The sequence below is a fragment of the Prosthecobacter fluviatilis genome, assembly GCF_042655725.1.
Lineage (GTDB): Bacteria > Verrucomicrobiota > Verrucomicrobiia > Verrucomicrobiales > Verrucomicrobiaceae > Prosthecobacter > Prosthecobacter fluviatilis.
The window spans coordinates 1-115343 of sequence record NZ_JBHSMQ010000010.1; the positions used below are offsets into that span (position 1 = coordinate 1).

The window sequence follows — 115343 nt, forward strand, 5'->3', positions numbered from 1 at the left end:
CAAACCTGCGAAGGTCGCCATCACAGCTCTCATGCGCAAAATCCTCTGCGTGCTCAACAAACTCCTCACCCAACCCAACTTCACACTTGCGTCGTAACACAGTTGCTGCCCGTCGATCAGCGCTCCCTCAAACACCCCCCAGCCTCAGAGATTCATCACCGCATCGCATGTGCGTAGCGTCAAAGCTCCGCTGCGCGCAGCCGCTGCCAGTACGCTCATTCCTCAGTCGCTGTCATCTCTCGCCGTTCGATGGATAAAAGTGTCCGTCACACTTCGGTTTACTCCCGCACAAAGAAATTCGCGAAGGTCACGGCGCTACCAAAATCCGCCACTCCCACCGGCCCTTTCGCAGCGCCTTCCAGCGTGCCTTCCACCACCTGTGGATTGGCATCCTGAGGTTCGGTCAGTGTGGCGCTGGCCTTGTTGCCGCTGAGCGTCAGTCGCACGCGGTACCATTTGCCTGGCTTCACTTTGTCTGCGCCGAAGACGATGGGGGCTGTGCCGCTGCCGATGAGCACAGCGGGCGCTGCCTGACCACGCACGCAGAAACCGGTGCAGGCACGTGAGAGATCGGCGTCTTTTGGGAGCTGGAAGTCGGCGATGTATTCGCCGTCGGTGATCTGGCTTTCGCTCCAGAGCGTAGAGGCTGTCTGCCCGTTTGCGGCGCTGAGCTTGAGATTCCAGTTTGCTGCCTTCCAGCGTGCCTCAGCACCGGCTGGCACTTTCCAGCCACGCAGGTCCAGGCCGTTGTAGAGATGCTTCCATCCCTGGTCCATTGGCGCGGAGTCTGCGGCGGTGGCTCCAGTGCTGGGCAGCTCCTTGATGCGCACATTGCGAAATTCCACCGGCGCGCCTTCAGATTCCAGAGCCAGGTAGCCTTTGCGCCAGAAGCACTTGTCACCGCCGCTCACCACCTTGCCGTTCACGGCGAGGGTGAGGGTGCCGTTGTTGCCGGTGATGCGGTAGTGGTTCCATTCGGGCGAGGGCTTGCTGCGCTCCTCGCTGGGAAAGCTGCGCTGCCCGCTGTGGTCGCCATGCGGCTCCATGGTGGCTCCATGGATGGGGAAGACATCGCCATGCGTGGTGAACCAGCGCGGTTTCTTTGGGTCCGCATGCTTCATGTAGCCGTGGTCCAGCACCTGCACCTCGATGCCACGCAGGAAGGGCACGCCCGGCGCGGAGATGGGGCTGCCCCAGATGAAGACCCCGGAGTTTCCTCCGCTGCTGAGGTGCCGCCACTCGCATTCCAGAATGAAATTCTCATACTGCTTCTCCGTGCGCATGGCCCCGGTAGGTGTGCCAGTGCAGCTCACCACACCGTCCTTGATGCTCCACGTCTCAGGGGCGCAGTTGGCATTGACCCAGCCGCTGAGGTCTTTGCCATTGAACATGGGGACAAAGCCGTCCTCCTCGGCGAGAGCGCTGCTGAGTACGAGGAGGCAGAGAAACAGTGTGGATTTCATGTGCGAAGAGTACGCACAGTTTGGCCAAGTCTTTTATCTCTGCCTGTCGAAGGCAATGTCTTCTGGCAATCCTCAGCCAAACAGCGCCGCCACTGGCTTCCCGCCATCTGTGATCGGCACAGGGCGCGTGCCGTCCATCAGTTCCTTGCTGGGATCGATGCCCATCGCGGCATGGATGGTGGCGTGGAAATCGACGAGCGGCACGGGGTTCTCGACGGGCTTCTTGGAGAGCTCGTCGGTCACGCCATAAGCTCCGCAATGGTTCAGGCCGCCACCGGCCAGCACCATGGAGAAAGTGGTGCCCTGATGGCCGCGTCCGCCGCGTCCGTCAAACTCAGGCGGGCGGCCAAATTCCGTGCCGACGACGATGAGCGTCTTGTCGAGCAGCTTGTGGTTCTTCAGGTCGCGGATGAGCGCGGCGAGGGCGGTGTCCAGCTCCTGGATGAGGAGATGCTGGTTTTTGTAGCCCTCGTTGTGAATGTCCCAGCCGGTGCCGTTCATGAAGTTGAGATTGTGGGACACCTCGATGAAACGCACGCCCGCCTGCACCAGGCGGCGGGAGAGCAGGCAGCGCTGGCCGAACTCGCCGCCATATTCATTTCGCAGGGAGGCGGGCTCCTCCTTGAGATTGAAGTGGCGCATGAACTTCGGGCCGGAAAGGCCGAGCGCCTGCTCCTGCGCGGCCTTGTAGTCGGAGATGCTCGACTCTTTGGGCGCGCGTGACATCAGCGGGGCCAGGAGTTGCTCACGGGTGAGAGCACGCTTTTCATCGACAAAGTCCGGGCGCGTGAAGCCTGCGGGGCCGGTGTTGGTGTCAGTCAGATAAACGTAGCCTGCCTTGGCGCCGAGGAAGCCGGGGCCACGGCTCACATTCGGGTAGCCGATCAGGATGTAGGGCGGCATGCCCTCACCAGCGGCGCCACGCTCATGCGCGATGATGGAGCCCACGCTGGGATAGACCACATTGCCGGAGATCATGCGCCCGGTGTGGACGATGTTGGTGGCAAAGGCGTGCTCGTCGATCACGTGGTGGTTCACCGTGCGCATCACCGTCACGTGCTCCATGACCTTGGCGGTCTTGCTCAGATGCTCCGTGAGCTGCACCCCGGGGACGGAGGTGTCGATGGCCTTGTAGAGAGAGCCTGCGATCTTGGTCTTGTCCGTGTTGTTGCCGAGCTTCTTGGGGTCAAACGTATCGATCTGCGCCATGCCGCCGCCCAGCCAGATGAAGATGCAGTGCTCCGCCTTGCCCTTGGGTGTGTGCACCGGGGTGTTGTTGGCAAACAACGGGGCTGCGCCCATGGCAGCGGCGGAGGTGAGGAAGGAGCGGCGTTTCATGATCTTGAGCTATAAACGTTGAACGGAGGTTGTTTTCACTTTTAGCAGCACCTCACTTTCGTGGGGTGCTTGGCGTGAGCAGTCTTGGTGATGATGCTCAAGGGCTAAACTCCCACTCGGGCGCGTTCAGCAGGGCCCACAGCACGTCTTCCATGCGGCCGCGCCATTCGGCGTTCAGCTTGTTGGTGGGAGGATCTCCGGCGCGGGCGGCGGCTTCCTGGGCCATGCGGACGGTGGTGGCTTCGCCGTCGAGGTGGTTGGACCAGCTCACGTATTTTTCGCGGGTGCGGTTGGAGGCGGGAGCCTTGCTGGCAGTGGCTGGATTTTGAATGCGTGACTCGTAGCCTGCGGAGAGGTGCTTGGTGTAGAGCTCACGTTCTTCGGCGGTGGGGTGGCGGGTGAGCAGCCTGAGGAAGAGCTGGTCGATGAACTGGTCGAGCGGCTGCTGCTGCAGGGCCAGGGCGGTGATGCCGTGGTCATCGCTCAGCCGGGTGAGCCACACGCCCACGGTGCCGTTGCTGAGGATGGCGGGCTGCAGCACGTTGGGGTCGGCATCGCGCTTGCTCACAGGGTCCTGGCGGGAGCCACGCCAGCCGAAGGCGCTGAGCACATCCGTCACCGCCTGGATGCGGGGCAGGGCGAGACTTGGGCGATCGCGCTCGTTGCTGGTGCTGGTGAGCATCCAGCTATGGTGCGGCTTGCCCATGTGGATGGCGTTCTTGAGATCGCGGGTGTTGTCGATGTCGAGGCAGACTTCCTCGGTGTGGAAGGGCTTGCCGGTGGCGGCAAAGAGGGAGTCCACGATCTGCTCTGCCTGCAGCCTGCGCGGTGCTGGGCTGGTGAAGAGCGGGCTGGTCTGCTTGAGCGTGGGATCGGTGGCGCGTTGGTAGGCCTCGCTGTTGAGGATGAGGCGGGCGAGGTGCTTCACGTCATAGCCACCGCTGACAAGCTGGCGGCCCAGCCACTTCAGCAGCTCAGGATGCGAGGGCTTGCCCTTCTCCCAGTCTTCGATGGGCTCCACGATGCCACGGCCCATGAAGCGGGCCCACACGCGGTTGGCGATGACCTGCGCAAAGCGTTCGTTCTGCGGCGCGGTGATCATGGCGGCGAGCACATCGCGGCTGTCCTTGGGATCTTCCGCGAGCTTGGCCGCAGCCTCGTCGCAGAACTCGGCAAAAGGCCACTTAGGTTGCACTTTGGTGCCGGGCACCAACGTCACTTGGATGAGCGGCTTGCGGCCGCCGGCGTGGATCTTGTCCATCGGCACGCTGCTGGTCTTGGGTACTTCGATTTCCTTCGTCCCCAGCATCGCTGCGAGTTCAAAGAGATCCTGCTGCAAGGATTTGCCGGTGGGCGAGTCGTGGCAGCGTGCGCACTTCATCTCCACGCCGAGGAAGGCGGTGCTGACGATGGTGCCCTTCGCCGCCATGGGCACGTCATTCTGCGAGGCGGTGCCAAATCCGGCGGGGCCACCAAGGCGCTCGCTGCCGCGCATGCGCAGCAGCTCGGTGACGAAGAAGTCCATGGGCTTGTTGTCCTGAAGGGACTCATAGAGCCACCAGCGGAAGGGGCCGGTGTTGTTCAGCGTGGGGTTGAGGATGTTCGGATTTTCCGCCAGCACATCCTGCCAGTAGCCCATCCAGTTATCCGCCCAGCGCGGGTCTTTCAGCAGCTGGTCGATCAAGGCCTTGCGGTCCGGGTTCTTCTGGAAAGCAGCGATTTCCTGCAGCGAAGGAGGCACGCCGATGGTGTCGATGTACACGCGGCGCAGGAAGCTGAGATCGTCTGTGAGCGGCGTGAGCGTGAGGTGGTCGGCACGGATCTCCGGCCAGTGCGCGCCTTCCTTGATCCAGGTGGTGAGCAGGGCGATCTCGTCCTTGGTCAAAGGCTTGCCCTTGGGCGGCATGATCTCGTCTTCATCCGTGGAGGTGATGCGGGCGATGATGGAGCTGTGGTCGGGCTTGCCGGGATCGACAGCCGCGCCGTCGGATTTGCCGCCTTTGATGGCGTCTGCCAGCGAGTCAAGATGCAGGCCGCCTTTGGCCTTGGCGCCGCGATGGCACTCGGTGCACTTGGCTTCGAGGATGGGCTGGATGTCCTTGAAGTAGTCGATGCTGCCTTTGTGGGAGTCCTGGGACTTCACGGTGGCGATCTTGGCGGCAATGAATTCATCGATGCTGCCTTTGCCCACCGGGTTTTTCGCCAGCCATTCTTCTGCGGCCTTGCGGCGTGTGGCCCAGTAGGGGGCGGAGAGCGCACGCAGCTCGGCGCGCTTCTTGGCATTCACCTCGGCGTAGTGCGCGTTGCGCTCCTGCTCGTAGGCAGTCCAGCCGGCATCGGTGTAGGGCACAGTGCGCTTGCCGGGCGTGACGAGCTTCCAGCTCTGGCTTCCCTGCGGGCTCCAGGCCACCACAGTTTCGCCCAGCTCCGGGCGGCGGATGCTTTTGCCCACGTAGCTGCCCACCAGCGTCTCCAGCACGATGAACTGGGGCTTGCCGGTACCTTCAAATTCGCACCACGATTCGCGGTTGCCGGGAGGCGCAAAGCGGAAGTCGGGGCCGAGGTCGAGATATTCCTGCTGGTCGGCTACCAGATGATGGCCGTCGCTGTCATTTGGCGGGAAGGGGGTGTTCAGGACGATCTTGTTATCGACATAGAGGTTCGTGGCGCCACGGGCGCGCAGCAGCAGGCGGTGCTTGCCTTTGGGAAAGGTGATGCTGGCAGCGGCGCGCAGCAAAAAGGGCACGTGGCGCTCTCCGCGCACACCCGTGTCCACGTACTTCTGCGGTACATCGAGGAAGCCAAACACATCCTCCGTGTAGGTTTCTCCCACCTTGGGAGCCTCGGCGGGCCAGGCATTGGCATCGGGCATGCCTTCTTCTGCCAGTTGCACCAGCACACGGCCTGCCGGCACTTCCTTTTTTGCCACGGGTGGTGGCGGCGGCACAAACTGATACTTCGCCTTCAGCGCGGTGACATCGATGGGCCCGCGATAGATGGCCACGTCATCGAGCCAGCCATTGAGCGTGTGCGAGGACGCGAGTGTCGAGCCGCTGCCGATCACGAGGGCATCGCCATCGGTCACCGGGGCGCGGTCCGTGGCACCACCCATGTCCCAGACCCCGTCGGTCTCGCGGCCGTCGATGTAGCCTTTGATGCTCTTGGGCTTGCCGTAGGTGTAGGTGACGGCGATGTGGTGCCAGCCGGAGGAGGGCAGGGTGTCCTTGGACCACCAGCGGTGCCAGTCGCCTTTTTTGTCGGGCACATTGGCGCTGCGGAAGAGGAAGCCGATCTGCGCGCCGCCCTTGGTGTTCTGCAGGCGCAGGGCGTAGTTTTGATTCTCGCTGCCAAACTCCTTGGTGCCGAGGCGGCCTTTGCCGATGATGTATGGCGTGCCGTTCTGTCCGGCGGACTTGACCCAGGCTTCGAGGGTGATCGTTTCATTGAGGCCAAAGCGCAGGGCCTCGGTATCCTTGATCGTGATGGCGGTTTTCTTGCCGTCGCCATCAAAACGCTGGGCGGTATTGTCCTTGGAAAAGCCGGGGTAGCTCGGGGAGCGCGGGCCGGGCTCCTTGGAGTTGTCAAAACGCCACTGCATGACGGGCGTGGCGAGCGGTTTGTCCGTAGTGTCGTTGCCGCCGCTGTCATTCTGGGCGGAGGCGGCGAGGGCGGAGAGCAGGAATAGGGCAGGAACGTAGCGCGTCATGGCTCTACCAACGCCGGATCACCGCTGCTTTCAGCATTTCGGGCACCCCACTTTCGTGAGGGTGGGGGCGGCGAGGCGGGCCTTGGGGGAGTTCACACCCGCACCAGCCCGCGCCGGATCGCCTCCGCTGTGGCCTGCGCGCGGTCGTTCACCTTCAGCTTCATCAAGATGCGGCTGACGTGCTGCTTCACCGTGTCTTCGCCGATGCCGAGGATGGCGGCGATTTCCTTGTTCGCGCGGCCCTGGGTGACGAGGGCGAGGATCTCGCGCTCGCGGGGGGTGATCTCGGGTTCGGCGAGGCGGTCTTTGAGACGCTGGGCGATGTCCGGCGGCAGGCTGCGCTCTCCTCTGGCCACGGTGCGGATGGCGGAGAGCAGGGCCTCGCGGGAGGAGGATTTTTGCAGGTAGCCCAGCGCGCCGGCCTTCAGAGCAGCCTGGATTTCATCGTCGCGGGCAAAGGTGGAAAAGACCAGGACGCGCGCGTGGGCGTGGTCCCGCAGCAGCGCGGCTGTGGCCTCGATGCCGCCGATGCCGGGGAGCTGCAAATCCATGAGCACGACGTCCGGCCGCTTCTTGGCAAAGAGCGCGGAGGCCTCCTCGCCACGGTCTGTCTCTCCCACCACTTTGAGATCGTCCTCAAGCTCCAGCGAGGCCACGAGGCCGCTGCGGACAACGAAGTGGTCGTCGATGAGGAGGAGGGAGATCATGGGGGGAGCGGGCAGATGACGAATTCAGAATGACGAATGAAGCAGCGGAAGGGACACCGTGACCACCGTTCCTTTTCCTTCTTCGCTTTTCCAGGCCACTTCGGCACCGATTTTTCGCGCACGCTCGCGGATGCCCATGCAGCCAAAGTGGCCGGGCTGGCCGGTCGTGGCGGTGTCTGAGGCGAGGCCGCGGCCGTTGTCGGAGATTCGGAGCGTGAGCAGATCGGCGGAAGCCGAGAGGTGCAGCGTGATCTCGGTGGCCTGCGCGTGCTTGAGCACATTGGTGATGGCCTCCTGCGCCATCATGCGCAGGTGGTGGGAGACAGCGCCCGGGATGGCGGGAAGGGGATGGAGATCGAGCCGCAATGCGGGAGCATTCGGCGGCATGCGGCTCTGGATTTCGCGCAGCGCAGCGGGTAGGTCGTGCAGCTGCTCGGTATCGCGCAGATCAGCAACGAGATTGCGCGCTTCGCTTTGAATTCGGGAGACGAGGCTCCGGCTGGTCTCGATGAGGGTTCGCGCCTTGTCCTCCAGCGGGCGCGTGGTTGCGGCGTCCAGCCGCAGGGACAGGCCCGCGAGCTCCTGCTCCAGGGTGTCGTGGAATTCACGCGCGATGCGCTGGCGCTCATCCTGCGTGGCCTGCTGCACGATGCGGCTGCTCAGTGCGCTGATCTGACGGCGCAGGGCCGCGATCCAGACGATGGCCAGGAGGACGACACCAGCGAGAATGCTGATGGCGATGACGAGACGGCCGGTGGTCCAGAAGGGAGCGGTGCTGATGATAGCGATGTCTTCCGCCGAGCGCAGCAGCAGCGAGGCACGCTCGGCCTGCGAGCGAAAGCCCCGATCTTTGGACGACTCTACCAGGCAGACGCCCGTGAGCCCCACCACAGTGTCGATCTCCAGCTCCGGCGCCGCGGACTGCAGCAGAAAGGCGCGCAGCGGCGTGCCGCCGGAGGTGAGGCGCAGTTCGTAGCCATCTACCGTGCGGAAGAAGTCATTGAGCACGGCAGGCGCAGTGAGGCGAATGAGGTCGGCATCGTGGCTGCCATCCAGAAACTCTTTCAGAGAAACGGCCGCTGCAGCCGCGGGCAGGTCGCTCGTTTCACCGCTGCTGATCACCTGCGCATCTGCCAGGGAGGCGCTGAATCCGGCCATGATGGGGAAGCCGATAATCTCGGCTTTTTGCCCTACGCTGAGACTGGCTGGCGTGGTGAGGCGGATGGCGATGGAGGGAGACTGCTGCGGCAGAGGAGCTGCGTCCTTGGGCTGCTCGCGGGGCGGTGGCGGCGGCGTGGCATCGCGCAAAAAGACGCGGCCATCGGGGAAGGCGGCCAGCACGGTGCCGAGCACACGCGCGCGGTGGTGGGGCTCGTCCGCAGCACCAAACTGCAGCAGGGTGACGACTGAGGTGACAGGCAGCTCCGCGAGCGGCGGCGCGGGCTGGGTGATCGCCACATCATTCCAGTCGGTGACACGGATGTAGGGAAACACAAGCTGGCGGCGGTCATTGATGCCGCCTGCGGCCAGGGCGGTGATGCGCAGGCGCGCGTCGATGAGAGCTGGCGCGGTCTCCAGCGGCGCATCGATGCGCACCTCCAGCACACGGCTGCCGATGGCCAGGCGTAGCAGGGAACGGTTTTCATCCAGCGGAGTCAGGGTGCGGCCCAGGCCCTCCACGATCACTCGCTGGTAGTGGTAGCGGCCGGTGGCCAGGTCGTCGTAGCTGGCGGGGGCGGCGGCAGGCGGAGCCCCATGTCCCAGGATTTCCAGGCTCGTCACATCCACGCCGGGAAAGTACAGCCCGGCAGTGGTGAGGCCTCGGATGCGCACGCGATCACCCACCTTCAGGTCATTGCGCGCGGGCTTGAAGTGCAGGTGCGTACCTGCGGTGTCGTCCTGCACAAAGGCGGTGCCGCCGCTTTCCACAAAGCCGATCGTGGCGGTGAGATCGACGGGCAGCTTTTCCAGGCTGCGCTCGTAGGGCAGCGTGCGGATGTCGATGGCGCGGGTCAGTGCGCCTGCGGCGAATGACGACTGAAGAAATCCGAATGACGAAAGAATGACAAAGATCGAATGCAGAATGCTGCCCCTCATGCGGCATGCAGTGCCGCGAGGTTTGGCATTCGGGCTATGGGCTTCATTCGTCATTCGGATTTACTCATTCGTCATTTCTGCCTCATGCCCCACCGCTTTGTTATCAGTCATTCGTTGGGTCCACGCCACGCTGGAGCTTGCGCACCAGGTCCTTCACCTCGTGGGCGCGGCGCAGGTCCTTGAACTGCACTTCGATGCCTGCATTCGCGGCCGTGGAAAAGTCGATCGTGCCGAGTCCCAGGAGGCCCTTCACACCAGATTCATAGACGTCGATGCTGCGGATGTCGCAGATGCGTGCCTCTTTGGAACTGCGCCCGATGATCCCCCAGATGAGTTCCACCCGTTCCCGGGTGACGATGTAGTCATGCGAATAACGTGCGATCCCGACGGCGATGAGTGTGGATGATGCACACAGCAGGGCGACGACAGCATATTCAGCCTGGATCACAAACAGCAGGCATGCGGCGATCACCAGCAGCAGGCAGAGGATCAACGCCTTGGTGTAGCCCAGCCATGAGGGGTGCGCATGGTGCAGGATGGCTTCGCCACTGGTAGAGTAGTCAAATTGATCATCCATGGCCTCCTCTGACGCTGCTGTTTCCAGCGTCTCCTCCCCCTCCTCCTCATCTTCTTCAGGCTCAGGCTCAGGCTCAGGCTCTTCAGGCAGTTCCGTGTCCGGGCCGATCTCACGATACATCGGGCGCGCGATCCGGGCCTGACCACGGCTGGCAGTGGGGGGGCGCATGCCGCTTACCAGCTCACCCACGGTGTGCATCTGGCCGGTGTCCTCATCGAGGCACATCTCTCCACGGGCCAGCGAGCCACGGGCCACGAGTGTGTACAGGTCCTCCTTGGACAGCGGTGCGCTGAAAGCCGGATGCTGCTGGAGTGTATAGCGGGCGGACATTGGGTGGGCTTCTTGCAGGCCACCAAAGCACAGGCGGGCAGCCCGTGTCACGTCCAATCAGCTGGCGTCAGGCACCGGCGGGAGCAAATCTTCACGTTTCATCAGATCTGCCACCTTCAGCAGCAGCAGTTCTCCCTTGGGGGTATGAATGATCTCTCCGAGAAACGGAGTGAGGCGGTCCATCTCTGCCACGGCTGAATGCACCAGGCTGGCAATGATGCGCGCATCGTGACGGTTCGGCGGAAAGACATTGGTGGTTCGAAACATCACCTGGCCGCTCTCCCACTCGAGTTCGAAATTGCCGAGATTCAGATCCTTGTTCGTACGCATCAGCAGCTCGCACACAGGCAGGCGGTGGGAAGCCGGCACCTGCAGCGTGGCGCTGGAAACCACGGAGATGATATGCGTGTCGCCGAAGACCTGCACATGCAGCGGGATTTTGGCGTGGTGAGCTTCAAAATCGGCCTCGATGACAGAATGCTCGGGTATTTCGCGGTAGAGCCACCCCATTTCCTTGAAAGTATTCAGGGTGGTGGCGTAGAGGGCGGACATGCTGCGGAGTGGAAATCTGAGATTTGAAATTTCAGATGGTCGGGGCGGCGAGATTCGAACTCACGACTTCTTGCTCCCAAAGCAAGCGCTCTACCAGGCTGAGCTACGCCCCGAAGGTTGTTTCCCTGATTCGAAATCGAACGAGGGGTCGCGATAGTGCCGCAGTCTGGAGCAGACGCAAGAAGAATGTAGAATCATGCGCACAGAATGCCGGGGGGCAGGGACCTGAAGCCATGCCGAGGAGCATTTTCCTGTTCTCTGAACCTGCTTGGGCTGGCTCTAAATGGATTTTCACCGCTCCCTTGCCTTCAAGGACATCGTGCCGCTGAAGCTGCCCACCTGCTCGCGCTCCCACCAGTCGCCGGAGGCTCTGCGCACCTCGGGCTGGGTGAAGTGGTAGCGGTACAGCCGGGCGCGGATGTGGGTGATCTTTTCCACCGGGAAGGGGGGCGGCTCCAGCAGATCCCACACGGGCTGCTTGTGCTGGAGCAGCGCGGTGCAGAACTGGCCAAACCAGTGCATGGGGGAGCCGGGACTTGCATCGCGCTGCGGATCGTAGCCCGGATACAGGGCGGCAAACCACATCTGCCAGTCCAGCCGCGGCTGGTGCGGGGCGATGAAGGGCGGGCGGTGTGCGGGATCGCCGGGTTTGTATTTAAACTCCAGCGGCAGAAACAGGGCGCCGTCATCGCTCACTTCTAAAATAATCTCCGGGCGCTCCTCGGTCATGTCTTGGAAAAGACCGTAGGCATTGAAGGAGCGCGTGCGTGCGGCGGGAGCATCGAGCTTTTCGTGCAGCATGGCGGGCAGCAGGGGCTTGTAGTCGCGGATGCGGCCTGCCATGAACGAATCCGCCGCCAGCAGCGTGACCAGCACCACGGGCAGCACAGCAGCGAGCGCTGGCCACTGGTTCCTGTGCTTGAAGGCTGGACGCTGGGCTTCGGCATTGATCCGCAGCCAGGCACGCATGCGCTTCGGCCACCAGCGGTCATCCAGCAGTGTCAGCGCCAGTGCTGCGGTGAGCAGGTTGAAGAAATTGTAGTTCCCCGTGGCAAAGATCACCACCATGAGGCCGGTGAAGCCCAGCGCCGCCACCAGACGGCCCCAGCGGCCAAGGAAAATGGCGAAGGGCAGGCCGAGCTCGATGCCATACATGATCCAGCAGCCCGCCACGTGAAACCAGCGCGGAGCATGATGAATGAACCACGAGAGGCCGTTCGGCAGCGGCTGCGTCTCGTAGTGGTAGAGCATTGCGGTCATGTCCCGCCACGGCAGGTCACCGCCGCCGATCTTGACGAGACCCGAGAGAAACATGAGGCGGAAGAGCAGCCAGTGCAGCAGGAAGACGGAACCCCGGGGAGGCTCCGCCGTGCTGCGCCACACCCACAATCGCCACGGCGCGAGAAACAGCGCAAGAAATCCGGCCTCCAGCAGCAAAGAGTCCCACTGATAGCCCATGAAGATGTCTCCCGTGGTGGCAAAGGACAGGTAGCCAAACCACAGCAGCGCCAGCAGCGGCCCCTGCGCCACGCCCGCCATCACCAGCACGCACAAGACGCAGCAGCTGGTCAGAATGCCGTGCGCGAAGGCATCGTTGTAATGCCAGTGAAACACCGAGGGCATCTGCCAGAACAGCGTCTGATGCTCACGCGCCTCATACGCATGCACGTTTTCCATCAGCCTCTTCGCCGGCAGGATGCCGCTCTCTCCGACGAGCCCGTCATACTGCACGCCCCAGGAGATGAAGGCGATGAGGTAGATGGCGGCAAGCAGGCGCGGAAAAAACCAGCGGACGACGGTGTAGCGTCCGCGCTGGGATTCTAGCCGGAGGAAGAGATTCATGTCATTCGAAGGGCATGTTCTCCTCACATGTGTCACCAAACAGGCATCCGTATCAACCTTGATTTCTTTGCCTGCGATAGTAGGCAAGTTCGTCGGGAGTCATAAGCTTGTCGAGAATGGGATGTTTTAATTCCCAGTATTTGAAGCATTGGATCGGCCCCATGGAAGCATACCCCGTTTCATAGCGAATTCGTGCGGCAAGCCCCTTTGATGAATGAAATGTGGCGATCAAACTATGAATGGGTCCCGTGGTGACATTTATCAGCTCTGACGGTCCCTTAGGCATTCCGAACTCTGCGCTGACAATCGATTCACAGTCGGCTTCATAGTGCTGTTGATCACAAACCGACAAAAGTCTTCGCGTCGTCCATGCATACCAGTCACCTCCCGGAAAAGATGCGCTCACCAGCGGGAGCTCGTCTTTATCGAGTTTCAGCGGAACGGCTGGATGAGGAGGCAGGGAACCGATCGTGGTGGCACGCCAAAGGTCACGCTCCATCGATGACTGGCAGATGAGATGAGTGGCAATTGAGGCGATTTTTTGATCACGGGTCATTGCTTTTATGAGCTGAGATGAAACATCAGTCGCTTGTCTCAGATTCGCGTCAATCGCACATGCTGTGACATGATTCCTCATACTGCAGGTTGAGGACGAAGAAAACGCAGCACCCCGCGAAAGCTGTGTCGGCGATGCAGGCTTGCACCGTGCATCTCTGCCACCGCAGTCCAAGACGCGGGCGCGTGGCTTGAGAGGAGGCTAGGCGCGAATCGCCTTCCTCGGATTCACATCCAGCACACGCGTCAGATCACGCTCGGTCATGCCGAGCTGTTCATACGCATTCGCTTTGATGCGCGGCACTGTGACCGTGCTGCCCACAAAGTGGGTGCCGTCGGGGGAGCGGGCCACAAGGTCTTCGCCGATGAGGATGTCCCATCCGGCGAGGGTGTAGCGGCCGGGGCCGAGCCGGGCTGCGGAGATGGCGTCGGTGACAAAGATGGTGCGCTCCAGACCGGCGCAGGCCAGCCAGTTCTTCAGCACAAAGAAGGGGATGTGCACACCGTCCGGGATGAAGCAAAGCCACAGGCGCTCGTGCAGGCTCAGAGCACGCTGGATGATGTTGTCGTGCCGGTGCATCTGGATGGGGCAGCCATTCCCCACATGGGTAAACATGCTCAGCCCGGCATCGCAGGCGGCATTGAGCTGATCCAGCGAGGGATCGCAGTGCCCGGCGGAGACGGTGACGCCATGGGAGGCCAGGAAGGCGGTCGTTTTGCTGCCCTCGTCGTGCTCTGGGGCCAGGGTCACCAGCCGGGCCAGGCCACCGCAGGCGTCCATCAGGCGCTTGGCATCATCCACATTGGCTGGCTTCACAGCGGCGGGCGGGTGGGCGCCCACGTAGCCTTTGATGGGGTTGATAAACGGCCCCTCGACATGGATGCCGGAGATCATGCGGCGGGCCAGTTCGTCCTTTTCCCGCAGCGCCACCAGGGCGCTGATGCGGCGCTCCAGGGTGGGGATGTGGTCGGTGATAAAGGTGGCCAGGATGGAGTCGCAGCCGTCCTCCTCCAGCGCTGCGCAGGCGTGGTGGAGGGATTCGGCGGTGAGATTGTCGCCGTTGAAGTCGGTGCCGGCGTAGCCATTGACCTGGAGATCGAAAGGTTTCATGCCGCCATTGGAGCGGGGCCGGGCGGTGGAATCAAGGCTGGGAGGTGATGGGAAGTGGTATGAATGTTACACCATGCAGGGGATGGGGCAGGGGGCTAAACCGGGCGGCTAAAATGCTGCCCTCGCCCCTCCCTAGGCATTTCTTCTCTTCTCCCCACTTGACCGGCCTTTCTTCATCCCGTTTATTTCCAATGTTTACAAGACATCAGTCTCGGCATAAAACATGCTCTGTACTACACGTTCTCTCCCGAACTGGCGTGCAGCGCCAGCTTGACACTTTACTCTCTGATTCCCGGCTCATGATAGATCTTATCTCCAAAGGCGGACCGCTCGTATGGCTCCTCATCGGGTGCCTGTGCTTCGCCGGAGCTATTTTTATCGAGCGTCTGGCCTATTTTCACCGGGCGAGCATGAATGTCGGCGAATTCCTGGCTGGACTGGCCAGTCTCATCCGCCGCAAAAATTACGCCGAAGCCCTTCAGGAATGTGTCGCCACACGCGTCCCCGCCGGGAGGGTCATCCACGCCGCCCTGCTCCGCCACCACGCTCCGCGCGAGCAGCTCAAAGAAATCGTGCAGGAGGCAGGGCAGCTCGAGGTGCCGAGACTGGAGCGTTTCCTGGGCATTCTCAATGCCATCGCTCATGCAGCTCCCCTGATCGGCCTGCTCGGCACTGTGATCGGCCTGCTGGACAGCTTTACCAATCTCTCTTCGGCCAATGGCATAGCGACTCATGCAGATGTGGCCCGTGGGGTGTATCAGAGCCTCATCACCTCGGCTCTCGGTCTCGTGGTGGCCATCCCCGCCTACCTCTCCTTCGCCTTTCTCAGTGCCCGGGCCCGTTCCCTCATGCATGATCTTGAGCGTGCGGGGATCGAAATCGTCAATCTCATCGAAGACGCCAACAGCACGGACAACATCGTGGAATTCCGTCCGGCGGAGTCTTCCCCTCAGGTGGCAAAGTCGCGCGGGCGCGGCATGAAAGGATAAGCGCCCTCAGCGCATTTTCGGCTGGCCCAACCATTCCTTGCCTCCGATACTGCGCCCATCGCCGTATCAACCATGAAGCTCGAGAGTCATCTGCCCAAGCAAAGCCCCTGGCTGTACACGGTGCCGCTGCTGAATACGATTTTGCTTCTGCTGGTGTATTTCCTCCTCACCAGCAACTTTGTGGTGCAGTCCGGCATCCAGGTCGAGCCTCCGCAGTCAAACTCGCGGCTCACGGGCTTTGACCGCGCGCACATCATCACGGTGCCTGCCGGGTTGGAGAACGCGCTCTATTTTGACGGGGTCCGCATCTCCACGGAGGACCTGCGCGAAAAGCTCAGGGCGCACCGCGAGGGAGAGCGCCGGGCCATCATCCATGCTGCCAGGCAGGCGCAGCATGGCCGGGTGATCGAGATCGGGAACATCGCCCTCGAGCTCGGCTACGAGGTCGCCTATTCTACCGTGCCGCCCAAAGCGTAAATCACTCCGGAAGACGATGTCCACCAAACCGCCTCCACCCGCGTCTGGGCTCATCTTCGCCTGGGGCGTGCGTGACTATTCCATGTGGCGTCTGGTGGGCGCTTTGGTGCTGCTGATGGCGGCCATGGCAGGTTTCTTTTTCATCTTTCGCATCGTCCATCCGGTGGCACATCGGCTGCCGGTCACGCCCCAGCATGTCATCTCTCTTGATCCCAACAACCCGGCCGAGCTCGCCCTCATCCACCGGGCGCAGGACCGCAGCTTTGCACTTTTGAGCGATGCCGAACCCGTGGTGCCAGTTCTGGCAAATCCGCAGATGGCCTTTCATCCTTCTTTTGCCGGGCATCAGATCAGGCTGCGTGAGCTGGACCCTCCCTCTCCCGCCATCAGGCAGCCGCGTCTCTTCACGGCGTCTGCCGATGTGCTGCCACCGGTGCCGCATCGTGCCGTGGATTCCGTGGCCGCACCACCTGAAGCCAGGCTGCATGCCATCATGAGTCCTGCGCTGGCAAAGCGCGGCCCGGCCAGTGTGGTGCTCAGCCCTATCAAGCTCACCCAGCCCACCCGCGTCCAGTTTCGGGTCGCCATCGGGGCTGCCGGCCAGATTGTCACCGCGCTGCCCCTCAGCAGAGTCGATGATGCCGAAGTCATGCAGCAGTTGCACGACGCGGTGCGTGCGCTGCGCTTTGCCCCCTCCGAGGTGAAGCGTGTCGAGTGGGGGGAGATTTCGTTTCGCTGGGAGGTGGCCGCCACGCCATGATTCCCATTCCGCTTGGTGGTTTGATCATTCTCTTTATGGCGGTGGGGGTCACCACGGTCTGTGTGCTGTGGTTTCACAGTTTCTGGCGGGACCGCAAGCGCGAGGTCTACCGGCGGCGCATTGCCATCCAGTGCCGCATCTGCGGCACTGCCTATGCCTGCGAGGCAAAACGCAAAATCGACGTCACCATCTGCCCTGTCTGCCGTACGCCCAATGAGCGTAACAAGCTGCAGCAGATCTAGGCCTCATTTTGTTGCCTCTGGCGAATGCAGGCTTGCTTTCTTGCAGGCAGATCGGCGACATTTGCAGACATAATTCCTCCACTCGTGTCCTCACGCTCATCCCAGCTCTCCACAGACGCCATGCTGCCTGCCTCCACCGCACTGCAAGCGTCCCAGCAAATCGAATCCATCATCGCGAGCGTGTCTCAGATCATTCTTGGCAAAGAGAATGTCGTACGCCTCGCGGTGACTTGCCTGCTGGCACGCGGGCACCTGCTGTTTGAAGACCAGCCAGGCGTCGGCAAGACCATGCTGTCCCAGGCGCTCGCCCAGGCTCTGGGGCTGGGCTTCCGCCGCGTTCAGTTCACCAGCGATCTCCTGCCTGCCGACATTCTTGGCGCTTCAGTGTATGACCGCGATACGGCGGCGTTTCATTTTCATCGCGGCCCGGTCTTCACGCAGGTGCTCCTGGCAGACGAGATCAACCGCGCCACTCCCAAGACCCAGTCCGCACTCCTGGAGGCCATGGAGGAGGGAAAGGTCACCGCCGATGGTGCCACCCATCCTCTCCCGGAGCCTTTCTTTGTCATCGCCACTCAGAACCCCTCGTCTCAGATCGGCACCTTCATGCTGCCGGAGTCTCAGATGGACCGCTTTTTGATGCGGCTCGCCCTCGGGGTTCCTGATCGCGTGGCGGAGCGTGCTCTGCTGGAGGGGCAGGAGCGCCGCGAGATGCTCCGGTCCATGCAGCCGGCCATGTCTTTCCTTGAGCTTCAGCAGCTGCAGAGCTGGACGCGTGCCGTGCATGCGTCACCTGCGTTGCTTGACTACCTGCAGGATCTCCTGGCCGCCAGCCGGGTGCAGGGGCACGGGCTCTCTCCACGCGCCGGGCTTTCTTTGCTTTCTGCCGCCCGCGCATGGGCCTTGCTCAACGGGCGTGCCATGGTGCTGCCGGAGGACATTCAAGCCGTCGCGGTCGTCATCATGGGGCACCGTCTCGAACATGCCGCAGATGGCATGACGGGGGTGGAGCTGGCGAGGCAGCTGATAGCCGAAACCCCGGTGCCCTGATGCCATGAAAGTGCGCGTGCGCTGGAACCGACACACACTGGCGCTGCTGGCCATCGTCGCAGGCATGTGGTACGCGGCCGAGGCGCAGTCCAATGGCGCGGCGCATCTGATCGCATTGCTCACAGCCACCATGGGGCTGCTGTCCTGGCTGCATGCACGCGCCAATCTGCGGGGGCTGAAAATCCGGCTGGTGGGGGCACGCCCGGCGTCTCAGGAGGCTGAAAAATCCATACCGGTAGAGCTCCGTGCCACGGGGGCCATTTCTCCCTGTGGGCTTGAAGTTTACGTCATCGGCGCTGCCGCTCCCATTTTTGTTGAGCGTGTCCCGGCGGGCGGGGCTGTCGTCGTCGATCTGCCTCCTCCTCTCACTCATTCCAGCGGCACACTGCAGCTCGTCGTGCGCAGTGTTTATCCTCTGGGCCTGTTCTCGGCGGAGTGCGTGAGCGAGACCTCATGGGTTCGGCGTGTCCATCCCCAGCCTGCGGGAGATCTCCCGCTTCCGCCTGCTGAATCTTCCCGCCAAGGAGATGCCATCGCTGTTTCCACCTCCCGTGCACAGACCGGAGGTGGCGATGACTTTGCCGGCCTTCGAGAGTGGCGCGCCGGAGATTCACCCCGGCACATCGACTGGCGCTCGGTGGCCCGTGGTGGCCCGCTGATGGTCAAAGCATGGAGCAGCGGCGCTCAGGGCGTTGTGGTCATGGACTGGAATGCGCTCAGCCTCGATGAGCACGCTCGCGCGTCGCAGATCGCCCGCTGGATGGAGGTCTGTGAAGACGAGGGCAGGCCCTATGAGCTCCGCATGCCCGGCCGCACCATTGGCGCGGGGCATGGGCCCGCCCATTTGCGGCGCTGCCTTGATGCCCTTTCCATGCAGTCAGGTACGGAGGCCGGAGCCTCCCGCTCGGAAGAATTGAAGGCCGCGAGGGCGGCAACCGTGCTGAGTCTGGAGCAGTCCACCTTTCTGCCGAAACGCCCGCTGTTCTTCCTGAGCCTCGCCCTGCTGCTCGCCATCCTGCCGCTGCGTGGCTACGTCTCCACCGCTGGCTTGGTGGTGTGTGCTTTGTGTCTGCTCTGGCGTGGGGTCTTGCGCATGCCTGTGCCTCATGTGCTGGTGCGCCTGGGCGTCATCATCTCGGGCGCTGCGGCTGTGTATTTCAATTATGGGGAGCTGGCAGGCATGGAGCCGGGCATCGCACTGTTGCTGGTGCTCGCCGGGGCCAAGATGCTGGAAAGCCGCACTCCGCGCGAGTTTCAGGTGCTGGCTCTCATCGGCTGGTTTCTGGCCTTCTGCTCGGTTCTCCTGGAAAACCATCTCTCCCGCTCCGTGTGGACTGTGGTGGTGGTTCTTTTCATCACGGCCTGCATGGTGCGCTTCCGGCGCAGCCTGCCCGGTGCGCGTGAGCCTCTCCGCATCACTGGCACGCTCTTTGCCCAGGCTTTGCCTTTGACGGTGCTGCTCTTCTTTGTTTTCCCGCGCGGACTTCTGGACCTGGGCTCCGCTCTTGGTCGCAGCCGATTTGGCGAAACGGGCATCGACAACGTTCTCGATCCTGGCCACATCACCCAGGTGGCCCGGAGTTCGGATGTGGCCTTCCGTGTCCGCTTCCCTGACGGCGCTCTGCCTTCGAACGAAGTTCGCTACTGGCGCTGCCTCACGCTTTGGAATTGTGAAGGCATGCGGTGGACGCGCGGCGAACGTCTGAGTTTTGAGCCACAGCTTCCGCGCCCGAAAAGTGGCATGCGCTTCAGGCAGGTCATCGACCTTGAGGCTCACGGCAAACGCTGGCTCCCCGCTCTGGACCATCCGCTCAAGGCGCGGCTCCGCGGCGAGGATCTGTATCCAGAGTTCGATCAGTCGCTCGTTTCCCCCATGAGCGTGCAGAATTCCGAGCGCTTTGAGACCCTGTCCTATTGCGAACAGCCCACAGGGCAGGAGCCGGTGCGTGAACTGTCCGAAAGCCACCGGGAGGCTGCGCTCCAGCTGCCGGCAGTCATCTCGCCCAAGCTCAGAAAGCTCACAGACTACTGGGAGTCCGTCACTCAAAATGACGAGCAGCTCGTGCAGATCGCACTCTCCTACGTCAAAACACAGGGCTTCAGCTACACCCTGGAGCCCGGGGAGTACAAGGGGCCTCAGGCCCTGGAGGATTTCTTTTTGCGCCGTCGCGTCGGCTTCTGTGAGCACTTCGCCGCCAGCTTTGCCACGCTCATGCGCATGGCGGATGTGCCTTCGCGCATCGTGGTGGGCTATCTCGGCGGCGAGTATTCCGACCGCAATGGCGGCTATCTCATCGTCAAGCAAAGCGATGTCCACGCCTGGGTGGAGGTGTGGCTGGAAAGATTTGGCTGGCTTCGTATCGACCCCACAGCGGCTCTCGCCCCTGACCGCGTCAATATTGATCTGGGCGCTTTTCTTGCCGGCGGTGCGGAGGAGGCGGAGCGTCAGCGCCGCACCTTGTGGGGTCGCACCATGCAGCATCTGCGGCTGTGGTGGGACAGCGTCAACTACGACTGGCAAAACCAGGTCATCGACTACAATCAGGAATCACAGCGCGGTCTGCTTGAAAGCGTGGGGTTGCGCCACAGCAAACTGGTGTTGCTCATCCCCAGCGGGGCTTTTGTGCTCGTGGGCGCCTTGCTGGTCACTCTGTGGCTGCGGCGTCCGGCCCGTCATTCCGACCCGTGGGTGCGTCTTTGGCAGCGGGCCTGCAAACGCGCCGGCAGGGCAGGTGTGCAGAGCTGGATGCCCCATGAAGGGCCCCTGACCTTTGCTAGGCGTGTCGCCCTTGCTCGCCCAGATCTCTCCGCGCAGTTTGACTCCCTTGCCGCCATGTACGTCTCCGGCCGCTACGGTTCCTCGCATGAGGTGCTGGACCAGTTCAAAGCCGCCGTGCTCCGGTTCAAGCCCGCGCGGCTGAATCGCAAACCGCAGTGAGCTCCGGTATCAGCTTTCTCGTTCTCACTGCAAAGCCTGCCACCTTCTCCGCCGCAGGCCAAGGGCCAGCAGGCCGCTGAGCAGCAGCAGAGCACGGCTGGGTTCGGGTACAATGGCGATCACTCCAGTGCTGCCAAACAGACTCATATCCCAAAACCAGCTGCTGTTGTAAACAGTCAGATCTGGAAGGTCGAGCGCAAAGCCCGCGTTGTCGGCGCTGCCTCCCACGCGCATGCCGCTGCCCGAGTCATAATAAGACAGGGCGATGTTTGAGCCGGTCCAGTCCACCAGGTCAAACACGGCCTGGTAGGTGGGCACAAATCCTGCGCCCAGAGTCACGCTGAGGGTGGAGGCTCCATCGAGCGATAGCGTGCCATTCACGATGATTCGGTCGTTGCCGCCATCCGTCGCGGTGCCGCTCACGCTGGTCAGGCGGTTGGTGATGGCATCAAAGGTCGCGTTGAGGCCGGAGTCGCTGTTCTTCAGTTGCAGAGCCAGCGTGGCAGAGGCGCCGACGGTGAGATTCCCGCCGATCAAAACGGTGCCGATCTCCGTGCTCAGCCCAGCGGTGCCTGCGGCGACGGTGGCGGCATTGCCCCCCGGTGCCAGAGTTGCGTTTGCAGCGAGATTGACGGAACCGGCGATTCTTCCTGTGCCCCCGAGAGTCGCGTTTGCATTCACCTGCACCGTGTTGGTGCCTGTGGCGGAATCCGTACCGGCATACGCATTGTTCACCAGCAGGCTGCCCGCACTGACTGTGGTCTGTCCGGTGTAGGTGCTGGCACCTTTTAGCACGGTGGTGCCTGTTCCCGTCTGATTCACCACACCCGAGCCGCTCACATTGTTGGTTACTGTCAGCAGATCACTGCGGTTGAAGGCCAGGGTGGCGTTGTTGACCACATTCCCGGAGCCGAGCGTGCCTGAGGTGCCGCCATTGCCCGCCTGCAAGGTGCCTGCGCTGATCGTGGTGGCTCCGGTGTAAGTGTTGGTGCCGAGGAGCGTGAGCGTGCCCGTGGTGCTCTTGGTCACGGCGCCACCGCCGTTGATTTCCTGCACGTCTTTGAGCGTGCCGGAGGCGAGTGTGAGCGTGTCGATGACGTTGACGGCATCGCCAATGCTGTGACCGGTCATGTCCAGCGTGCCGCCGTTGAGGGTGATGGTGCTGCTAGTGTTGCTGGTGGTGGAGCCTGCACTGCCGCCTTCGGTGATGTTGACGTTGGAAATGAGAGTGCCGCCGGTGATGTTGAGAATGCCCGTGGCTTTGCCGAAGGTGTTGGTGTTGGCGTAGGTGGCGAGGACGAAGCTGCCGCCTGCATTGACGGTGAAGGTGCCGCCGCCAATGTTGAGTGTGCCTTTGGCCTCGGGGGCATTGACGACGGTGCCGCCATTTCCACCCATGCTTCCGAGTTCGACGCTGTTGGCGGTGAAGGTTCCGGTGTCGAATGAAACTGTGCCGAGGGCGCCGCCTGCTCCTGGACTGCTGCGCTTGCCAATGACAAGCGAGCCTGCCGCGACGGTGGCGGTGTGGCCGCGAAGATCAAGCGTGCCGGTGGGGAAAGCCCCGGTGTTCGTGGACAAAGAACTGCCGACGACGATGTTGGTGGTGGCGCCAGTCTTTCCGCCAATGACGACGGTGCCTGCACTGCCAGGGGCTGTGGATGCGAACTGGACGAATCCAACGCCCTTGGAGACGCCGATATTGAGCGTGTTGGTGGAGATGACGTTGGTGCCTGCACCGAGCTGCAGCGTGCCCTGGCCGGCATTGAAGTCCGCGCTGTTGGAGATCTGCACGGAGTTTGCGGTGATGCTGTTGCTGGTGTCTGAGAGCTTGAGCGTGCTGATGTTGTTGATACCCTGGGCCACGCGGAATTCGTTCACATTGGCGGTGAAGGAGCCGAGGCCGGTGAAATCGGTGGTCGTGTTGTTGGCATTGGCTGCCATGTCAAACTGCGGGCCTGTGGCATTGGGCAGAAGATTGGCGGCAGTCTGCGAGGTGACTGTCTGAAGGCCCGCCTCGAAGTTGGCGCTGGCATTGTTCACCACCAAGGCGCCTGGGCCAGTGACGGCGGCAAAGGTGTTGACTTTGACATTGCCAGCAACGCCGACGTAGAAGCTGCCATTGACCGTGAGTGTCTGCCCAGCTCCGATGATGACGGTGCTGTAGGCGCTGGCACTATTGGATGCGATCTGCAGGCTGGCGACGCTCTGACTGGCGGTGCTGAGATCCAGAGTGGCGGTGAAGGATCCTGAGCCAACGGTAACAGCGGTGTTCGTGGGCAGGGTGTTATTGGCACCGATTTTCAGCGTGCCTGATGTGACAAGGGTGCTGCCCAAGTAGGTGTTGGTACCGGAGGCTGCGGTGAATATCAGTGTGCCGTCTCCGGTTTTGTTGATGCCACCAGTGCCCGTGACAGGGGCTGCTACCGTGGCAGTCGCGCCAGTATCCACGCGCACCTCCGTAGCCGCATTGGAGATTTGAATCTGCCCACCCGAGCTGGCCAGCGTGTAGCTCCGGGCAAACTGCAGCCCGTTCACCACCACGGCATCCTGCACTTGTACGGTGCCGCCTGTGGCCCCCGCAAACACGGCGATCTTTTCCGCCGAGGCCGACCAGTTGGTGTTGTTGCTGCCGTCTGCCAGCGTCCAGTTGGTGCCGGCATTGGTCCAGACGCCGTCTCCGCCGTCCACGAGGCTGTCTGCCACGGTGTCCGTGCCGTCCCAATACTGCGCGCTGATGGCGGTGGCCACGAGGTTGACGGCTTTGTTCACGGTATCGACGACGATGCTCGTGTTGTATCCGGCGAGCATCTGGGCCACGAGCCCGTTGTCGGTCAGGGTGCCGGTGTAGCCGATGAGCTTGTAGGTGCCTGCGGTGAAACCAGCGCCGGTCGTGACGCGCACAACGCCATCGAGAGTGATGAGGGTTCCATTGGCCTGGATGAGATCACTGCTGGTGCCCAGATCAAAGAGGAGGAGCGTGCTGTCATTGAGCACCAGATTCCCTCCAACGGTCAGCGTGCCCGTGCTGCCAGCTGTCAATGCATCGCCAACGATGATCGTGGTGTTGTTCGCGGCGGTGAGGCTGCCGCCAAGCGCACCTGCATACGCGAAAGCTGCGCCACTGGCCACAGTCACCGCTGTATTGCCAAGCGTTCCCTTCACATTCAGCGTGCCCGCATTCACCGCTGTGGCGCCGGTGTAGCTGTTGGTTCCGCTCAGCGTCCAGATCCCGGTGCCGTTCTTGGTCAGGCTGGCGACGCTGGTATCTATGGCTGCGGCCAGGCTGCCACTGCCCGCGCCCGTGAGGGTCAGGCTGCGGGTGCCGCCGACGATGGCGGTGGTGCTGGTAAGGGCGAGGCTGCCGCTGTCTGAGGAGATGGCGACATTCGCAGTGCCAAAGGTCAGTGCGCCGCCGTAGCTGTTGGTGCCGCTGACGTTGACAAGCGCGCCATTCTGCCCGGTGGCACCCGTGCCACTGAGCGTGAGAGCCTCGGCACCCACGCTGATGTTGTTCTGCAGCTGAAGGGTGGCGCCACTGGCGACGACGGTGCCCGCGTTGGCGGCCGAGGGGACGGTTTCACTGGTCAGCACCGCACCGAGGGCGCTGCTGTTGCGGATGTTCAAAATGCCCGCGCTGATCGTGGTCTGCAGCGTGTAGGTATTGGCACCGGAGAGCGTCCAGGTGCCGGTGCCGGTTTTGATGACCTGCATGTTCACTACGGTGGCGGCGTTGCTGGTGGTGCCACCGATCTGCCCCTGGATCTCCCCGTTGCCACTGCCGGTCAGAGTGAGGTCGGAATAGTTGGCGTTGGAACTGACGGTGTTGCCGTTGGCCAAACGGACGCCGTTGGTGAAGGTGATCGTCTGACCGGCTGTCATGGCATTGATGACGCCGCGTCCGGTGTTGCCCGTGGCGGCGTTGTTCATCACAATGAGGCGGTCTGTGGAGGTGGTGTTTCCTGCGTATTCAAAGGTGCCGATGGTGGCGCTCGCCTGGCCGAGAGAAATAGTGCTGCCCTTCCCGGCAGAAGAATTGACGCCGGTGTTGAAGATCGTCAGCACCTGAAATGCACCGTCGGAGATGGAGATGTTGCCGCTGAAGGAGTTGTTGTTGTTGTTGAGAAACACCCTGCCGGAATCCGTGCGTGAGAGCCCGGAGGCTCCGGAGACCAGGCCGTTGACGATGAAGTTCTGCGATCCGCGAAACGTCAGCCCGGCCGCCAGGGTGCCATTCAGGGTCAGCGCGCCCGTGCCGTTGTTGTAAAAGGAGCCGCTGCCGGTGATGGCGCGGTCGGTGGAGGCCGCGCCGCCCACGTATTTCACATGCGTGTTGCTGCCCAGATTCAGGATGCTGCCCGCGCCGATGGCGCTGTTCACCCCGGCATTCGCGATGCTGGTGAAGATAAGGGTTCCGTTGTTCACGGTCGTGCTGCCGGTGTAGCTGTTGTTATTGTTGTTGAAGCGCCACACGCCCAGCTGGCCGCCGCTGCCGGTGACATTCACGCTGACGCCGCCGGATGCCCCGTCTGAGATGAGGCCGTTCATGATGTTGGCGGAGGCGTCGTTGCTGCGGTTGCCTGTGGTGGCGGCGAAATTCAGCGTGATGGTGCCCGTGGTCGCTCCTCCGCTGATGCTGCCATTGATGGTCATCGGGTAGGGGTTCGCGTCCGTGGTGGGCGTGGAGGTGGAGTTGTTGGCAAAGGTGTAGGAGCCATTGCCAGCGTTGCTGACCGGCTCGATCACCATCGGCGCATTCAGCGTGACGGTGGAGGTGTTGCCAGAGTTCATCGTCACAGAGCCACCGCTGCTCAGCAGCAGGGCTTCTCCCGCATTGGCCCCGGCGCTGCCGATCGTAAAAGAGCCGCCTGCTGTGTTGGTAAACAGCAGATTGCGCAGATTGCGTCCGGTGTCGATGGTGATGGTCGTCGCACCCGCCGCCGTGTTAAAAGTCGCGGTGTCCGCATTCGTGGTGCCTGTGGTGTCGCCCGGTGCAGAAGAGGTGCTCCAGTTCGTTCCGGTGGACCAAAGCAGTGTGCCTGTGCCGCCAGTCCAGTTTGCATCTGCGGCAAAGCCGGGAGCGTGCTGCATTAGCAGGGCGGACAGCAACAAGGCATGAAGAATGAGACAAAAGGTACAGCGACGAAGCTGCCTTTTGAGTAGCGGAGCACTCATGGTTTTTTTGGGGGGCGCTCTTCTTGGTTGGAAAAGCAAAAGGGGGCGTTCTGTTATCCCAGAATCCCACAAGTTCAAAAGCAGACTGCCCTGAGGTCGATAAGTGGCGCAAAGCGCCACAAGATCATGAACATCTTTTGAATTCAGATCATGGTTTCAGGACGGATCGCAAGAAGGGGAATGAATGTATGCTTCGAAGCAGCAATGAATGGCATCTTACTCTTCGGACACTTTCAGGGTAGGGGATCTGGAGGTGCAAAATAAGAAGATCGCCTTCAAATGGAGGCGGGTGGCACGATGCGGCGCTGGCTGTCCACCCAAACATGAAGTCACAAGCCCGCAGACACCTCGCTCCAGATGTCATGCTTCACGTGGTTGGTGCCCAAGCTTTTCCGGGCATCATTTCGCTGGTTCACACACGAAAAAGCTGCCAAGCATGCCACGCATGAGCGAAATCCGAACCTACGATGGCTATTTCACATTCAAGATCCTCTCCCGCGAAAAGGCAGACCAGTTGGACGACTTGTTTGCTGAAAACGACATCGAGGTAGATCTGGCTCTGCAGTCCCTGGAGTTCTCCTGGATGGGCCGTGAGCGTGATCACGTGATCCTGAAGCTTTTTAAAGAAGTCGCAAAAACCCTTGGTGAAGCCGAGGGCGAGCTGCGTTGCGAAATCGATGACGACGCCGTCGATCCCCATTTCGAATTCTTCACCATCAAGCAGGGGCAGCTCTTTCTGCAGCGTGGGAAACTGGTGCGCGAGGGTGAACTCATCCCGCAAGTTTGAAGAGCGTCAGCATAATGAGCTTCTCCGGCTTATTTGAACCTGCTTCGTGTGAACAGGTCACGGCTGATCAAAGCCTGACAACAAATGGTGCGCGATGCAGGGTTCGAACCTGCGACCCTTGCCGTGTGAAGGCAATGCTCTACCACTGAGCTAATCGCGCGAAAATCGTGGGGCGGAGTCTGTAACAGGGCTTCGGCCTCGGAGCAAATGGAAATTGCAGCTCTTCTGCTTTGAAATGTTGCCCGTCTAGACCCGCCTGAGCCGGAATTGCTGCAGGTATTTGAGCGGTGTCATGCCCATGTGCCGGTGAAAGTGGTGTGTCAGGGCGCTCTGATCACAGAAACCCAGATCTCGGGCCACGTCCGAGATATTGGCTCCTTCTCTCTGCAGGGACTCACAGGCAGCCTGGATGCGCAGCTTCATGATGAAGGCCTGCGGGCTCGCGCCAAAAGTCTCGACAAATTTGCGGTGCAGTTGCCGTGGCGAAAGGTGCACAATCTGCGCGAGTTCGGTGATGGAAACCCCGGTCCGGAAATGCTCGCGGATGTAGGCCAGCGCGCGGTCGATTTGGAGGTAGGGCTGCAGCAGCTGCTTCTTGCCCTCAAAACTCTGCACCGTGCCCATGATGCCGATGACTCGGCCCTTGGCGTCGGTCAGCGGCAGTTTGTTGGTCACAAACCAGTCCGGCAGGCCCTGGTCGGTGAAGAACAGCTCCACGATGTTGAGCTGCGCCTTGCCGGTGCGCATCACTTCCTCGTCATCGCGCCGGAAGTTTTCCGCGAGGCGGGCAGGGAAGAGGTCGAAGTCGTTTTTGCCCACGATGCCGGCCTCTTCCGTGATGCCAAAGCGGTCCATGAACCGGCGGCTCGCGCACATGAACCGGAAGTCGCTGTCCTTGGCAAAGAAGGCCAGGTCCGGCAGGTGGTCGAACAGCCGGTAAAAGGGGCTGTCCGCACTGACACGACGGATGAAACGTTCGCGCAGTGCGGCAGGGGATTCGGGGCGTGGCGGAGGGCTGCTCACGCCCCATTGTTAGCCATGCAGATCAAAAGCGCAAACGCAGCCCGGCATAGGCTCCGGTGCTCATGACGGGGTATCCTGGGATCTCGGCGTACTTTTCCCCGAGCAGGTTTTCCACCCGCGCAAAGAGATCCAGGTGCTCGCTTACACGCCAGTTCGCGGATAGCCGCACGTTGAGATAATCCTCCAGGTCTCGCTGCGCGAAGGTGACGGGGTCATAGTCCTCGCGGTCGATCACATAGATGGCGCTGAGATTGAACGTCACATCCTTCACCGGCTGAAAGCGGATCCCGCCGGAGATGGAGTGGCGCGGACGCCGCACCAGGCGGGCCATGTTGGTATTGTCATACGCGTCCAGGTAGGTGTAGCTGAGGTTCAGGCCAAACATGGCGCAGGGGTTCCAGTCGAGACCGCTTTCGAGGCCCTGAGTGGTGGCGGAACCGACGGCCACGGGGATGAAAAACGGTGGCAGGTACTGGTAGGTGTTGCGCAGGTCATTGCGGAAGAAAGTGGCGCGCAATGTGAGCTTGTTTTCAAACAGCGGCTGGGAGATGCCCGCCTCGTAGCCGCGGCTGCGCTCGGGGGTGATGAGGGCAGGATTGCCGCCGAAGACGGGCGTCAGATCCTGCGGCGTGGGCGGGGTGTAGGCGGTGCCGTAGTTCGCATGCAGCACGGTGTTGATCTTCGGCACCATGTAGCTGATGCCGCTGCGCCAGGTGAAGGCATTGCTGAAGTCCGAATACTTGTCATAGCGGACGCCGTTGATGAGATTGAAGCCCTTGAAGAGCTCCGCCTGCGATTGCACGAACAATGCATAGTTCGTCTGCGCCTGGGAGATGTCCAGCATCCCGGCGGTGTCATTGACTCGGCTGATCTTCTGATCCTGAAACCACGCTCCGGCGGTGAGCGTCCACTTGTCCGTCACCTTCACGATGCTTTTGTATTCCAAAAAATCCGTGCGTGAGCTGGTGCGGTTGTCCGGATTGAAAAACGGCGGGTCGTTGTACCCGGTGGAGACCTGCCGGAACTGGCTGTGCGAAAACGTGAGCGACTGCGTCCAGCGGTCATTGGTGTCCCACACCAGCCGTGGCGAGATGCTCCAAAACTCCGTCAGCACACGGTTGTCCGGATCATTCGCATTCGTGCCGACGTTCGCACGGGGATCGCCCACCTCCGCGGTGTAGTGCCGCATGTCGAGGTCAAAGCGCAGGCTGTCCGCAAACTGGTAGCCGACCTTGCCGGCCAGGTTCGTTTGTTTGAACTGGCTGTTCTCGCGCTGCCCCTGCATGTCTGTGCGGCTCGCTTCAATGCCCCAGTCCAGCTTGCCGATGGCCCCGATGGAGCTCAAACCTTCGCGGAAAGTGCCGTAGCTGCCGGTTTCAAAGAAGGCCGTGCTCTTTGGCTTCTCCAGGCCCTTGCCGCTGCGGGTGATGATGTTGATCACGCCGCCCATGGTGCGCCCGCCATACAGGCTGGCGGCGGGGCCGCGCAGCACTTCGATGCGCTCCACATTGTCCAGCGCCATGGTCTCCAGGTTGAAGGAACCTGCCAGGTTGGCAGGCAGGGGCCTGCCGTCGATCATCAGCGCGGTATCCTTGGTGGTGGTGCCGCGTGTCATCACCGTGGCCACATTGCCGGGAATGCCGGGCGTGGCGATGGTCACGCCGGGGACGTTACGCAGGGCGTCGACCGCAAAGCGGTACTGCTGCTCCTCGATCTTCTTGCGGTCGATGACCGTGACGCTGCTGGCGGTGCGCCAGGACTCCGTCTCGGACATCGTCGCCGTGATGACGACTTCGGGGATGTCTTGCGTCTTCTTTGGCTTCTTAGCGGGTGTCTGGGCCGCACTGATCTGGATGACGGCTAAAAGTGCCGCGGTGATCGCTGCGCAGGGGCGGCGACCAGAGTGTTTCTGGAGGTACATGTCGTTGGGGTGTTCATTGGTTCGATGAAATCATCCGCTCACCGCCACATGGCGGGTCGGATGATGTATTTGCAGCGAGATGTTCGGACTCCGGGTTTCTGCGGTGGAATGATCCACCGCGCCTCGCCTCCGCCTTCACCAAGGATTGCTCCCGATTGGCTTTGCTCCATGTCCGAAGACATGGATGGAGGGTTGTTACCCGATACCGCAGCGCCACTGTGGCCGGTTCTCACGGCCTTCCCTGCATCTGCAAACGGCTGCACGGCGCTTGCGCGCCCTGCAGATAAAGAAAACGGGGGACATCACGAGGAGGTCCGCCGCCATTCCGGTTCCATAGGCTTCTCGTTCATCTCAGGCAACTGGAAACTCGGCTTGCACTCCTCCGCATCCCCGCTCATGCAGGACTCACCCATGAAAAGCATTCAAGAAGCACGGCTCTACGGCATCGTTGACCTCGGTTATGTCACGGCGGAAAACGTCGCGACCATGACCGATCAGCTCTGCCTCGGCGGCGTTGATGTCCTGCAGCTGCGTGCCAAGAAGCAGACGGCGCAGGAGATCGAGCGCCTCGCCCGCGTCATGCTTCCAATCACCCGTTCCCATGGCGTTCCGCTCGTGATCAACGACCATCTTCAGGTGGCCGCAGCCGTGGGCAGCGAGGGCGTGCACGTCGGGCAGGATGACGACGCCGTGGCCAGGGCGCGCGCGGTGGTGGGGCCGGAGTGCTTTGTGGGCAAATCCACCCACAGCCTCGCCCAGGCCGTCGCCGCGCAGGAGGAAGGCGCGGACTACATTGGCTTTGGCCCGCTGTATGCCACCGGCACCAAGCCCGACTACGTACCCATCGGATTAAATGACATCACCGAAGTCCATCGCCGTGTCACCCTCCCGATCTTCTGCATCGGCGGGGTGAATGCAGGACGGCTGGACGAGGTCATCGCCGCCGGGGCGCGTCGCGTGGTCGTCGTGTCCGCGTTTCTGCAGGCGGCGGATGTCAGCTGCGAGGTGCGGGCGCTGAAGCAGCGGCTGGTGGTGGCGTGAGCGGGGATCATCCGGCCCTCACATCCATCCTCGCCATGTGCAGGTGCCCCAGGCCTGTAGGGGACTTCAACAAATTCAACGGAGGGGTTTATGCATGCAGCAGCGCGTGTGGGGCGGCTGATCTCCCAGCCGCCGCCGCCCGCGCTGACGTGTGCGTGTATCCTCTCCCGCAGAAACGGGGGAAGTCTAGCCGGGCGGGCTGCTGCTTTGAGTTTACACCCGGTGTCCGGAGACCCTGGCGCCTTGGGGTTACTTCTTCTCGATCGGAATGATGTCCGCACTCACCGCGCGCTTGGCTCCGAGGTATTCTTTGGCCAGGGCTTCGATCTCCTCTTTCTTGATGCCGGAAAAGTCGGTGATGAAGCTGCGGGCCCAGTCGAGGCGCTCAGGGTGCTCCTGGGCGCAGCGCAGCACGTTCATGGACCAGTAGCGGTTGTCGCGGCGCATCTGCTCCAGTTGGGCCACCATGGGCTTCATGGCGCGGTCAAACTCGTCGTCGCTTACAGGGCCTGCCGCCAGCTTGTCGCCGATCTCGATGACGAGCTTGGTCAGGGAGTCGGCCAGCTCGGGCTTGCACTCGATCATCGTCGTCATGTAGCCGTAGCCGGTGAAGGTGTCGTTGGCCACGTGGTAGCACGCGGGGCTGTAGGTGTCTCCCAGCTCTTCGCGCACCTTGATGCGCAGGCGGTCGTCCAGGATGGCACCGAGGAGGGTCAGGCGGCGTGCACGCTTGATGTTGGTCATGTCCGTGGTGGGCCAGTACACGGTGGCGATGGCCTTGGGGATTTCGGTGTCAAAGGGGAAGGTCTTGCTGGCCTCAGGCTTGGGGAAGGCCACGGCGCGCTCCTTGGCATAGTCGGGCTTCTTTTCAGCACGCTTGGGCAGGGCTCCCAGGGTCTTGGCCACGGCCTTGATCGCAGCATCTTCGTCCACGTCTCCGAGCACGGTCACTTCCAGGTAGTCCTGGGTCAGGGCAGGGGTGAGCCAGGCCTTGAGCTCGGCGAGGGTGCGCTGGCGCAGCACTTCGATCTTCGGGAAGCCCCAGCGTGCGTCGCCGGAGTGGATGAAGGAGACGACCTCGCCATTCATCACGCCTTCGGCGGTGTGCTGCAGCTGGGTGTACATGGGCTCGAGATTTTTTTCAAACTGGCGCGCTGCCTCCTCGCGGTAGCCGGGGGCCACGAGGTAGGCGGTGAGCAGCTGCATCTGCGCCTCCAGGTCTGCCGGAGTGGTGCGGCCGCTGAGCACAAAGGCCTCGTCGCCGATGGAGAAATCGCTGCCTACCGTGCGGCTGGCAAAGATGCGGCGGATGTCGTCCACGCCGTGCTTTTCCAGGCCGCCGAGCTGGAAGGTGCTCTGCGCAAAGGGGATGATGCCCGGCTTGTCTGCTGGAGTGCTGAGCTTGCCACCGCCAAAGTTGATCAGCACGCGGATGGTGCCTTTTTCGAATTCAGTGTGCTTGAAGTTGAAGCGCACGTTGTTTTCAAACACGGCCTGGATGATCTCCAGATCCTTGGCCTCGGAGCGGCTGGCCACCTTGCCGGCAGGGCCAAACTCGGTGTAGGCAAAGGCGGCGGTTTCTTCCTTGGCAGGAGCGGCCACGGGCTTGGCACGGCTGGCCTTGAAGGTGTCGATGATCTGCTTGTTCGCATCGCCTTCCAGCTTCAGATTGCCACCGAGGAAGAGCTGCACGTCATCGCCTTTCCAGTCTTCCACGAGCGCGGCGTGGCTGTCTTCCTTCTTCAGGCTGGCCAGCACGGTGGACACACGGGCGAGGTCATCCGCAGGATGGGTGAAGACCTTCTTGCCAGCGATGATGCTGACGATGCCGCTGGCCAGATCGCGGGACTTGCGGCTTTCAGCCTGGTCGGCGCGGAGTTTCGCACCTTTGAGCACGGTGGCCTTGGCTTCTTCAAATTCGGCATCGGTAAAGCCGTGCTCGATGGCGCGGCGCAGCTCTGTTTCCAGCAGGGTCAGCGTGGCCTTCCAGTTCTTGGGGTCGCACTGGGCCTGGATGCCGTTCACGCTCACAAACTCGAGATACTCGTAGCTGTAGCTCTCTGCGCCCATGAAGGGGGCGCCTTCGGCCTTGGCCAGCTTGGAGAGGCGCTGGTTGATCATCATGTCCGCCAGATCGCGGATGGTTTTCTCGCGGCGGGTGGCGGCGCTGTCGGGCTTGTTCTTGGCAGGGCGGGGGATCTCCACGGAGATGGTCAGGGCCTCGGCTTGCATCTCGGTGTGCAGCTTGGCGATGGTGCCGTAGCCGGAGGTCACCTTGCCGAGATTGGGGTCTTCGGCGTCGCCGTGCTTCGGCTTGGCATCGGCAAACTGCTTCTCGATCTCCGCCTTCACAGCGGCGGTGTCTTTGAAATCGCCCACGGCCACGATGACGGCGCGCTTGGGGGTGTAGTACTTCTCGTAGAAGTCCACAAAGCGTTGACGCTTCATGGTCTTGATCATTTCCTCCGTGCCGATGGGCATGCGGTCCGGCAGGATGGACTCGGGCATGGCAAACTTGTAGCCTGCCATCATGGTGCGGTACTCGATGGAGTCGCGGCTGAGCTTCTCACTGAGGATGATGCCGCGCTCCTTGTCGATCTCGGCCTCGTTGAGCAGCATGCCGTCGAGGTCATCACGGAAGAGCTGCAGGCCTTCGGCGATGTATTTGGGTTCCACCTTGGGCAGTTCCAGCATGTACACGGTTTCCTTGAAGGAGGTGTGCGCGTTCGTGTCAGCCCCGAAGCCCATCCCCAGACGCTGGAAGTACTCCACCATCTCACCGCCTTTGAAGTGGCGGGAGCCATTGAAGGCCATGTGCTCCAGATAGTGCGCCATGCCCTGCTGGTCGTCCTGCTCCATCAGGGAGCCCACATCCATGTAGAGTCGGATGCTGGCGCGGCCGGGGGGCTCATCGTGCGGCAGGATGACGTAGCGCAGGCCGTTTTCCAGCTGGCCAAACTGCGCCTTGGGGTCGGCCTTGAGATCGCTGGTGTCCTGAGGCCAGGTGGCGGCATGCGCGGTGGAGGCGACGACGGCTGCGAGGAAGAGGGAGCGTAGCATGGTTTGCGGCTGGCTGTGGGTTGAGAAAGAGAGTGCGAACGAGCGTGGAAATTCAGTGCGGCGGATGAATACGCGTAGAACCGCATGACGAAACGGCGGCAAAGCTGAAATTCGTCATTTGGGTTTCGGAATTCGTCATTCCCGCCTCAGGCGGTCTATTCCACCTTGCCCAGTCCCGCTTCGGGGTCGGGTTCGAGGAAGCCGAGCTCGACGAAGAGCTCGTCCATCGCCATCAGCGTGGCCTCGTACATCTCAAAGGAGAGGTTGAAATTGAAAAAGCCATGGCCCTGTCCTTCAAATTCAATCAGGCGGCAGAGGTTCTTCTTCTTGCTCGACTTGCGGGCAAACTGATAGGAGCCGTCAAAGGGCACCACGCGGTCTCCGGTGCCGTGCATGATGAGCATCGGCGGCAGGCCTGGGCGGATGGCGCGGATGAGGTCGGCAGCCTTGCAGGTCGCCTGGTCTGGCCAGCGGTCACGCCCAAAGGCATACTTGGAATAGGTGTCCATCACCGGATTGAACAGCACGATGGCGTTAGGCGCCGGGCTGCAGTCCAACGCATCGGACGGGTCATCAAATCCGCTCAGAATGGCCGAAGAGGCGATGGCATGCCCGCCTCCGGAACCGCCCACACCCACGATCTTGCCAGGATTGATGCCGAGCTCGACCGCGTTCATGCGGATCCAGCGAATGGCAGAGCGCGCATCGGCCATGGCTTCCACAGGTCCGGTGCCGTGGCGGGTGGCGACGCGGTAGTCAAAGCAGATCGTCGTCATGCCACGTGAGGCGAAATACACGCAATGCGGGGCAAACTGCGCCACCTGGCCATTGTCCCAGCCGCTGCTGAAAAAGAATGCCGCCACAGACTTGGGGTATGATGGGGCCTTGTCCACTTCAGGTTCCCAAATGTAAGCCGAGAGGTTAACGCCACCTACGGTCTTGTAGATTTCTTCTCGGGCGGTCTTCAGCAGCTCCCGATTGCGATCAATCGGGGGCGTGCGGGGGTGACCTTCGCTGTGGGACTCCATGTTTGAGGGGTAAAGACGTTGACGTTTACCAGAATCACCAAATCGGCAAATGGTTTTACTCTGGATTAAAACTATCACAGCAAATTTCCCGGGATGCTAATTATAAAAGGTGATGAGCGGTTGTTTTTGTATGAAACATGCCCTTGTTCCCAGCCTCCACCGCACCCGCCATGCGCCAGTACCTCTCCCTAATCCTTGGATTAAGCCTGTTTCAACTCTCGACGCCTTTGGCGCGCACCCAGGAGACTGCGGCCGGATTGCAGGCGGTGCTGGAAAAGGCCTATTATAAATGGCGTGATGCCATGCAGCGCAAAGATGCCCCCGCCTGGGCGGCCAGCATCACCCGCTACCGTCAGACGGTCATCCGCAACATGGTGGTCAGCGAGCGCCAGACTTTTCCAGACGCCGTGTTCGCCTCAGAAGTGCAGCCTCCCGACCTGGCCGGTTTGCGCCTTTTGGAGGCCCAGGCCGTGGGAGACACCGCCCACCTCGTTTATTTTGGCCGGATCGACATGGGCCAGGACAAGGAGCTCATCCGGGAAAATCTCCTCAAGCTCAAATTCGGCCGTGAGAATGGCGTGTGGAAGTATGACAGCAATCGCATCTCCCGGCTCGACGGCGCTCCGGATATGGTCAAGGAGCTGCAGGCAGGCAAGCGCCCCGACTTTCTCGACACCCCCGAGTACACGCCCCCTGGCAGCATGCCGCCTGTGCCTCCTCTGTGCCGTGTCCCGGACTACAAGGCGGGCAGCAAGCTGCAGAGCTTCGGTTATGAGACGGTCATGAGCATGAACGGCACCGACTATGAGCCCGTGCGGGATGGGCTTGACCAGCAGATCCTCATAGGTGGCCTCGTCAAAGGGCACAACGAAATCACCTTGCGCATCAAACCCGTGCCCCGGCCGGAAGGTGAAAAGCCGGTGCTGCAGATCCGTGTTTACCTGCTGTCCAAAGATCCTGGCAAGCCCGGCACCGAAGTGCTGCGCTGGCAGGCGCCTGAAAGCGGCGCTCCTGCCCAGGTGACCCTCCCCATTGAGGTCAAGTCCTAGTCTCTTTGGGCCGCCACTGCTTTCCTTATGCCAACGAACGAGCACGAAAACGCGCTGCGCACGGCTGGGTATCGCATCGTCGCAGGCATTGATGAGGCAGGTCGTGGCCCCCTCGCCGGCCCCGTCTGCGTGGCGGCGGTGGTGCTGCCAGATGATTTTACGCACGCCGTCCTCAACGACTCCAAGCAGCTCAGCGAAGCCAGGCGTGAGCGCTTGTACGAGGAGATCACCGCAGATGCACGCATTCGCTGGCACTGTGTCAGCATTCAGCCCGAAGAAATTGACCGCATCAATATCCTCCAGGCCACATGGGAGGGCATGCGGCGTGCCGCACTGGGCTTGCAGCCGCAGCCGGACGCGGCGCTCATTGACGGCAAGCCGGTGAAGCATTTTCCCATGCATCAGGTCGCTTTGGTCAAAGGGGACAGCCTCAGCTATTCCATCGCCGCGGCCAGCATCATCGCCAAGGTCACCAGGGATCGTTTGATGGTCAGTCTGGCGGCGCAGCACCCCGAGTACGGTTTTGAAATCCACAAGGGCTATCCCACTCCCGCGCATCTGGCGGCTTTGAAAAAGCATGGCCCCTCTCCGCACCACCGGCGCAGCTTCCGGCCCGTCGCCCAGCTCGAACTCGACCTCGCATGAAAAGCGGTGCCTTCCGTTGCCGAGGTCTGTGGCGCTTGCTGCGGCGGCGGCTTACGGGGGCTCCCAGGCTGCGCACAGCCGCCCTCTGGCTGCGCGCCCGCCCGCTGACCCGGTTTCAGCGCCAGCTCGCGGGGCGGAGGATGGACAGCCGTGAAGTGGGAGCCATGGGCGAGCTCATCGCCGCACGCTGGCTCGCCACCCATGGCCGCAAGGTGCTCTATCGCAACTACCGCGGGGGCAGCCGTGGAGAGGTGGACATCGTCGCCCGGCATCGGGACGTCCTCACTTTCATCGAGGTCAAATCCCGCACCGGCACCGCCTTTGGGCGCCCAGCCGACGCCGTCGGGCCTGACAAGCAGCGGCTCATCCGGCGCGGTGCCTGCGAGTGGCTGCGCCTCCTGGGAAATCCGCGCATCAAATTCCGCTTCGACATCGCCGAAGTCATCCTCATCGAGGGCGAGCTGCCCCGCGTCCACATCATCGAAAACGCTTTCCAGATGCCTGACCCTTCGATGGCTGGCCGGTGAATCGTGCTTTGACAGCCCCGGCCCACGCCGTAACACTGGCGGCTCTTTTTCCAACCCAGACGATCCCCCCATGAGCCAAGCCAATCCTGCCAAAAAGATCATCAACAACCCGCTGAAGTGCGCCGACGAACTCTTTGAAGGCCTCGTGCTCGCTTACGACGGCAAGGCACGCCGCGTCGGCACGCGCTCCATTGTCATGAATGATCTCCGTCCGGACGCCCCCGCCTTGCTCGTCGGCGGCGGTGCCGGGCACGAGCCCATCTATCATGGCCTCGTTGGCAAAGGCATGGCAGACGGCGCTGCCGTAGGCGAAATCTTCGCCGCCCCTCCGCCTGACATCGTGCTCGAGGCCGCCCAGGCTGTGAACCGTGGCAAAGGCGTCCTCTTTCTCTACGGCAACTACGCTGGCGACGTGATGAATTTCGACATTGGCGCGGAACTCGCTGCTGACGAAGGCATCACTGTGAAAACCGTCATCATCGCCGACGACGTCTGCTCCGCCCCGCCTGCGGAAAAGCACAAGCGTCGTGGTGTGGCCGGTCTCGTCCCCATCACCAAGCTCGCCGGTGCCGCCGCGCAGACCGTTGACTCCCTCGACGAGCTTGCCCGCATCGCCCAGAAGGCCTGCGACAACACCCGCACCGTCGGCGTCTCCACCAAGCCCGGCAGCATTCCCGCCACCGGCAAGCCCACCTTCGAGCTGGCAGACGATGTGATCGGCCTCGGCATGGGCATCCATGGCGAAAAAGGCGTGGGTCTCATCCCCATGTGCACCGCCGATGAGCTCGCCGCCAAGATGCTCGACCTCCTCTTCGCCGATGATCTGGCCCTGGGCGCCGGAGATGAAATCGTCTTCTTCGTCAACAGCCTCGGCTCCACCCATATGATGGAGCTCCTCATCCTCCTGCGCGGCGCCAAGCCCATCCTCGACGCGCGCGGCATCAAGATTCACCAGACCATCGTCGACAACATCGTCACCTGCCAGGAGATGGCCGGTGTCAGCTTCAGCATCACCAAGCTGGATGCGGAGCTGAAAAAACTCTGGGATCTGCCCTGCGAAAGCGTGGGCTACACCAAACTGTAAACCTGCCATGCCATGAAACTCCCCGAAATCTTCGCCAGCCCCGCCAATGTGAGGTCCGTTCTCCAGGGAACCGCCATCTTCAATGCCGGCGACGAATCTGGGGAGATGTATGTGGTGCAGAGCGGGGAGGTGGACATCATCATCAACGGTGTCACCGTGGAAACCGTGGGGCCCGAAGGGTTCTTCGGCGAGATATCCCTCATCGAAGATTCTGTCCGTGCGGCTGACGCCATCGCCCGCACGGACTGCAGGCTCCTTCCCGTGAACCGCCATCACTTCCTGTTCATGGTCGATGAGATGCCCCAGTTTGCTCTCCACGTCATGAAAGGCATGGCCGACCGCCTGCGCAAGGCGGACAAACGCGCGGCGGTTTAAGACGTCTCCCGGACCTCTTTTCTCCCTGGTTGCCGGTTGCCGCACCTAAGCACGGCAACCGGCAACCATGTTTCCTTCCCCCCCTTGAAAGCTGGGCAACGGATGGCAATTCGCGGCAATCTGTGGTGGGGAATGGTATGCAATGGCATATGATTGCAGGCATCCCGTGAAAACGACGGCAACCACGAGGGGGTGTCTGGTTGCCCTGTGGAAACCGGCCTTGTGGGGGCGGCAAAACCTGCGGATTCGTGCCAGTAAACGGCGCTCGGTTAAGGGGGAAGGGGCATTCTTGCCGCGCGAGGGGAAGGCTGGTGGCAGACCTTCAACGAATATTATTATGATGATGATACATCCTTCCATGGCTTCATTCATCCCGCCCCCCGGTGCGCCAAGGGAACCGCTGTCTGGCATGCGCGGCGCCTTCCTCCCCAGTGAGCCCCCATGTGCAGCCACAAGGCCTTTCCTCCTCCTCGGGCCCCGGCTGGTTGCCGGTTGCCGTGCTTAGGTGTGGCAACCGGCAACCACGCAGTTCACATGGCTTCCAAAGACGGTGAAACCAGAGGCAGCCCAGAGCATGCGGCTGCGCTGCGTGGCATGGCTGTGCAAATCAAGGAAGCTGCTCGGGCTGATAAACGCCAAAAAAGCGGCAACTTGAAGGGGGGCTTGAGTTGCCATGGGATTGCAAGTGCTGAAGAGCGGGGTAGGAGTTGAAATGGGCGGAATGAGGCATACTTTCTCTCCCATGAACTCAGTGACCACCACGGAAGCCGGTATTTTAAGCCGTCTCATTCAGCCGGGATCTGGCGGATGGGACAAGGCGGCAGCCACTGCCATTCTGAGTTTTTCATTCTCTGCGGATGATCGGGAACGCATGCTGGTGCTCTTGGAAAAGGCCAAGGTCGCAGAATTGGATGAAACGGAGCAAAACGAGCTCACAAGCTTCCAAAAAGCCGGACGCACTTTGGAGCTGATGAAGGCCCGGGCGCGCATCTCTCTGCAACAGACTGCTGCCTGAGTTATGCCGAGACCGTCCCGTAAGCTGGAGCGGCAGGTGATCGAGCAGGCTGCGGGGCGCTGTGAGTACTGTCGGCTGCCTGAGCATGTCTCTGATCTGCCTTTTCACACAGATCACATCATCGCGGAGAAGCATCGTGGTCCCACTGTTCTGGAGAATCTGGCTTGGGCGTGTTTTTCCTGCAACATGCACAAAGGAGCCAATGTGGCTGGAATTGATCCGGTGACAGGGGGAGTGGTAAGGCTGTTTCGACCACGTCAGGATGTATGGGAGGATCATTTCAAATGGCAGGGAGCGTGGCTGCACGGGCAGACGCCTATCGGGCGCACGACGGTGATGGTTCTGGAAATGAATGATCCGGACTCAGTCCTCCTGCGTGAATTGCTGCTGCTGGAGGGCACTTTTTAGCGGGCTGCCGTCCTTCTCCGGGGGCAGGCGCTCGCAGGCTTCGCATTTGACTTCCCCGCCAGCGCGCCAACAATCGCGGTTCCATGCCCAAAGCCAACCTTTCCAAAGACGAAGTCAAAGCCATGCTCCTGCTCGCCTGCGAGCGCATCATCGCGGCCGAGCCGATGCTGTCCCAGGCCGACCGTGATCTCGGAGACGGGGACCACGGCATGGGCATGGAGCGCGGCATGCGCGCAGCCATGGAAAAGCTCAATGCAGCCGAGCCCGAGAGCATTGAAAAAGCCTTCTCCACCGTCGGCATGGCCATGATGAGCAGCATGGGCGGCGCCAGCGGTGCCATCTTCGGCACCTTCTTCCGCAATGGCGGCAAAGCCCTCAACGGCAAAGAAGCCTTCGACGCAGCCGGACTCGCAGCTTTCCTCCAGGCCGGAGTGGATGGCGTCAAGCAGCGCGGTGGTGCCGCCGTCGGCGACAAGACCTGCGTGGACGCCATGGAACCCGCAGCCGTCAAAGCCGCCGAAGTCTCCGCTCAATCCCTGCCAGAGGCCATCACCGCTGTAGCCGCCGCCGCCGAAGCCGGCAAGGACGCCAGCAAAGCCATGGTCGCCAAGTTTGGCCGTGCCAAGACCCTCGGCGAGGCCTGCATCGGCTTCCCCGACGCCGGTGCCTGCTCCGTGGTCGTCATCATCACCGCCTTCCGCGACTTCATCGTCGCTTGATCATCGTACGTTGGGTGTTTTTGGCGTCGGGTGCTTGTCGTGCTCCGCAGCGCGCTCCGCCAGACCACCAGGACGTTCGCACGCCATGGTGCCTGCCGTACGCTCATGGACAGGCGGGCTGTCGCCACAGCAGGCTCACCGCGGCCTGATCACCGGCCGCTGCCAGTCCTTCCAGAACGCCTCCGTTTGCAGCGGCTCGGGCCGGATTTCGATCACCATCGGCACGGGCAGCAGGTCTTCGAGATCGTTCGCATCATTCGTCTGGAGGTATTCCAGCCCCCACATCTGCGCCCACGGTTCGAAGCCCAGCGCGTGACGGTTTTCGATCACGCTGCGCGCTGCATCGGGCAGGGCGCGCATGCTGGCCACCCGGGAGAAAATTTTGCCGCCGCCGTTGTTGATCACCACGATGCGCAGCCTCGGATGATCCATCTGCGAGATTGCCCACGGCGCTGCGAGATCATACAGCGCGCTCAGATCTCCCAGCAGCAGCCAGCATTCGCCCTCGTGAATCGCGCTGGCTCCGAGAAAGGTCGAAACCAGGCCGTCGATGCCATTCGCACCGCGGTTCGCAAAAAACTCCACACCCGGCCTGGCAGTCTGAATGGCCAGGTTCAGTTCACGGATGGGCAGGCTGTTCCCGATGAATACTCGTGAACCCGCCGGTATCGCATTCGCGATTTTGCTGATCCAGGCGGGTTCGGACTCGGGAAACTTCCCGTACTCGGGTTCAAAGCGCAGAATGCCACAGGGCGGATCGACACGGGAAAACTCCGCGCTGCGTATGCTCTCCCAGCCCAGCGTTTCCACATTCTCCGTCCGCGCGAGCCCGCTGAAGCCGGTTCGGGTGATGTTGGTGACCTTGACCTTCGGATGGCTCTCCAGATCCCGCCACCAGCGCCAGGAAGGAACGGCGCCGATGCGCAGCACGTGTGCCGGGCGTGAGGATTGCAGCGCCCTTTCGCCACCGGGTATCAGCAGGGGCTTCAGCTCCGTGAAAGCATGCAGGTTCGAGGTGGCTTCGGCCACGATGGGTGCCCCCAGCCGGGCCAGCAGCGCGGCGGCCTCCGCAGCATCCTTGGGGTGCATGCCCGCCGCCAGCACGAGGTCGCACCTCAGCGGGCTGGGTGGCCCCTCCTCAGACGCTGGCAGCGACTGGGCGGCGGAAAAATCAACACCGGCCACGTTCGTCTCCAGCGGTTCATCCAGGCACACATTGAGGTGCATCGGCCCGTCCGAGCAGTGGCCCTCATGGGACTCATCCGTCACATCCCAGTCGCCCACGATGGTCGCATAAACCCCAAACAGCGCGGCCTGCTCAATGGCCTGCGGTGCTCCGCTGCCACGGTATCTCTTGGGCCGGTCGGCCGTCACCAGCACCAGCGGCAGGTTTTGATAATGCGCTTCGATCGTGGCTGCCAGGAGTTCCGCCGCCGCCGTGCCTGACGTCGTCACCACAGCCACCGGCTTGCGGTCGGCCATGATCCGGCCCAGGGCAAAGAAGGCTGCGCTGCGCTCTTCGAAAAAATTCCAGATCTTCACGCCGCTGCAGGCGAGCAGGGCGGAAACCAGCGGCGCATTGCGCGCTCCCGCCGCCACACACACCTCGCGCACTCCCAGGTAGGCCAGCGTGTGCAGGGTTTGATGGATGAGCTCAGTCTGAGTCATGATTGAAGAGACAGCAGGCGCAGCACCGCCTCGCGTTTCAGCCGCAGTTCCCGCCATTCATGATCAAAGGCGCTCCCTCCCACGATGCCGCAGCCTGAGGGCAGGCTGATCTGATTCCCCTCCCAGCAGATCCCGCGGATCGCCACGACGATGTGCGTCGTGCCATCGGCTTCGGCAAAGCCAAACGGCGCGCCAAAGAAGCCCGGCACCTTCAGTTGCTGGCGGTATTCCCGCAGTTTCTCCATCGCCTCGTCATCTCGGGGCAGGCAGCCGACTGCGGGCGTGGGGTGCAGCAAGGGCACCAGCTGCGCAGGGTCGGCTTTCGCCTCCAGCTGCACACTGAGTTTGGACTGAAAATGCACCAGCCCCGAGGTCTGGCACAAGGTGCGAGGCTCCCGGGCCATGGCCCCAAGCGCCTGCAGCCGCTGCGTGAGGTAGCGCACCACGATCTCGTGCTCTTCGATCTCCTTCACGTCCGTCAGGAAGCCCTCCTGATTCCCCGGCTTGGCCGTGCCGGCCAGGGCCATCGTTTCGAGTTGCCTCTCCTGCAGCTTGAACAGCATTTCAGGCGTCGAACCCAGAAAACCACCGTCCTCTTTCACATGCGCATAGCTCCACATGTTCCCAGGCGCCTGCATGATCGCCTCAAGCAGCCGCCGTGGATTGCCTGCGGTCAAAGTCCCCGACTCGGTGAGCACGGGCACCATCTTTTCCAGACGCTTGGCCTGCACCTCACGGCGGATGCGTCGGAAGGCCATCTTAAACCACTCGGTGGCGGGCTTGGCCCATTGAATCTGAGGCTTTTGTGAGCCGTTGAGGTGGGTCTTTTCGGCAAGGTCTCCGGCAGTGACCTCATGCAGACGCGCAGGCACTTTCCAGGGCTTGGGGTCATGCAGGTCAAAGTCATTGATATAGAAGGCCCCACCCGCCGCCGGCACGGTGGCCAGCGCGGTGAATGGGCCTTCTCCCAGCCATGCCCGCCCGTCGGGCAGCCTGAACAATGCGAATTCCATCATGCGATATTGCATGCATAGTGAAACGCACCGCGCTGCGTGCAAGATGGGAAACAGTCACATGTGAACATCCTTCACGCCTCGCCAGTCGAATCCTTGTTGCATGAATGCCGCCGACGAATTCCTCAAAGTGGCCACCGACTACCAGCTCGGCGCCCTGGACACGGAATCGCAGCACCCTTTCACCACTTCCTTGTCCCAGATGGCCCGCTCGGACGTGGGGGAGGCGGTCAGGCTCATGCATCAGGTCGATGTCCTCGCGCTGCGTCAGTTTGCCGCGAAATCCGCCCCTCTGGCCGACCTCGCACGCGCCATCGCCGCGACCCTGGGCGCTGGGCACCGCGTGTTCCTCTGCGGCTGCGGCGCCACCGGGCGGCTGTCTCTCAGCATCGAGGTGTTCTGCCGCATGGGCGTTCTGCCCGTCAAAGACCCGGAGCGCATCGTCGCCTTCATGGCCGGCGGAGACCTCGCCCTGATCAAGGCCATCGAAACCTTCGAGGACCATCCCGAATACGGCGCACGGCAGCTCGAAGAGCTCGGTTTCACCCATGGCGATCTCCTCATCGCCTCCACCGAAGGCGGAGAGACCCCCTTTGTCATCGGCGCTGCAGAGCGTGCCGCAGAGCTCTCCGCCAATCCCCCCTGGTTCCTCTACTGCAATCCGGACGAGCAGCTCGTCAAAGCCGCCGCGCGTTCCAGGCGCGTGATCGAAAATCCGGCCATCCATAAGCTCAATCTCTCCGTGGGTGCCATGGCCGTCTCCGGCAGCACCCGCCTGCAGGCCAGCACCGTGCTCATGGCCGCCATCGGCTTTGCGTTCATTCACCAGCAGGACCCTGAGCACGCACCGGCGGAGGTGCTGCAGCTTCTCCGCCACGTCGCACATTGCGACGGTCAGTTCCTCGTGCCCTTCATCGAGCACGAGGCGGCGGTGTATGCGCGGGGGGACTATGTGTTTTACAGCAGCGCACGCTTTGGCATCACCGTCGTCACAGACACCACCGAGCGCGCCCCCACCTTCAGCCTCGTGCCTTTTGAAAAGCAGGACGATCCCGCCGCCCCAGCCTCATGGTCTCATTTCCTCATGCCGGAGCAGCCCGGCGCTCATGCCGCCTGGCATGCCCTGCTGCACCGCGAGCCCCGCACCCTGGAGTGGCCGGACGTGCGCCACGTCGCCGGTGCCGAGGTGCTGGCCTCCTATGACTTCTCCGCACAGCTCGCGGCCCGGCGCCGCATCCGCACGCATGATGCCGAGCATCTGCTCTTTCACATCGAGGGCGGGGCAGGGGAGATGGTCTGGGAGTTCGACGGCCTCAGGCATCAGATTGACCTCACCGGCATCCACGAATTCCACGCGCACCTCCTTCTCAAGCTCCTCATCAACATCCACTCCACCCTCGTCATGGGCCGTCTCGGTCGTTACCTCGACAACCTCATGACCTACGTGAAGCCCAGCAACAACAAGCTCATCGACCGCGCCGTCCGCTACGTCCGCCTCCTCGCCCAGCGCCGCACCGGCAAGCTCCCCGGTTATGAAAAAGTCACACGCCTCCTGTTTGAAGAACGTGAAAAACTCCAGCCCGGCGAGCCCATCGTGCTGAAGACATTGGCGGCCTTGGGGGTGAAGGTGTGACCAGCGTGATCCTTTTCACCCGTTTTTGCGAGGCTTGATCGGTAGTCTGCTCCGTCTGGGTTTGGGATCATTCAGCCAGTTCAGGATTTTGGCGAGCAACTCTGACGCACAATCATTGGTTAAGTCTGAACGCCGGACATATTCCGGCAAGGACAAGCCCCAATGGCTGCCGTAGAAGTCAGAGCATACGATGGTCAGATACTCGTCAGGAAAGAGCTTTCCCGAATTCATGGCAGCCGTCAGGATTTCGTCAGCCAAGGAAAAGCATTTCTTTATTTCTACCACGTTTTCCTCGTGGTTCATGTATGCGCCACCCAACGAAAGGCCCAAAAACAAACGTAACGGGCCGAAGACCAGATAGTACGCTAGGAAGTAGGAGTTGAATCCATATCCGACATGGGCCAGCACGGCGTAGGGTGGTGGTGAATGATAACTCTCATCCACATACTTTTCGATGTTGTATGGCGACATCTTTACCTCACGCGTGGAAAAGAGCCATCGGCCCTGTTCCTCCAGTTTGCAGGCAAGCTCTTCGGGAATCTGCGGAAACGCCAGATCTGCATTCAGGAGAGTGGAACGTGCTTTTTCCAGGCCGGTCATGGGTGCGCCATTTGTCAGGCTTGTCGGCTCGTCTCGGGTTTGAGGGCCCGACGATTTAAACGCTTCAGAAGAAGCAGCCGACTCATGCATGGAAATATTGTGGATGGAAAAAGGGGGGCGACAAGCGATTCGTGGAGAAATCCGATTGGGGTTGCCGGCTGACGGCTTCCCGGGCCGCTTGTTGAAACATCAGTGCTGCCGCCTTCGTAAGCTCGCCTGATGATTTCCCCTCACGACAGCCAGCTCCGCGACCAGACCCGCCGCCACTTCTTCAGCCAGTGCGGCATGGGCATCGGCTCCGTGGCCTTGGCCTCCCTGATGGCGGAGCGCGGCCTGCATGCCGCCAGCGCCGCCGCGGCCCCCGGCCCGGGCGTCATGAAAAAAGGAGACGTCATCCCCCGCGCCAAGAACGTCATCTATCTCTTCATGGCCGGCGGTCCTTCGCAGCTGGAGCTCTTCGACTACAAGCCCAGGCTCGTCGAACTCAACGGCCAGCCCATCCCGCAGAGCTACATCGAGGGCAAGCGCTTTGCCTTCATGGGCACCAGCAACGGCTTCAAGCTCCTCGGCACCCGCCGCAGCTTTCAGCAGCATGGCCAGAGCGGCGCCTGGGTCAGCGACATGCTGCCCTACATGCAGGGCGTTGTGGATGACATCAGCATCGTCACCACCTGCAAAACCGAGCTCTTCAATCACGCCCCGGCCAAGCTTTTCATGAACACCGGCAGCGGCCAGTTCGGGCGCCCCTCCATGGGCTCCTGGGTCACCTACGGCATCGGCAGCGAATCCAGCGATCTCCCCGGCTTTGTCGTTCTCCAAAGCGGCCCCCGCGGTCCCCGTGGCGGCTCCGTGCTCTGGGGCAGCGGTTTCCTCCCCACCACCTACCAGGGTGTGCCACTTCGTGGTACCGGCGAGCCCATCCTGAACCTCTCCACGCCCGCCGCCTACAGCCCCGCCAGCCAGCGCCGTGTCATCGACACCGCACGCGAGCTGAACCTCTCCCGCCTCGTCGAAACCGGCGACGACGAAATCCAGACCCGCATCAACGCCTACGAGATGGCCTGGCGCATGCAGAGCAGCGCCCCGGAGCTGATCGACCTCAAGGGCGAATCCAAGGCCACCCTCGATCTCTACGGCGTCGATCCCACCCAGCCCTCCTTCGCGCGCAACTGCCTCCTCGCCCGCCGCCTCGTCGAGCGCGGCACCCGCTTCGTGCAGCTCTACCACACCAGCTGGGACAACCACGGCGGCAAAGGCGAGACGCTGGAAGACGATTTCCCCAAGGTCGTCAAAGACGTCGATCAGGCCTGCGCAGCCCTCATCCGCGATCTCAAATCACGCGGCCTGCTCGAAGAGACCCTCGTCATCTGGGGCGGCGAATTTGGCCGCACCCCCATGGGCGAAAACCGCGACAAGACCGGCCGCAACCACCACATCGACGCCTTCACCATGTGGTTCGCCGGCGGCGGCGTAAAAGCCGGCCAGACCCTCGGCAAGACCGACGAGCTCGGCTTCGGCGTCGCTGAAGATCCCGCCCATGTGCACGATCTGCACGCCACCATCCTGCATCTCCTCGGCCTCGAGCACGAAAAGCTCACCTTCAAATTCCAAGGCCGCGACTTCCGCCTCACCGACGTCCACGGCAAAGTCCTGCACAAGCTGCTGGCATAAAATGGCGGGCACAAAGCCCTCTAAAAACAGCCTTCCTTCAAATCCCGCAGCGCACCCCCCAGATGCGCCGTGACATCGCTCGCACCCACCGACTCCATGGCCGCGAGCTCCTGGCTCACAAACCTCTCCGCAGCCCGACCGCACAGCCATGCTCCCAGCCCCGCCGCCAGGTGCAGACTCAAACGCTGTGCGGCAAAAGCGGCGCACACACCCGTCAAAACATCCCCCATGCCACCGCTCGCCATCCCAGGATGCCCAGTGGTGTTAAACATCGTCGCCTGCCCCTGCGTGGCGATCACCGTCCTCGTCCCCTTGAGCAGCAGCGTACGCCCCGGCGCTGATTCTGTGAGCGATTCCACGAGCCTGCGCCGGCTCATGCCATGCCAACCGGGGAAATTCCGCAGCAGCCGGTCCATTTCGCCCGGGTGCGGAGTCATCAGCCGCGGCAGCTTGCCCGTGGCATCCATCACCTCCGGGTGCTGTGCCAGCATCGTCAGCGCATCCGCATCCACGACGGTGGGCGCCTTCGCTTTCTTCAGCACCTCGACGATTTCCTTCTCATGCTCAAAGCCCAGCCCGGGACCAATGGCCAGCGCATCAAAGCGCATGTCCAGGACATCCCGATAGTCGTCGATCATTTTCACCATCACCTCCGCCGGCATGCGCGGCGCGAGCAGCGGATACACCTTCTCAGGCACCAGCAGCGTGACCAGCCCCGCCCCTGCGCGGATGGCGCCACGGCACGCCAGCTCTGCCGCTCCTAAAAATCCAGGAGATCCCGCCAGGATGCCAATGCGTCCCGCATCCCCCTTGTGCATGTCATTGGCACGTCGCGGCAGCCGGGAGCGCAGCAGTTGCGGCGTCAGCACTTCGGCCTGCGCATCGCCATCCGTCTGTGCCAGATCAGGCAGCGGCACCAGCGCGATGCGTCCCACGTAATGATCAGCGCCATCCTCCACCAGGCCCGCTTTCATTTGCGCCACCACGGCGGTCACATCCGCCTCCACCGCATCCTCGCAGGCATCGCCATGGTCGCCATCGAGCCCCGAGGGAATGTCCATCGCAATCGTCACCGCATGCCGCTGCGTCCGCAGCAGGTTCATCTCGCGTGCCAGCACCTGCAGCTCCGGCTTCATCGGCCCCTGGGCACCGATGCCGAGCAGCCCATCCAGGCTCACGATGGGCCCCGCTGGGAAGTCATGCGCGCAGGCATCCTTCAAAAGGTGTACGAGACTGCCCAGCGTCGCCAGGTGCTGGCGCGGCAGGGCCTTCATTGCGGCGGGTTCACCGCTCAGCCTTGCATACAGCCGCCACCCATCAGCCACCAGTTCACGCGCAGCGACCAGCGCATCCCCTGCATTGTTGCCTTTGCCTAGAAACAGCACCAGCGATCCCGCACGCGGCGCAAACTGGCGCACCACCTTCGCGATGCCGCGCCCGGCCTCCTCCATCAGTGCCGCCGCACTCACGCCGCGTGCAAACGCGGCCTCCTCGCATTGCTGCATCTGGCGGCAGGTCACGGTCATGGGATTTCCGCCGCGTCCAGCAGCATGAGTTTGAGTTGATGGGCAGACTGCACGGTGTCCTGGGGCGTTTTCGTCGCAGGCAGAGACAGCACACGCGTGCCTTTCGCCGTCGTGTCCAGGGCTTTGGAGACGGCCTCGATGCCCGCGACTTCGGGCCCCCCGAGCACCATCAGGTGCATCAGGCGTTCGCCGTCTTTCTGCAGCACTTCCCTCAGTTCCTTCAGCGCCGCCGGAGTGTCTGGAATGAAGGCAAAGCGCAGGGTGCGCACCACCTTTTCTCCGGTGATTTCATGCGCCACTGACAAGGCCTCGGCGATGGCCTGCGTGGTGCTTTCCATCTGGGCCGGCTGGCCGCCGTACAGCGTCAGCACCATCACCACTTCCAGCGGGCGCTTGGTGCCCGTCAGTTCCGCGTCGACGATCGACTGCTCGTTGCCAAACCTTTTGCGTCGCACCGAGTAGCCCATGTTCTCAGCTCCCATGGTGGATTCAAGATACCCGGGAATGCTCAGGTCACGGTCTGTCTTGGCCAGAGCCGTGCGCACGATGTCCGCATGCCGCTCGATCCCCTCCGGGCTGATCTGCCGCCGCAGCGCCAGCGCATACTTGAAGGAGCGGTCCGCCGCCTGGTCCTTCTTCCACTGCCAGATGCCAAAGGAGGCGATCCCCAGCAGAATCGTGCCGACGGGCAGCATCACGAGCGCGAAACGAATCCAGCGTCCAGAATCAGCGGGTGTGGGTTGGGCTTCAGTCATGGTCCGTCATTCCATAGCAAGATTCCGCTTCATGCCACGCAGAATCCGCGAAGTGATGCAGGCACTCCTGCCTGCAATTCTGGCCTCCTGCGTCTCCGCATGGGGGCAGGCGCCCCGCCTCACTCCAAATTTGCCAGCAGTTCGGCCACCGTCACCTTTTGCCCCGGCAGCACCAGCTCAGGCCGGATGTCCGCCAGCGGCTCCAGCACAAAGCGCCGCAGGTGCATGCGCGGGTGCGGCAGCGTCAGCACCGGGTCATCGCTCACCACATCATCCGCATACAGCAGATCCAGATCCAGCGTGCGCGGCGAGTTCCGCTCCCGCTGCTCCGGCCTTCCCAGCGCCTGCTCGATGGCCTTGAGGTGCTCATGCAGTTCCTCCGGCGTGCATTCCGCCGCCACTTCAATGACGGTATTCAAAAACGCCTGCGTCCCCGGCGCACAATCCACCGGCTCCGTTTCATACACCCGCGCACTCGCATTGAGTCTGATGCCCGGCACACGTGCCATCAGCAGCTCAACACCACGCTGCATGTTCTCAGCGCGATCACCCAGATTGGAGCCAAGAGCGATGCCGAATTTCATTGGAAAATGTATTTTGGGGTGGTTGTCAGCCGCACAGGATCTGTTCGGAACCGCTTGATCATAGTGAAAAGGGAAAAGGTCGCAGGAGCATTATTCGACAGAGCGTGGCGAAGTGGATACGGTGCGCACGGCGATGACAGTGTGACCGGAGGCAAGGGTGTCGGCGATGAACTTTAAAAAGCCGCCGGCGGGCCGACAGGGTATGACATCGAAGGGGATGAGATTGTTTTCGAAACGGACGAGGTTCTTTGCGTGCGCATCGAAGACACCGAGGTTGTCTTCTGCTCGGTAATAGCCGCAGGCGGTGACTTTTTCAAAACCCTGCGCTGTGAACCAGTCATCGATCTCCGCGAGGGTGACGGGCACGATGTCGAACCGCGGCTGGGAGGTGACGATGGCGAGGTCGTCCCCCTGATCGAGAACCCCCTCCAGGCGGTTGAGCCCTGCGACGAGTTCGTTTTGCAAATGCAGCCGCTCCAGATACTCGACAGGCGAGGCTTCCCAGAGATGAAATCGTCGCGCCTCCATGTCGGAGGAGACCAATGCGAGGTCGATGCCCGGGGACAAACCGAAGATGCCGTCACGGGTGACTTTGAAATAACGATCCGTGTCGAAGTCGTGATAAAGGTCGTGCTCCATGCCGCCGCGCACGACTTGCGCAGGCAGGTCACTGGAACTCAGCAGCAGACCCAGACTTCCCGCCCATTCACGAAGGTCTTCCTTCTGCCGGGCGAGCGAGGGCGGCCCATGTGAGCCTCCATCTGCCGATAGGCTTCCTCGGAGGTGAGTGAGCGCCGCGACGATAAGATCCTCGCCATCTGCTCTTGAGTGAGCAGCGGCTTCACAGGCGGCTGGCTGGCTTGAATCTGGGACATCGTCAGGCATGCGGAAAGTAAGCGAAGACGTCACCGGGCGAAAGGGAAGAGTTGAGGGGCGTTTGCAGCGACCGCCTACCACCGCAAACTCTTACTTCAGTCCCAGCACATCCTGCATGTCATACAGCCCCGCAGGTTTCCCCGCCAGCCATTGGGCGGCACGGACAGAGCCCGTGGCAAAGGTGTCACGGCTGCTGGCTTTGTGAGTGAGTTCCACGCGCTCGCCCACATTGGCAAAGATTACCGTGTGATCGCCCACGACATCGCCGCCGCGGATCGCATGCACACCGATCTCCTTCGGCGTGCGCGCTCCCACATCGCCAAAGCGGCCATGCTTGCAGTCCTTGTCATACTCCAGGCCACGCACATCCGCCAGGATCTCCACCAGCGTGCGTGCCGTGCCGCTCGGGGAATCCTTCTTCATGCGGTGATGCATCTCCACGACTTCGAGATCGAAGTCCGGGCCGAGCAGTTCCGTGGCTTTGCGCGTCAGCCAGAACAGGGTGTTCACGCCGACGCTGTAATTCGAGGCGAACACGATCGGCAGGGCCTTGGACGCTTCGCGAATGTGGGCCAGTTCCTCGTTGGTGTGTCCGGTGGTGCCGATCACGAGGCTCTTCCCCTGCTTGAGGCATTCGCCCAGCAGTTCATCGCAGAAAGTGTGGGAAGAAAAATCGATCACGATGTCCGCTTTCGCGAGCGCCGGGGACAAGGCGTCGCCCACGTCAACGGTGGATGCGACAGTGACGTTTTGAGCCTCGGCGGCACGGATGATGGCCTGGCCCATGCGGCCTTTGCTGCCGGTGATGAGGAGTTTGATGTCAGACATGATGAGCCGGGTTGATAAACGGGGCACCGTCATTTTGCAAGAGGCGGCTGAACGCTGTGCAGCGGGTCGTTCAGCAGGATTTCGTCAAAGCTGGCGTTGGGAGAGCGGTCTGCTGGCGGCCAGAACTGGCCGCTGCGGATGCGCCGCACCGCCTCGGCGGCACACTGATTCGCAGCCTCGATCATTTCTGCGTCAAACCCCTCCCACGGCAGAATGGCCGTGTCCTGAATGCTCTTGGGCAGGGCAAAGTAGGCCACGCTGCTGATGGGCTGTCCTCGCTGCTGCATCGCGGCCGCGTACAGCGGCAGTTGCAGATCCAGCCACATCCCACGTCTCCCCTCAGGCAGGTCAAAGCACTTCCACTCCTCCGCCTCGGTCAGCTTCGTGCGGGCCGTGATCACCTTGACATGTGCCTCCTGCGGCGTGCGCGGTTTGTCGGAGCTTTTGAAATCGACAATGCGCAGCCTGCCGTCCACATGGCGCTCGATCCGGTCAATCCGGCCCCTCAGGCGGGCCTCCGCAATCACAAAGGGAGATTCCTCCGCCTCGTCTCCGATCTGCAGCTCCGCCTCCACGCACTGCCAGCCTTCCTGCCGGTTCCTGGCCTCGATCTCCGCCGCCTTCTTCAGGCGTTGCAAAATGCTTTCCATCTGCAGGGTGATCAGCGGTGCAGGCCTTTGTCCGTAAATCTTCCGCACCTCGTCGCGCGCGGCTGTTTCCAGGCAGTCGGCTATTTGCGCGGGATGGGTGCAGTCACGCATCCCTGCTTCCGTGCTGAGGCGGTGAAACGCGTGATGAATCAGGTTGCCAAACTCGGCGGCATCCAGCTCCCGTTTGTTGGTCTCAACCGCTCTCATGCCTTTCGTGCAGCTCAGGTAGTAGCGGAACGGACAGCTCAGGTACTCGCGCAGGCGGGAGGGGGAGATGGTCTCCAGCGGCTTCGCGCTCCAGTCCGGCTGCAGCTTCCAGGCCAGCGTGCGTGGTGGCTCGGCTGCGGCCTCCTGATCTTCATCCTTGGGGAAGAGATGGGCCACACGCTCCGGCAGCGCCCGGTCTTCGCACAGAAACAGCAGCCGCGACGGGCGCAGGGCGTCGCCGTTTTCGCTCCACTGGCCGCAGAGCAGCTGCAGGCACCCTCGGTTGCCCCGGCGCTGTTGCACCAGCGCAGTCAGGATGAACGCATCACGCGCAAAGCGGGTTTCCTGACAAGGGAGCCCAAGCATCCTGCGCAGGCTGTCCGGCAGGAACGGATGACTGATGAAGATGCCCGGCACATGTTCTTCATTCAGACCGGTCACGATCAGGTTCGGCGCTCTCTCCCAGAGCAGCTCCAGCCAGCCCTGCAGCACCAGGTCAATGTCTCCGCGGGGCTCGGACAGGCGGCTTTGGGCCAGGCATTCCAGCGAAAGCCCAAACATGTCCTCAGCCTCCGGCTTCAGGCCAAATCGCCGCGCCTCTTGTTCGAGTTCTTCCGTGATGCGCAGCCACTCCGTGGCCAGCTCCGTCCGTTCTCGGTCACCTGGCGCTTCGGGATTGAATGGGAGATCTCCCAGCAGTTTTAAGATCAGGCCTCGTGCCGCCTTGGCCGGGGACACACCTCGCAGGGAATCAAGCAGTGCCAGCGTGTTTTGGATGGCTGGCTTCAGGGCGGGCCGGTTTTCGAGCGGCAGTTCCATCGCATGCGCCAGAGTCACGGGCAGGTGCTCGCTGGCAAAGTCATCAGCCTCTCGCAGCAGCTGGTTCGTGTTCGCGTTGTCGGGGATCACCGCCTTGCGAAATTCTTCAACGCGCAGCAGTGAGGCAAAGGCTCGCCACGCACCCGTGCCCAGCAGCACGCGGAAGCAGTCAAGCACGTGCCACATGCCCTCTCGCTGCACCGGAATGCCGCCGGGCTCAAAGCTGCGCGCACCTTCCAGCGTGAGTTTTTCCAGCAGCAGGCTGCCCACTTCCGCATCGCAGACCCCCAGCGCGGTCCGGCCCGTGGGCACCAGCTCGCGCATGAGGTTCAGCGTCTGCGCCGCCTGCACGGCCGGATCTCGCGCCACATGGATCTGGTTGTCAATCACGGGCAGAATGCAGCCGGCCTCTTCACCCCAATGCTCCGGCAGCGGCCGCCCGCAGGCATCAAAACTGTGCGCCATCGCCTCCGGCGCCTGAATGGCGATGATGGCCTGAACGCCCCGCTTGGCGCAGCCGGCGATCCACGCATCCAGCAATGGCGGCAGGTCCGGCGAGGCCAGCACAACAACACGCCTCACCCCCTCCGGCACTACGGGGTCATGGGCATGGCGGCGCTTGAGCATCTGCGCATCCGCCACCCCCGCCTGCGCCAGCTCTTCAAAGTACACCTGCTCGATCTTTGCCAGATCCTGCCAGCGCGCGGCGTCTCTCTGCGCCGCAGGATGCTCAGCCGTGGCGGCAAAGGTCAGGCCCCCCGTGCCCAGCAGCATTTTGAGCTCTGCCATCATGCGTGCAGTCTCCGCCTGCCAGCCCCATCCTGAAGACGTCGGTGCCTTGGGAAAAAGTGCCGTGAGTGAATCAGCCGGGACTCGCTCAAGCGCGCGCTGCCACGCCATCTGCGACTGCACCGCTGTCGCTGCTTCAAATCGGCGCGTTTGTGGCAGCAGCGCCTGCTCCGGCAGCCACAGATGCGGCACCACGGCCGCTGTCCCTGCCTGGTTCGCTGCTTGTGCCAGCGCCTCCCGCAGCCGGCGTCCGGCTTCACCGTTCGGCACCAGCAGCAGCGTGCTGCTGAGATCCAGCGCACGCGCCTTGTCCCAGTCGCGGCACAGCAGTGCCACGGCCTGATCCAGCACCGGGGCCTCCCAGCCCCAGAACAGCCGCCGGACCTCCGCACTCATGAGTGTTCCAGCTTCTTGAGGATTTCGTTCACAATCTCCTCGGGCGTCTGATCGATCGAAACACGGATGATGTCAGGCGTCGGGTCCAGCGTGGCCAGCTGGCTGTCCAGCAGCGTGGGCGGCATGAAATGCCCTTTGCGACCCGCCAGCCGGGTGGCGATCAGTTCCTTCGTGCCGTCCAGCAGCACAAAGCGCAGCGTCTCCGGGTGGTCATGCGCGCGCAGCTTGTCTCGATACACAGGCTTCAGCGCCGAGCAGGCCTGCACGTAAACCGGCGTCAGGTGGCGCATGTCCTCGATGCGTTGCCTCAGCGTCGCATACCAGGGCCAGCGGTCCTCGTCATTGAGCGGCGTGCCCGCAGACATCTTCGCCTTGTTGGCGGCCGGGTGAAAGTCGTCGCCATCCTCAAAGACGCCTTCGAGCCTGGCTGCCAGCAGGCTGCCGACGACGGACTTGCCGCTGCCGGAGACGCCCATGATGATGATGGTTTTTAGATCGGGGGGAAGCATGATGGAAGGTGTTTTTTGTGACGCTTGACCGTGGCGCATGCCACGCTGAGGGTGCGGGCCGAACCCATGAAATATCTGACCCTGACTGCTCTTCTGGTGCTCGGCACCGCATTTGCCTCCGCTGAGGACAAGCCTGCCGCACCGAAGCCGCAGGCTGCCAAAGAGTTCGTTCTCTTCAACGGCAAATCCCTCGACGACTGGGAAGCAGTCGACGTCGGTGGCAGCGGTGAGGTGGAACTGGAGGGCGGCCTCATGATTATCAATCAGGGGGAAAACGTGAGCGGTGCCATTTACAAGAAAGCCGCGGCTCTGCCAACGACCAACTACGAGATCACACTCGAGGCCAAGCGCATGCAGGGCGTCGATTTTTTCGTCGGTCTCACTTTCCCCGTCGGGGATCTCAAGCACTGCGCCACCCTCATCTGCGGCGGCTGGGGCGGCAGTGTCACCGGCATCTCCTGTATCGACGGCATGGACGCCTCCGACAACAACACCTCCACCTACCAGCGCTACAAGGATGACGAGTGGTATGCCATCAAGCTGCGCGTCACCCCGAAAAACCTCAGCGTCTGGCTCGGCGACAAGCAGATCATCGACGAAGACATCGAAGGCAAAAAAATCAGCATTCGTCCCGGCCCCATCGAAAGCTACCTCCCGCTCTCGCTGACGACCTTCAACACCATGGCCGCAATCCGCAACGTCAGGCTCACACCCATCGCTGAGAAAAAGTGATGGCGTCCGGCAGTGTTCTCCGCTCTCTCGCGCTCGCCACCTGCGGCTTGCTGGCTTCCTGCCACTCGCAGCTCCGTGTGGAAACGCCGCGCACGGAAACCGCCCTGTCCGCGCGTGAAAAACGCCGCCTGGCCTCATCGCTGGATCGTTTGGTCGCCGGCTGGGATGGCATGCATCACGGGTCTTCCTCCAAGCGCCGCCAGGCACAGGACCAGTATGATCAGGCCCTCGCCAGTTTTTTGCGTGAGTGGGACGGTCATCAGAGCCCGCGCTACTGGCAGAGCGGCACCGTTTTCACCTCCGCAGCCCAGTCCTTCCAGGTCGACTTTGACCCCAGGGCCAATGCTCGCCGCGAAGTCCCGCCCGCGCACATGGATCAGATCATCCTTGCTTCACGGAAGAAAACCCATGCTGACGACACCCTCGCCGAGCGCGCTGGCGTAGGGGTGCCGGTTGTCGGCCACGTGCTCCGCACCCTCGATGCCCGCAAGGAGCATCCCTTCATGCCGCCAAACGGCGGGAACCTCACCCTCACCGCCGTCATGGAGGTGGAGGATGACGATGCCGACCCCGTCACTCCTCGCCGCTGCCGGCTGCATTTGCACAATGCCCTCAATGTCGAGACCGTGAAAATCCGCCAGGATGAGCGCCTGCTGGCTGCAAACTTCACCGCCGCCAAAGACCGTGCGCTCTCCAAGAAAACCATGCGCCTGTTTTCATGGCTCGGCCTGCTCTATCCCGAGCGCACCCTCGGGGACTGCCAGCTTTACCGCATGGACTCGTATGATCCGCAGCGCATCCCTGTGGTCTTCGTGCATGGCCTCATGTCAGACCCCCACATCTGGCTGAACACCGTCAACGCCATCAGTTCAGATCCCGAGCTGCGGAAGAAATATCAGCCCTGGTACTTCCTCTACCCCACCGGCATGAGCGTGCCGCAGACCTCCGAGCGCCTCCGCGCCTCACTGCGGCAGGCCTGCGAATACTACGACCCAGATCACAATGATCCGGGCATGAACCGCATGATCCTCGTCGGCCACAGCATGGGCGGGCTCCTCAGCCGCATGCAGGCCATCGATCCCAAGGACAGGCTCTGGAACTCCATCTTCACCAAGCCCCCGGAAAAGCTCAATGTCTCCGCCTCGGACCGCGAGCGCCTCGTCAGCAATCTCAAGTTCAAGCCTCAGCCGGAGGTGAAGCGCCTGGTGTTTATCACCACGCCGCAGCGCGGCAGCAACATCGCTGGCATGGGCATCGTGCGCCGCCTCGCCTCGTTCATCCGCCTCCCCGTGGACACCCTGCTTTTGTCCCAGCAATTGATGAACGGCAACACGGACGCTCTCTCGCCTCAGATTCGTGACTGGGGCTTCTTTGCCTTTCTCAGCATCGGCACGCTCTACAATGAGCACCCTTTCTATGACGGGCTCAATTCCGTGCCCATTCCGGTGCCTTATCATTCCATCATAGGACGCATCGGGCACAAACCTCTGGCCGAAAGCACCGATGGCGCGGTCCCTTACTGGAGTTCTCACCTCGAAGGCGCAAAGTCGGAAAAAATCGTCCCCTGCTGGCATGGCTGCGTGGAGCGCCCTGAGGTCGTGAAGGAAGTCACCCGAATTTTGCACGAGCATCTGCAAGAAAGCGGGCTCAGCAGGCCCTGAGGCCCCGGCCGCCAGCGGGATGGGCCTCGCACATTTTTTGGGCCGGTCATCACATTCCAGTCGGCATGCCCGCATGGAACCACCTCCGAATCACGTTCATGTCATTCCAACCCATGAAATTTTTGCTCCTTTCCGGCCTTCTGGCCGCTGCCACTCTGGCCCATGCCAATGAGCTGCCGTTCACCCAGGTTCCCTCTGAGTTCTCAGGCCGCCTCCATCCGGGAAAATCCCCCCTCGTTTTCAAAGATGGCAGCCAGGTAAAACAGGCGGCAGACTGGCCCCGGCGGCGTGCCGAGATCCTCGCAGACTGGCATGCCATCATGGGCGCATGGCCTGCAGTCATCGAGCATCCAAAGATCGAAGTCCTCGAGACCGCCCAGAGGGAAGGGGGCGTCACCCAGAGAAAAGTGCGCGTCGAAATCGCGCCCGGCCAGACCGGCGATGGCTACCTGCTGCTCCCCGCCAGGGCAGGAAAGCAGCCGGCCGTCTTCGTGCCCTACTACGATCCCGAAACCAGCGCCGGCCTCAGCACCAAGCCGCTCCGCGACTTCGCCTGGCAGCTGGCACGCCGTGGCTTCGTCACCCTCTCGATCGGCTCCCCCGGCGGCGACGCACGCAAGCCCGTGCTCAGTGAGGCTGCCAAGTGCCAGCCGCTTTCCTACCTCGGTTACATCAGCGCCAACATGTATCAGGCACTCGCCTCACTGCCGGAGGTCGATGCCGCCCGCATCGGCATCGTCGGCCACTCCTACGGCGGCAAGTGGTCCCTTTTCGGCTCCTGCCTCTGGGAAAAATATGCCTGCGCCGTCTGGAGCGACCCCGGCATCGTCTTCGATGAAACACGCCAGAGCATCAATTATCAGGAGCCCTGGTACCTCGGCCTGGACCCCGCCGTCACCCGCAAGCCCGGTCTGGTCAGCGCCGAAAGCCCCCGCACCGGCGCCTACAAAACCCTCATCGAGAAAGGGCACGACCTCCAGGAGCTGCATGCCTTGATGGCTCCGCGTCCCTTCCTTGTCTCCGGGGGGGCTGAAGACCCGCCCAAGCGCTGGCTCGCGCTCAATCACGCCATTGCGGTCAATCAGCTCCTCGGCGCCACCAGCCGTGTGGCCATGACCAACCGTGAAAAGCACGACCCCAATGAGGAGTCCAACGAGCAAATCTACCGCTTTTTCGAATACTGGCTCAAACCCTGAGCCATCATGTCCCAGGCTGATCCCCAGAGTTTTGTGATTTGGGGCAAACGCGGCACTTGACGGGGGGGCGCTGTGTCCACGAAGGTACACACTCTCCACCTGGACCATTTTTGTCGCGATCATGCCCGAAAACTCTTTTTCAGCTGCCACTGCCGATTCTGTCATCCAAGCCGCTTACGAGGCGGTGGAGGTTCAGCGTGAAGCAGTGAAAGAATTCCCCGGCAAGGCCCCCGGCCTGGTCCGTGCACTCCAGGCCTTGGGAGATGCCCAGCGCGACGCCGGGGACAACGCCGCCGCAGAGTCCTCCTACCGTGAGGCCCTGGAGGCCGGGAAAGATCTGGAACTGCCCGCAGATGTGATGGCCAATGTGCGCACCAGCCTCGCCACACTCCTCGATTTCACCGGCCGCGAGGCCGAATCCCTCTCCTACTATGAAGAGGCCATCAGCAATCACGAAGCCCTCGGCGGGGACAACCTCGAAGTCGCGGCCCAGCTTCGCAACAATCTGGCCATGACCTACAAGTGCATGGACAAATTTGCCCTCGCAGAGCAGCACTACCTCCGGGCGCTGGAGACTTTGGAAAACAAGCGCGGCCGCTCCTCGGAGTCCGTGGCCTGTGTGTTCAACAACCTGGGCAGCCTCTACTATGCCGCCGGCTTTCCAGACCAGGCAAAGGAAATGTTCGAGGACGGGCTTCAGATCCGCATCGAGGTCCTCGGGGAAAACCACCGGGACGTGGCCCAGTCTCTCTGCAATCTCGCCACCGCCTGCCATGAACTGAGGGACAATTCAGCCGCTCAGCAGCATTTTGAAAAAAGCCTGGGCATTTTGGAGCAGCAGCTGCCTTACGAGGCACGCAGCTACGAGACGATCGGCACTGACTACATCGCCATGCTAGAGATCATAGGCGAAGATGCCAAGGCAGATGCCTTGAAGCGGCGCATGGAAAAGCTCCTGTCCGCAGTTTGATGCACCGTGGCGTTTGCCAAACGCATAGTCCGCATGAAAGATGGGGCTAGAAATGATTTCGCCCGCACCTCTGCAAGAAAAGACCTGGACCGGCACCGCTGTGTCCGATGGGGTGGCTCATGCAGTGGTCCATGTGCTTAAGGATCACTTCGATGAGCCGGACGAAGACAGCATCGAGCCCGGCACCGAGGCCCAGCAAATGGAGCGCCTCCACGCCGCCCTCGCCGTCACTTCCAAGGAGATCGAGGAACTCCAGCGCGTCATGGCCGGAGAGCACGGCAGCGCCGAGAGCGAAATCTTCGAGACCCATCTGCTCATCCTCCAGGATTCCACGATTCTAAAGCAGACCGAAAAAATCGTGCGCGAGCAGCAGGTCTGCGTGGACTGGGCCTACTACAAGCTCATGTGCAAGCACATGGACGCCCTCCGCGGGCTTTCAGACACCTACCTCCGGGAGCGCTTTCTCGACGTGAAAGACGTCACTCAGCGTGTCATGCGCCACCTCCGCGGAGAGCTGCTTGACCACCCCATGTTTGACGAGCCCGTGATCGTCGTCGCGCATGACCTCACCCCCTCGGACACCGTCCAGCTGGACCGCAGCAAAGTGCTCGGCTTCGCCTTGGAGACCGGCAGCGCCGTCTCCCACGCCGCCATCATCGCCCGCTCGCTGGCGCTGCCGGCGGTGGTGCGGCTCCATGGCATCTGCGACGATCTTCACAGCGGCGACACCGTCCTGCTCGATGGTGAAGGCGGCTTGCTCATTCAAAACCCGAACGCTGAAACCCTCGCCCGCTATCGCCTGCGGGAGGAGCAGGCTGAACGGCGGGAGGATGTCTTCCAAGTCGAGCGCCACAAGCCGTCCCTCACACGCTGCGGCACCGCCATCTGCGTCGGCGCCAATGCCGAGTTCATTGAGGAAATGAAGATCGTGGAGGACAGCGGGGCCGAGGAGGTCGGGCTTTTCCGCACGGAATTCCTCCACCTGGAAAATCCAGACGCCACTGAAGACCAGCTCGCCGCCGCTTACAGCAAGGTGGTGAAGTCCCAGGCTCCCAAGCGTGTGGTCTTCCGCACCTTGGATCTCGGCGGGGACAAGGTCGATGAGCGTCTTGCGGTCGAGCCCGAGCCCAACCCCTTTCTGGGCTGGCGCGGCATCCGCCTTTCACTCGGCAGGCAGGATCTCTTCAAACGTCAGTTGCGCGCCCTCCTGCGTGCGGCCGTGCATGGCCGCGTCGGCATCATGTTCCCCATGGTCTCCGGAGTTCAGGAAGTCCTGGAGGCCAAGGCCGTGCTCAACGACTGCGCCGATGAACTCACCGCTGAAGGCGTGGACGTGCCGGATGAGATCGAGATCGGCGCCATGATCGAGATTCCCAGCGCCGCCCTCTCCGCCGACTTGATCGCCGCAGAAGTGGACTTCCTCAGCCTGGGCACCAATGACCTCATTCAGTACACCATTGCCGTGGACCGGCTCAATGACCGTGTCGCCAAGCTCTACCAGCCCACCCATCCGGCTGTGCTGCGGCTCATTGCCATGTCGGTCAAGGCGGCCCGCACCGCGGGGATCCGTGTTGGCATGTGCGGTGAAATGGCGTCCGATTTGACCCTCACTCCCTTGATGATCGGTCTCGGGCTCAATGAGCTCAGCGTGGCCACCACTCAGATCGCGCGCCTGAAACACGCCGTCCGTCGTCTCAACGTGCAGGAATGCGAAGCCCTGGCTAACGCTGTCCTCACATGCACCAGCCCGGCCGAGATACGATCTCTCAGCCGGGCTGTCGCGGATCGGAACTACCCCGAGTTGTTCGAGTAGCCCTTGGTTCGGTAAGGGAGGTTCAGGCTGCCATCTTGGCCTTGCCCTTGCGCACCGGCTTGGCCGTTTTCGGGGCCATCGTCGGGCGGAAAGCGTCTCCAAAGAGGTACTGGCGCGCACTGTCCACCTGGCCCACGACCCGGCGGTGCCATTTGGTGTATTCCTTGCCCAGGCGTTCCTCGGCATCTTCCAGCTGAAGCGCGCTGTCCAGGCTCAGGTGCTCGTTGCTCAGTTCTGCCTGGAAGGTGATTTCCGGAATGTGCAGTTCCACGGCTTCAAACATGTCCATCACCCGCGCTGCATAGCTCGTGTCCCAGACCTTGTCGTCCTCGTCATAGCAGCTCGTCACCAGGTGGGCTATCAGGTATTCCGCATTGTCAGAGAAGACCTCGGCCGCATCAATGACCGAGTCAAAGCTCTCGCGGTCCACCGTCACTGGCAGCACCACAGACAGGGCCACACCCGCGGCCTGGAGGATCTGATCCATTTCGCAGCCTTGATAAAATTTGTTGAAGAACTCACCCAGGCCGGTACTCACATCCAGAATCGTCAGCGGCGAGGCATCCACATGCGCCAGGAACGACCGTGGCGTCAGTGAGCTGGCATCGAGTGCCGTCACATCTGCCGCACACACCGCTTCATCTTCGGTCAGAGTGAGCAGCTGATGAGACACTCCATACTGCTGAAGGTAGCGGTGAAAGCAGAGCGCCAAAGTGCTCTTACCAGTGCCAGGATAGTCGTTTTGGATGAGGATGAGCTTCTTCATAATGGTTTGTTAAATTACATGATAATTATGCAATTTATAAAATATATTGCAAGGATAAATATTTCATATGGCCATAATTTTAATAAAATAGGGCTATCATTAGATCTTGGAATTGAGCCCCACAAGGAGGCGGAAAGGCTTTGCCGCACGTTTGAAACCCGCCTCTCTGACCCAGCCTTTTTCCTGCGGCATGCCCCATCAGGCCGGTTTTTGCAGGCGCGGTCACCGCTTCGCCTCGGTGCGATTGGGCAAAAGGGATGAAAACCGGTCCAATTCAGCTCCAAGCCGCCCTTGCGTAGCGGAAAGGAGGCTCTAATATCATCGCCGCAACACCTCCTACCCCGTGGTGTAATGGTAACACAGGAGATTTTGATTCTCTCGTTCAAGGTTCGAGTCCTTGCGGGGTAACCACTTTGGGCGGCACAGCCCCAAACCGCATCAGTGCTCTACGCCTTCGGCGTCATCCACACGGTTCACCGGCGTCCCCGCGCGCTGTATGGCATTTCACCTGGCAGCGGTCTTGGCTGCGCCGTTGGCAAAGGTCTCATCCGTCAGCGTTTTGAGAAATGCCACCAGGTCGGCCTTCTCCTGCGTCGTCAGCTGGAGGCCGTTCTCCGGGTGTTTCGCGAGGTTCGGGTCCAGCGTTGCGGTGAGCTTCACACCGCTGCTGTAGTGTTCCACCACCTCCTCCAGCGTGGCAAACCGGCCGTCATGCATGTACGGCGCTGTGCGGGCCACATTGCGCAGGCTGGGTGTTTTGAATTTGCCCCGGTCGGCGGCCTGCTTCGTCACACCCATCCGGCCGTGGTCATCCTCCGCCAGTTCCAGGCCGTTGTTGGCAAACGGCTGGCTGGCAAACAGCGTCCCCCCATGACAGTGAAAACAGTCGGCCCCGCGTAGCCCGCGGCTAGGATCAAACTCCGTCACAAAGAGCCTCAGCCCCCGCTTCTCGCTCTCCGTCAGTTCCGCCACCTTGCGCACCGCACGGTCAAAGCGCGACTCCTGCGAGACCAGCGTCAGTAGAAACTGCTCCAGCGCTTTCGCCAGGCGCTCGCTCGTGATGTCCGCGCTGCCAAACGCTCCGGCAAAGGCCTGCCTGTACCCGGCGTCCGCCTGCAGCTTGCCGATCACGCTTGGCAGCGTCTCGTTCATTTCATGCGCATCCTGGATCGGCATCAGCACCTGTTCTCGCAGGGTGGCGGCGCGGCCGTCCCAGAAAAAAGCCGGCTGCCAGGCCAGGTTAAACAGCGGCATCGCATTGCGCGTGCCTTGCTGCTGCTGCGCCCCGGGGCTGAAGCGTCGTGCATCCGCAAACGCATGCCCCTGCTCATGGCATGACGCGCACGATTGGGTGCCGTTGACCGACAGCCTCGTTTCATGAAACAGCCGCCGGCCCAGTGCCACGCCTTCCTCCGTCAGCGGGTTGTCTGCAGGCAGCTGTACCTGGGGAAAGCGCTGCGTCATCGCCGGTGTCAGGGCGTGCGTGCCAGAGGGCAGGGGGGCGGGCTGCGTCGCAAATGCCGGGGTCTGGTAAACGTCATAGTCCAGGCTCCGCACTCGGAATGCCTGCTCGACGTTGGCTTTCAGCTTCATCGCCAGCGCATCGCCCGGGCGTGAGTGGGTCGACGAGCCGTCTTTGGCAAAATCGACGCCCGCCAGCATCTTTGCCGCATCGAGCTCCAGCTTCAGGGTCAGCGGACGCCCGCCGTGAAACACCACCGGCAGTTCCACCTTCATCAGCTGCGGGGCATTGGCGAGGTGATATGAAAAACCGCTCTCCTTGCCCTCCTTCAAAAAACGCCCTTCGAGAGCCATGAAAATGTAGCCTCCTTGCCAGCCCCAGTGCAGCCCGTTGACCTGGGGATTCAGCGCATGATCCGCCGCATATCGATTCGGATCAGACTGGTTGGTCGCCTCATCCAGCCCGATGCGGAAGCTTATCGCCTTGTACTCCCCCGCCGGCAGACCCTTGATCTTCGCCTTGAGTCGCCCACCGGCCACACTGAGGTAGGAAAACCAGTCCTTGGACTCCAGCCAGGTGCCGTCCTTTTTTTGCAGAGCCACCCCTGAGAGCAGGCAGTCCAGTCTCGTGATCCGGGCCGCATCCATCTCTCTCAGGGGTTCATCCAGCCGCAGCGCCCGACTTTGGGCCACAGGCTCAATCTCTAGCTGCAGGTCCTGCCCTGAGGCCGGTGGCAGGCCCGTCCAGGCAAGCAAACACACCGCCAGCCATGCCCAAGACCCTCGCGGCTTTTCCATAGCCTGGACGCTTGATGAAATGCGGCACATAAATGACAAACCTTGGGTCCCTCTGGGTACAGATCCCGCGCTGGCACTGGATTCACAAGTCAGGTGTTTGTAAATGGGCGCGCACCATGGAGGCATGGCTGAGCCTCGCACGACAAGCCGGCCTGTGTGTGTCTTGAGGCCGGCGACATTCCGTCTCCTTCAGCCCAGAGGCGCCACCAGTTCTCCCAGGCCTCAGGCAGGCATGGAGCAGGACCTCAATACACCACCCTTAGCCGATCCGGCGCCTGCGCAGCGTCCACGCGATGCCGCAGCTCGCGATCAGCAAGGCTCCGCCAGGTTCGGGAACAGGTGTGAAACCACCGATCACAAGTCCGTCCTGCCAGTTGTTCACATCGGCTTCAGGATAGAGGGTGTTGACCGTAAAATAGTAGTGCTGTGCGGTATAGGTGTCGAAGAAACCCAGCGAATCTTTGGAGGACACGTCACTCAGAATGCTTTGGAAAATGGACGAGCGTGCGTCCCCCACTGGAGTGCCCAGGCCGGCGTAGTAATCCAGGTAATCTGCCATGCTCGTGAAGTCGTACTTTGTCGGCTTGCCTTCGGTCTGGCCCAGGAAATCCAGCACGGCATACATCGCGTTGTAAAAGGTGTCGTTGTTGCCGAAATTGTTGTAGTCACCGCTTTGCTCAAGGAAGCGTCCCGAGGCACCGGCAAGCGTGTTCCACGGCAGGAAGGTGTCGAGCACATACTCCATCACCGCGACCTGCTTCGTCACGATGGGGGCATAGAAAAACGGGTCGGACTGGTAGATGCTGTTCCGCTCGGTGTTTTGCACCGTCCAGCCATCATGCAGCGAGTAAGTCTCCGCCGTGATCGTCTGGTTGCTCAGGGCAGGGGTGCCGGGCTCAATGCACAACCACCAGTAGAGCTGGCCACCGATGTCATATTGGCCAATCGAGTCGCCGTTGTTGTTCAGTCCGGTCACGCTGATAGTGGCAGCCCCGGCAGTGACGGTGCAGGCCGCAAAGATCAGTGTTACAAAGATCAGTGTTACTAGGCGTCGAAACATCATGGCTGTCTAAAATTTATAACAATGCCCCGGTAAATCTAGGTTTAATTTGTGAATTTTATAAAATACAAAAACTTCTGATGCTGTCAATCAGGCGCACACCATCGTCTTGCCATCAATCCGGACTGTTCTAGCCTCTGAATGATCATGTCAGGTTCACATCCGGGCTTTCCTTGGAGGCTGGTCGTCGCGCTTCTCTCAGCCTGTGGCCTTCTGCTTCTGCTCCCCATGCCTGAGCAGGGTGGGGGAGTGGCTGCTGAAGTGCTGGGCCAGTCGATCACGCGCCATGAACTGGAGGAGGCGCTGCGCGAACATCTGTGGAGACACAACGCAGTCTGGAGCTCGCTCAGTGCCGAGGAGCGGCACCAGACTCGCAGGCGGGTGTTGGAGAATTTGATCGACTCCCGCATCGTCGGTGCCTCTCGCGGCAGCAGCGGCGGGACTGTGGCTGTGGGCGCAGCGTCGAAGCTTGAGTCGGAAAGACTCCGGCGTCAGTTCGCTGATCCGGCAGAATTTCCAGCGCGCCTGGCTGCGCAACACCTCACACCCAAGGCCATGGACGCGCAGATTTTCGTTGCGCACTTGGATGAGGCGTGGATAGCCGGGCAAAGTCAGCGCTACATCAAACCGGTCACTTCGGAGGAGGTGCGTGCCTGGTATGATGAGTTCAGCCACACCCTGCTCATTCCGCAGGCCTGCCACGCCGCGCACATTTTCCTCAGCCGGCATGAAAAGACGAAGCCGGATCGTGGCGCAGAAATGCAGGACATTCGGCGCCAGCTCCTGGCAAAAAAGAAGACCTTCGCTCAGCTTGCCCGGGAATATTCGGAGGACGAGCGCAGCAAGCTCCTGGGTGGGGATCTCGGCTGGTTCACTCAGGAGCGCATGCCGGCGGACTTCATGGCCGCGTTGCAAAAGCTGCCTCTGGGCCAGGTCAGCGAGCCGGTGCAGACGAAGCTGGGCTGGCATCTCATCATCCTGATGGACCGCCACCCTCCTCGCCTGCCAGCCTTGGCCGAAGTGCAGGGGGAAATCGCCGCCTTCCTCACCAGCAGACGCCGTGCAGAGGCGGTTAATCGTCTCATTGCCGAACTGCGGCGCCACCTGCCACAGCCCGTGTCTTATCACGCCGAAGTCATTGATCGTGCTGAACCGGCGCCTTGAATGCGGCGGCGCACCAGCCATTTCCTGATTTCTTCGATCCACAGCACACTGCTGCCGATGACGCCCAGGATGGCCACATCCGCCAGCGGGATCGGCACCGTGTGGAAAATCCGGTTCATCGGGGCGGTGTAGATGACCAGCAGATGCAGCGCATTGCCAAGGATCAGACCTCCCGCGAGCCATCGGTTCCGCAGCACATCTAGGCTCAGGGCGGATTGTGTCGCACTTCGGCAGTTCAAAACATTGAACCACTGGGTCACGGCGATCAGGGTGAACGTCTCTGTCTGCACCAGCGCAAACGGAGCACCGCTGGCCTGCCGCCACAGGAAGAAACCGAAGACTGCCGCCACCGAGGTGCTCACCATGAGCAGCAGCCTCTCCAGCATGGGCCGGGTGAAGAGCGGCTCGTTCACCGGCGTGGGGCGCCGGCGCATTTCATCCCCCTCCAGCCCTTCTAGGATCAGGTTCACCGTCACCATCCCTTCGGTCACGATGTTGATCCAAAGGATCTGCACGGCCGCCAGAGGCAGCGGGTAGCCGCACAGCAGCGCCAGCAGCAGCACGCTCACTTCGTCGATGGAGGTCGCAAACAGGAACAGCACCACCTTCTTGAGGTTCTGATACACCAGCCTTCCCTCCTCGATCGCCTTCACGATCGTGGCGAAGTTGTCATCCGTGATCACGATCTTGGCGGCCCCTTTGGCCACTTCCGTGCCGGTGATGCCCATCGCCACTCCGACGTCGGCGGCGGCCAGTGCCGGTGCATCATTGACTCCATCTCCCGTCATGGCGACGACCTGGCCCTTTGCCTGGAAGGCTTTGACGATCCGCAGTTTCTGCTCCGGCTGCACCCTCGCAAACACAGAGATGCGCTCCAGGCTCGCGCTCAGCTCCTCTTCGGGCATCGCCTTGAGTTCCGCGCTGTCCACCGCGATGTCGCCCGGCTTGGCGATGCCCAGTTCGGTCGCAATCGCGAGCCCCGTGGCCTTGTGATCACCGGTCACCATCACCGGCCGGATGCCCGCCGCCACGCACTCCGCCACGGCCGTCTTGACCTCCTCGCGCGGTGGATCCATCTGTCCCAGCAGTCCTAGAAAGCGCAGCCTGCCGCGCCACGGCTCAAAACCTGCCTCCTCATCCAGCGGCGCGTCATTCACTTCGGCCACGGCCAGCACACGCAGAGCCCGTGCTGCCAGCTTTTCAGACGTCTCATGCACCCCGGCAGCATCCAGCGTCGCACCATCGCATAGGGCGAGCAGCTTCTCGGGAGCCCCCTTGAACAGCACGCGGCACTTCCCTCCATGGCCATGCTGGGTGGCCATCATCTTCAGGCTGGAGTCGAAAGGGATCTCCGCCCGGCGCGGCCACTCGCGGCGCAGTGTCTCAGGCTCCACGCAGCCTTTCAGCGCCACCGTGAGCAGTGCCGCCTCGGTGGGGTCTCCCAGCGGGCGCCAGTGGGCCTCTTCGGCCTCCGGCGGCACGAGATTCGCGTCGTTGCAAAGCACGATGGCCTCCAGCAATGCCCTCAGCGAGGCATCATCCTGGGCGGTGAGCTCCCGCCCCTCGGCCAGCAGTTTGCCCTCGGGGGAGTAGCCCGCGCCTGTGACCTCCACCTGCAGCCCGCTGGGCAGCAGCAGCCTTGTCACAGTCATTTCATTCTTGGTGAGCGTGCCCGTCTTGTCGCTGCAGATGATGCTGGTGGCCCCAAGCGTCTCCACCGCGGCAAGACGCCGCACGATGGCTCCCCGCCTCGCCATCCGCTGCATGCCCACCGCGAGCGCGATGGTCATCGCCACCGGCAGCCCCTCCGGCACCACTGAAACCATCTGGCTGATGGCCACCATGAAAATGCTCACAAAGGGAATCTCACGCAGCAGTCCAAATCCGATGATCAGCACAAAAAGCGCCATCGAAGCTCCCACCAGCCAGTTCCCAAAGTGTCTCAGCCTTGTCTCCAGCGGTGTCTTGGGCTCCTCCGCCGTTGCCGTCAGGCTCGCTATTTTGCCCACCTCGGTCTGCAGTCCGGTCGCCACCACCACCGCCCGCCCGCGGCCTGCGGTGAGGTGCGTGCCTGAGTAGATCATGTTTCTTCGGTCGCCCAGCCCCGCCTCCGCATCCACCGCTTCGATGTTCTTCAGCACCGGCAGCGACTCCCCCGTGAGCGCAGCCTCGGTGGCCTCCAGGGCCGCGGCTTCCAGCAGCCTCGCATCCGCCCCCACCTGGTCTCCTGCGCTGAGCAGCAGGATGTCTCCCGCCACCAGTTCGCGCGCTTCGATGATCGCCTCCCTGCCATCCCTGACGACGCGTACCTTCACCGCCGAAAGCCTGCGCAGCGCCGTCATCGAGTGTTCCGCACGGCCTTCCTGCACTGCGCCGATGAGCGCATTGATCAGCACCACCACCAGGATCACCGCCGCGTCGCTGGCATGCCCCATCGCCAGCGAGATCATCGCCGCCACAAACAGCAGGTAGATCAGCGGGCTCGCGAACTGTGCGGCAAACACCCGCCACAGCGCCTTCGGCTTTTCTTCAGGAAGTTCATTCGGGCCGCTCTGCCTCAGGCGCTCGGCCGCCGCCTCGCTGCTCAGTCCGGCCACGGCGTCGCTCTTCAGCTCCGCCAGAATCATTCCTGGTTCTGTCGCGTGCCAGACGGGCGATGGAAATGCCTGCATGCCTCACCATAATTCAGGATCACCTCCGCTGCCATGTGCAATGCTCCCCCCTTGTTGCCATGGCCTGCGGCAGACCTCGGCGTTGCACGCCTTCAAATGCACGCTAAGGGCGTGGCATGAAACCCAACGTTGGCATTCTCGGTCTCGGCATCATCGGCAGTCGTGTGGCGGAAAACCTCCGCAAAGCCGGGCACGAGGTCTTTGTCTGGAGCCGCAGCGCCCGTCCCGTGCCCAACTTCCTCGCATCCCCTCGCGAAGTCGCCGGTGCCGCCTCCATCATCCAGATCTTCGTTCGGGACAGCGCCGCCCTGCTCGACGCCCTTGAAGACATGAAGCCCGCCCTCAAGGCCGGCCACCTTGTCATGAATCACGCCACCGTCAGCAAAAAGGCCACGCTCCAGGCTGCGCAGATCGTCGAAGACACCGGCGCTGCCTTTCTGGATGCTCCCTTCACAGGCAGCAAAATGGCGGCTCAGAACGGCAAGCTTTGCTACTACATCGGCGGCAGCGATCTTCTGCTTGAGCGTGCCCGCCCTGTGCTTGAGGCCAGCGCCGCCAAAATCCTGCCCCTCGGCGGCGTCGGTGAGGCCATGGTGCTCAAAATCGTGACCAATCTTGTCTCCGCAGTCATCGTCGAGGCCGTGGCCGAGGCGGCGGACATCACCAAGGCCAATGGCATCCCCCTCGAGCGCCTGCACCAGGCCCTGGAGTCAAACGCCAACTATTCCACGCTCATCGGCATGAAGCTGCCCGCCATCATCAAAGGCGACTTCGAGCCTCACTTCGCACTTCGCAACATGCTCAAGGACGCCGACTTCGCCCGCGAGCTCGCCGCTCAGGCCGGACTCACGACCCCCGCGCTCGAATGCACCGCTGCGGCGATGCGCGCCGGCGTGGATGCCGGAAAGGGAGATCTCGACTTCAGCGTCATCGGGCAGCGCTGAGATTGTCCATTCCAAAATCATGCGGCGATCGCACTTGCCGTCGCACACGTCTTTGACGAGGAGTGAGCCACTGTCCCCCGTCTCATATGACTGAATCCGTATGCTATCTCATCGCAGGTGTCGTGCTCGCATGGTTTGGAGGTGAGCTCTTTGTCAGAGGCGGGGTCGGGCTGGCTGCCTGGGCTCGCTGGCCTGCTGCTGTCATAGGCGTCACGGTGGCGGCCTTTGGCACATCCTCGCCGGAGCTGATGGTGGCGGTTCACTCCGCTATGGATGGCGTGCCGCAGATCTCCCTGGGAGATGTGCTTGGCAGCAATGTGGTCAATGTCTCCCTCGTGCTCGCCCTAGTGCTGGCATTCTCCGGCATGAAGGCGGAGGACGGCGGCGTCTGGCGGGACTGGTTCGTCGCATTGCTGGCCCCCGGCCTGGTCTATGCACTGCTCATGGATGGCTGGTTCTCGAGGCAGGATGCCGTCATCATGATGGCCTGCTTCTTCACCTGGCTGTTCGTGGTCATCCGTCATGCCCGTGCTCATGCGGCCGCCAGCGCGGCGCCGGTGGAAAAAGTCTCGGTTTCAAAGATGCTCGGCTTCAGCCTGGTTGGGCTGCTCGTGCTCATTGGGGCGGCGCAGTTTGTGGTTCATGGGGGCAAAGGCGTGGCCGCCGCCCTCGGCTGGAGCCCCTTCGTCGTTGGTGCCGTCGTTGTGGCCGTGGCCACCAGCACGCCAGAGCTCGCCACCACACTCATTGCGCGCATGCGCGGCCATCATGACGTCGGTCTCGGGAACATCCTCGGCAGCAACATCTTCAATGTCCTCTTCATCGCCTCTGTCGCGGCATTGATCCATCCTTACGCAGTCAGGCTGCCCGAGATCATGCCCTGCCTGCTCTTTGGCGCTGTGACCACGCTCCTCATCATCCCCGGCCTTGATGGCAGCATCCCCCGCTGGCGCGGTATCGTCCTCCTCGCTCTTTATGCCGCCTACATGGTGCTCACCCTGAATCAGGGCGCCGCTCACTGAGCCAAAAAAACGCGCGTGCCGCCTCACACGGCCCCTCTTGCCGCACCGCATCGTAATGGATTCCATTAGCAGCGGCTTCGGGAGACTCCGCATAGACGCCCGTCTCTCTTGCGTCCTTGGTGCTGTTTCACAGCTCCGGCCATGAACAAGCACGCCACCAACTTGGAATGCTCACTCGAGTGCCCCTGGAGAGATGGCTGCAGGTGCCTGCGGTTGATGGTCAAGCAGAGCGTGGTGCTGGGTGGCCACCTGGGTGCGGCTCAGATGTCAGGAGTCCGCGCCATCTACTATCCTCAGGAGCCGCCTCCCTGTGTCCATCTGGATGGCAGTCTGCACTGGGACACTCTGGCAGACGATCCCGAGCCTCTGCTGCTCTGGGGAGATGATGGCCCGGTGCTCTGAAAAAAGAGAACCTCAAAAGCCTCAGCGCTTCCTGGCAGTCTCCTTGTCACAGCATATTTCAAAGGCCTTGAGCACACCCAGCCCGAGCAGCACCGGCGGCAGCAGGCGCGTCACGAGGTTGCCGGCCACGCTCGCCAGCAGGCGCGGCGGCAGCAGGTTGAGCACCAGCCCCGTGCCCAGCGCAGCGGCGGCTGCTTTCGTGGGCTCACGTCTCACATACTCCTCCACCCGCCTCAGCGTTTGATGAAGCGAAAGCTCGGCTGCGTGCGGTGTCGTCTCTGAGTTCATGGCTTTTCAGATGTTAATCCATCTCATGGCATCAGCTTCACGCATCTTGCGCGATGCTGGGCACAGGATACGCTTTCACCATCGCGCCCGCCATCTTATTTTGACAGCCGCTCCAGCACATTCTGCGTGATGCGCGTCACCGCCGCATCTCCGCCTTGCAGCCCATGGGCCCAGTCGGTCGTCGCAGCGGTAAAGACCGTGCCGCCACGTGTGTACACACCCAGGCAGGCCGCCCCCGTGCGCCCTTTTTCCCACTGCTCATACCACTCCGCGTCATCCGGGTGCCAGCGCACCGGGCACGTCGCCAGGACTTCAAAAGTCTTCGGCGTGCCATCCTTGCACGTCGGGAAGGGGAGGCCGTCCTTCCAGTTCAGCTCGCAGCCATCGCACTCATACCCCACGATGGTGTCCTTGCCGCCAAACTTGTCTCCCTTCTTCAGGCCCGTGCCTGCCAGCGCCCAGTGCTCCGGCCTGTGCACCTCATACTCTGCTGGCTCGGTCATGAACTGCCCATGGCTCTTCCGATACCCGCCCCACAGAAAACCCACCCCCGTCAGCTCATTCTCCGGCCGCTTCAGCAGGTGGTGGCTCCATGCCGTGCTCAGCGTTTTAAAGTCACGCGTCGCAAAGACAGGGTCCAGGTGGTAGTTCTGCTTGCAGCAGGTAAAGGCGCGCCCTTCGTCCTCGGCGCGGATCTGCCAGCAGCACGTGTTCCCGCTGAAAAAGGCCACATTCCCTCCTTTGCCGATCCACGCCTCCAGATGGTCACGCATCGGCGTGCTCCAGTACTCGTCATGCCCCACGCTCAGCACCAGCTTGTAGCTTGCCAGCATCTCCGGGCGAAACTCCAGGTCGTCATTCGCCGCAAACTCCAGCTCATGGCCGTTCTTCTCCGCCCACTGCACAAAGGGCAGCTCCCACCGGCTGAACTGCGAAGGGCCGGGCCGCTCAAAGCTCACCCGGTGTCCCTGGTTGTTCGAGAGGCTGCTGTACGCATACACCGAAAAGCCGCCCCAGTTGTTGTACGCGTTGTACGTGTTCGTGCAGAGCTGCATCAGGATTTTCGAGGTCGCCCCCGGCTTCGCCTGCCGCACGATGAACCACGCGCTGCTCTCCGCCGTGCGCTTCCCCCGCTGCGTCCATTTCCCTCCCGCATCCACGGCACGGAATACCACCTCATAATAGCCGCTCTTCCACGCCCCCGTGCTCGGCACGCGCACACTCTCCGGCCAGCGGCAGCCGTTCGCGGAGGCATCTTCCGGCACCGGATACGCCGCTCCCGGCACATCCGACTTCTTCCACACCACCTCCCGCTTGGCCCCCAGTCGCGCCACCTCGATCTCATACTTCGCCGCCGTCGTGCTCACATGGATGCCGATCTCCTCGCCCTGCGCGATGCTGCGCGCTCCCGCGTAGCCTTCAATGTACAGTGAGACCGGCTCAGCGGCTTGCAGGGACGTGACAGCTAGAAATAGGGCGATGATGCGGCGCATGAGACCGCTACGGCAGCCACCCCCGCAGGCTTTCAGACGCTCACTCCTCCGCCTCAGCCAGCTTCGCCGCCTCACGCTTCAAAATGCGTCCCACGCGATGCTTCGCCAGGTACACCTGCGCCGCGTTCACTCCCAGCTCCTTCTTCACACGCTCAGGGCTCCAGCCCTTCAGCACGTAACACGAAAAAATCTGGAACTGACGCGGAGACACCAGCGCACGCACCCGGCGCAGCGCGATGTCCATCACCTTGTCCTGCCATTCCTTCTCCCACAGTTTTTCCAGCGCCACCCCGTTCGGGTCCGCACAGCGGTCGATCGGTGCCGTGCGCCGCTCGTCCGTTTCATCCGCGTACAGGTTCGCCTCGCGGCTCTGCTGCTTCTTCCGGCGGCGGAACTGGTCCAGAATGCGCCACCGTGCCTGGTTGAGCAGGAAAGATTTGAAGGAGCCCAGGCTCGTGTCGAATTTCTTCTTCTGCAGGTTCTTCGCCACGCCGATGAAAGTCTCCTGCACCACATCACTCGCCTCGTCATCACTCAGGCCGGTTTTGCGGGCCACGTGAAAGACAAAACCCGAATAGGTCCGGTAAAATTCGTCCCAGCTCGCCCAGTCATCCCAGTTGTCCAGTTTCTCAATCAGCGTCTTCCGCGTCGGGGGAGAGCCAGACGTCTCCTTGAGGAGTTCTTCAGTTTCAGCGACTTTCGGGAGGTCGGACATGCGGGTGTCCACAGTAACGGTGCCTTGGGTGGTGGCAACGACGTTTTGTCATCCCGGCGATAGATCGACCTTTAGAGGCCCGTATTGATGTCCCCCCCAACCACCCTCCCCGGCCCAACCACCCCATAGCCGGACAGATTTCCTATGCCTAAATACCATTCTTCCCAGCCTGCCGTCGCGTTCCTCACGCTTGTGGCGCTGGGTTTGAGTGCCTGCAGCACGGGGTTTTACAAGAAGTGGGCGGACAAGGAAACGTACGCCATCCTGCGCAAAAAAGCCAGCAAGGTGCCCAACTCGGGACAGGCCTTCTTGAATATCACCCCGCCTCCGCCGGTGAAGATGGAGGAACTCCGCAAAAACATGAAAAAGGAGGAGTTCCTGGGGGACAGGGCCTACCTGGAGGAGAATGCACGCGTGGTCAGCCTCGCTGAAGCCCTGGACTTCGCCGTCCATCGCAACCGCGCTTACCTCGTTCAGAAGGAAACCGTCTATCTCGCCGCACTGAATCTCACCTTGGTCCGGCAGCAGTATGGCCCCATCATGTCCGGCGGAGGCTCCACCGCTCAGGCCAGCACGGATGCGGTCACCGGCATCAACAATCTCGTCCGCACCTCCACCCTCACCACCACCGGCAATCTCGGCTTCTCCGCCCTCACCCGCACAGGAGCGCTGCTGGCCACCAATCTCACCACCAATTTCGTCCGCTTCTTCACCGGCGGCAAGGACAGCGGCATCTCCCAGCTCGGCTTCTCCCTCACCCAGCCGCTGCTCAGCGGGGCCGGCTATCTCTCCGCCTCCGAAGTCCTCACTCAGAGTGAGCGCAGCGTGCTCTACGCCATCCGCACTTTCGCCCAGTATCGCAAATCCTTTGCTGTGGACATCGCCACCCAGTACTTCGGCGTCATCCAGTCCCGTGAAACTGCACGCAACGCCTACCTCGCCTTCAAGGCCTTTGACTTCGTGGTCGCTCGTGAAACGGCCATGCAGAAGGAAAATGCCGCCAACAGCACCAAATCCTCCGTTTACCGTCTCGTGCAGTCCCGCATCGTCTTCGAGCGTTCCTGGATCAGCGCCATCCGCGACTATGAGCAGGCCTTGGATGATCTGAAGGTCAATCTCGGACTGCCCGTCACTGAGCGCCTCGTCCTCGACTACAAGGACAAGGACAGTTTGAAGATCATCGATTCCCCCGGAACCCTCGAAGAAGCCATCACCATCGCGATGAACAACCGCCTCGATCTCTGGAATTTGCGAGATCAGGTCGAGGACACAAGCCGGAAAGTGCTCATCGCCAAACAGCAGGTCCTGCCCTCCGTCAATGCCTTGGTCAACTACAACATGCTCGACAATCCTGACCACAACGATTTCAGGCTCGTCCCTCGCAACCGCAGCTATGGCATGGGCGTCAATGCAGACCTCAACCTCAATCAGAAGCCTGAACGAAACCTGCTCCGCTCCTCCATCGTGGCAGAGCAGCAGGCCAGACGTGCCCTCGACCTCGCCGAGGAAAACATCCGCAGCGACGTCCGCACCGGCTGGCGCGATCTCCAGCTTGCGCGCAAGCAGTACGAACTCGCCAAGATCGGTATGGAAATCAGCACCTCCCGTCTCGAAGTGGAGGAGGCCTTCAACGCCGAAGGCATGGGCACCGCCATCAACCTCGTCGACGCCCAGCGCGACATGAACACCACCCGAAACCTCATGGTTTCCACCTCCATCAACCACACTCTCGTGCGCCTCAGGCTCTGGCGGGACATGGGAGTTCTCTTCATTGAGAAAGACGGCGGGTGGGTGGACGTATTGAACAAGGAGAAGCCAAAAGGAGAATGAAGAAGGGAAAATCCAACAAAGGAATCATCATCGCAGGCCTCGGCCTTCTGGCTGTTGTCGGCTGGTGGAGTCTGGCTGGAGGTGGTGCTGCGGCTGAAAAAGTCCCTACCCGCATCGTCCAGCGTGGGCCTCTGGAGATCAGCGTCCTTCAGGGCGGGGAGATCCGCGCTCTGCACAACAATGAGGTGAAGAGCGAAATCGAAATCCCCACCAAAATCCTCAGCCTCATCCCCGAGGGCTACCTCATCACGGAAGAGGACGTCAAAGACGGCAAGGTCCTCATCGAGCTCGACAGCACCGACCTCAAGACCAAGATCGAGACCCACGAAATCGACTTCCAGACCACGGTTTCGAACTACATCGATGCCGACGAAAACCGCGAAATCCAGAGAAGCGAAAACCAGACCCTGGTGCGCGACACCAAGCAGGTCGCCATTTTTGCCCTCATGGACTTTGAAAAATACCTGGGCCGCGAGGTCACCGGTGCCATCCTCACCGCCGCCAAACTGCCCCCCGATGTGGAGGCCTTTGAAAAATACGCCGACGTCCTTGAGACCCAGGCCAACACCACCGTCAACACGGAGGCCGCCATCGCCAAGCGCAACTCATCTGCCAAGGACGGCACCCCAAAAAAGGCCGCTCTTCCCGCCCCGGTGAGCGAAATGATCGACTTCTCCCCCTTCCTGGAGCAAAAGGCCCAGAGCGATGGTGAGGCTCAGCAGAAGCTCCGTCAGCTGGAGGACGACCTCCTCCTCCACCGCTCAGAGCTCGCGCTCGCCAAGCAGAAGGTGGAATCCTCTAAGCGTCTCGCGGAAAAAAAATTCGTCACCGCCGCCCAGATGGAAAACGACCTCGTCAGCTATGACAAGGTGCAGCTCTCCGTCAAGACCTCCGAAACCGCCCTCGCCCTCTTCAAAAAATACGAGTTCAGCAAGCAGTGCGCCACCCTTCTCGCCGCCTATCGCGAAGCCTTGAACAAGCTTCAGCGCACCATCCGCGCCAATCGCTCCCGCATGGCCCAGGCCGAGACCCGCTTCAGCACCGCCAAACGCCGCTACGAAATGGAGCTCGCCCAGCGTGAAAACCTCGAGCTTCAGCTCAAGGCCTGCGTCATCAAGGCCCCTCAGGCAGGCCTCGTCGCCTACGGCGACCTCAACGCCAGCTCATCCTACAACTACAACAACAGCATCGAGGAAGGCGCCACCGTGCGCCTGCGCCAGACCTTGCTCACCATCCCCGACATGAGCCAGATGGGCGTTCGTGTGAATGTGCATGAATCCCAGATCAAAAAGGTTCGCATCGGCCAGCCCGTCAAAGTCCGGGTCGATGCCGAGCCGGGCAAGGAGCTTGACGGACGCGTCGCAGAGCTCGCCGTCCTCCCGGACTCCAGCAGCAGCCGCTACACGCCCAACCTCAAGGTCTATCCCTGCACCATCCACATCAACGGTTACCACCCCTGGATGAAGCCCGGCATGAACGCCAAGGTTGAGATCATCGTCGACCAGCTCGCAGACGTTCTCTACGTCCCCGTCCAGTCCATCGAGGTCGAGCAGGATCACCACTTCTGCTACGTCAGCAACAACGGTTCCCTTGAACGCCGGGAGATCAGCACCGGGCTCTTCAATGACGAGTTCATCGAAGTGCGTGATGGGCTCAAGGGCGGCGAAGCCGTCGCCCTCGCCCTGCCGAAAAAAGCCGAGGCCGACATGGGCACCACTGGCAAGCCCGAGTCCGAGACCGGCGCCCCCCAAAAATCCCAACCCTCCAAGCCCAAGGAAAAAGCCGTGGCGCTGGCCAAACCGTGATGCCCGCGACTGAGCCCATCATCAAGCTGGTGGACATCTGCAAGAGCTACCAGATGGGGGACACTCTCCAGCATGTGCTGCAGGGCGTCTCGCTCTCCATCTATCCCGGTGAGTACGTCTGCATCATGGGCCCCTCCGGCTGCGGCAAGTCCACCCTCCTCAATGTCCTCGGCTGCCTCGACCAGCCCACCACGGGGGACTATTACCTCGGTGGCCTCAACGTGGCTCACCTTGAGGACGATGACCTCTCCGCCGCACGGAACAAAAATCTCGGTTTCATCTTCCAAAGCTACAACCTCATTCAGCAGCTCAGCGTCATCGAAAACATCGCCGTGCCCATGTACTACGGCGGCGCGAAGGAGTCTGAAATGCTCGAAACCGGCACACGTCTCGCCACCCAGGTCGGTCTGGAGCATCGCCTCCATCACAAGCCCACCGAGCTCTCCGGCGGTCAGCAGCAGCGTGTCGCCATCGCCCGTGCCCTGTCAAACAGCCCCCTCGTCATCCTTGCAGACGAAGCCACCGGGAATCTTGACTCCAAGTCCGGCAAGGAAATCCTCGATCTCTTCGACGACCTCAATCAGCAGGGCAAGACCCTCGTCTTCGTCACCCATGACGAGCGCATGGTCCAGCGCTGCACCCGCATCATCCGCCTCAAAGACGGCGTCATCGAGCACGACCAGGCCGGCGCCAAAGCCGACCGCCTCCGCGGCAAGGTCATCGGCCAGCACTACGGGCTGGCTGCCTGAAAATGACAGTCAGGCGCACACCTCCACCATGGGGGCCGTTCCATCGCCGCCCAAGTAGCACGGGCAATCCTGCCCGTTTCTCCCAGCGCCTGCTCTGCACCCAGCACCACCGCATGTCGCAGACCTGCTAAAGCCCCGCTGCGTCGGGACCGAAGCTTCGGGTCTGCCGCGTCGCAGGCGCTGAAAAAGGTGCGCCGTCCTTGGAACGTCGAAAAGAGGGTGGCTGCCCTCGGTGGATTTCAGGCGTATGACACCACAGCGCACCCTGAGTCCTAGGCTTCTCTTCAGCTTTAATCCGATGCCTCCGCCAGCAGCCTTGACTCTTTCACCACCGGCATGGCATGACTGGCTTTTGAGGACCACCATAAAATATCAAGATCTCCTGATTTTTTAAACATCAGTGGTTTTTTTTGCAAACGGGCTCATCATTCCGTGCATATGGCCCAATACACCGTTCAGCCAGGGGATAATCCCACCAAGATTGCCACCTCTTTTGGCATGTCGCTGGATCAGTTCCAGCAGCTCAATCCAAGTCTGGTTCAATGGGGCAGCTGGAAGGTTCTTTTTCCCGGCCAGATCGTCAATGTCAGCGGCCAGGGCTCTTTCGCTCCTGACAGTTCATCGGCACCCGCCACAGCCCCCACCAGCTTTGCCGCACCTCCGCCATGGATGCAGATCGCCATCATGGAAGTCGGCGTGCGCGAGTGGGCGGGCGCGGCGGACAATCCCCGCATTCTTGAATACCTTCAGAGCTGCGGCATCAGCGGCAGTCTCCTCCATGATGAAACCGCTTGGTGTGCCGCCTTTGTAAACTGGTGTGTGTGGCAGTCCGGTTATCAGCCACGGGGCAGCGCCAAGGTCTCGGACTGGTGGTCCTGGGGGCGTCCCGTCGTCCCCACCTACGGCGCCATCTGCATCCTCCAGCCCCTCACGGTGGATCAGGCCAGCAGCGGCCACATTGGCTTCCTCCATGCCCAGGACGCCACCAACGTCTGGCTCCTCAGCGGCAACTCCCAGAACCAGGTGCGCATCTCCGCCTATCCAAAGTCCAAGCTCATCCCCAACGCCCCCTTCCGCTGGGCGTTTTGAGGCAGGCTCAAGGCTTCATGTTTTTGACATGCATCCGACCATCAATCCAGAAAGCTTTCTTGCCTGAATCATTGAGTCCGGGCGTGATCTGCATCTGGATGCAAAAGATCTCTGGGCCGGTTTCAGTCATGGTCACCAGTCCTTGTTTGAAGGTTATTTTCTGATGGATGATTCGATTGATGATGGTGCCATCAGCCATCCAGTTCGTCGGCATTGATGCGTCCCGATTGGGACGGAAGCGGATGGTCAGGTGTGAATCAAAATCACTGTCACTGGCATTGAAGTCATAGGTTCCGCTCCAATCCATGGGGGTCGGCTTCGAGTCCGCCTCGACCTGGCGTGAAGTAAAGCTGCTGCATTGAGAAAGCTCAAAACAGAGGGCGGTCGATAGCAGAAATCTGGTCAGCAGTCTCATTGGAACGGCAGGATGACTGGTGGGCTTTGGAGATTGGTTATGCAAGACCACGCGACAGCGTTTTGGAACCGGAGCGAAGCGGGTCGAAGACCGCCGAAGGCAAATAGACAGCCGTAGGCTGCCCGAAGGGTGCGCCGAGCGAATCAACGTGGTCGCGCAGATGCAAGGCGCAAGCATGCATCGTAGCCACCGCTTTCGCGGGGTATGGAGCAGTTCTCGAAAGGAGGGTCATATTGAATCGGCGAGCGCAGCGGCCTCAATGGCAAGGCGGGAGCGCTGCCTGCTATTTGAAGATAACAGGCAAGCGGCTAACGCAGCCAATGGAGCCGCTTCGCCGTCCGGGCAATGGGACAAGACTTTTGAGAGTTGGTCTGGAATGCGCTTCCTACTGAAACTGCCCTCCAGCCCGCGTAAACCTAGTCACGACCACTCTCCCAGATGCTGTCGCGTTGACGCAGGCATAACGACGGGTGTCAGCCCCAGGAAAAACGACATCCCGCCTTAACCGAGCCTCATTCCTGCCTGTCATCCGCCTTCACACAAATGCAGGCGCATCTACCGCTCCGTGGGCTCCCTCATGAGATTCAGCAGGCGTGTGCGGTCCACCGCTGGTGCTGGCGCCGCTTTGGCCGGTGCAGCCGGGCTCGGCTTCGGCTTGGATGAGGCGGCGACCTTGGCCTTGGCCTTCGGCTTGGATGCAGCAGAAACCTTCTTCTCGGCGGTGGATGCAATCTTGGGCTTGGCCGGTGCCTCGCTGGCCATTTCAGTCTTGGCTTTGGCTTCCGCCTTGGCCTTCTCCGCTTTGGCGTAAGCCGCAGCTTTCATGTCGGCGTCCGCCTGGGCTTTGGCGTTCTCCGCAGCAGCCTGTGCCGCAGCTTCTTCCCGGGCCTTCGCCTTGTCGGCCAGAGCTTTGGCCGCAGCAGCCTCTCTGGCCTCTGCCTTGGCCATGGCTTCGGCTTTTTCCTTCGCTCTGGCCTCAGCTCTGGCTGCCGCCTTGGCCTCAGCTTCGGCCTCCTTCTTGGCTTTGGCTTCGGCATCTGCCAGGGCTTTCTCTGCTTTGGCTTTCGCCTTGGCTTCTGCCTTCACTTTCGCGTCCTCTTCTTCCTTGGCCTTGGCTTCAGCATCCGCCACAGCCTTGGCCTCTGCATCGGCTTTAGCCCTGGCTGCGGCTTCGTCAGCCTCCTTTTTAGCTTGGACCTCGGCTAGGGCCTTGGCTTCTTCCTTGGCCCTGGCTTTGGCTTCCGCCCTGGCCTTGGCTTCTGCGGCGGCGGCACCATCCGCAATTTTACTGACCGTCACAGCGCCTTCAGGAACGATGGCGCCGCCGTCGATGCGGATCTTCGCGGAGTCGTTCTGTCCAATGTAGAGACGGTCGTTCTTCTTGACCGTCGCTTTGCCGAGAGCCTCGGAGAACTCTGGAGTGATTGAAATGCCGGGAGCCAGCGCCCAGATGGGGGACGAGGTGTCCTTGACCATCACGGCACCACCGCTGGCCACATGGGTTTCACGGCCCCAGGCGTCCTTGGTGGTGTCAATCTTCTGCGCATAGAGCCGCACAGCGCCAGTTTTGCGCATGGCGGGATACTTGCTGCCAAGGGCCTCGGCCGAAAGTTTGAACTCAGGAGGCTCAGGCGCGGTGGAATTGCAACTGCTGAGACTGATGGCGGCGGCAAGGAGACCAAGGCGGAAAAATGTCATGATGCTATGAAAGGGGGCTAGGGGGCGGGCTGGCATTCGGAGAATACGACAGCATCGGGAGCTTCGATGTTCGTCGATTATTTCCCGGTACGCAAATACGCGACGATGTCCGCCACATCCTGGGCGTTCAGCCCCAGCTGTGTGGCGTTGAGCATCATGCTCTGGTCCAGTTTGCGGCGGCGCTTGATCCGTGACTTCGCCACATATTGATTCTGCCCGCCCATGCTGCGGATGATCATGATGTCACCTTCAGTGAGGATCATGCCATGAATGGTCACGTCATCCTTGGTGACAATCTCCTGGCCGTCGTAGCCATGGGCGATGTCCTTGCTCGGCTCAATCAGCGCCTGGGCAATGATCTCGCTCGGCTGGCTCCGGCCCCAGCCTTCCAGATTGGGGCCAAACTCCACCCCCTGGCCCTTGATCTGATGGCACATCACACAGCGCGTGACGAGCTGCGCTCCGTTTTTGGCATTGCCATTCAGCTTGAGAACATCTTCAAGCTTTACCGTGCAGGGGATCGCGGGAGGAGTCGCAATGGTCACCAGCTTCGCATTCTCAGGATCAAAGACCCCCTCCTTTTTCAAGGCTTCCGCGACACCAAAGGCGGACCATTCGTCCGTGCTCCGCTTGATCAGCCACCACATGGCATCCGCATGAAGAGGGGACTCCTTGTCCTTGGCCAGTTCCAGCACCGCCTTGGCCGCGCTCGCCTCCGGGATGAACGCCAGGGTGTCGAGGGCAAGCTTGCGTTGCTCGGCTGAAAGCTTGCCATCAGCGGCTCTTTTTGCCAAATCCGACACAGCCTTCGCCGGATGTATCCGCCAGGTGATGTGCGCAAAAGCATCGTCCCAGGAGCCTTCAGGCTTCAGGGCTGACCACACAGCCTCCTCTTTGCCCGTGCAGCCAATGCCCCAGGCTTCGAGCAGGGAGCGGTCGCTCCCGTCTATGTGGTGCGAAAGCTTGCTCAGCAGCGCCACACTTTGCGCAGCCGGCACATCCCGCAGCGCCACAGCAACCTCGCTGCGCACCATCGGCGAAAGATCAGTCGTCAGGTTGCTGAGAATCTCAATGCAGTCATTCGTCGCAGCCCGGATCGCACGCAACGCCACAAGACGCTTTGTCGCATCCTCAGATTCCAGCCACACCCTCGCACTGATCAGCCCCGGCTCTCCGAGCTGCGCGAGCAGCCACTCTGCGCGCGCGGCGATGTAAGGGTTGGCATGTTCGCGCAGCTTTTGGACGGCGGGCATGTTGATGTCTCCGGCTGCTTTCAGACGTGCAAAGGCCACATGGCGTACGTTCGTGGCGGGCGATTGCAGAGCGGCGATCTGCCCTTTGACGGTGCTCAGATCCAGGGCCGGAACCTTGGGCTTGAAGCCTTTGGGGGCGATGCGGTAGATCGTGCCGCTACAGGTCTCATCTGTGTCCTGGTGGCCGCCGGTGCGTTTGTCAAACCAGTCGCTGATGTAGATTGCTCCATCCGCTCCCACGCAGACGTCCGAAGGGCGGAAGAGCGTGTGGCGTTCATCCGAGAGGTTTTTGGCACCGCCTACAAAGTCGCTGCCCTTGAACACCCCGGTGGTATTGGTGGTGCAGAAGTCGAAGCGCTCCAGCTTGAAACCTGCCCCATCCGGTTTTGGCAGGTAGCCAAAGACCACGTTGCGTCCAGTTTCACAGCTTAGCAGCAGGCCGCTCCATTTTTCACCGAGCGCACCGTTCTCATAGAAGCACATGCCGGTGGGGGCGCCGCCGCCATACACGTCACCGGCAGGGATGCTGCCTGGATCTTCCTGCCGCCATTCGGCGGTGGGGATGCTCTGCCCCGGGCGTTTGTCTGCGCGCCACTGGCGCTTGCCGTCCCGGGAGAAAAAACCGAAGCTGCCGCCTTCGATGAGATGGCTCACACGGCAGGCGGGCGGGTCATCATTGTCGTTGAGAAACATGTCGCCGAAGGAGGTGCGAACGCCTTCAAAGCTGTTGCGGTAGTTGTAACCGAGGATGCGTGCGTCATGCCCGTTTTCGTCAACGCTGGCGGTGAAGCCGCCGACATAGACGTGGCCGTCGTCGCTTTTGGCGCCGGCATAGGGATTGTTAAGGTAGGCGCCGCCGATGCGGAAGGTGCGGCCGCTTTTGTCACTGAACTCCGCGCCGCAGTTTCCGTTGCTGAAGTACAAACGGCCGTCAGGGCCGGCATAGACACTGTGCAGGCTGTGGTCGTGCTGGGGTTGCTCAAAGCCGCTGAGGAAGATCTCGCGCTTGTCCACGGCAGGGTCGAACTTCAAGTCGCGGTTAACATCCGTGTACTTGATGATGTTTGGTGCGTTGGAGACGAAGATGACGTTGTCAAAAACAGCGACACCGAGCGGGCATTCGAGTTCCTTTTCGCGCACAAAGACGTGGCTGCTGTCACATTTGCCGTCGCCGTCGGTGTCTTGCAGCACACGCACGCAGTCGCCCTCCCGACTGCGGCCGGAGTGGCGGCGGTAGTTCACGCCTTCCGTGACCCAGATGCGGCCTGCATGATCCACGTCCATGTTTGCCGGATTGAACAGCTGAGGGGAGGTGGCCCACACGGTGATTTCGAAGCCTTCGGGCACCTTGAACGCGCCGGGTTCAAGATGATCCGGCTTTACCGACGAGGCCTCGAAGGCAGGGATTTCCGGGTCGGGGGTGAATGCGGGTTTTCCGGCGACGAAGGGGGCTTTTTCTTTTTTGGCCTTGGCGGGTTTGTCCGGGTTTGCAGACATGAGAGCAAACGGCGCGACCAAGGCGAGGGCGACGAGAAGGTTTTGACGATTGGGCATGATTGGGGGGGCTGAGGGAACGAGCGCAAAACGTCGATCTTGCGACGAGTCCCAACAGCTGATTTTACCAGCCCATGCCGGCTCCCATGCGAGGTTTAGCCCTGGGTGTAAATGACCACCACATTCGAGGCCGGACCGCTGGGGGAGAAGTCGTTTCCAAAACCCACGGTTTGTATGCTTGCAGCCTCGAGGCCGAGTTCGATCAAACGCTGCCGCACAGCAAGGGCCCGGCGTTCAGAGAGGGAGCGGGCATGGTCAGGCGGCAGATTCGGCGGTGTGTACCCCGCAACCAGCAGGCGGGCTTTTTTGTTCTTTGCCATTTCCTGCGCCAGGCGGCTCAGGGCCTGCTGATGCGCAGAAGTGAGCTGAAAGTCAGGATGCTCAAAAACCAGGGCGGGGCAGGCGGGCTTCAGGCTGTCACTCAACGGGGAGGTGTAGCCATCCCTGGGCCCCAGGGCATAGACGACGGCTTCGGACGAGGGGTCGTGCAAAAACGACGGCATCGGGATGCTGCTGCAAGAGGCCAGCAGGAGGCAGAGTGCCAGGGGGCTCAAAAAATTGGCGGCTAGGCGGGGCATCGTTGGCGGTGCGGCATTCATCGTCATGGCTCAGCGCATCCAGCGCGGTTCGGTAATGCGGCCGTAACCGCGCAGAATGGAACGACGGTTGCCGCTGCGGAGATCATGGACAAAGAGCTCGCCATGCTGAACGTAGGTGATGAAATGTCCGTTGGGGCTCCATGAGGGGTGCTCTGCGCCACCTGCCTGCACGACATGGACCCGGCCATTTGGGTAGGGTTTGACGGCCACGGCCCATTCACCGCTGGTGCGTGTCGTGAAGGCGATGTGACGGCCGTCGGGCGACCATTCGGGATCTGTGCAGAAGTGGTAGCCGGTGCGCCAGCGGAACAGACGCGAAGAAGCGCCTTCTTTCTGCGGCACTTCGACAATGTACAGCTTTGGGCCGTCGCCGTCGTCGCTGGAAAAGACCAGCTCCCGACCATCTGGATGCCAGGAGGGGCTGGAGGGGGCGCCGACGGAATCACTCACACAGGCAGCGGTGTTCGTGTTGAGGTCGCTGACGAAAATTTCGGGATTGCCGATGAAGCTCATCACTGCGGCAAGGTGGGTGCCATCAGGGGAAAAGGCCGAGCCAAAGCTGCTGCCGGGGGTGTCTGTCACGCCGCGTTCCCAGCCCACATTCACATCCAGCAGACGGATGATGGGAAATCCACTGCGATAGCTGGTGAAGGCGATCATCGAGGAATCGGGCGAAAGGGAGGGGGATACCGCCGCATGTTTGTCATGTGTGACCTGGTGCACTTCGCCGCCTTCGGCGTCGCAAATGTAGATCTGGCGCTTGCCGCTCACATCGCTCACAAAGACGATGCGGCTGGTGGCCAGTCCAGGGCGGCCGGTGATGGTGTAGATGATGTCGTCGGTGAGGGCCTTGAGATTTTCGTCCAGTCCTGGTGCTGCGTAGCTGCGCTGAAAAAGATCTTTGCCTTTGGCATCACGCAGCTTGCCAGTGACGCGTCCGCCGACGGAAGTGCCTTCGACGGTAAAATCGGCCTTTTCGTCATCGCCTGCGACAAAAAACTCACGTGAGTCGAGCAACTCCTTATGCAGAGTCTGCCGGGCGCTGGAGCCGGTGCCGCCGGAAAATGAGCCGACACGGATGCGAGGCATGACTTTCCTGGCCTCTTCGGTTTTGCCCTTGCCTGAGCCCAGGCCGAGGAGGCCGCGAAGCTTGTCCATGACGCCTGCGTCCGCCCGCGTGCCGTGGCATACGACGAGGGTGAGTGTGAGGAGCAGCGCGCGGGCGTTCATGCGGGGGTCAGGGCAGCAGAAGAAAATTCAGTTCCAGATCGTAGCTGTCTTTGGAGTAATTAGAAGGCAGGGTTGTGGAAATTTTTTTCACTTTTGCGGCTGCCTCGAGGATGGACTGGTCCAGCACGTGAGAGCCTGAAAACTTGCTCATCTGCGCTTTCAGGACGGTGCCGTCTTTTCCGATGGAGATGTTCAGGCGCCCTTCACGCTGGCCCTCAGGCACGTTTTCGATGGGGGGGGCGGTCCAGCTGGAGAGGAAGGCGGCATTGACCGCTTCATCGATGACGTCGAGGTCCGGCTCCACCGTGGCTGACGGCTGGGTGTTGGGCGCGGGCAGCGCCGAGGGACGCAGGGCATTGAGCCGGGCGATGTCCATCAGCGTGGGACTGGTCATTGGTGGAACAGGTGCACCGAACATGGTGGGGGTGGCGCGCTTTTCCTGGGCCCTGCGCAGCGTGATGCTGCGGTTGGCAGAGGGCTTGTTTGCGGGGGCGGCTCCGCCGGCAAACAGGGGGGCGCTGGCGGGGTTGGGCACCGGCTCCATCTGGTGCTGCTGAGGTGGGGCGGCGATGAGAGTGGCTTTTTGCACCGGAGCCTCCGTGGCTGGCTTGGGAGGTGTGGCCGGGGGCTCCTGGCTTGCTTTGGGTGGAGCTGCGGCTGCTGATTTGGGCTGGGGCTTTGAGGAAGGGGGCGGCACCTGCGACTTAAAATCTGCGGGGTGCATCCATGCAAGCTGCGGGGCTTTGGCATCCCGCTGGAGGCTGCCGACATTCTGCCACCACCACCAGATGCCAAACACTGCCCCCAGATGCAGCGAAACGATGACAAACACCGCTGCTGAGATCGGCTCCAGCGTCGTGGGACGTTTACGGTTCATCTTCTGTCAGGGGGCGTCAGCATGGGTCGTGACGGCAGTTTTTTGAATGCCCGCAGCCTCGAGCAGCTGCATCGTTTCCACCAGCTGCTGGACTGGGAGGTCGCGGTGCATGCGCACTTCAATGCCGATGCCGGGTTTGCTCTGGGCGAGCTGTTTGAGGGAAACGGGCAGGTCTGCGCGAGCCAGCATCGCGCCGTTGAGTGTGACGGACTGATCGCTGTTCACCAGCAGGGTCATCATCTCGCCAGGGGGCGGGGTGCCGGCTGGTGCGGGTGGAGGAGGCGCTACGGCGTCGAGCATGGCCTTGTCAGCCTTGAGCAAGGGGGCTGCCAGCAGAAACACAAACAGCAGCACCAGCACCAGATCCATCAAAGGGGTGATGCTGATCTCGGTGATGAGGCGGAGCTGATGCCTGTTGGAGTGGCGGTTCATGCGCGGGCGTGGACGGCGTGCTTTGGCGAGGGCAGGGGAGAGGAGCTGGTGCCTGCAAAGGCGGGCATGGAAGGGCTGCCGAGTGCGCTCATGCTGGGGAGGGCTTCGTTGCTGAAGCGATGATCGACAAAGGTGCGGTCAAAGCCGGCGTTGAGCTCACTGGCGAAGTTGTCGAGCCGCACCACCATGCCGCGGATGCGGTTTACCAGGGCATTGTAGCAGACCATGCTGGGGATGGCGACGAGGAGGCCCAGCACGGTGGTGACGAGCGCCGTGGTGATGCCGGGCGCCAGGGTGGCGAGAGTGGCCGTGCTGCCTGCGGATGTCAGGGTGCTGAAGGTGTCGAGGATGCCCCAGACGGTGCCCAGGAGGCCGAGAAAGGGGGCACTGCTCAGGGTGGTGGCCACCCAGCCCATGCGGGCTTCGAGCCGCAGAGCCGCCTCCGCCACGCTGCGCTCCATCGCCACCTGCACGGCGCTCATCTGGGAGGGGGTGATGCGGCCTGCGCCTTGCAGCCGGGCGGCGAACGTCGTGCCGGGTTCATCCTCGCCCAGCAGGTACCATGACATCTCACGGCATGCCGCATGGTAGATGTGATAAAAGGAGGAGAACTCATGGGGCTCGCGCTGCTGGTAGAGCTCCAAGGCGTGGTTGCTCTCACGATATTCGCGCAGAAAGGACAGGTTTGCCTTGTGCACCCGGGAGAGCAGGAAGTGCTTGCTCAAGATCACCGCCCAGCTGGTGACTGAGAAAAGCGCGAGGATGCCGCAGATGATCCAGCAGGTCAGGGTGCTGTGTTCGAGGCCATACTGCAGGCCGGGAGAAATGAAGGATTCCATGGGCGGCATTGCGAGGGAAAAGAATGCTGCTAGTTAAAAGACCTTAATAGTCTGGCGTCAACAGACGAGTGCGGGCAGAATGATGCGGTGCGGAGCCAGCGCCTGCGGTTTGGGGTGTCATGGAGACACTCGGCGAATCTCAGCCTCAAGGGGCCATAGGTGCAATGAGAGGTTTGTTCATGCCTGCTGAATACGAAGCGCTTCTTGCACCCGGCCCGTTTCTTGCTTCCCTCGGGGACTCAACACCCAAACACACCCCCTAAGATGCCCGTAGCCACACCCGCCCAGTACCGTGCCATGATTGATGCCGCCCAGAAGGGTGGATATGCCTATCCCGCCATCAACGTCACCTCCCTGCCCACGATCAACGGCGCGCTGAAGGCTTTTGCGGAGTCCAAGTCTGACGGCATTATCCAGGTCTCCACGGGGGGCGGCGAGTTCGCCTCTGGCACTTCCGTGAAGGACATGGCCCTCGGTGCCATCGTTCTGGCCGAGGCTGTGCACATCCTGGCCGCCCGCTATGACATCCTGGTGGCCCTGCACACGGACCACTGCCATCCGAAGAATGTGGAGAAGTTCCTGAAGCCTCTCCTGGCCGCCACCAAGGCACGCCGCGAGGCTGGCAAGGGCAACCTCTTCAACTCCCACATGTTTGACGGCTCCGAGCTGCCGCTGGAAGAAAACATGCGTGTGTCCAAGGAACTGCTGCAGCAGTGTGCCGAGCTGGACATCATCCTCGAAATCGAAGCCGGCGTGGTCGGCGGCGAGGAAGACGGCCATGACACCTCCGGTGTGGCCAATGACAAGCTGTACACCACCCCTGAAGACATGCTGACGGTGTATGAGACGCTCAACGGCATCGGCCGCTTCATGTTTGCCGCGACCTTTGGCAACGTGCACGGCGCCTACAAGCCCGGCGCGGTGAAGCTGAAGCCCACCATCCTGCGCGACGGCCAGGCCGCAGTGACCGCCAAGTACGGCGCGGCAGCCGAGATGGACCTGGTCTTCCACGGCGGCTCCGGTACTCCGCTGGAAGAAATCCGCGAGACGCTGGGCTACGGCGTCATCAAGATGAACATCGACACCGACACCCAGTATGCCTTCACGCGCCCGATCGTGGGCCACATGATGAAGAACTACGACGGCGTGCTCAAGATCGACGGCGAAGTGGGCGACAAGAAAGCCTATGACCCCCGCAGCTACCTCAAGAAGGGCGAGCAGGGCCTCTGCGACCGCATGAAGGAAGCCTGTGACGACCTGCTGAGCACGGGCAAGACGATCTTTGGCACGGTCTAAGCCTCAGCGTCTTCATCAACTCCATCGGAAGGCAGCGTGAAGGCGCTGCCTTCTGTCTTTTCACTCCACTCACTTTATTCCAGCCGTGAAATCTCATCTCCCCGGTCATCCCATGCAGATCTACCTCATCCGCCACGGAGAGGTGGAGGAGAAGTACCACAAGGTGTTTGGTGGATCGCGAATCGACATGGCGCTGTCTCCGCGCGGCCTGAAGATGGGGGAGGCGGCGGCGGAGTGGCTGAAGGACACGAAGCTGGACGCGCTGTATGCCAGCCCGATGCTGCGCGTGCAGCAGACGCTGGCGCCGCTGGCCGCACAGCGCGGGCTGGAGCCGCAGATCCTGACTGGGCTGCGAGAGATGGACTTTGGCGACTGGACGGGAAACCGCTGGGACGAGGTGCAGACGAAGTTTGGGATGAGCGCCTTTGACTGGCTGGAGATCATCGAGAGCAACGGCCTGCCGAATGGCGAGAACATCGAAAGCCTGAAGGCGCGCGTGCGCGAGAGCATGCTGCAGATCATTCATGCGCATCCGCACGGGAAGGTGGCGGTGTACTGCCACGGCGGGATCATCCGCGTGATCCTGGCGCTGCTGCTGGAGGTGCCGCTGGCGCACCTGGCGCACTTTAACATCGAGTACGGCAGCATCAGCCTGGTGGAGCTGCTGCCGGACAGGAAGCATGCGGTGGAGATCGAGCTGCTGAACTTTCAGCCGCCGATCATGCAGGCCAGTTGAGCTGCTACTGGAGTGTCTTCAGACCAGTTGCGGCGCAACTGGGCAACTTTAGTAGTTCAGCGGCTTGAGCTCAGGCACGACGAATTTGCCGTCCTTGCGGATGAGCTTGCCGTCGAAGCGGATTTCGCCGCCACCGTATTCGGGGCGCTGGATGTTGACGAGATCCCAGTGCACCTGGCTGCGGTTGCCGTTGTCGGCGACGCCTTCGTAGGCCTGGCCGGGGGTGAAGTGGAAGCTGCCGGCGATCTTTTCGTCGAAGAGGATGTCGCGCATGGGCTCTTTGATCTCACGATTGAAGCCGATGGCGAATTCGCCGATGTAGCGGGCGCCTTCGTCGCTGTCGAGGATCTTGTTGATGGCGGCGGTGTTGTTGGCGGTGGCGTTGACGATTTTGCCTTTGCTGAACTCGAGCTTCACGCTGTCAAAGGCGATGCCCTGGTAGATGGTGGGAGCATTGTAGCTGATGACGCCTTCGACGCTGTCTTTCACCGGGGCGGAGAAGACTTCGCCGTCGGGGATGTTGTGGCCGCCGCCGCAGACGATGCCTTTGAGACCCTTGAGGCTGAAGCGGAGGTCGGTGCCCGGGCCGGTGATGTGGACGTCCCTGGCCTTGTCCATGAGCTTTTTCAAAGCGTTCATGGCAGGGATCAGGGCGGCGTAGTCGAGCAGGCAGACGCGGAAGAAGAAGTCTTCAAAGGCCTGGGTGCTCATGCCAGCCTGCTGGGCCATGGAGGCGGTGGGCCAGCGGAGGACGACCCAGCGGCTGTTGTTCACACGCTCGTTCTGCACGGGGCGGAGCTTGGCCATGACCATCTTCATCTGCTCGGCAGGGACGTCTGCGGCCTCGGTGATGTTGTGGCTGCCGCGCACGGCGATGTAGCAGTCCGTCTGCTTCATCAGCGCGAGGTTGTTTTCGGCGATGATGTCGTACTGCTTTGCGCTGGCGTGGATCATCTGCTCGCGGGTGATGACGGCGTCATTGATACGGACCATGGGCATGCCGCCTGCGGCGACGACTTCGCGGATGAGGCTCTGGCCCACGGTGTTGGGCACGTCGAAGAGGTCGATCCAGACGAGGTCGCCTTTTTTGACCTTGGTGGAGTAGCGGACGAGCTGGCGGGAGAGGGCGTCAATACGGGGATCGTGCATATGAGGGGGACTGTGGCGGAAAAGACACAGGCTGGCAAAAGGGAAAATCGGGGGAATAATGGGGGCATGCGCCACCTGATGCTCTTTCTTTTCGGTGTATTGAGCCATTCCGCGACCTGCGGCCAGACACCTGAGTGGGTCAAGGAACTCACGCCCGGCACTGCCGGAACACAGCGCAAGGTGCCGCCCTGCAAGCTGACCTTTGATGTGGGCTGGAGCCATGTGATGACGGCGGGCCAGGCCACGCTGACCGTGCGTGAGGCTGGAAATTTCTGGCGCGCTGATGCGGGGGCGGCGAGCACCGGGCTGGCGCGTGCGCTGTGGAAGTATGACTGTGAGATGACCTCCATCATGCACCGGGGAGATCTGCGGGCGCACTACCTGCAGCACCAGGAGACAGACAGCGCAGAGACGTGCCGCTACCGGGTGTCGTTTGAGCGGCAGAGGGTCATCACAGAGACCGAGGTGCGGCCGGTGAAGGGGACGCCGGGCACGTCAACGGCGGTGTGTCCCTTTGGTCCGATGGATGACATCCTCTCGGTGATCCTGTATGTGCGCAGCCAGGAGCTGAAGGACGGGCAGAAGATCACCCGGGTGGTGCAGCCGTGGGACACGCCCTATCTGACGACGTTTGAGGTGCAGGGGCGTGAGAGCATCACGTACGGCGGGCAGAAGAGGCCCTGCATCAAGCTGGGGCTGAAGATCCGGAAAATAGACCGCACCACGCTGGCCCTGAGCGCCTACAAAAAAATGAAAACGGCGACCATCTGGGTGTCTGACGACGAGCTGCGCATCCCCATCGAGATGAATGCGAGCGTTTTTGTCGGGTTCATGTTTGCGAAGCTGACCCGGTTTGAAACGCTGAGCGGCAAGGAGGCCACGGCAGCCCTGCCTGCGAGCATCACGGTGAAGCCTCCGCCTGCGCCTTAAGGAGCGGCGGTGGCTGCTTCGACGCTGATTTTGATGTCGTCAAAGAACACGGGCTCGCCTGAAAAGGGAGTGGCCCAGATGGCGCATTTGCCCTGGCCTTTGAGGTTCTTTTCAGGGTGCTTTATGAGTGGCTCTGCGGGTTCGGCGGCATCGGCAGGCCAGGCTTTGCCTGTGATGGTCCAGGCATCTCCTTCTGCTTTTTTGGCTTCGAGTTTGATCCTGACCCAGGCTTCGCTGGTCCAGGCAAATGGGACGGAGGCCAGTGTCTCGGTGCCTTTGACCAGGTCGAGGGATTTTTTGGCTGGATTGACCATGAGCCGGTGGCCGCTCATGCCATGCACGCTGACACCGAAGCGTGGGGTGCTGCGGCCGCGCTTGATGGCCAGAACGCGGGCCTCGATGCTGGCATTGCCACTGGCGGAGATGGCGAGCTGGGCGCTGGCATCGGTGACCGGGTTGGGGTCCACCACGATGGCCTTGTTGCCATCGCGTGCGGCGATCTTGATGGTGCCATCAACGACGAAAACGTCCTTGGGCGGCTCGCCTTCAGCCCAGTCGTCGGCCTTGATGTCAAAAGATTGAAGCTGCTGTGCGTGGAGAGAAGAGGCGGCGAGCAGGCTGGCGGCAAGAAGCAGTCGTTTCATGGCGGGGGGAGACGAAACTGCCTCAGCGCACTGGTTCTTTCAGCAGGGCCAGGGCTTCGAGCGCGGAGGCGTCTTCGTGCACGATGGCGGCAAGGCTGCGGGCGATGGCGGCGGGGTTTTTGTGCTGCCAGACGTTGCGGCCGATGGCGATGCCTGCGGCTCCGGCGTCCATGGCATCTTCCACCATCTTGAGGAGGCCGGCGTCGTCTCCCATGGCGGCGCCGCCGAGGATGATGACGGGCACAAAGCTCTGCCCCACGATGCGGCGGAAGTCTTCGACAGTGCCGTTGGTGGGGTAGGGGGTCTTGACGACGTCAGAGCCGAGCTCTGCGGCAAGGCGGACGGCGAAGCTGACATTTTCCACCGTGTATTTTTCAGGGGCACCGAGGGCGTAAGGCAGGGACTCAAGAATGACTGGGATGTCTGTGTCCAGGCTGAGACGGATGAGGTCTGCGCATTCCTGGAAGTTGGCCTTTTCGTAGGCGGAACCAGGGTAGAGCATGTTCATGACGGCGTTGGCGCCAACCATTTCCGCTTCTTCGACGCCAAAGACGCCGATGCTGCCAGCGCCTTCGCCCGTGGTGCGGGTATTGTAAATGTCTGTGCGCAGGATGATGCCCTTGCCTGCAAGGCTGTCGGCGGCACGGAGAGCCACACCGAGGTTCATGACGTAGCCGTCGACGAACTCATTGACGTCATCGATGAGCTGGAAGGGGTTTTCCAGACCGGGCACGGGAATGGCGCAACCGTGGTCAATGGGGAGAATGACGGTCTTGCCGTTGCGAAAGAGGGCTTCGAGGTTTTCCTGGCGGTTCATGGAGTCGGGGTTGGAGGGGTATGAGGGTTCATCGCTGCGATGAGGGCCGCGTGCAAACCAAAATCCAGCCCCGCCTGAGGCTGCCCAGCCGCTCAGCGGGTGATTCTCTGGGGCTGGCTTTTCACCTTTTCGATCTCGCGGTTGGAGCTTTCCTCGTCGCGTTCGAAGCGGGTTTTGTCACGCTTGTGGTCTCGCACGATGTCAACCGTCCAGAAGGCACCACTGAGCCCGGTGGCGAGCAGGAGAAGGAAGAGGATGAAGCAGATGAAGGACATCTGCCGCTCCTGGCTGCGCCGCTGCTCGCGGTTGGAGTCCACATCAAGCACGCCCAGCAGGTCCATCCACCAAAGCCGCCAGACACTTGGGTCGCGTGCGATGTTCAAAGCCCAGAAGCTGATGAACAGTGCAAGAATGGAGGCTATGGCAAGACCTATGGGCATACTCCGTCAAACTTTGCCCGATGACATGCAGCCAATGTCGTGTTCAGAGGATGCTGGAGCAGCCCTTACCAATTTTTGATCCACTTGACGGACACCGTGGGGTCCGTGAGGGTGCTGATGCTCTGCTTGGTGGTGTTCTGCTCGTCTTCAGAATATGACCAGAGGTCATAGGTGGAATTGATGGTGGTCGGGGTGGTGGTGTTATTGTTGCTGGTATTGCTGGCACCAGTGGCGACGGTTGGCGCTGCGGCTTTCAGGTACTGGAAGGGGTGGCCGAATCCGTCGATGAGGATGTAGGTGGCGCCTTTCCGGGTGAAGATGGTCTGGGGAATTTCGACGAACATCTTGTTTTTGATTTCGGCTGCGCCTTCCACTTTTCCATCGGACGAGCCGCCCGCGCTGCCACCGGCAGCGCTGGAGGAGGCTCCTGTGACGCCTTTGATCTGGTCATATCCGTCACCTGTGAGGGCCTGGTAGAGGCATGCGGCTCCGGAGGTGTCGTAAGTGGCCACGCCAGGAGGGAATGCCACCATCTGATTGCTGCCCGCAGGCTGCGGATACTCGCCGAATTCCGTGTTGTAACGTTCAAGGGCAAGCTTGATGGCCTCAAACGTGCCCGTGGTGACGCGCCGTTTTGAAGAGCGCATGGCATAGGTGTAGCCACCCAGGGTCAAGGCTGCGAGCAATGAGATGATGGTGACAACGATGAGCATCTCCACCAGGGTGAAGGCGCGTGTACGTGAATGCGAGGCGAAGCGAGTTGTTTTCATGGCTTCAAGAGTGGTTGGGGTTGTCGGGGGCGGGGGCAGGCCTGGCCTTAGCCGCCAGCGCCGCCGCTGAGGTTTTTGATCACGTCGATGAGCGGGAGGAAGAGGGCCATGACGATGACGCCGACGACGAGGGCGAGCACAACGATCATGAGCGGCTCAAGCATGGAGGTGAGCGCGGAGACGGAGTTGTCCACTTCGTCTTCATAAACGTCTGCGATCTTGAGGAGCATCTCCGGGAGCTGGCCGGTTTCTTCGCCCACGTCCACCATGGAGATCACCATGGGGGGGAACACGCCGCTGGACTCCAGGGGGGCGACCATGGACTCACCTTCCTTCACAGCGTCATGCACCTTGGTGATGGCGTCTGAAACGATGGTGTTGCCTGCGGTGTCGCGGGTGATGTTGAGGGCCTGCAGAATCGGGACGCCGGAGGTCACCAGGGTGCCGAGGGTGCGGGTGAAACGGGAGATGGCGGTCTTGCGCTGCACATCGCCGAAGAGAGGCAGCTTGAGCTTGGTGCGGTCGATCCAGCGACGGCCGCCTTTGGTGGAGGCGAGCACGCGCCAGCCTGCGACGGTGCCGACAATACCGCCAAGGAGGATCCACTTGTATTCGAACATGTTGCGGCTGAAGCCGATGACCCACTTGGTGAGCTCCGGCAGCTTGTCCTTGCTGCCGAGCATGTCTTCAAAGATGACTTCGAAGCGGGGGACGATGACCATCATGAGGAAGACCATGATGGCTGCGGCGATGCACATCACGATGATGGGGTAAACCATCGCGGCGACGATCTTGTTTTTGAGCTTCTGGGCCTTTTCCTGGTATTCAGCAAGGCGGTTGAGCACGAGCTCGAGCACACCACCGAGCTCGCCAGCCTTCACCATGTTGATGTAGAGCTTGTTGAAAATGCGAGGGTACTGCTGAAGGCTTTCAGAGAAGGTGCTGCCGGTCTGCACGTTGTCCGCCAAAGTGTTGATGGTCGCCTTCATGATCGGATTGGGCTCCTGACGGCCCAACACGGTGAGGCCGCGCAGGAGGGGCAGGCCGGAGTCGATGAGGGTGGCGAGCTGACGGGTGAAAATCATCAGGCTCTTGCTCTTCACCTTGGCATTCGCGCCGATTTTGACGGACTTTGTCTTGCCTTTGGAGGTCGATTTGACGCGTTTCTTGATGGCTGCCGCCTGACCCTGACCTTCCGCCGCGACGCTGGTCGGATAAAGGCCGGACTGGCGCAGTTGATTGATGGCATCTGCCTCGGAGGCAGCGTCAAGATCTCCGGCGGTTTCCTGTCCGTTCTGATCCAGGGCGATGTAATGAAACGTGGGCATAGGGGCTTGTCGTGGCGGCGTTGGCGTTAGTTCAGAGTAATTTTAGAATACCGGGACGGCGGGTGTTCTGTCCATCAAATAATGTACAGTGGGGCACAGGACTGCCGCGCCGGCCTGAGGGGCGTGCATCAGGTGTATTTCAGGACTTCTTCGATGGTGGTGGCGCCATCGTAGATGCTGCGCAGCCCGTCTTCACGGAGGGTGACCATGCCGAGCTCAATGGCCTTCTGCTTCAGCACGATGGAGGGGGCGCGGCCAGTGATGAGTTCACGGATGGGGTCGGTGACATCGAGCAGCTCGTAGAGGCCCTTTCGGCCTTTGTAGCCGCTGTTGCCACAGACTGAGCAGCCGGAGCCGGTGTAGAAGTGTTTTCCGCCGAGGTCCGACGGTGTGAGGCCGAGCTGATTGAGGATGTGGAGGCTGGGCTCGTAAGGCGCACGGCAGCTCTTGCAGATGGTGCGCAGAAGGCGCTGGGCGAGGACGCCTTCGAGGGTGGCGGAGACGAGGAAGGGCTCCACGCCCATGTCCACCAAGCGTGTGACGGCTCCGGCAGAGTCGTTGGTGTGCAGGGTGCTGAGCACCAAGTGTCCGGTGAGGGAGGCCTGGATGGCGATCTGGGCGGTTTCAAGGTCGCGCATTTCTCCCACCATGATGCGGTCCGGATCCTGACGGAGGAAGGAACGCAGGGCCTTGGCGAAGGTGAGGCCGACAGACTCGTTGATCGGCACCTGCATGACGCCGTCGAGCTCATACTCCACCGGATCTTCGGCGGTGAGCAGCTTGCAGTCGATGGTGTTGATGCGGCGCAGGCAGGCGTAGAGCGTGGTGGTCTTGCCGGCTCCGGTGGGGCCGGTGACGATGAAGATGCCGTTGGGCTTGTGGATGGTCTCGACGATGTAGTCCTGGAGGAAGGGCTGCATGCCCAGGGCTTCGAGTTCAATGTTGATCGAGGAGCGGTCAAGAACGCGCAGCACCACGGACTCGCCGTGCTGAGTAGGCAGGGAGTTGACACGCATGTCCACCGGCTTGCCGCCGACGTTGGTCATGATGCGTCCGTCCTGCGGGATGCGGCGCTCGGCGATGTTCATGTTCGCCATGACCTTGATACGAGAGATGATCGAGGTGGCCAGATGAATGGGCGGCGGCGCCATTTCATAGAGCGCACCGTCCACGCGGTAGCGGATTTTGAACTCGCGCTCGAAGGGCTCGAAGTGAATGTCGCTGGCCCGTTCCTTGATGGCCTGCTGCATCACCAGGTCGACGAATTTGACGATGGGGGCGGAGTTTGCCTCGGCCTCGGCCGTGACGCCCTCTTTGCCTGCCTTGCCCATCTGGCCGAAGATTTCCTCGATGCTGGGAGCGCCCGCACCGTAGTATTTCTCGATCAAAGTCAGCACCTGGCTGCGGCGTGCGACCACGGGCACGATGGTTTTTTCGAGCCCGAAGCGCAGATCTTCCACCAGCTGAGGGTTGAGCGGGTCGGTAAATGCCACATGGAGTCCCTGGGCGTCGAGGGTGATGGGGAAGGCGCCGTAGAGACGCGCCATGCCGGCCGGGATCAAGGCCACCACGGAGGGGGGCGGCTCAAAATTGTCGAGATCGAAGTGATCGGCTCCGAGTTCATCCGCCACCTGAGCCCAGAATTCATCTTCGTTGGTGTAAATGCCGTAGGAGAGCAGCACCTGGACAATGTCTTTGCCGTTTTGCACGGAATCCTGCTCGATGTCGTAGGCGAGACCTTTGTCGATCACGCCCCGGCCTTTGAGCATCTCTACCACATTATGGGGAGTCATAGTCGTCTGTAAGAAATGAAGTTCGTTTGGTAAGTCGGGGAGTGAAGATCAGTCTGCGTCTGCCATGGTGGCCTCGATCACTTCCTCGGCGGTTGTGAGGCCGGAGAGCACCTTGCGGATGCCGTCTTCGCGCAGGGTGCGCATGCCCAGTTCGCGAGCACGTTTGCGAAGCTGGGGAGTGGTGAGCTGCTGGTTGATCATGCCGCGCACCTCGTCATCGATCTTGAAGATCTCGACGATGGACATACGGCCGCGGAAGCCGCGCTGGCGGCATTTGGAGCAGCCGACGGAGCTCATGATGGTGGACTCCGCCATCTGGGCGGCTTCGAGGCCGAGGGAGCGCAGCTCGTGGGAGGAGAGCTTGCCGGGCTGCTTGCAGTCCGGGCAGAGCTTGCGGACGAGGCGCTGCGCCTCGATGGCACGCACTGCGGAGGCGGTGAGGAAGGGCTTCACGCCGATGTCTGTGAGACGGGCGACGGCGCTGGGGGCGTCGTTGGTGTGGAGCGTACTGAAAACAAGGTGACCTGTGAGCGATGCCTGGATGGCGATGGAGGCGGTCTCAAGGTCACGAATTTCCCCCAGCATGATGATGTTGGGCGCCTGACGCAGCATGGCGCGGAGTGCGGCGGCGAAAGTCATGCCCACGTCCTCCTTCACCATCACCTGGTTGATGCCGGCGAGTTCGTATTCGACCGGGTCCTCAACGGTGATGATCTTGCGGTCCGGTCGGTTGATGTAGTTGAGGCAGGCGTAGAGGGTGGTCGTTTTGCCGGAACCGGTGGGGCCGGTGACGAGAATGATGCCGTCCGGCAGTGTGATGAGCTGCTCGAAGGCGGCCTGGTCATCGCTGAGGAAGCCCAGGTCCACGAGGCCAAGCTTGAGGCTGCTCTTGTCGAGAACACGCATGACGACGCTTTCACCGTTGTTGGTGGGGATGATCGAGACACGCATGTCGATCTCCTTGTCGTTGAAATGCATCTGGATACGGCCGTCCTGCGGGATGCGCTTTTCATCCAGCTGCATGGAGCCCGTCATGATCTTGAGGCGCCCGATGATCGCCGAGTGCAGGCGCTTGGGATGATGCTCCACGTCCACGAGGACACCATCCATGCGGTAGCGGATGCGGATGTCCTTTTCCAGCGGCTCCACATGAATGTCTGAAGCCTTCTGCTTGAAGGCCTCCATCAGGAGGTTCTGCACCAGCTTGATGACCGGGGCGTCTGCGTCAGAAGAGGTGGAGGGATCTCCGCCCTTGGTGGTGATGCCGAGGATGGCGTCATTGCCATAGATGTTGGACTGCACCGTCTTGATCAAAGCCGGGGTGGAGCAGTAGTACTCAATGTCCGGCTGCAGCACGTGCGGCAGGGCATCGAGTGTCTCGAAGTCGAAAGGATCTGCCACCGCGACCTGGAGGGTGCTCCCGTTCATTCCCAGAGGCGCGATTTTGTATTTCTGCGCCACGTCCAGCGGAACAAGGGACTTCAGGCTGGGATGGGCTTCGAAGCCGTTCAAATCAACGTACTCCATGCCGGAGCTGACGGCTACGGTGCGTGCGATCTGCTCATCCGAGACTGCGCCCGATTTGACCAAAACTGCGACGACGCTCTCTCCAGGTTTCAGACCTGTCTTTGCCTGCTGGATGTCACGCTCGGACAACTGGCCGGTTTCCAGGAGCTGTTCGAGGAGGTATGCTTCATTGGAGTACATGAATTCGGATCGGCTTGGCGGGTGGTGCGTGAAATAGGTATTTTGCGATAATTCTCAGACTACAACCTCACGCAGGAAAGTGTCAATGTCTCGGCGTTCACAACATGAAAATTGATGACAATGAATGACAAACCACCGCAGGAATGAGCGTTCGACTTGCCCTGCCATCCAATATCGACGACTCACACCACCCTTATGCACCTCGCCCAGCGTTTATCCGTCCCGTTTCTCGGCATCTGTCTTGCCATGTCAGGTTTCACTCCGCGCACGGCTGGAGCGCATGATGCGGGAACGCAGATGTCCGCCATCGCCAAGGTGTTTCTGGCGGCGCTGAATCCAGAGCAAAAGGCGAAGGCCTGCTTTGAGTTTGCAGCTGAGGAGCGTGAAAACTGGCACTTTATTCCGCGTGAACGCAAAGGACTACCGCTCAAGGAAATGACGCCGCAGCAGAGACTGCTGGCCCATGCGCTGCTGAGCACCGGACTGAGTTTCAGAGGGACTGCCAAGGCGGTGACGATCATGAGCCTCGAAGAGGTGCTCTACCAGATGGAGGGGGCGGATGAATCATCCAAGCGTGCGGCGGTCCGTGAGAAGCGTGATCCTGAAAAGTACTTTGTGTCCATCTTTGGCGAACCCGCCGACAAGGGTGCATGGGGCTGGCGTGTCGAAGGGCATCACCTTTCGTTGAATTTCACCATCAAAGACGGTCAGATGCTGCGTGCCACGCCTTCTTTCATGGGAACCAATCCGGGTGAAATCCGCCAGGGACCGCTTACCGGGCTGCGCGTGCTCGGCGTCGAGGAAGAGCTGGGCCGCGAGCTGGTCAAGTCGCTGACTCCCGAGCAGTTCAAGACCGCCTTTGTCGCCACGGAAGCCCCGAAGGAGATGATCACCGCCGCCGAGCACAAAGTAAGCCCGCTGGCTCCGGCAGGGCTGCCAGATTCTGAACTCAACGAAGCCCAGAAGGGCATGCTGACGCGCCTGATCTCAGAGTATATCGAGAGGCTGCGTCCTGAAATCGCCGAAGCTGCGCGTGCTGAGTTCAAAAACAGCGGCCCGATCTACTTTGCCTGGGCTGGTGGCAAGGAGCGTGGTGAGCCGCATTACTACCGCGTGCAGGGCAAGACCTTCCTGCTGGAGTATGACAACACCCAGAACGACGCCAATCATGTGCACAGTGTGTGGCGCAGCTTTGACGGCGACTTTGGCCGCGACCTGCTGGGTGAGCATGTGAAGCGGGATCACTGATGCCGGTGCCGACGGACCGGGGAAAATTTTTCCCCGGATGAGGTGATATGCGCAATTAGCGTGCCGGTTTTGGTTGCACACATCTATTCGCAGGCTGTTCACAGCTTGTTCACTCCACTTGGAGGGGATCTTCACAATTCGATGCAAATAAATTTTGAATGTTTTGTTTATCGGAATGAAAACTTCAAAAAATATATCGAAGAAGAGCTTGTTTCGTGTGTCGGTTTCGTCATACAAAGCATCGTCATTTTAAAAGAACTTCAATGGCCTCCTGATTCCTCCCATTGAAACTTCTACAGACATCTCCTCCCAACCTAATCCGACCTCATTTCCCAAGAAAAATCATCATGGCGCGTAACGATGAAAACTCGAATCACACTTCCCTCAACGGCTCGGCTTCCCATGCAACCACGGAACTGTTCACACCTGTGCCCACAGTCTGGGATCATGTGTGCGAAGTTCTGGTGAAACGCCTTGGGGGTGACAATTTTCAGCGTTGCTTCAGCGGCACCTCCGGCCGCCTTGCGGATGATGGCAGGTTCATCATCACTGTGCCCAACCCGATCCATCAGCTCTGGATCGAGAGCAATCACACGGTGGCGGTGGCCGACGCGGTGGCCGAGGTCACTGGGAAAGCTGCGGTCATCGAATTCCATGTGGCCACGGAACCGGCGCCTGTTTCATATGCGCCCATGCCGGAACTCAAGGCGGCGCGCGTCAATGCAGCCGACCAGGCTCCGATCCGTTTCTTCAGCGAAGCGGGTCTGAACGCCAAGTTCAACTTCGACAGCTACGTCATCGGCCCCAACAGCAGCTACTCCGTGGCTGTTGCCAAGGCGGTGGCTGAAAAGCCGGGCCGCATTTACAATCCTCTGTTTTTCCACGGCGCCACCGGCCTTGGCAAGACTCATCTCCTGCAGGCCATCGGCCAGGAAGTGCTGGCTCGCAAACCACGTGCCAATGTGCGCTACGTCACCTCCGAGCAGTTCACCAACGAGTTCGTGGACGCCATCAAGCGCCAGACCTTCAGCCAGTTCCGCCAGAAATACCGCAAGGTGGATGTGCTGCTCATCGACGATGTGCAATTCTTCGAAGGCAAGGACAGCACGCAGGAGGAGTTCTTCCACACCTTCAACGAACTTTTCAACAACGCGAAGCAGATCGTCCTCGCCAGCGACCGCCCGCCGAGCGAGATCAAAAATCTCGAAAGCCGTCTGGTCTCGCGCTTTGAATGGGGCCTTGCCACGCAGATCCAGGTGCCGGACTTTGAAACCCGCATCGCGATCCTGCGCCGCAAGCAGAGCGACTTCAATGTCTCTCTCGACCCATGGATCCTCGACTTCATGGCGCAGCGCATCCGTGTGAACGTGCGCAAGCTGGAAGGCGCGCTCATGCGTGTGGCAGCCCACGTCTCCCTCGAAGGCACCGTCCCCACGGAGTCCGCGCTGGCGACCATGCTTCATGATGTGATCGATGAAGATCCGTCAAAGACCGTGACCGTGGACCGCATCCAGCGGATCATCGCCACGCATTACGATCTGCGGGTGAGCGACCTCACCGGCCCTCGACGTCCGAAAAACATCGCCGAAGCCCGCCAGGTGGCCATGTATCTGACGCGCACCCTGACCAAGCTTCCGCTGGTGCAGATCGGTGATGAATTCGGTGGCCGCGACCACGGCACCGTCATCCATGCGTGCAAGGTCGTCTCGAACCTCGTCAACGGGTCCAACGACTTCAAACGCACGCTGGATACGCTGGCCGGGAAGATCCGCGAGAGCTGAGGTCAACGGGCAGATGCCGGATCGGAGTTCAGATTCTCGCAGTCCGTGATTTGCTGCGAGGATCGCTCTCCCGGAAATCGAGCTGCGTTTTGACAGCTTTCAGCACGGCCGGGGTGATCGCCTTGTTTCTGGCAATCCTGGCCGCCAGGGCTCTCATGTCACGGATGGTTTCCGCCTCCCAGAATGAGTCCATGGCTCTGGCATTCTCAATGTAGATGGATTTAAGGCGGCTTAATTTTTTGCCGAACGAGCCCAGTGTCTGGACTTCGATCATTGACAGAAGCAGCTCGACGTCTTCGCACTCGGGGTGGAGAACCAGATTGCGGTTTTCCAGGGATTTCCTGCTGCCGCCCTGGCTTCGGAATTCCTCGAGTTTTTTGAGGGCGGAGTCGCGGTAGTAGCCAGGCTTTCGTTTGTGACCGGGCCTGGTGTATGACTTGTCGCAGGCAGTCATGAGATGGCTGACGGCCCTGTTGAAGTACCAGTCGGCCGGTTCGATTTTGGAAAGCCTGATCAACTGATCCTTCAACTCCGAACTGATGCTGCCAAAGTAGTAATAGAAGGTTTGAGATGGGGCGCCCTCCCTGTTCAGGTCGAGCATATGGAACTTGTCGGCCCCATTGGCGCGTTTTTTGACATTGAAGGTGTATGAGGAGCAGATTCCGTTTTCGACTTCGGATTTGCCCCCGCGCGAGACGGGTTTGATGTGGTCCACCCAATCCCATTCAACCAACGGACAGGCGCCATAGTCGAGGGACCAGAGCGATTTGCCGGACAGAACACATGTGGCCCTGTCCCGCCTGTAGATCTGGGCTTTTTGCGCGGAGGTGAACTCTTTTCGCTGTTTTCTTCCTGACATGGGCGTCATTTCAACAGGCGATCAATGATCACTTCCCCACGCTCAGCGTGCCCCACATGAGGACGGCGTGGCCGGGGAAGGTGCAGACGAATTCGTACTCGCCGGGCTGTGACGGGGCTTTGAGCTTGAGGGTTTCCTTCTGGCCGGGCTCGAGCAGCTTGGTGGCAGCGAGGATCTCTTTTTCAAAGGCGGCGGGCATGTAGGCGCGGCCCTGCTTGTCCAGCTTGTCAGGCGTCATGGTCATGGCGGCGGTGCCGATCTCCATGTGCTTGCCGGGCGGGACGATGACAAAATTGTGCGGCATGACGTCGTCGTTTTCAAAGATGACTTCAAACTGCTTGCCGGCGGTGACTTCGAGCCTGGTGGTGTCAAAGCGCAGCTGCTCGTGCACGGTGTGTACCACGAAGACATCCACGCTGATGGTCTTCAGCTCTGCCAGGATGCCCTTGGAGGCATCTCCCTGCAGCGCGGCCATCTCCTTGGCGGCGGCAATGATCTCGACGTACTCAGGCTTGCTGCGGTCGGCGGGCTTCACGCTTTTGCCATAGGCCAGCACGGCATCGGTGATGGGGGTGGCTTTGGCTGCGTCCCAGTTGGCCTTGGGGAATTTGAGCAGGGCTTTGGCGGCGGCGTTGCGTTCCGCGCCATCGATGAGGTGCTGGGCGGCAATTTGGAAGTTGGCGGCGGCATTGGCGGGGCCCATGAGCGGCAGGGCGGAGAGCACGGCACGCCGGCCGGCGGCGCTGAGTGAGGCGTCTCCGAGCATGGCGGTGAGGTGCGGCTGGAACTTGGCACGCAGAGCGGCCTCGTTGGCCGGGATGAGGGCGATGGACTCGATGATGGTGTTGCGCTCTCCGGCGTCGGCGACGCTCTTCCACAGGTTGTCCGGCGTTTTGTCGCCGACGATGTAGGCGGCGTAGCAGGCGCGCCTGACCGAGGTCAGTTTCGCCTCCTTGGCCAGCGTCTTGAGGAGCGTGCCGTGGCGGGCCAGCATGCCGGGAGACTGGGCCAGCAGGAGCTTGCCAAGATCATCGGCGGTGGAGTTGAGCCTGCCATCGGCGGCTTCGATGCGCTTGAGCATGTTCACCAGCACCACAGGCGTGTCGTCACCGGAGTTTTTGGCCAGCTCTGTCAGCGCAGCGGCGCGCACATCTGCGCCAAGTTTGGGACGGGTGAGTTTTTCGATGAGCACGGGCTCCAGATCGGGCAGTCCTTTGAGATCGGCGTCAGTGGTCTTGGCGATGAACTCGGCCAGCGCGGCGGGGTCCTTGGGCAGCACCTTGGTCTTGAGCACGGACTGCAGGCCCTTGCGGCATTCGCCGAAGACGTGGTCGATGTAGTAGTCGGTGGGCTGCTTGAGCACATCATAGGAAATCTCCAGCGCCTTCTCGGCATCCGGGGTGGGCTGGTAGAAGCTGAGGGCGCGGACGGCGTGCATGCGCACGGGCATGGCGGGGTCGTTGACAGCGACCTTGAGAAGATCCAGTGCGCCGGGCACGCGGTCCTTCCAGTAGCAGAGCACGCGGGTGGCCGCAGCACGGGCGCGCGGCTCGGGGGAGGAGAGCACCTGTTTGAGCAGATCCACATCCACGACGTCCACCCACTGGTGAGTCCACAGGGCTTCGAGGCGATGATGCTCATATTCGGCGTCATTCTTGTCCAGCTTGGCGGCCCAGGCTTTGGCGGCGGTGGCAACCTTCTGCGCGTCGTGCTTGGCCAGCTCGATCTTGGTGCGCATGCGCACATTGTCCTCCCAGGCTTTCAGGTTTTCGAGGAGGTTCTCGATGCTCTCGCCGTAGATTTTGGCGGGCTTGAGCAGCGGGCGGCCTTCATAGGTCAGCTTGTAGATGCGGCCATGCTTGTGGTCGCGGTTGGGGTCGCGCAGGTGGTGCTGCATGTGGCCGATGATGGCATTGGACCAGTCGCAGAAATACAGTGCGCCATCCGGGCCCACGCTCACGGCGCTGGGGCGGAAGGTAGGATAGACGGCGGGGTCTGCTTTGACGAGCTCATTGCTCACCTCGCCCTTCATTGCGGCGCCATCTGGCATGAGCGGCACGCGCCAGATGCCCTGATAGCTGATGACGTTGGTGTTAAGGAAATTGTTCTGCCAGTCGTCCGGGAAGTGGCGGCTGGAGATGATGTTGTTGCCAGGGCTGGGGCGTGCGGGGCGCTTCCAGAACTCCTGCAGCTTGGCGCTGCCGCCGCCTTCGCGGGGGAGATAGCATGAGGAGGCCTCGGCAAAGGTGTTCACATTGCCGGTGGCGTCGGTGAAGTAGGCATTGCCCCAGCGGTCCCAGACCTTGCCGTGGGGGTTCACCGTCGCGTCCGTGGTGAAGCGCTCCAGCGTGCGGCGGTTCAGGTCAAAGCGGTAGATGCAGCCGTTGGTATTGCGCACGGGGCCGTAGAGGGTCTCCACCTGGGTACGGTGGAAGACGCCATCGCTGGGATAGAGCGCGCCACCGCAGTCGTAGCTCAGCGCATTGGTTTCATGGTGGGAGTCGGCGGCGCAGAGGCCCATGAGCAGGATGGTGCGCTTGTCGCTTTTGCCATCGCCGTCGGTGTCTTCGAGATAAACGAGATTGGGCGACTGCATGACGATGACGCCGTCCTTGTAGAAATTGAATCCGGTGGGGCAGTTCAGGTTGTCGGCAAATTCGGTCATCTTGTCCGCCGTGCCGTCGCCGTTGGTGTCTTCAAAGACGAGCAGGCTGTCCCCCTTGGTGCTGGTGGGGGTGCGCTCGGGGTAGTTCAGCCAGGCGCTGACCCACAGGCGGCCGCGGGTGTCCCAGGCCATCTGCACGGGGTTCACCAGCTCGGGGTACATCTTTTCATCAGCAAAGAGGGTGATCTTCAGCCCCGCCTCGGGCTGGATGTTCTTCATCGCCTCCTTGGCATCGGGGAAGTCCACCAGGCCCTCGGGGGTGAAGGTCATGCCGGTCATGGGGACTTTGTTGAATTCCTTGCCCTCCTTGGGGTTGGGCATGTTGGTGGGCACCTTTTCCACGGGTGGCAGGTTGTCGTCCTTCACCACGAGGTCGCCGCCCTTGGCGATGGCGTGCACGCGCTGGTCGCGGTTGGCGGTTTTGACATCGCGCTGGGCCATTTCCTCCATCATGACCTGGTAGTTGGAGATGTAGGGCTTCTCGGGGGTGCGCTCGTTCTGCTTGAAGCCGCCCACGCCTGCGGCGTAGGCCAGGCCGGAGCGGCCGCCATAGACGTTGTAGCCGTCCACGGTGCGGTAGCGCTGGTGCCACTCCCAGTTTTTGTCGATGATGGCCTGGCGCAGCTTTTCATTCACCTGGGGCGCGTCTTTGCCTGTGAGGGATTTGAAGGCGGAGGCAGCGATGGCCTTTTCACCGCTGTCGGTGATGTAGAGACCGTCCAGGGTGGAGCCTTCCGGCAGGCCTTTGGCACTGGGCTGGAAGAGATCCACAAACGTCACGCCCTTCGCGGCGGCCACTTCGTTCATGGCGGCGGCGTAGTTCTGGATGTTGGTGTTCTTTTCCTCCACCGGCGGGAGGCTGGGGCTGGCCACCTTTTGCAGGGCGATGGGGGAGAAGAGAACGATGCGGGGGGCGCCTTTGCCGCTGAAGTTCTGCGACTTGATGTCGTCGATGAACTTGGCGAGGTTCTTCTTATATTCCTCGATGCCCTCGTAGCCTTTGAAGGACTCGTTGTAGCCGTAGAAGGCGAAGATGACGTCCGCTTTCACCTTGGCCAGCCATTCGTCGCGGGTGCCGAAGTTGTCGATGCGGTGCCAGGTTTGCACCTCGTCGCCTGAGAAGGCCAGATTGCGAAAGGTGAGGTCCTTGTCTGCATGGGCCTGGGTAAGCATGGTCTCCAGCCAGCCGGAGTACTGGGAGCGGTCTGGCAGCGCATTGCCGAGGATGGCGATGCTGTCGCCTCGTTTGAATTCGAGCTGTGCCTGAAGCGGGAGGGTGAGGGCGAGGAGCAGGGGAAGCAGTATCTTCTTCATGGCGGTTGGAGACGGTAGGGCAATGCAATACGGCTGGGCCGGAGCAATGCTTGCCGCGGAAAGAGCAAGTTTCGTTCTTGGCCGATCGGGATCAAAAATGTTTACTCGCAAAGCCAGATGTGATAATTTTTAACTAATGCTCTTGAAATCCCGCCTGATCCTTGCCTGCGCCGCCATGCTCTCACTGAGCAGCTGTGGGCTAATCGGTACTGCGATCAGACTGGCGCCATACGCCCTTCTTTTTGCCGAAGAGGAGGGCCGCAGTCCGGTGGACGGTAAGACCGTGGAAATGCGCGCGAGGGAAGTGCAAAACAAGAAGGGGAACGAAATCCTGCCCGCAGAAGGCAGCATCGGCTCCAGGCTGGCCTTCAGACGCTAGACATCTTGTTGTTTACATAAACAACCCGGCATGATAAAAACTCGATTTTCATGAAATTCGCCCGCGCCAGCTTTCTCGTTTTGATCTCTGTATGCTTCACCAATTGCAGCAACAGCCGGACATGGAATTCATTCAAAAATTCCTCCCTGCTTTATCCGGTGAAGTTTTTGGATCAGACCGGTTCTGCCATGCTTGACTGGCTGGGGGAGAATGAACTGCCCACAGACGGCAAGCCTGCCAGCATGCAGGAGCGTGCGCGTGAGATCGAAAGCCGCGGCCACTACGCCGGCCGTCAGCCTGCGGCCGTGGGTGCCGCTGGACAGCGCATGGCGGCTCGCTAAGTGTGCCGCCAGCACACATGGACTGGCACCGCATACGATCTGATTTTCCCATTCTCGACCAGCAGGTAAACGGACACCCGCTGGTGTATCTGGACAGCGCCGCCAGCAGCCAAAAGCCGCGCGCTGTCATTCAGACGCTCACGCACTACTATGAGCGTGACAATGCCAACGTACACCGTGCCCTGCACGAGCTGAGCAACCGCGCCACCGAGGCCTATGAGGCCACACGCGGCAAGGTGGCCCGCCTGATCGGCGCGGCGTCTGAGGACGAGATCATTTTCACGCGTGGCACCACCGAGGGCATTAATCTCGTGGCCAACACCTGGGGCACTCAAAATCTTCGCGCTGGAGATGTGATCCTCGTCACGGGCATGGAGCACCACAGCAATCTGGTGCCCTGGCATCTGCTGGCCCAGCGCACCGGAGCCACGCTGAAACACATCCCCGTGCTGGACGACGGCACGCTCGACCCTGAGGCCATCGATTCGTTGCTGAATGAGCAGGTGAAGCTCTTCGCCTTTGTGCATGTTTCCAACTCGCTAGGCACCATCAATCCTGCCAAGGAGCTTATCGCCAAGGCGAAGGCTGTGGGTGCGGTGACGCTGCTGGACGGTGCGCAGAGCGTGGGCCACATGCCCATCGATGTGCAGGATCTCGGCTGCGATTTCCTGGCCTTTTCGGGACACAAAATGTGCGGCCCCACGGGCATCGGCGCGCTTTATGGCCGAATGGCCCTGCTGGAAAGCATGCCGCCCTGGCATGGCGGGGGCGAGATGATCCTGAGCGTGACGATGGAAGGCAGCACCTACAAGGGGCCGCCCCACCGGTTTGAGGCGGGCACGCCGGACATCTCCGGTGTGATCGGCCTCGGTGCGGCGATCGACTACCTGCAGGCCATCGGGCTGGAGAGCATCCAGCGCCATGACCACAATCTGGCCAATTACGCTGTGCAGCGCATGAGCGAGGTCCCTGGCATCCGCATTCTGGGGCCGCAGAACGGCCACCGGGGCGCGCTGGTGGCCTTCCACCTGGACTTTGCCCACCCGCATGATCTCGTGGAGTTTGCCAACAGTCACGGCGTGGCCATGCGCGGCGGGCACCACTGCACGCAGCCGCTGATGAAGCGGTTCAAGGTGCCTGGCACCACCCGCGCCAGCTTCTACTTCTACAACACGCTTGAAGAGATCAATCGTCTCGTCGAAGTACTGCTCCTCGCGCGTAAGTTCTTCGCGTGAGACGGGCCCTCCGGCCTGACCCGCCCCTACGACCATGCTTTCCGACGACCTTCGCGATCTCTACCAGCAGGTGATCCTGGATCACTCCCGCAACCCGCGCAATCGCGGTGAAATCCCGCCGCCCTGTCTTCACGCCCATGGGGACAATCCCTCCTGCGGCGACGAGATCGACGTTTGGGTGAAAGTGAAGGACGACGGCAGCATCGAAGATCTCAAGTTCACCGGCCAGGGGTGCGCCATCAGTCAGGCGAGCGCGTCGATGATGACGCAGAAGATCAAGGGCAAGTCCAAGGACGAAGCCGCGGCCGTGCGTGAGGATTTTCGCCGCGTGGTGATGGGCGACGGTGCTCCCGCGAATGAGGATGCCCTCGGTGAGCTCATCCTCCTCGAAGGCGTGCAGAAATTTCCCCAGCGCGTGAAGTGCGCCATGCTGGCCTGGCGCGCGCTGGAGCAGGCGCTGGAGGGGAAGTAGGCTTTTTATGCCCGAACTCCCCGAAGTCGAAACCACGCTGCGCGGTGTGCTGCCGCATGTGATTGGCAAGAAGGTGCGGGAGGTGATGGTGCGGGACAAACGCATGCGATGGCCGGTCCCGGATGAGATTCATGAGCTTGAGGGCTGCCGCATAGAGTCCGGGGAGCGGCGGGCGAAGTACATGCTGTTTGGCACGGCCAAGGGCACGCTGCTGCTGCATCTGGGCATGTCGGGGAATCTGCGGGTGCTGCCAGCGGACACGCCTTTCAAGAAGCACGACCATCTGGCGATCACGATGGAGGATGGCCGGCAGCTGCGGCTGCATGATCCGCGCCGGTTTGGCGCGGCGCTGTGGATCGAGGGAGATCCGGCGGAGCATCCGCTGCTGCGGGACCTGGGGCCGGAGCCGCTGGGGGATGAATTTACGGTGGAGACGCTGCACGCAGCGTGTGCCGGAAAGACAGCGGCGATCAAGCAGGTGATCATGGACGCGCATGTGGTCGTGGGCGTGGGCAACATCTACGCGAGCGAGGCGCTCTTTATGGCGGGCATTGATCCGCGCCAGCCTGCGGGCAAGGTTTCCAAACCGCGTCTGGCCAAGCTGGTGCAGGCGATCCGCAAGGTGCTGGCGGCCTCGATCCAGATGGGCGGGACGACTCTGCGGGATTTTTTAAACGAGAGCGGCGAGCCGGGTTACTTCAAGCAGACGCTGCGGGTGTATGACCGCGAGGGCGAGCCCTGCCGTGTGTGCGAGACGCCGGTGAAGCGCATCGTGCAGGGGCAGCGGGCGACGTATTATTGCCCGAAGTGCCAGAAGTGAACGTCGTCGGGCTCAGCCGGCGGTGGCGCAGATTTCGCGGCGGTTGCCTGCGAGCTGGGTGGCGAAGACGGGGGCTGGGGCGAAGTCGCGGATGGTGTCGATGAACTCATGCGCCCGGTCTTCGAGGGCAGGGGTGTTCAGCTTGATGGTGAGAATGAGCCGGCGTGCCTGCACTGCATCCTGGATGCGGCAGAGGGTGGGAATGATTTCAGGTGGCGCCAGATTGATGTCGCAGAGCAGCAGTGCGGGCTCCTGCGGGAGTGCCGTGAGGTTGAGCCGGCCTGCGGCGGTGCGCCAGTGCTCGAACCGCACGCCTTTGGCCTTGGCAAGCTCCAGCACGCGAGGGTCCATTTCCCCGGTATCCACGCCGAGGACACTCATGCCACGCTGAATCAGCGCGTAAGTGGCGCCGCCGGGAGCGCAGCCGAGATCGAGCGCCGTCTGGCCACGCAGGTCGAGCTGATCCCAGCCGCGCCAGGCGAGTGCCTGCTCCAGCTTGAGCCAGGCGCGTGAGGGCACCTCTGAGGGCAGGGCAATGCGTGGCAGGCCGCCCGGCTGGCTGTGCATGCCGGGCTGGTGCTCATGGCAGCCTAGAAAAAAGGGCTCCTCCTGAGTTTCGCCAACGACGACGTCGAGAATCAAATCGCCATGACTGAGGGGTAGCCGGGTTTCGAGCGGAATGCCGGCTTGTGCGAGTGCGGCAGAGATCTCTGCGGCGAGGGCGTCGATGCGCTGCCAGGTGTCGGCTTTCACCCCATCCTCATCGGTGACGCGCGGGAAGACATGGAGGCGCACAGGTCTGGGGCCAAGTTTGCGGGCATGTTCGACGGCTTCAGCCATGGTTTTGCAGAGGCCAAGGGAGATGCCGCTGACTCGCGCGAAGTGGCTCAGATTTTTGGGCGGGCTGAAGCCGGGGCTGCGTACCTTCCAGGTGATGAACTGCGGCTTCATGAAGGCCGGGGTTAGCTCACCGGCGAAATGGCTGGCGATGTCGCGCTTGAGCGTTGCTTCAGATCCTGCGCGGCAGGTGGTGAAACGGAAAGGGGTATTCATGAAGGGGGAAAAAGAAAGGCGGAGCCCAAGGCTCCGCCCTCCGTGGTGAGATGTTGTGCTGAGAAATTATTCCACGCCCTTCCAAGCACCGAAGCTGGCGCCTTCGGTGATCCACTTCTTGATGAGGTCGATGTTGGCGGCGGAGACGCGGTCGCCCTTGCCTTCAGGAGGCATGGCCATGTCATCAGAGTCCGGCAGGGTCATGGTCTTCACCAGCCAGCTGGCGTCGGGCTTGCCGGCGACGACGTTTTCCTCAGGGTACTCCTTGCCGCCCTTCATGATGGCTGCAGCGCTGTCGAGACGCAGACCGCCTTTGGGCTTCTTGATCTTGCCATTGTCTTCGTGCTCCTTCTCGTGGCACTTGAAGCAGCTTTCCTTGAGGACGGGGAGGACCTGCTTTTCAAAATCCACTTTGCCGGCGTCCTGGGCGCTGGTGGTGGAAGTGACGGAGGCACCGAGGGCGAGCACGGCTGCGAGGGTGAGGGCGAGGGTGTTTTTCATGAGGATGGTATGACGTAGCGACGGACAAAGATGTTCGCGGGAATTTTGCGGTCAAGCAGCATCCCTGGCACGAATCGAAGCCGATTCACAAAAGTGAGGCAAGGTAAATATTTTGGTGGCCTTAAATTATTTCGTCTGCCACAATTACCAGATTGTTGTCATGAGCCGTGCCGCCTCTGCCGCCCGCCCCCCTCGCGCCCGATCTACGGACGAGAAAGAAAGCCCATGGAATGACGCCTTTGGCATCGGCTTCCTGATGATGGCGGTGATGCTGCTGCTGGCGCTGGTGTCCTATGACCCTCAGGACATGCCATCGTGGTCTTTTTTGGCTCTTTCCGAGTCCACCGGGGAGGTGACGCACAATTTTGTGGGGCGCGTCGGGGCGCTGGTGGCGGGCCACATGCTGTGGCTGATGGGCTATGCGGCCTACCTGCTGCCTTGCAGCATGATGTGGTTCGGCGTGTGCAAGCTGCACTCGAAAATCAAGGTCACCCGGGCAGCCTGGCTGGGGGTGGCCATCATGATCATCAGCGGTGCCGCTCTGCTGGAGGTGCAAAACCTGCTGAGTGAGCGGGATCATTTCACCCCCCTGGGCGGCTCCGGCGGTCTGGGCTTTGTGATTGGCGGTAGTCTGCTGAAGAACCTCCTGGGCAAGGTCGGAGCCACTCTGCTTCTCGGCACGGTGTACATGGGCGGGCTCTTTCTGGTGACCGGTCAGCACCCGCTGACGGTGATGCACAACATCCGTCTGGAGATCACGCGCTGGAAGGCGGAGCGCGAGGCGCAGCGCCTGATCGAGGAAAAGCTGGCGGAAGAAGCCGCCAACACCGTCCCTGGCACGGTGACGCCTGTGCCGGAAGGCCTCAGGCGGAAGAAGAAGGACAAGGGCGGTGAACTGCGCGGCGATACGCCTGCTGTCACCGCGACCAACATGGAGCTGCCGCTGAAGTTTGACCCGCCGCCGCCGAAGATCATCGACTCCTCGATTTCACGCGCGCATGATGACCGCAGCGACAAGCCGAAGCTGGCCGAGGTCTGGGAGCAGAAGCGCGCACAGAAGATCGAGCAGGCCCCGCATGGCTCGCTGGGAAATCTGACCAAGCTCTTCAAGGATTACAAGCTGCCCTCCATGGAGCTGCTCAAATGGCCAGAGGACACCAAGCGCGCGCCCACGGACAAGAACGAGCTGCTTGGCATCCAAGCCACCATCGTCAAGGCGCTGGCCAGCTTTGGAATCAGCGTGGAGCCGGGGGACATCACCCGCGGTCCGGCCATCACCCGCTACGAGGTGCGTCCCGTAGACGGCCTGCGCGTGAGCCGCATCGCGAATCTGGACGCGGACATCGCCCGTGCCACACGTGCCGAGCGCATCAACATCCTGGCGCCGATCCCGGGCAAGGACACGGTGGGCATCGAGCTGGCAAATTCGGAAAAGACCATCGTGCCGCTGCGCGAGCTGCTGGAGGACGAAGTCTTCGTGAACGGCAAGTCCAAGCTGCCAGTGGCCCTGGGCAAGGACGTGTATGGCAAGACGATCATCGGCGATCTCGCGGCCATGCCGCATCTGCTCGTCGCAGGCGCCACGGGAAGCGGCAAGAGCGTTTGCATCAACAGCATCGTGACCAGTCTGATCTGCCGCTTTGCGCCGGATGAGCTGCGGTTCATCATGATCGACCCCAAGGTCGTGGAAATGCAGAACTACGAGGAGCTGCCGCACCTGGCGCTGCCGGTGGTCACCGATCCGAAGAAGGCGCTGCTGGCGCTGCGCTGGGTGGTGAAGGAGATGGAGAACCGCTACCAGATCTTCGCCCAGGAGGGGTGCCGGAATTTCGAAGCCTTCAACAACCGCAACATCAAGCGCAAGGCCGAGGCAGACGCCGCACGTGCTGCGCGCAATGCGGCTGCCGCCACGGTTGCCCCTGCAGCCGCCGCAACCAAAACGAAGATGAAGGCTGGCGTGGATGACGCCCGTGTCTCCGCTGAGTTTGCCAAGGAAGCCGCCGAGGAAAACACAGAGCCCAAGACCGCCGAGGTCGGCACGGTGGATGGAGAGACGGAAAACAACGAGCTTCGCGACGCCAGCGGCACCTGGCTGGGGGATTCCCAGGCACCGCCGCCACGCCGGCAGGAAGTCGTCATTCCGGACACGATGCCCTACATCGTGGTCATCGTGGACGAGCTGGCAGACCTGATGCAGACCGCCCCGGCGGACATCGAAGTGGCCATCGCCCGCATCACCCAGATGGCGCGTGCGGCGGGCATCCACCTTATCGTGGCCACGCAGACGCCGCGTGCGGACGTGATCACCGGCGTGATCAAGGCGAACATCCCGACGCGCATTGCGTTCCAGGTTTCTTCTGCGCTGGACAGCCGCGTCATCCTGGACCGTAAAGGTGCGGAAAATCTGGTGGGCAAGGGGGACATGC

General features: G+C 61.6%; 94 protein-coding genes and 3 tRNA genes (1 of these 97 running past the window's edge). 43 read left to right on the plus strand and 54 right to left on the minus strand.

Annotated features, from left to right (window positions below; genetic code table 11):
• Positions 1–278: 278 nt before the first annotated feature.
• The 11 genes from ACFQDI_RS20895 to ACFQDI_RS20945 all read right to left on the minus strand — a co-directional run bounded on the left by ACFQDI_RS20895 (position 279) and on the right by ACFQDI_RS20945 (position 14278).
• The gene (locus tag ACFQDI_RS20895) at positions 279–1463 is read right to left on the minus strand and encodes a 3-keto-disaccharide hydrolase (protein WP_377170533.1); all 1185 of its coding nucleotides are present in this window, start codon (positions 1461–1463) and stop codon (positions 279–281) included.
• A 72-nt stretch (positions 1464–1535) separates the two neighbouring features.
• Complete coding sequence (locus ACFQDI_RS20900) at positions 1536–2801, minus strand: DUF1501 domain-containing protein (protein ID WP_377170535.1); 1266 nt, start codon at positions 2799–2801, stop codon at positions 1536–1538.
• A gap of 97 nt (positions 2802–2898) precedes the next feature.
• A complete protein-coding gene (locus tag ACFQDI_RS20905; protein ID WP_377170537.1) occupies positions 2899–6507 on the minus strand; it encodes a DUF1553 domain-containing protein in 3609 nt (1202 codons plus the stop codon).
• Positions 6508–6599: 92 nt separating this feature from the next.
• Positions 6600–7214 (minus strand): response regulator, encoded by a 615-nt coding sequence (locus tag ACFQDI_RS20910; RefSeq protein ID WP_377170539.1) that lies wholly within the window; start codon positions 7212–7214, stop codon positions 6600–6602.
• Positions 7215–7238: 24 nt separating this feature from the next.
• Positions 7239–9365, minus strand: coding sequence for a sensor histidine kinase (locus ACFQDI_RS20915; protein WP_377170552.1), 2127 nt, complete (start codon positions 9363–9365; stop codon positions 7239–7241).
• A gap of 49 nt (positions 9366–9414) precedes the next feature.
• Positions 9415–10218, minus strand: coding sequence for a PH domain-containing protein (locus ACFQDI_RS20920; protein WP_377170555.1), 804 nt, complete (start codon positions 10216–10218; stop codon positions 9415–9417).
• A 57-nt stretch (positions 10219–10275) separates the two neighbouring features.
• Complete coding sequence (locus tag ACFQDI_RS20925; RefSeq protein WP_377170557.1) at positions 10276–10770, minus strand: YbjN domain-containing protein; 495 nt, start codon at positions 10768–10770, stop codon at positions 10276–10278.
• Between the two features lie 36 nt (positions 10771–10806).
• Positions 10807–10883, minus strand: a tRNA-Pro gene (locus ACFQDI_RS20930).
• A gap of 178 nt (positions 10884–11061) precedes the next feature.
• Positions 11062–12612 carry a lipase maturation factor family protein gene (locus ACFQDI_RS20935; RefSeq protein ID WP_377170560.1) on the minus strand — a complete coding sequence of 517 codons (1551 nt, stop codon included), beginning with the start codon at positions 12610–12612 and terminating at the stop codon, positions 11062–11064.
• 52 nt (positions 12613–12664) lie between these two features.
• Positions 12665–13168 carry a hypothetical protein gene (locus tag ACFQDI_RS20940; protein WP_377170562.1) on the minus strand — a complete coding sequence of 168 codons (504 nt, stop codon included), beginning with the start codon at positions 13166–13168 and terminating at the stop codon, positions 12665–12667.
• Between the two features lie 201 nt (positions 13169–13369).
• Complete coding sequence (locus ACFQDI_RS20945) at positions 13370–14278, minus strand: N-acetylglucosamine-6-phosphate deacetylase (RefSeq protein WP_377170564.1); 909 nt, start codon at positions 14276–14278, stop codon at positions 13370–13372.
• A gap of 299 nt (positions 14279–14577) precedes the next feature.
• Here ACFQDI_RS20945 and ACFQDI_RS20950 point away from each other — a divergent pair, with 299 nt between their 5' ends.
• From ACFQDI_RS20950 to ACFQDI_RS20975, 6 genes are all read left to right on the plus strand, one after another.
• Positions 14578–15267, plus strand: a complete 690-nt coding sequence (locus ACFQDI_RS20950) for a MotA/TolQ/ExbB proton channel family protein (RefSeq protein WP_377170566.1) — start codon at positions 14578–14580, stop codon at positions 15265–15267.
• A 72-nt stretch (positions 15268–15339) separates the two neighbouring features.
• Positions 15340–15744, plus strand: a complete 405-nt coding sequence (locus ACFQDI_RS20955) for an ExbD/TolR family protein (RefSeq protein ID WP_377170568.1) — start codon at positions 15340–15342, stop codon at positions 15742–15744.
• A gap of 16 nt (positions 15745–15760) precedes the next feature.
• Entirely contained in the window at positions 15761–16504 is a 744-nt protein-coding gene (locus ACFQDI_RS20960; protein WP_377170570.1) for a hypothetical protein, read from the plus strand.
• On the plus strand, positions 16501–16746 hold the full coding sequence (locus tag ACFQDI_RS20965) for a hypothetical protein (RefSeq protein ID WP_377170572.1): 246 nt from the start codon (positions 16501–16503) through the stop codon (positions 16744–16746). The genes ACFQDI_RS20960 and ACFQDI_RS20965 overlap by 4 nt, the downstream gene beginning before the upstream one ends.
• A gap of 120 nt (positions 16747–16866) precedes the next feature.
• Positions 16867–17796: an AAA family ATPase gene (locus tag ACFQDI_RS20970; RefSeq protein ID WP_377170881.1), complete on the plus strand. Its 930-nt coding sequence runs from the start codon at positions 16867–16869 to the stop codon at positions 17794–17796.
• A gap of 4 nt (positions 17797–17800) precedes the next feature.
• Positions 17801–20734, plus strand: coding sequence for a transglutaminaseTgpA domain-containing protein (locus tag ACFQDI_RS20975; protein ID WP_377170574.1), 2934 nt, complete (start codon positions 17801–17803; stop codon positions 20732–20734).
• 24 nt (positions 20735–20758) lie between these two features.
• Here the strand turns inward: ACFQDI_RS20975 and ACFQDI_RS20980 are convergent, their stop codons facing one another.
• On the minus strand, positions 20759–25822 hold the full coding sequence (locus ACFQDI_RS20980; protein WP_377170576.1) for a beta strand repeat-containing protein: 5064 nt from the start codon (positions 25820–25822) through the stop codon (positions 20759–20761).
• A 529-nt stretch (positions 25823–26351) separates the two neighbouring features.
• On the opposite strand from ACFQDI_RS20980, the gene ACFQDI_RS20985 reads away from it, so the two are divergent.
• On the plus strand, positions 26352–26693 hold the full coding sequence (locus ACFQDI_RS20985) for a hypothetical protein (protein ID WP_377170578.1): 342 nt from the start codon (positions 26352–26354) through the stop codon (positions 26691–26693).
• 85 nt (positions 26694–26778) lie between these two features.
• Here ACFQDI_RS20985 and ACFQDI_RS20990 read toward each other — a convergent pair.
• The 3 genes from ACFQDI_RS20990 to ACFQDI_RS21000 all read right to left on the minus strand — a co-directional run bounded on the left by ACFQDI_RS20990 (position 26779) and on the right by ACFQDI_RS21000 (position 29637).
• Positions 26779–26853 (minus strand) — tRNA-Val (locus ACFQDI_RS20990).
• An 86-nt stretch (positions 26854–26939) separates the two neighbouring features.
• Positions 26940–27716 (minus strand): AraC family transcriptional regulator, encoded by a 777-nt coding sequence (locus ACFQDI_RS20995; protein ID WP_377170581.1) that lies wholly within the window; start codon positions 27714–27716, stop codon positions 26940–26942.
• 22 nt (positions 27717–27738) lie between these two features.
• A complete protein-coding gene (locus ACFQDI_RS21000; protein WP_377170583.1) occupies positions 27739–29637 on the minus strand; it encodes a TonB-dependent receptor plug domain-containing protein in 1899 nt (632 codons plus the stop codon).
• A gap of 411 nt (positions 29638–30048) precedes the next feature.
• On the opposite strand from ACFQDI_RS21000, the gene thiE reads away from it, so the two are divergent.
• Complete coding sequence (gene thiE / locus ACFQDI_RS21005) at positions 30049–30678, plus strand: thiamine phosphate synthase (RefSeq protein WP_377170585.1); 630 nt, start codon at positions 30049–30051, stop codon at positions 30676–30678.
• A 249-nt stretch (positions 30679–30927) separates the two neighbouring features.
• Here thiE and ACFQDI_RS21010 read toward each other — a convergent pair whose 3' ends face one another.
• Together ACFQDI_RS21010 and ACFQDI_RS21015 are read right to left on the minus strand one after the other, a co-directional pair.
• Positions 30928–33738: a M16 family metallopeptidase gene (locus ACFQDI_RS21010; RefSeq protein WP_377170587.1), complete on the minus strand. Its 2811-nt coding sequence runs from the start codon at positions 33736–33738 to the stop codon at positions 30928–30930.
• Between the two features lie 155 nt (positions 33739–33893).
• Entirely contained in the window at positions 33894–34766 is an 873-nt protein-coding gene (locus ACFQDI_RS21015; RefSeq protein ID WP_377170589.1) for an alpha/beta hydrolase, read from the minus strand.
• Between the two features lie 137 nt (positions 34767–34903).
• Here ACFQDI_RS21015 and ACFQDI_RS21020 point away from each other — a divergent pair, with 137 nt between their 5' ends.
• The 8 genes from ACFQDI_RS21020 to dhaL all read left to right on the plus strand — a co-directional run bounded on the left by ACFQDI_RS21020 (position 34904) and on the right by dhaL (position 40588).
• Positions 34904–35815, plus strand: a complete 912-nt coding sequence (locus ACFQDI_RS21020; protein ID WP_377170591.1) for a hypothetical protein — start codon at positions 34904–34906, stop codon at positions 35813–35815.
• Positions 35816–35842: 27 nt separating this feature from the next.
• A complete protein-coding gene (locus tag ACFQDI_RS21025) occupies positions 35843–36460 on the plus strand; it encodes a ribonuclease HII (protein ID WP_377170594.1) in 618 nt (205 codons plus the stop codon).
• Complete coding sequence (locus tag ACFQDI_RS21030; protein WP_377170596.1) at positions 36457–36987, plus strand: YraN family protein; 531 nt, start codon at positions 36457–36459, stop codon at positions 36985–36987. Before ACFQDI_RS21025 ends, ACFQDI_RS21030 begins: the two co-directional genes overlap by 4 nt.
• Positions 36988–37057: 70 nt before the next feature.
• Positions 37058–38071 carry a dihydroxyacetone kinase subunit DhaK gene (locus ACFQDI_RS21035; RefSeq protein ID WP_377170598.1) on the plus strand — a complete coding sequence of 338 codons (1014 nt, stop codon included), beginning with the start codon at positions 37058–37060 and terminating at the stop codon, positions 38069–38071.
• Between the two features lie 12 nt (positions 38072–38083).
• Complete coding sequence (locus ACFQDI_RS21040; RefSeq protein WP_377170600.1) at positions 38084–38446, plus strand: Crp/Fnr family transcriptional regulator; 363 nt, start codon at positions 38084–38086, stop codon at positions 38444–38446.
• Between the two features lie 742 nt (positions 38447–39188).
• A complete protein-coding gene (locus ACFQDI_RS21045) occupies positions 39189–39461 on the plus strand; it encodes a hypothetical protein (protein WP_377170602.1) in 273 nt (90 codons plus the stop codon).
• A 3-nt stretch (positions 39462–39464) separates the two neighbouring features.
• On the plus strand, positions 39465–39869 hold the full coding sequence (locus tag ACFQDI_RS21050; RefSeq protein ID WP_377170604.1) for an HNH endonuclease: 405 nt from the start codon (positions 39465–39467) through the stop codon (positions 39867–39869).
• Between the two features lie 83 nt (positions 39870–39952).
• Complete coding sequence (gene dhaL / locus ACFQDI_RS21055) at positions 39953–40588, plus strand: dihydroxyacetone kinase subunit DhaL (protein WP_377170606.1); 636 nt, start codon at positions 39953–39955, stop codon at positions 40586–40588.
• Between the two features lie 135 nt (positions 40589–40723).
• Here dhaL and ACFQDI_RS21060 read toward each other — a convergent pair whose 3' ends face one another.
• Positions 40724–42256, minus strand: a complete 1533-nt coding sequence (locus ACFQDI_RS21060) for a thiamine pyrophosphate-binding protein (RefSeq protein ID WP_377170608.1) — start codon at positions 42254–42256, stop codon at positions 40724–40726.
• Positions 42253–43272, minus strand: coding sequence for a chorismate-binding protein (locus ACFQDI_RS21065; protein WP_377170610.1), 1020 nt, complete (start codon positions 43270–43272; stop codon positions 42253–42255). The genes ACFQDI_RS21060 and ACFQDI_RS21065 overlap by 4 nt, the downstream gene beginning before the upstream one ends.
• A 100-nt stretch (positions 43273–43372) precedes the next feature.
• Between ACFQDI_RS21065 and ACFQDI_RS21070 the strand changes: the two genes are divergently transcribed.
• The gene (locus ACFQDI_RS21070; protein ID WP_377170613.1) at positions 43373–44902 is read left to right on the plus strand and encodes an SIS domain-containing protein; all 1530 of its coding nucleotides are present in this window, start codon (positions 43373–43375) and stop codon (positions 44900–44902) included.
• Positions 44903–44917: 15 nt separating this feature from the next.
• On the opposite strand, the gene ACFQDI_RS21075 is transcribed toward ACFQDI_RS21070, so the two are convergent.
• Positions 44918–45502 (minus strand): hypothetical protein, encoded by a 585-nt coding sequence (locus ACFQDI_RS21075; RefSeq protein ID WP_377170616.1) that lies wholly within the window; start codon positions 45500–45502, stop codon positions 44918–44920.
• Between the two features lie 219 nt (positions 45503–45721).
• Between ACFQDI_RS21075 and ACFQDI_RS21080 the strand changes: the two genes are divergently transcribed.
• Positions 45722–47173, plus strand: a complete 1452-nt coding sequence (locus ACFQDI_RS21080) for a DUF1501 domain-containing protein (protein WP_377170618.1) — start codon at positions 45722–45724, stop codon at positions 47171–47173.
• A 20-nt stretch (positions 47174–47193) separates the two neighbouring features.
• Here ACFQDI_RS21080 and ACFQDI_RS21085 read toward each other — a convergent pair whose 3' ends face one another.
• The 7 genes from ACFQDI_RS21085 to ACFQDI_RS21115 form a co-directional block, all read right to left on the minus strand.
• On the minus strand, positions 47194–48699 hold the full coding sequence (locus ACFQDI_RS21085) for an NAD(P)H-hydrate dehydratase (protein ID WP_377170620.1): 1506 nt from the start codon (positions 48697–48699) through the stop codon (positions 47194–47196).
• Complete coding sequence (locus ACFQDI_RS21090) at positions 48696–49454, minus strand: hypothetical protein (protein WP_377170622.1); 759 nt, start codon at positions 49452–49454, stop codon at positions 48696–48698. The genes ACFQDI_RS21085 and ACFQDI_RS21090 overlap by 4 nt, the downstream gene beginning before the upstream one ends.
• A gap of 119 nt (positions 49455–49573) precedes the next feature.
• Positions 49574–50038 (minus strand): 2-amino-4-hydroxy-6-hydroxymethyldihydropteridine diphosphokinase, encoded by a 465-nt coding sequence (gene folK / locus ACFQDI_RS21095; RefSeq protein ID WP_377170624.1) that lies wholly within the window; start codon positions 50036–50038, stop codon positions 49574–49576.
• A 90-nt stretch (positions 50039–50128) separates the two neighbouring features.
• Complete coding sequence (locus ACFQDI_RS21100) at positions 50129–50923, minus strand: putative polyvalent protein kinase domain-containing protein (protein WP_377170626.1); 795 nt, start codon at positions 50921–50923, stop codon at positions 50129–50131.
• 81 nt (positions 50924–51004) lie between these two features.
• Positions 51005–51742 (minus strand): 4-hydroxy-tetrahydrodipicolinate reductase, encoded by a 738-nt coding sequence (gene dapB, locus ACFQDI_RS21105; protein ID WP_377170628.1) that lies wholly within the window; start codon positions 51740–51742, stop codon positions 51005–51007.
• A gap of 29 nt (positions 51743–51771) precedes the next feature.
• A complete protein-coding gene (locus ACFQDI_RS21110; RefSeq protein ID WP_377170630.1) occupies positions 51772–54603 on the minus strand; it encodes a PD-(D/E)XK nuclease family protein in 2832 nt (943 codons plus the stop codon).
• Positions 54600–55112, minus strand: a complete 513-nt coding sequence (locus ACFQDI_RS21115) for a gluconokinase (protein WP_377170632.1) — start codon at positions 55110–55112, stop codon at positions 54600–54602. The genes ACFQDI_RS21110 and ACFQDI_RS21115 overlap by 4 nt, the downstream gene beginning before the upstream one ends.
• 66 nt (positions 55113–55178) lie before the next feature.
• Here ACFQDI_RS21115 and ACFQDI_RS21120 point away from each other — a divergent pair, with 66 nt between their 5' ends.
• The 5 genes from ACFQDI_RS21120 (at position 55179) to ptsP (ending at position 61484) form a co-directional block, all read left to right on the plus strand.
• Entirely contained in the window at positions 55179–55844 is a 666-nt protein-coding gene (locus ACFQDI_RS21120; RefSeq protein ID WP_377170634.1) for a 3-keto-disaccharide hydrolase, read from the plus strand.
• A complete protein-coding gene (locus tag ACFQDI_RS21125) occupies positions 55844–57505 on the plus strand; it encodes an esterase/lipase family protein (protein ID WP_377170636.1) in 1662 nt (553 codons plus the stop codon). Before ACFQDI_RS21120 ends, ACFQDI_RS21125 begins: the two co-directional genes overlap by 1 nt.
• 113 nt (positions 57506–57618) lie before the next feature.
• Positions 57619–58701, plus strand: coding sequence for a sialidase (locus ACFQDI_RS21130; RefSeq protein ID WP_377170638.1), 1083 nt, complete (start codon positions 57619–57621; stop codon positions 58699–58701).
• A 121-nt stretch (positions 58702–58822) separates the two neighbouring features.
• Positions 58823–59671 carry a tetratricopeptide repeat protein gene (locus ACFQDI_RS21135; protein ID WP_377170640.1) on the plus strand — a complete coding sequence of 283 codons (849 nt, stop codon included), beginning with the start codon at positions 58823–58825 and terminating at the stop codon, positions 59669–59671.
• A gap of 52 nt (positions 59672–59723) precedes the next feature.
• On the plus strand, positions 59724–61484 hold the full coding sequence (gene ptsP / locus ACFQDI_RS21140; protein ID WP_377170642.1) for a phosphoenolpyruvate--protein phosphotransferase: 1761 nt from the start codon (positions 59724–59726) through the stop codon (positions 61482–61484).
• 22 nt (positions 61485–61506) lie between these two features.
• On the opposite strand, the gene ACFQDI_RS21145 is transcribed toward ptsP, so the two are convergent.
• On the minus strand, positions 61507–62250 hold the full coding sequence (locus ACFQDI_RS21145) for a hypothetical protein (protein WP_377170644.1): 744 nt from the start codon (positions 62248–62250) through the stop codon (positions 61507–61509).
• 337 nt (positions 62251–62587) lie between these two features.
• On the opposite strand from ACFQDI_RS21145, the gene ACFQDI_RS21150 reads away from it, so the two are divergent.
• Positions 62588–62661 (plus strand) — tRNA-Gln (locus tag ACFQDI_RS21150).
• 93 nt (positions 62662–62754) lie between these two features.
• On the opposite strand, the gene ACFQDI_RS21155 is transcribed toward ACFQDI_RS21150, so the two are convergent.
• Entirely contained in the window at positions 62755–64509 is a 1755-nt protein-coding gene (locus ACFQDI_RS21155; RefSeq protein WP_377170646.1) for an MbnP family protein, read from the minus strand.
• 259 nt (positions 64510–64768) lie between these two features.
• On the minus strand, positions 64769–65572 hold the full coding sequence (locus ACFQDI_RS21160) for a hypothetical protein (protein WP_377170648.1): 804 nt from the start codon (positions 65570–65572) through the stop codon (positions 64769–64771).
• 144 nt (positions 65573–65716) lie between these two features.
• Here ACFQDI_RS21160 and ACFQDI_RS21165 point away from each other — a divergent pair, with 144 nt between their 5' ends.
• The gene (locus tag ACFQDI_RS21165) at positions 65717–66733 is read left to right on the plus strand and encodes a peptidylprolyl isomerase (RefSeq protein WP_377170650.1); all 1017 of its coding nucleotides are present in this window, start codon (positions 65717–65719) and stop codon (positions 66731–66733) included.
• Here the strand turns inward: ACFQDI_RS21165 and ACFQDI_RS21170 are convergent.
• Positions 66694–69405, minus strand: coding sequence for a cation-translocating P-type ATPase (locus ACFQDI_RS21170; protein WP_377170652.1), 2712 nt, complete (start codon positions 69403–69405; stop codon positions 66694–66696). The two genes, ACFQDI_RS21165 and ACFQDI_RS21170, sit on opposite strands and share 40 nt — an antisense overlap.
• Before the next feature lie 116 nt (positions 69406–69521).
• Between ACFQDI_RS21170 and ACFQDI_RS21175 the strand changes: the two genes are divergently transcribed.
• The 3 genes from ACFQDI_RS21175 to ACFQDI_RS21185 all read left to right on the plus strand — a co-directional run bounded on the left by ACFQDI_RS21175 (position 69522) and on the right by ACFQDI_RS21185 (position 71773).
• The gene (locus tag ACFQDI_RS21175) at positions 69522–70349 is read left to right on the plus strand and encodes an NAD(P)-dependent oxidoreductase (RefSeq protein WP_377170654.1); all 828 of its coding nucleotides are present in this window, start codon (positions 69522–69524) and stop codon (positions 70347–70349) included.
• 86 nt (positions 70350–70435) lie between these two features.
• Complete coding sequence (locus tag ACFQDI_RS21180) at positions 70436–71371, plus strand: sodium:calcium antiporter (protein WP_377170656.1); 936 nt, start codon at positions 70436–70438, stop codon at positions 71369–71371.
• A 141-nt stretch (positions 71372–71512) separates the two neighbouring features.
• The gene (locus tag ACFQDI_RS21185) at positions 71513–71773 is read left to right on the plus strand and encodes a hypothetical protein (protein ID WP_377170658.1); all 261 of its coding nucleotides are present in this window, start codon (positions 71513–71515) and stop codon (positions 71771–71773) included.
• Positions 71774–71794: 21 nt separating this feature from the next.
• Here the strand turns inward: ACFQDI_RS21185 and ACFQDI_RS21190 are convergent, their stop codons facing one another.
• The 3 genes from ACFQDI_RS21190 to ACFQDI_RS21200 all read right to left on the minus strand — a co-directional run bounded on the left by ACFQDI_RS21190 (position 71795) and on the right by ACFQDI_RS21200 (position 74269).
• A complete protein-coding gene (locus ACFQDI_RS21190) occupies positions 71795–72061 on the minus strand; it encodes a hypothetical protein (RefSeq protein WP_377170660.1) in 267 nt (88 codons plus the stop codon).
• 95 nt (positions 72062–72156) lie between these two features.
• The gene (locus ACFQDI_RS21195) at positions 72157–73554 is read right to left on the minus strand and encodes a N,N-dimethylformamidase beta subunit family domain-containing protein (RefSeq protein WP_377170662.1); all 1398 of its coding nucleotides are present in this window, start codon (positions 73552–73554) and stop codon (positions 72157–72159) included.
• A gap of 40 nt (positions 73555–73594) precedes the next feature.
• Positions 73595–74269, minus strand: coding sequence for a sigma-70 family RNA polymerase sigma factor (locus ACFQDI_RS21200; protein ID WP_377170664.1), 675 nt, complete (start codon positions 74267–74269; stop codon positions 73595–73597).
• A 144-nt stretch (positions 74270–74413) separates the two neighbouring features.
• Here ACFQDI_RS21200 and ACFQDI_RS21205 point away from each other — a divergent pair, with 144 nt between their 5' ends.
• The 4 genes from ACFQDI_RS21205 (at position 74414) to ACFQDI_RS21220 (ending at position 79742) form a co-directional block, all read left to right on the plus strand.
• Positions 74414–76099 carry a TolC family protein gene (locus ACFQDI_RS21205; RefSeq protein WP_377170666.1) on the plus strand — a complete coding sequence of 562 codons (1686 nt, stop codon included), beginning with the start codon at positions 74414–74416 and terminating at the stop codon, positions 76097–76099.
• The gene (locus ACFQDI_RS21210) at positions 76096–77904 is read left to right on the plus strand and encodes an efflux RND transporter periplasmic adaptor subunit (protein ID WP_377170668.1); all 1809 of its coding nucleotides are present in this window, start codon (positions 76096–76098) and stop codon (positions 77902–77904) included. The genes ACFQDI_RS21205 and ACFQDI_RS21210 overlap by 4 nt, the downstream gene beginning before the upstream one ends.
• Positions 77904–78653 carry an ABC transporter ATP-binding protein gene (locus tag ACFQDI_RS21215; protein ID WP_377170670.1) on the plus strand — a complete coding sequence of 250 codons (750 nt, stop codon included), beginning with the start codon at positions 77904–77906 and terminating at the stop codon, positions 78651–78653. The genes ACFQDI_RS21210 and ACFQDI_RS21215 overlap by 1 nt, the downstream gene beginning before the upstream one ends.
• A gap of 438 nt (positions 78654–79091) precedes the next feature.
• On the plus strand, positions 79092–79742 hold the full coding sequence (locus tag ACFQDI_RS21220) for a C40 family peptidase (RefSeq protein WP_377170672.1): 651 nt from the start codon (positions 79092–79094) through the stop codon (positions 79740–79742).
• Between the two features lie 7 nt (positions 79743–79749).
• Here the strand turns inward: ACFQDI_RS21220 and ACFQDI_RS21225 are convergent, their stop codons facing one another.
• The 8 genes from ACFQDI_RS21225 to ACFQDI_RS21260 form a co-directional block, all read right to left on the minus strand.
• Positions 79750–80157, minus strand: coding sequence for a hypothetical protein (locus tag ACFQDI_RS21225; protein ID WP_377170674.1), 408 nt, complete (start codon positions 80155–80157; stop codon positions 79750–79752).
• Positions 80158–80712: 555 nt separating this feature from the next.
• On the minus strand, positions 80713–81855 hold the full coding sequence (locus ACFQDI_RS21230; protein WP_377170676.1) for a hypothetical protein: 1143 nt from the start codon (positions 81853–81855) through the stop codon (positions 80713–80715).
• 77 nt (positions 81856–81932) lie between these two features.
• Positions 81933–84662, minus strand: coding sequence for a PVC-type heme-binding CxxCH protein (locus ACFQDI_RS21235; RefSeq protein WP_377170678.1), 2730 nt, complete (start codon positions 84660–84662; stop codon positions 81933–81935).
• Between the two features lie 95 nt (positions 84663–84757).
• On the minus strand, positions 84758–85240 hold the full coding sequence (locus tag ACFQDI_RS21240) for an OmpA family protein (RefSeq protein WP_377170680.1): 483 nt from the start codon (positions 85238–85240) through the stop codon (positions 84758–84760).
• Positions 85241–85270: 30 nt separating this feature from the next.
• Positions 85271–86491, minus strand: coding sequence for a hypothetical protein (locus ACFQDI_RS21245; protein WP_377170682.1), 1221 nt, complete (start codon positions 86489–86491; stop codon positions 85271–85273).
• A 7-nt stretch (positions 86492–86498) separates the two neighbouring features.
• A complete protein-coding gene (locus tag ACFQDI_RS21250; RefSeq protein ID WP_377170685.1) occupies positions 86499–87368 on the minus strand; it encodes a TonB C-terminal domain-containing protein in 870 nt (289 codons plus the stop codon).
• Between the two features lie 6 nt (positions 87369–87374).
• Positions 87375–87800 carry an ExbD/TolR family protein gene (locus tag ACFQDI_RS21255; protein WP_377170687.1) on the minus strand — a complete coding sequence of 142 codons (426 nt, stop codon included), beginning with the start codon at positions 87798–87800 and terminating at the stop codon, positions 87375–87377.
• On the minus strand, positions 87797–88639 hold the full coding sequence (locus ACFQDI_RS21260) for a MotA/TolQ/ExbB proton channel family protein (protein ID WP_377170689.1): 843 nt from the start codon (positions 88637–88639) through the stop codon (positions 87797–87799). The genes ACFQDI_RS21255 and ACFQDI_RS21260 overlap by 4 nt, the downstream gene beginning before the upstream one ends.
• 264 nt (positions 88640–88903) lie before the next feature.
• Between ACFQDI_RS21260 and fbaA the strand changes: the two genes are divergently transcribed.
• A complete protein-coding gene (gene fbaA / locus ACFQDI_RS21265) occupies positions 88904–89935 on the plus strand; it encodes a class II fructose-bisphosphate aldolase (RefSeq protein ID WP_377170691.1) in 1032 nt (343 codons plus the stop codon).
• A gap of 85 nt (positions 89936–90020) precedes the next feature.
• On the plus strand, positions 90021–90671 hold the full coding sequence (locus ACFQDI_RS21270) for a histidine phosphatase family protein (protein ID WP_377170694.1): 651 nt from the start codon (positions 90021–90023) through the stop codon (positions 90669–90671).
• Between the two features lie 48 nt (positions 90672–90719).
• Here ACFQDI_RS21270 and ACFQDI_RS21275 read toward each other — a convergent pair whose 3' ends face one another.
• Positions 90720–91820, minus strand: coding sequence for an aminopeptidase (locus tag ACFQDI_RS21275; protein ID WP_377170696.1), 1101 nt, complete (start codon positions 91818–91820; stop codon positions 90720–90722).
• Positions 91821–91886: 66 nt separating this feature from the next.
• Here ACFQDI_RS21275 and ACFQDI_RS21280 point away from each other — a divergent pair, with 66 nt between their 5' ends.
• Positions 91887–92750: a DUF3108 domain-containing protein gene (locus ACFQDI_RS21280; protein WP_377170698.1), complete on the plus strand. Its 864-nt coding sequence runs from the start codon at positions 91887–91889 to the stop codon at positions 92748–92750.
• On the opposite strand, the gene ACFQDI_RS21285 is transcribed toward ACFQDI_RS21280, so the two are convergent.
• The 7 genes from ACFQDI_RS21285 to ACFQDI_RS21315 all read right to left on the minus strand — a co-directional run bounded on the left by ACFQDI_RS21285 (position 92747) and on the right by ACFQDI_RS21315 (position 100249).
• Entirely contained in the window at positions 92747–93394 is a 648-nt protein-coding gene (locus ACFQDI_RS21285; protein ID WP_377170700.1) for a hypothetical protein, read from the minus strand. The genes ACFQDI_RS21280 and ACFQDI_RS21285 overlap by 4 nt on opposite strands.
• Before the next feature lie 22 nt (positions 93395–93416).
• Positions 93417–94211 carry a class I fructose-bisphosphate aldolase gene (locus ACFQDI_RS21290; RefSeq protein ID WP_377170702.1) on the minus strand — a complete coding sequence of 265 codons (795 nt, stop codon included), beginning with the start codon at positions 94209–94211 and terminating at the stop codon, positions 93417–93419.
• A 92-nt stretch (positions 94212–94303) separates the two neighbouring features.
• Entirely contained in the window at positions 94304–94651 is a 348-nt protein-coding gene (locus tag ACFQDI_RS21295; RefSeq protein ID WP_377170704.1) for a hypothetical protein, read from the minus strand.
• Positions 94652–94716: 65 nt separating this feature from the next.
• Positions 94717–95421, minus strand: coding sequence for a type II secretion system protein (locus ACFQDI_RS21300; protein WP_377170706.1), 705 nt, complete (start codon positions 95419–95421; stop codon positions 94717–94719).
• A gap of 47 nt (positions 95422–95468) precedes the next feature.
• Positions 95469–96749, minus strand: a complete 1281-nt coding sequence (locus ACFQDI_RS21305) for a type II secretion system F family protein (RefSeq protein ID WP_377170709.1) — start codon at positions 96747–96749, stop codon at positions 95469–95471.
• Positions 96750–96877: 128 nt separating this feature from the next.
• Positions 96878–98542: a GspE/PulE family protein gene (locus ACFQDI_RS21310; RefSeq protein WP_377170711.1), complete on the minus strand. Its 1665-nt coding sequence runs from the start codon at positions 98540–98542 to the stop codon at positions 96878–96880.
• 48 nt (positions 98543–98590) lie between these two features.
• Positions 98591–100249 carry a GspE/PulE family protein gene (locus tag ACFQDI_RS21315; RefSeq protein ID WP_377170713.1) on the minus strand — a complete coding sequence of 553 codons (1659 nt, stop codon included), beginning with the start codon at positions 100247–100249 and terminating at the stop codon, positions 98591–98593.
• 246 nt (positions 100250–100495) lie between these two features.
• On the opposite strand from ACFQDI_RS21315, the gene ACFQDI_RS21320 reads away from it, so the two are divergent.
• Together ACFQDI_RS21320 and dnaA are read left to right on the plus strand one after the other, a co-directional pair.
• Complete coding sequence (locus ACFQDI_RS21320) at positions 100496–101497, plus strand: DUF3500 domain-containing protein (protein WP_377170715.1); 1002 nt, start codon at positions 100496–100498, stop codon at positions 101495–101497.
• Positions 101498–101844: 347 nt separating this feature from the next.
• Positions 101845–103278, plus strand: coding sequence for a chromosomal replication initiator protein DnaA (dnaA, locus tag ACFQDI_RS21325; protein WP_377170717.1), 1434 nt, complete (start codon positions 101845–101847; stop codon positions 103276–103278).
• 28 nt (positions 103279–103306) lie between these two features.
• On the opposite strand, the gene ACFQDI_RS21330 is transcribed toward dnaA, so the two are convergent.
• Both ACFQDI_RS21330 and ACFQDI_RS21335 read right to left on the minus strand, forming a co-directional pair.
• The gene (locus tag ACFQDI_RS21330) at positions 103307–104146 is read right to left on the minus strand and encodes an HNH endonuclease (protein WP_377170719.1); all 840 of its coding nucleotides are present in this window, start codon (positions 104144–104146) and stop codon (positions 103307–103309) included.
• 19 nt (positions 104147–104165) lie between these two features.
• Positions 104166–108116, minus strand: coding sequence for a PVC-type heme-binding CxxCH protein (locus tag ACFQDI_RS21335; protein WP_377170721.1), 3951 nt, complete (start codon positions 108114–108116; stop codon positions 104166–104168).
• Between the two features lie 142 nt (positions 108117–108258).
• On the opposite strand from ACFQDI_RS21335, the gene ACFQDI_RS21340 reads away from it, so the two are divergent.
• The 5 genes from ACFQDI_RS21340 to mutM are packed head-to-tail and all read left to right on the plus strand — an operon-like array spanning position 108259 to position 111363.
• The gene (locus ACFQDI_RS21340; protein WP_377170723.1) at positions 108259–108495 is read left to right on the plus strand and encodes a hypothetical protein; all 237 of its coding nucleotides are present in this window, start codon (positions 108259–108261) and stop codon (positions 108493–108495) included.
• A gap of 50 nt (positions 108496–108545) precedes the next feature.
• A complete protein-coding gene (locus ACFQDI_RS21345) occupies positions 108546–108836 on the plus strand; it encodes a hypothetical protein (protein WP_377170725.1) in 291 nt (96 codons plus the stop codon).
• Between the two features lie 17 nt (positions 108837–108853).
• Complete coding sequence (locus ACFQDI_RS21350) at positions 108854–110071, plus strand: cysteine desulfurase (protein ID WP_377170727.1); 1218 nt, start codon at positions 108854–108856, stop codon at positions 110069–110071.
• A 34-nt stretch (positions 110072–110105) separates the two neighbouring features.
• Complete coding sequence (gene sufU / locus ACFQDI_RS21355; protein WP_377170729.1) at positions 110106–110543, plus strand: Fe-S cluster assembly sulfur transfer protein SufU; 438 nt, start codon at positions 110106–110108, stop codon at positions 110541–110543.
• Between the two features lie 7 nt (positions 110544–110550).
• A complete protein-coding gene (gene mutM / locus ACFQDI_RS21360; protein ID WP_377170731.1) occupies positions 110551–111363 on the plus strand; it encodes a bifunctional DNA-formamidopyrimidine glycosylase/DNA-(apurinic or apyrimidinic site) lyase in 813 nt (270 codons plus the stop codon).
• 12 nt (positions 111364–111375) lie between these two features.
• Here mutM and ACFQDI_RS21365 read toward each other — a convergent pair whose 3' ends face one another.
• Both ACFQDI_RS21365 and ACFQDI_RS21370 read right to left on the minus strand, forming a co-directional pair.
• On the minus strand, positions 111376–112416 hold the full coding sequence (locus ACFQDI_RS21365) for an SAM-dependent methyltransferase (RefSeq protein ID WP_377170733.1): 1041 nt from the start codon (positions 112414–112416) through the stop codon (positions 111376–111378).
• 66 nt (positions 112417–112482) lie between these two features.
• Positions 112483–112917, minus strand: coding sequence for a c-type cytochrome domain-containing protein (locus tag ACFQDI_RS21370; RefSeq protein ID WP_377170735.1), 435 nt, complete (start codon positions 112915–112917; stop codon positions 112483–112485).
• Positions 112918–113077: 160 nt separating this feature from the next.
• Here ACFQDI_RS21370 and ACFQDI_RS21375 point away from each other — a divergent pair, with 160 nt between their 5' ends.
• Positions 113078–115343, plus strand: the 5' portion of a protein-coding gene (locus ACFQDI_RS21375) for a DNA translocase FtsK (RefSeq protein WP_377170737.1). It continues 380 nt past the right edge of the window; 2266 of the gene's 2646 nt are visible here — the first part of the coding sequence; it begins with the start codon at positions 113078–113080; its stop codon lies off the right edge, out of view.

Coding starts and splice junctions, on each gene's coding strand:
- ACFQDI_RS21070 (WP_377170613.1), top strand. CDS start 43,373: ATGAATGCCGCCGACGAATTCCTCAAAGTGGCCACCGACTACCAGCTC.
- dnaA (WP_377170717.1), top strand. CDS start 101,845: ATGGCGCGTAACGATGAAAACTCGAATCACACTTCCCTCAACGGCTCG.
- ACFQDI_RS21190 (WP_377170660.1), bottom strand. CDS start 72,061: ATGAACTCAGAGACGACACCGCACGCAGCCGAGCTTTCGCTTCATCAA.
- ACFQDI_RS21230 (WP_377170676.1), bottom strand. CDS start 81,855: ATGACATTTTTCCGCCTTGGTCTCCTTGCCGCCGCCATCAGTCTCAGC.
- ACFQDI_RS21020 (WP_377170591.1), top strand. CDS start 34,904: ATGCCCTTGTTCCCAGCCTCCACCGCACCCGCCATGCGCCAGTACCTC.
- ACFQDI_RS21135 (WP_377170640.1), top strand. CDS start 58,823: ATGCCCGAAAACTCTTTTTCAGCTGCCACTGCCGATTCTGTCATCCAA.
- ACFQDI_RS21145 (WP_377170644.1), bottom strand. CDS start 62,250: ATGAAGAAGCTCATCCTCATCCAAAACGACTATCCTGGCACTGGTAAG.
- folK (WP_377170624.1), bottom strand. CDS start 50,038: ATGAAATTCGGCATCGCTCTTGGCTCCAATCTGGGTGATCGCGCTGAG.
- ACFQDI_RS21160 (WP_377170648.1), bottom strand. CDS start 65,572: ATGATGTTTCGACGCCTAGTAACACTGATCTTTGTAACACTGATCTTT.
- ACFQDI_RS21305 (WP_377170709.1), bottom strand. CDS start 96,749: ATGCCCACGTTTCATTACATCGCCCTGGATCAGAACGGACAGGAAACC.
- ACFQDI_RS21170 (WP_377170652.1), bottom strand. CDS start 69,405: ATGCAGGCATTTCCATCGCCCGTCTGGCACGCGACAGAACCAGGAATG.
- ACFQDI_RS21235 (WP_377170678.1), bottom strand. CDS start 84,662: ATGCCCAATCGTCAAAACCTTCTCGTCGCCCTCGCCTTGGTCGCGCCG.
- ACFQDI_RS21040 (WP_377170600.1), top strand. CDS start 38,084: ATGAAACTCCCCGAAATCTTCGCCAGCCCCGCCAATGTGAGGTCCGTT.
- ACFQDI_RS21195 (WP_377170662.1), bottom strand. CDS start 73,554: ATGCGCCGCATCATCGCCCTATTTCTAGCTGTCACGTCCCTGCAAGCC.
- ACFQDI_RS21335 (WP_377170721.1), bottom strand. CDS start 108,116: ATGAAGAAGATACTGCTTCCCCTGCTCCTCGCCCTCACCCTCCCGCTT.
- ACFQDI_RS21025 (WP_377170594.1), top strand. CDS start 35,843: ATGCCAACGAACGAGCACGAAAACGCGCTGCGCACGGCTGGGTATCGC.
- ACFQDI_RS20945 (WP_377170564.1), bottom strand. CDS start 14,278: ATGAAACCTTTCGATCTCCAGGTCAATGGCTACGCCGGCACCGACTTC.
- ACFQDI_RS21125 (WP_377170636.1), top strand. CDS start 55,844: ATGGCGTCCGGCAGTGTTCTCCGCTCTCTCGCGCTCGCCACCTGCGGC.
- ACFQDI_RS21045 (WP_377170602.1), top strand. CDS start 39,189: ATGAACTCAGTGACCACCACGGAAGCCGGTATTTTAAGCCGTCTCATT.
- ACFQDI_RS21050 (WP_377170604.1), top strand. CDS start 39,465: ATGCCGAGACCGTCCCGTAAGCTGGAGCGGCAGGTGATCGAGCAGGCT.
- ACFQDI_RS21115 (WP_377170632.1), bottom strand. CDS start 55,112: ATGCTTCCCCCCGATCTAAAAACCATCATCATCATGGGCGTCTCCGGC.
- ACFQDI_RS20925 (WP_377170557.1), bottom strand. CDS start 10,770: ATGTCCGCCCTCTACGCCACCACCCTGAATACTTTCAAGGAAATGGGG.
- ACFQDI_RS21350 (WP_377170727.1), top strand. CDS start 108,854: ATGGACTGGCACCGCATACGATCTGATTTTCCCATTCTCGACCAGCAG.
- ACFQDI_RS21290 (WP_377170702.1), bottom strand. CDS start 94,211: ATGAACCGCCAGGAAAACCTCGAAGCCCTCTTTCGCAACGGCAAGACC.
- ACFQDI_RS21280 (WP_377170698.1), top strand. CDS start 91,887: ATGCGCCACCTGATGCTCTTTCTTTTCGGTGTATTGAGCCATTCCGCG.
- ACFQDI_RS20960 (WP_377170570.1), top strand. CDS start 15,761: ATGTCCACCAAACCGCCTCCACCCGCGTCTGGGCTCATCTTCGCCTGG.
- ACFQDI_RS21310 (WP_377170711.1), bottom strand. CDS start 98,542: ATGACTCCCCATAATGTGGTAGAGATGCTCAAAGGCCGGGGCGTGATC.
- ACFQDI_RS21035 (WP_377170598.1), top strand. CDS start 37,058: ATGAGCCAAGCCAATCCTGCCAAAAAGATCATCAACAACCCGCTGAAG.
- ACFQDI_RS21245 (WP_377170682.1), bottom strand. CDS start 86,491: ATGAACGCCCGCGCGCTGCTCCTCACACTCACCCTCGTCGTATGCCAC.
- ACFQDI_RS21060 (WP_377170608.1), bottom strand. CDS start 42,256: ATGACTCAGACTGAGCTCATCCATCAAACCCTGCACACGCTGGCCTAC.
- ACFQDI_RS21075 (WP_377170616.1), bottom strand. CDS start 45,502: ATGACCGGCCTGGAAAAAGCACGTTCCACTCTCCTGAATGCAGATCTG.
- ACFQDI_RS21100 (WP_377170626.1), bottom strand. CDS start 50,923: ATGCCTGACGATGTCCCAGATTCAAGCCAGCCAGCCGCCTGTGAAGCC.
- ACFQDI_RS21215 (WP_377170670.1), top strand. CDS start 77,904: ATGCCCGCGACTGAGCCCATCATCAAGCTGGTGGACATCTGCAAGAGC.
- ACFQDI_RS20955 (WP_377170568.1), top strand. CDS start 15,340: ATGAAGCTCGAGAGTCATCTGCCCAAGCAAAGCCCCTGGCTGTACACG.
- ACFQDI_RS20915 (WP_377170552.1), bottom strand. CDS start 9,365: ATGACGAATGAAGCCCATAGCCCGAATGCCAAACCTCGCGGCACTGCA.
- ACFQDI_RS21320 (WP_377170715.1), top strand. CDS start 100,496: ATGTCAGGTTTCACTCCGCGCACGGCTGGAGCGCATGATGCGGGAACG.
- ACFQDI_RS20975 (WP_377170574.1), top strand. CDS start 17,801: ATGAAAGTGCGCGTGCGCTGGAACCGACACACACTGGCGCTGCTGGCC.
- sufU (WP_377170729.1), top strand. CDS start 110,106: ATGCTTTCCGACGACCTTCGCGATCTCTACCAGCAGGTGATCCTGGAT.
- ACFQDI_RS21205 (WP_377170666.1), top strand. CDS start 74,414: ATGCCTAAATACCATTCTTCCCAGCCTGCCGTCGCGTTCCTCACGCTT.
- ACFQDI_RS21085 (WP_377170620.1), bottom strand. CDS start 48,699: ATGACCGTGACCTGCCGCCAGATGCAGCAATGCGAGGAGGCCGCGTTT.
- ACFQDI_RS21015 (WP_377170589.1), bottom strand. CDS start 34,766: ATGGAGTCCCACAGCGAAGGTCACCCCCGCACGCCCCCGATTGATCGC.
- dhaL (WP_377170606.1), top strand. CDS start 39,953: ATGCCCAAAGCCAACCTTTCCAAAGACGAAGTCAAAGCCATGCTCCTG.
- ACFQDI_RS20900 (WP_377170535.1), bottom strand. CDS start 2,801: ATGAAACGCCGCTCCTTCCTCACCTCCGCCGCTGCCATGGGCGCAGCC.
- ACFQDI_RS21295 (WP_377170704.1), bottom strand. CDS start 94,651: ATGCCCATAGGTCTTGCCATAGCCTCCATTCTTGCACTGTTCATCAGC.
- ACFQDI_RS21225 (WP_377170674.1), bottom strand. CDS start 80,157: ATGAGACTGCTGACCAGATTTCTGCTATCGACCGCCCTCTGTTTTGAG.
- ACFQDI_RS21285 (WP_377170700.1), bottom strand. CDS start 93,394: ATGAAACGACTGCTTCTTGCCGCCAGCCTGCTCGCCGCCTCTTCTCTC.
- dapB (WP_377170628.1), bottom strand. CDS start 51,742: ATGTCTGACATCAAACTCCTCATCACCGGCAGCAAAGGCCGCATGGGC.
- ACFQDI_RS21185 (WP_377170658.1), top strand. CDS start 71,513: ATGAACAAGCACGCCACCAACTTGGAATGCTCACTCGAGTGCCCCTGG.
- ACFQDI_RS20905 (WP_377170537.1), bottom strand. CDS start 6,507: ATGACGCGCTACGTTCCTGCCCTATTCCTGCTCTCCGCCCTCGCCGCC.
- ACFQDI_RS21155 (WP_377170646.1), bottom strand. CDS start 64,509: ATGGAAAAGCCGCGAGGGTCTTGGGCATGGCTGGCGGTGTGTTTGCTT.
- ACFQDI_RS21260 (WP_377170689.1), bottom strand. CDS start 88,639: ATGGAATCCTTCATTTCTCCCGGCCTGCAGTATGGCCTCGAACACAGC.
- thiE (WP_377170585.1), top strand. CDS start 30,049: ATGAAAAGCATTCAAGAAGCACGGCTCTACGGCATCGTTGACCTCGGT.
- ACFQDI_RS21065 (WP_377170610.1), bottom strand. CDS start 43,272: ATGATGGAATTCGCATTGTTCAGGCTGCCCGACGGGCGGGCATGGCTG.
- ACFQDI_RS21210 (WP_377170668.1), top strand. CDS start 76,096: ATGAAGAAGGGAAAATCCAACAAAGGAATCATCATCGCAGGCCTCGGC.
- ACFQDI_RS20910 (WP_377170539.1), bottom strand. CDS start 7,214: ATGATCTCCCTCCTCCTCATCGACGACCACTTCGTTGTCCGCAGCGGC.
- ACFQDI_RS21240 (WP_377170680.1), bottom strand. CDS start 85,240: ATGCCCCGCCTAGCCGCCAATTTTTTGAGCCCCCTGGCACTCTGCCTC.
- ACFQDI_RS21370 (WP_377170735.1), bottom strand. CDS start 112,917: ATGAAAAACACCCTCGCCCTCACCCTCGCAGCCGTGCTCGCCCTCGGT.
- ACFQDI_RS20970 (WP_377170881.1), top strand. CDS start 16,867: ATGCTGCCTGCCTCCACCGCACTGCAAGCGTCCCAGCAAATCGAATCC.
- ACFQDI_RS21180 (WP_377170656.1), top strand. CDS start 70,436: ATGACTGAATCCGTATGCTATCTCATCGCAGGTGTCGTGCTCGCATGG.
- ACFQDI_RS20950 (WP_377170566.1), top strand. CDS start 14,578: ATGATAGATCTTATCTCCAAAGGCGGACCGCTCGTATGGCTCCTCATC.
- ACFQDI_RS20980 (WP_377170576.1), bottom strand. CDS start 25,822: ATGCAGCACGCTCCCGGCTTTGCCGCAGATGCAAACTGGACTGGCGGC.
- ACFQDI_RS21010 (WP_377170587.1), bottom strand. CDS start 33,738: ATGCTACGCTCCCTCTTCCTCGCAGCCGTCGTCGCCTCCACCGCGCAT.
- ACFQDI_RS21090 (WP_377170622.1), bottom strand. CDS start 49,454: ATGACTGAAGCCCAACCCACACCCGCTGATTCTGGACGCTGGATTCGT.
- ACFQDI_RS21200 (WP_377170664.1), bottom strand. CDS start 74,269: ATGTCCGACCTCCCGAAAGTCGCTGAAACTGAAGAACTCCTCAAGGAG.
- ACFQDI_RS21110 (WP_377170630.1), bottom strand. CDS start 54,603: ATGAGTGCGGAGGTCCGGCGGCTGTTCTGGGGCTGGGAGGCCCCGGTG.
- ACFQDI_RS20985 (WP_377170578.1), top strand. CDS start 26,352: ATGAGCGAAATCCGAACCTACGATGGCTATTTCACATTCAAGATCCTC.
- ACFQDI_RS21255 (WP_377170687.1), bottom strand. CDS start 87,800: ATGAACCGCCACTCCAACAGGCATCAGCTCCGCCTCATCACCGAGATC.
- ACFQDI_RS20965 (WP_377170572.1), top strand. CDS start 16,501: ATGATTCCCATTCCGCTTGGTGGTTTGATCATTCTCTTTATGGCGGTG.
- ACFQDI_RS21220 (WP_377170672.1), top strand. CDS start 79,092: ATGGCCCAATACACCGTTCAGCCAGGGGATAATCCCACCAAGATTGCC.
- ptsP (WP_377170642.1), top strand. CDS start 59,724: ATGATTTCGCCCGCACCTCTGCAAGAAAAGACCTGGACCGGCACCGCT.
- ACFQDI_RS21120 (WP_377170634.1), top strand. CDS start 55,179: ATGAAATATCTGACCCTGACTGCTCTTCTGGTGCTCGGCACCGCATTT.
- ACFQDI_RS21030 (WP_377170596.1), top strand. CDS start 36,457: ATGAAAAGCGGTGCCTTCCGTTGCCGAGGTCTGTGGCGCTTGCTGCGG.
- ACFQDI_RS21130 (WP_377170638.1), top strand. CDS start 57,619: ATGAAATTTTTGCTCCTTTCCGGCCTTCTGGCCGCTGCCACTCTGGCC.
- mutM (WP_377170731.1), top strand. CDS start 110,551: ATGCCCGAACTCCCCGAAGTCGAAACCACGCTGCGCGGTGTGCTGCCG.
- ACFQDI_RS21250 (WP_377170685.1), bottom strand. CDS start 87,368: ATGAACCGTAAACGTCCCACGACGCTGGAGCCGATCTCAGCAGCGGTG.
- ACFQDI_RS21365 (WP_377170733.1), bottom strand. CDS start 112,416: ATGAATACCCCTTTCCGTTTCACCACCTGCCGCGCAGGATCTGAAGCA.
- ACFQDI_RS21080 (WP_377170618.1), top strand. CDS start 45,722: ATGATTTCCCCTCACGACAGCCAGCTCCGCGACCAGACCCGCCGCCAC.
- ACFQDI_RS21000 (WP_377170583.1), bottom strand. CDS start 29,637: ATGTACCTCCAGAAACACTCTGGTCGCCGCCCCTGCGCAGCGATCACC.
- ACFQDI_RS21175 (WP_377170654.1), top strand. CDS start 69,522: ATGAAACCCAACGTTGGCATTCTCGGTCTCGGCATCATCGGCAGTCGT.
- ACFQDI_RS21275 (WP_377170696.1), bottom strand. CDS start 91,820: ATGCACGATCCCCGTATTGACGCCCTCTCCCGCCAGCTCGTCCGCTAC.
- ACFQDI_RS20920 (WP_377170555.1), bottom strand. CDS start 10,218: ATGTCCGCCCGCTATACACTCCAGCAGCATCCGGCTTTCAGCGCACCG.
- ACFQDI_RS21345 (WP_377170725.1), top strand. CDS start 108,546: ATGAAATTCGCCCGCGCCAGCTTTCTCGTTTTGATCTCTGTATGCTTC.
- ACFQDI_RS21315 (WP_377170713.1), bottom strand. CDS start 100,249: ATGTACTCCAATGAAGCATACCTCCTCGAACAGCTCCTGGAAACCGGC.
- ACFQDI_RS20935 (WP_377170560.1), bottom strand. CDS start 12,612: ATGAATCTCTTCCTCCGGCTAGAATCCCAGCGCGGACGCTACACCGTC.
- fbaA (WP_377170691.1), top strand. CDS start 88,904: ATGCCCGTAGCCACACCCGCCCAGTACCGTGCCATGATTGATGCCGCC.
- ACFQDI_RS20940 (WP_377170562.1), bottom strand. CDS start 13,168: ATGACCCGTGATCAAAAAATCGCCTCAATTGCCACTCATCTCATCTGC.
- ACFQDI_RS21330 (WP_377170719.1), bottom strand. CDS start 104,146: ATGACGCCCATGTCAGGAAGAAAACAGCGAAAAGAGTTCACCTCCGCG.
- ACFQDI_RS21165 (WP_377170650.1), top strand. CDS start 65,717: ATGTCAGGTTCACATCCGGGCTTTCCTTGGAGGCTGGTCGTCGCGCTT.
- ACFQDI_RS21300 (WP_377170706.1), bottom strand. CDS start 95,421: ATGAAAACAACTCGCTTCGCCTCGCATTCACGTACACGCGCCTTCACC.
- ACFQDI_RS20895 (WP_377170533.1), bottom strand. CDS start 1,463: ATGAAATCCACACTGTTTCTCTGCCTCCTCGTACTCAGCAGCGCTCTC.